General features: G+C 62.8%; 114 protein-coding genes, 1 pseudogene and 1 riboswitch (1 of these 116 only partly in view). Of the genes and pseudogenes, 59 read left to right on the plus strand and 56 right to left on the minus strand.

Translation table 11 applies throughout. The features are described 5' to 3' along the window. Positions 1–375, minus strand: partial view of an NAD(P)/FAD-dependent oxidoreductase gene (locus tag ATN37_RS28040; RefSeq protein WP_165639082.1) — the 5' portion only. Its footprint begins 1182 nt before the window's first position; the window shows 375 of its 1557 coding nt (coding positions 1–375); it begins with the start codon at positions 373–375; the stop codon falls past the left edge of the window. A 183-nt stretch (positions 376–558) separates the two neighbouring features. Here ATN37_RS28040 and ATN37_RS28045 point away from each other — a divergent pair, with 183 nt between their 5' ends. Both ATN37_RS28045 and ATN37_RS28050 read left to right on the plus strand, forming a co-directional pair. Next, entirely contained in the window at positions 559–1215 is a 657-nt protein-coding gene (locus ATN37_RS28045; RefSeq protein WP_007733534.1) for a TetR/AcrR family transcriptional regulator, read from the plus strand. Further along, entirely contained in the window at positions 1212–1838 is a 627-nt protein-coding gene (locus ATN37_RS28050; RefSeq protein WP_218695902.1) for a TetR/AcrR family transcriptional regulator, read from the plus strand. The genes ATN37_RS28045 and ATN37_RS28050 overlap by 4 nt, the downstream gene beginning before the upstream one ends. 4 nt (positions 1839–1842) lie before the next feature. Here the strand turns inward: ATN37_RS28050 and ATN37_RS28055 are convergent, their stop codons facing one another. Then, positions 1843–3021 (minus strand): acyl-CoA dehydrogenase family protein, encoded by a 1179-nt coding sequence (locus ATN37_RS28055; protein WP_054781686.1) that lies wholly within the window; start codon positions 3019–3021, stop codon positions 1843–1845. Positions 3022–3208: 187 nt separating this feature from the next. On the opposite strand from ATN37_RS28055, the gene ATN37_RS28060 reads away from it, so the two are divergent. Further along, entirely contained in the window at positions 3209–4930 is a 1722-nt protein-coding gene (locus ATN37_RS28060) for an FUSC family protein (protein WP_218695904.1), read from the plus strand. Here the strand turns inward: ATN37_RS28060 and ATN37_RS28065 are convergent. Beyond that, positions 4906–5868 carry a sigma-70 family RNA polymerase sigma factor gene (locus ATN37_RS28065; protein WP_063315898.1) on the minus strand — a complete coding sequence of 321 codons (963 nt, stop codon included), beginning with the start codon at positions 5866–5868 and terminating at the stop codon, positions 4906–4908. The two genes, ATN37_RS28060 and ATN37_RS28065, sit on opposite strands and share 25 nt — an antisense overlap. 277 nt (positions 5869–6145) lie before the next feature. On the opposite strand from ATN37_RS28065, the gene ATN37_RS28070 reads away from it, so the two are divergent. The 6 genes from ATN37_RS28070 to ATN37_RS28095 are packed head-to-tail and all read left to right on the plus strand — an operon-like array spanning position 6146 to position 12515. After that, positions 6146–7225, plus strand: a complete 1080-nt coding sequence (locus ATN37_RS28070) for an ABC transporter substrate-binding protein (RefSeq protein ID WP_007733528.1) — start codon at positions 6146–6148, stop codon at positions 7223–7225. Next, the gene (locus ATN37_RS28075) at positions 7222–8043 is read left to right on the plus strand and encodes an ABC transporter ATP-binding protein (RefSeq protein ID WP_063315899.1); all 822 of its coding nucleotides are present in this window, start codon (positions 7222–7224) and stop codon (positions 8041–8043) included. Before ATN37_RS28070 ends, ATN37_RS28075 begins: the two co-directional genes overlap by 4 nt. After that, positions 8036–8908, plus strand: a complete 873-nt coding sequence (locus ATN37_RS28080) for an ABC transporter permease (protein ID WP_007733521.1) — start codon at positions 8036–8038, stop codon at positions 8906–8908. The genes ATN37_RS28075 and ATN37_RS28080 overlap by 8 nt, the downstream gene beginning before the upstream one ends. 31 nt (positions 8909–8939) lie before the next feature. Beyond that, a complete protein-coding gene (locus ATN37_RS28085) occupies positions 8940–10286 on the plus strand; it encodes an LLM class flavin-dependent oxidoreductase (RefSeq protein WP_218695906.1) in 1347 nt (448 codons plus the stop codon). Then, positions 10283–11515: an MFS transporter gene (locus ATN37_RS28090; RefSeq protein WP_218695908.1), complete on the plus strand. Its 1233-nt coding sequence runs from the start codon at positions 10283–10285 to the stop codon at positions 11513–11515. The genes ATN37_RS28085 and ATN37_RS28090 overlap by 4 nt, the downstream gene beginning before the upstream one ends. A 13-nt stretch (positions 11516–11528) precedes the next feature. After that, on the plus strand, positions 11529–12515 hold the full coding sequence (locus tag ATN37_RS28095) for an LLM class F420-dependent oxidoreductase (RefSeq protein ID WP_063315901.1): 987 nt from the start codon (positions 11529–11531) through the stop codon (positions 12513–12515). A gap of 9 nt (positions 12516–12524) precedes the next feature. Here ATN37_RS28095 and ATN37_RS28100 read toward each other — a convergent pair whose 3' ends face one another. The 5 genes from ATN37_RS28100 to ATN37_RS28120 form a co-directional block, all read right to left on the minus strand. After that, complete coding sequence (locus tag ATN37_RS28100) at positions 12525–13187, minus strand: DUF3239 domain-containing protein (RefSeq protein WP_007733514.1); 663 nt, start codon at positions 13185–13187, stop codon at positions 12525–12527. A 74-nt stretch (positions 13188–13261) separates the two neighbouring features. Further along, entirely contained in the window at positions 13262–15340 is a 2079-nt protein-coding gene (locus tag ATN37_RS28105) for a hypothetical protein (protein ID WP_063315902.1), read from the minus strand. Positions 15341–15442: 102 nt separating this feature from the next. After that, the gene (locus tag ATN37_RS28110) at positions 15443–17101 is read right to left on the minus strand and encodes a DNA repair helicase XPB (RefSeq protein WP_003940219.1); all 1659 of its coding nucleotides are present in this window, start codon (positions 17099–17101) and stop codon (positions 15443–15445) included. A 180-nt stretch (positions 17102–17281) separates the two neighbouring features. Next, complete coding sequence (locus ATN37_RS28115; protein WP_058037815.1) at positions 17282–18358, minus strand: alcohol dehydrogenase catalytic domain-containing protein; 1077 nt, start codon at positions 18356–18358, stop codon at positions 17282–17284. Beyond that, positions 18355–19548, minus strand: a complete 1194-nt coding sequence (locus ATN37_RS28120; RefSeq protein WP_063316055.1) for an LLM class flavin-dependent oxidoreductase — start codon at positions 19546–19548, stop codon at positions 18355–18357. Before ATN37_RS28120 ends, ATN37_RS28115 begins: the two co-directional genes overlap by 4 nt. Before the next feature lie 215 nt (positions 19549–19763). On the opposite strand from ATN37_RS28120, the gene ATN37_RS28125 reads away from it, so the two are divergent. Both ATN37_RS28125 and ATN37_RS28130 read left to right on the plus strand, forming a co-directional pair. Further along, a complete protein-coding gene (locus ATN37_RS28125; RefSeq protein ID WP_003939736.1) occupies positions 19764–20075 on the plus strand; it encodes a hypothetical protein in 312 nt (103 codons plus the stop codon). A gap of 54 nt (positions 20076–20129) precedes the next feature. Then, a complete protein-coding gene (locus ATN37_RS28130; RefSeq protein ID WP_003940633.1) occupies positions 20130–20780 on the plus strand; it encodes a TetR/AcrR family transcriptional regulator in 651 nt (216 codons plus the stop codon). A 424-nt stretch (positions 20781–21204) separates the two neighbouring features. Here ATN37_RS28130 and ATN37_RS32810 read toward each other — a convergent pair whose 3' ends face one another. Continuing rightward, positions 21205–21330: a hypothetical protein gene (locus tag ATN37_RS32810; RefSeq protein ID WP_007733507.1), complete on the minus strand. Its 126-nt coding sequence runs from the start codon at positions 21328–21330 to the stop codon at positions 21205–21207. 87 nt (positions 21331–21417) lie between these two features. Beyond that, complete coding sequence (locus ATN37_RS28135; protein WP_030535357.1) at positions 21418–23742, minus strand: helicase-associated domain-containing protein; 2325 nt, start codon at positions 23740–23742, stop codon at positions 21418–21420. Positions 23743–23802: 60 nt separating this feature from the next. Between ATN37_RS28135 and ATN37_RS28140 the strand changes: the two genes are divergently transcribed. Further along, positions 23803–23991 (plus strand): hypothetical protein, encoded by a 189-nt coding sequence (locus ATN37_RS28140; RefSeq protein WP_019744939.1) that lies wholly within the window; start codon positions 23803–23805, stop codon positions 23989–23991. Positions 23992–24074: 83 nt separating this feature from the next. On the opposite strand, the gene ATN37_RS28145 is transcribed toward ATN37_RS28140, so the two are convergent. Then, a complete protein-coding gene (locus tag ATN37_RS28145) occupies positions 24075–24638 on the minus strand; it encodes a transglycosylase family protein (RefSeq protein ID WP_003939675.1) in 564 nt (187 codons plus the stop codon). 8 nt (positions 24639–24646) lie between these two features. Next, positions 24647–24867: riboswitch (cyclic di-AMP (ydaO/yuaA leader) on the minus strand. Between the two features lie 383 nt (positions 24868–25250). Between ATN37_RS28145 and ATN37_RS28150 the strand changes: the two genes are divergently transcribed. Further along, positions 25251–26648, plus strand: a complete 1398-nt coding sequence (locus ATN37_RS28150; protein WP_058226123.1) for a YncE family protein — start codon at positions 25251–25253, stop codon at positions 26646–26648. Positions 26649–26742: 94 nt separating this feature from the next. On the opposite strand, the gene ATN37_RS28155 is transcribed toward ATN37_RS28150, so the two are convergent. After that, complete coding sequence (locus ATN37_RS28155; RefSeq protein ID WP_003939919.1) at positions 26743–27132, minus strand: YccF domain-containing protein; 390 nt, start codon at positions 27130–27132, stop codon at positions 26743–26745. Positions 27133–27165: 33 nt separating this feature from the next. Then, the gene (locus ATN37_RS28160) at positions 27166–27393 is read right to left on the minus strand and encodes a hypothetical protein (RefSeq protein ID WP_003940194.1); all 228 of its coding nucleotides are present in this window, start codon (positions 27391–27393) and stop codon (positions 27166–27168) included. 215 nt (positions 27394–27608) lie between these two features. Here ATN37_RS28160 and ATN37_RS28165 point away from each other — a divergent pair, with 215 nt between their 5' ends. Next, positions 27609–28022, plus strand: coding sequence for a cold-shock protein (locus ATN37_RS28165; protein ID WP_007733502.1), 414 nt, complete (start codon positions 27609–27611; stop codon positions 28020–28022). Between the two features lie 88 nt (positions 28023–28110). On the opposite strand, the gene ATN37_RS28170 is transcribed toward ATN37_RS28165, so the two are convergent. The 3 genes from ATN37_RS28170 to ATN37_RS28180 all read right to left on the minus strand — a co-directional run bounded on the left by ATN37_RS28170 (position 28111) and on the right by ATN37_RS28180 (position 31199). After that, positions 28111–28578: a DUF2771 domain-containing protein gene (locus tag ATN37_RS28170; RefSeq protein WP_223304425.1), complete on the minus strand. Its 468-nt coding sequence runs from the start codon at positions 28576–28578 to the stop codon at positions 28111–28113. 26 nt (positions 28579–28604) lie between these two features. After that, entirely contained in the window at positions 28605–30299 is a 1695-nt protein-coding gene (locus ATN37_RS28175; RefSeq protein ID WP_223304424.1) for an MFS transporter, read from the minus strand. A gap of 69 nt (positions 30300–30368) precedes the next feature. After that, on the minus strand, positions 30369–31199 hold the full coding sequence (locus ATN37_RS28180) for a glutaminyl-peptide cyclotransferase (protein ID WP_075834166.1): 831 nt from the start codon (positions 31197–31199) through the stop codon (positions 30369–30371). 38 nt (positions 31200–31237) lie between these two features. Here ATN37_RS28180 and ATN37_RS28185 point away from each other — a divergent pair, with 38 nt between their 5' ends. From ATN37_RS28185 to ATN37_RS28195, 3 genes are all read left to right on the plus strand, one after another. Beyond that, a complete protein-coding gene (locus tag ATN37_RS28185) occupies positions 31238–32059 on the plus strand; it encodes a DUF3027 domain-containing protein (protein ID WP_030535360.1) in 822 nt (273 codons plus the stop codon). A gap of 68 nt (positions 32060–32127) precedes the next feature. Continuing rightward, positions 32128–34800, plus strand: a complete 2673-nt coding sequence (locus ATN37_RS28190) for a sacsin N-terminal ATP-binding-like domain-containing protein (protein ID WP_218695910.1) — start codon at positions 32128–32130, stop codon at positions 34798–34800. 6 nt (positions 34801–34806) lie between these two features. After that, positions 34807–35358 carry a phosphatase PAP2 family protein gene (locus ATN37_RS28195; protein WP_042921691.1) on the plus strand — a complete coding sequence of 184 codons (552 nt, stop codon included), beginning with the start codon at positions 34807–34809 and terminating at the stop codon, positions 35356–35358. Here ATN37_RS28195 and ATN37_RS28200 read toward each other — a convergent pair. Further along, a complete protein-coding gene (locus ATN37_RS28200; RefSeq protein WP_218695912.1) occupies positions 35348–36388 on the minus strand; it encodes an iron-siderophore ABC transporter substrate-binding protein in 1041 nt (346 codons plus the stop codon). The genes ATN37_RS28195 and ATN37_RS28200 overlap by 11 nt on opposite strands. 90 nt (positions 36389–36478) lie before the next feature. Continuing rightward, positions 36479–36736, minus strand: a complete 258-nt coding sequence (locus ATN37_RS28205; protein WP_007733492.1) for a DUF2530 domain-containing protein — start codon at positions 36734–36736, stop codon at positions 36479–36481. 102 nt (positions 36737–36838) lie between these two features. Here ATN37_RS28205 and ATN37_RS28210 point away from each other — a divergent pair, with 102 nt between their 5' ends. From ATN37_RS28210 to ATN37_RS28220, 3 genes are all read left to right on the plus strand, one after another. After that, complete coding sequence (locus ATN37_RS28210) at positions 36839–38293, plus strand: NCS2 family permease (protein ID WP_003940242.1); 1455 nt, start codon at positions 36839–36841, stop codon at positions 38291–38293. Between the two features lie 65 nt (positions 38294–38358). After that, the gene (locus tag ATN37_RS28215; RefSeq protein WP_003939901.1) at positions 38359–38790 is read left to right on the plus strand and encodes a MarR family winged helix-turn-helix transcriptional regulator; all 432 of its coding nucleotides are present in this window, start codon (positions 38359–38361) and stop codon (positions 38788–38790) included. 104 nt (positions 38791–38894) lie between these two features. After that, positions 38895–40202, plus strand: a complete 1308-nt coding sequence (locus ATN37_RS28220) for an MFS transporter (protein ID WP_007733487.1) — start codon at positions 38895–38897, stop codon at positions 40200–40202. On the opposite strand, the gene ATN37_RS28225 is transcribed toward ATN37_RS28220, so the two are convergent. Then, the gene (locus ATN37_RS28225) at positions 40186–40734 is read right to left on the minus strand and encodes a hypothetical protein (RefSeq protein WP_003940103.1); all 549 of its coding nucleotides are present in this window, start codon (positions 40732–40734) and stop codon (positions 40186–40188) included. The genes ATN37_RS28220 and ATN37_RS28225 overlap by 17 nt on opposite strands. 70 nt (positions 40735–40804) lie before the next feature. Between ATN37_RS28225 and ATN37_RS28230 the strand changes: the two genes are divergently transcribed. The 3 genes from ATN37_RS28230 to ATN37_RS28240 are packed head-to-tail and all read left to right on the plus strand — an operon-like array spanning position 40805 to position 42507. Beyond that, positions 40805–41395: a TetR/AcrR family transcriptional regulator gene (locus ATN37_RS28230; RefSeq protein WP_037128521.1), complete on the plus strand. Its 591-nt coding sequence runs from the start codon at positions 40805–40807 to the stop codon at positions 41393–41395. A 48-nt stretch (positions 41396–41443) separates the two neighbouring features. Beyond that, entirely contained in the window at positions 41444–42250 is an 807-nt protein-coding gene (locus ATN37_RS28235; protein ID WP_003939731.1) for an RNA methyltransferase, read from the plus strand. Then, the gene (locus ATN37_RS28240; protein WP_003940569.1) at positions 42247–42507 is read left to right on the plus strand and encodes a DUF2537 domain-containing protein; all 261 of its coding nucleotides are present in this window, start codon (positions 42247–42249) and stop codon (positions 42505–42507) included. Before ATN37_RS28235 ends, ATN37_RS28240 begins: the two co-directional genes overlap by 4 nt. A gap of 20 nt (positions 42508–42527) precedes the next feature. Here ATN37_RS28240 and ATN37_RS28245 read toward each other — a convergent pair whose 3' ends face one another. From ATN37_RS28245 to ATN37_RS28260, 4 genes are all read right to left on the minus strand, one after another. After that, on the minus strand, positions 42528–43313 hold the full coding sequence (locus tag ATN37_RS28245) for a hypothetical protein (RefSeq protein ID WP_042451221.1): 786 nt from the start codon (positions 43311–43313) through the stop codon (positions 42528–42530). A 52-nt stretch (positions 43314–43365) separates the two neighbouring features. Continuing rightward, on the minus strand, positions 43366–44307 hold the full coding sequence (gene sepH / locus ATN37_RS28250; RefSeq protein ID WP_030535368.1) for a septation protein SepH: 942 nt from the start codon (positions 44305–44307) through the stop codon (positions 43366–43368). 200 nt (positions 44308–44507) lie between these two features. Continuing rightward, positions 44508–45629 carry a phosphoserine transaminase gene (gene serC, locus ATN37_RS28255; RefSeq protein ID WP_007733484.1) on the minus strand — a complete coding sequence of 374 codons (1122 nt, stop codon included), beginning with the start codon at positions 45627–45629 and terminating at the stop codon, positions 44508–44510. A gap of 63 nt (positions 45630–45692) precedes the next feature. Continuing rightward, positions 45693–46820, minus strand: coding sequence for a citrate synthase 2 (locus ATN37_RS28260; RefSeq protein ID WP_218695914.1), 1128 nt, complete (start codon positions 46818–46820; stop codon positions 45693–45695). Positions 46821–47064: 244 nt separating this feature from the next. Here ATN37_RS28260 and pdxH point away from each other — a divergent pair, with 244 nt between their 5' ends. From pdxH to ATN37_RS28285, 5 genes are all read left to right on the plus strand, one after another. After that, positions 47065–47778, plus strand: a complete 714-nt coding sequence (pdxH, locus tag ATN37_RS28265; protein WP_081558293.1) for a pyridoxamine 5'-phosphate oxidase — start codon at positions 47065–47067, stop codon at positions 47776–47778. Continuing rightward, a complete protein-coding gene (locus tag ATN37_RS28270; RefSeq protein ID WP_021332219.1) occupies positions 47775–49040 on the plus strand; it encodes an MFS transporter in 1266 nt (421 codons plus the stop codon). Before pdxH ends, ATN37_RS28270 begins: the two co-directional genes overlap by 4 nt. A gap of 41 nt (positions 49041–49081) precedes the next feature. Further along, positions 49082–50029: an aldose 1-epimerase family protein gene (locus tag ATN37_RS28275; RefSeq protein WP_042921680.1), complete on the plus strand. Its 948-nt coding sequence runs from the start codon at positions 49082–49084 to the stop codon at positions 50027–50029. Positions 50030–50387: 358 nt separating this feature from the next. Next, positions 50388–51686: a citrate synthase gene (locus ATN37_RS28280; RefSeq protein ID WP_020908786.1), complete on the plus strand. Its 1299-nt coding sequence runs from the start codon at positions 50388–50390 to the stop codon at positions 51684–51686. A 38-nt stretch (positions 51687–51724) separates the two neighbouring features. After that, entirely contained in the window at positions 51725–52087 is a 363-nt protein-coding gene (locus ATN37_RS28285; RefSeq protein ID WP_003940440.1) for an FKBP-type peptidyl-prolyl cis-trans isomerase, read from the plus strand. 92 nt (positions 52088–52179) lie between these two features. Here the strand turns inward: ATN37_RS28285 and ATN37_RS28290 are convergent, their stop codons facing one another. Then, on the minus strand, positions 52180–52941 hold the full coding sequence (locus ATN37_RS28290; RefSeq protein ID WP_211920757.1) for an ABC transporter permease: 762 nt from the start codon (positions 52939–52941) through the stop codon (positions 52180–52182). Beyond that, complete coding sequence (locus ATN37_RS28295; protein WP_218695916.1) at positions 52938–53891, minus strand: ATP-binding cassette domain-containing protein; 954 nt, start codon at positions 53889–53891, stop codon at positions 52938–52940. Before ATN37_RS28295 ends, ATN37_RS28290 begins: the two co-directional genes overlap by 4 nt. Before the next feature lie 93 nt (positions 53892–53984). Here ATN37_RS28295 and ATN37_RS28300 point away from each other — a divergent pair, with 93 nt between their 5' ends. Continuing rightward, complete coding sequence (locus ATN37_RS28300; protein WP_218695917.1) at positions 53985–54788, plus strand: TetR/AcrR family transcriptional regulator; 804 nt, start codon at positions 53985–53987, stop codon at positions 54786–54788. On the opposite strand, the gene ATN37_RS28305 is transcribed toward ATN37_RS28300, so the two are convergent. After that, positions 54723–55706, minus strand: a complete 984-nt coding sequence (locus ATN37_RS28305) for a sugar-binding transcriptional regulator (protein ID WP_007733475.1) — start codon at positions 55704–55706, stop codon at positions 54723–54725. The two genes, ATN37_RS28300 and ATN37_RS28305, sit on opposite strands and share 66 nt — an antisense overlap. A 239-nt stretch (positions 55707–55945) precedes the next feature. Between ATN37_RS28305 and ATN37_RS28310 the strand changes: the two genes are divergently transcribed. The 3 genes from ATN37_RS28310 (at position 55946) to ATN37_RS28320 (ending at position 60110) form a co-directional block, all read left to right on the plus strand. Further along, complete coding sequence (locus ATN37_RS28310) at positions 55946–56773, plus strand: MIP/aquaporin family protein (protein ID WP_003940085.1); 828 nt, start codon at positions 55946–55948, stop codon at positions 56771–56773. A 64-nt stretch (positions 56774–56837) separates the two neighbouring features. Further along, positions 56838–58346, plus strand: a complete 1509-nt coding sequence (gene glpK, locus ATN37_RS28315) for a glycerol kinase GlpK (RefSeq protein WP_003939742.1) — start codon at positions 56838–56840, stop codon at positions 58344–58346. A 48-nt stretch (positions 58347–58394) separates the two neighbouring features. Then, the gene (locus ATN37_RS28320; RefSeq protein ID WP_218695918.1) at positions 58395–60110 is read left to right on the plus strand and encodes a glycerol-3-phosphate dehydrogenase/oxidase; all 1716 of its coding nucleotides are present in this window, start codon (positions 58395–58397) and stop codon (positions 60108–60110) included. Positions 60111–60177: 67 nt separating this feature from the next. On the opposite strand, the gene ATN37_RS28325 is transcribed toward ATN37_RS28320, so the two are convergent. Genes ATN37_RS28325 through ATN37_RS28340 form a run of 4 tightly spaced genes read right to left on the minus strand, consistent with a single transcriptional unit; the run spans position 60178 to position 63354 of the window. After that, positions 60178–61455, minus strand: a complete 1278-nt coding sequence (locus ATN37_RS28325) for a HAMP domain-containing sensor histidine kinase (protein WP_065455309.1) — start codon at positions 61453–61455, stop codon at positions 60178–60180. After that, positions 61452–62129 (minus strand): response regulator transcription factor, encoded by a 678-nt coding sequence (locus ATN37_RS28330; protein ID WP_042451205.1) that lies wholly within the window; start codon positions 62127–62129, stop codon positions 61452–61454. The genes ATN37_RS28325 and ATN37_RS28330 overlap by 4 nt, the downstream gene beginning before the upstream one ends. A 12-nt stretch (positions 62130–62141) precedes the next feature. Then, positions 62142–62705, minus strand: a complete 564-nt coding sequence (locus tag ATN37_RS28335; protein WP_054781865.1) for a hypothetical protein — start codon at positions 62703–62705, stop codon at positions 62142–62144. Then, positions 62698–63354, minus strand: coding sequence for a hypothetical protein (locus ATN37_RS28340; protein ID WP_003939689.1), 657 nt, complete (start codon positions 63352–63354; stop codon positions 62698–62700). The genes ATN37_RS28335 and ATN37_RS28340 overlap by 8 nt, the downstream gene beginning before the upstream one ends. A gap of 253 nt (positions 63355–63607) precedes the next feature. Here ATN37_RS28340 and ATN37_RS28345 point away from each other — a divergent pair, with 253 nt between their 5' ends. The 7 genes from ATN37_RS28345 (at position 63608) to ATN37_RS28375 (ending at position 71188) form a co-directional block, all read left to right on the plus strand. Continuing rightward, a complete protein-coding gene (locus tag ATN37_RS28345) occupies positions 63608–64174 on the plus strand; it encodes a hypothetical protein (protein ID WP_007733469.1) in 567 nt (188 codons plus the stop codon). Between the two features lie 63 nt (positions 64175–64237). Continuing rightward, positions 64238–64699, plus strand: coding sequence for an RNA polymerase sigma factor SigD (locus ATN37_RS28350; RefSeq protein WP_007733468.1), 462 nt, complete (start codon positions 64238–64240; stop codon positions 64697–64699). A 236-nt stretch (positions 64700–64935) separates the two neighbouring features. Continuing rightward, on the plus strand, positions 64936–65859 hold the full coding sequence (locus ATN37_RS28355) for a thiamine pyrophosphate-dependent dehydrogenase E1 component subunit alpha (protein ID WP_042451488.1): 924 nt from the start codon (positions 64936–64938) through the stop codon (positions 65857–65859). 10 nt (positions 65860–65869) lie between these two features. Beyond that, positions 65870–66919, plus strand: a complete 1050-nt coding sequence (locus ATN37_RS28360; RefSeq protein WP_007733466.1) for an alpha-ketoacid dehydrogenase subunit beta — start codon at positions 65870–65872, stop codon at positions 66917–66919. A 2-nt stretch (positions 66920–66921) separates the two neighbouring features. Beyond that, positions 66922–68439, plus strand: coding sequence for a 2-oxo acid dehydrogenase subunit E2 (locus tag ATN37_RS28365; protein WP_218695920.1), 1518 nt, complete (start codon positions 66922–66924; stop codon positions 68437–68439). A 6-nt stretch (positions 68440–68445) separates the two neighbouring features. Beyond that, positions 68446–69843, plus strand: a complete 1398-nt coding sequence (gene lpdA, locus ATN37_RS28370; RefSeq protein ID WP_218695922.1) for a dihydrolipoyl dehydrogenase — start codon at positions 68446–68448, stop codon at positions 69841–69843. Positions 69844–69949: 106 nt separating this feature from the next. Beyond that, positions 69950–71188 (plus strand): helix-turn-helix domain-containing protein, encoded by a 1239-nt coding sequence (locus ATN37_RS28375; RefSeq protein ID WP_070162519.1) that lies wholly within the window; start codon positions 69950–69952, stop codon positions 71186–71188. 10 nt (positions 71189–71198) lie between these two features. On the opposite strand, the gene ATN37_RS28380 is transcribed toward ATN37_RS28375, so the two are convergent. Next, complete coding sequence (locus ATN37_RS28380) at positions 71199–72410, minus strand: low temperature requirement protein A (RefSeq protein ID WP_081558286.1); 1212 nt, start codon at positions 72408–72410, stop codon at positions 71199–71201. A gap of 85 nt (positions 72411–72495) precedes the next feature. Between ATN37_RS28380 and ATN37_RS28385 the strand changes: the two genes are divergently transcribed. The 4 genes from ATN37_RS28385 (at position 72496) to ATN37_RS28400 (ending at position 75367) form a co-directional block, all read left to right on the plus strand. After that, complete coding sequence (locus ATN37_RS28385; protein ID WP_007733461.1) at positions 72496–73305, plus strand: helix-turn-helix transcriptional regulator; 810 nt, start codon at positions 72496–72498, stop codon at positions 73303–73305. 94 nt (positions 73306–73399) lie between these two features. Continuing rightward, positions 73400–74566 (plus strand): LLM class flavin-dependent oxidoreductase, encoded by a 1167-nt coding sequence (locus ATN37_RS28390; protein WP_007733459.1) that lies wholly within the window; start codon positions 73400–73402, stop codon positions 74564–74566. Positions 74567–74615: 49 nt separating this feature from the next. Beyond that, complete coding sequence (locus ATN37_RS28395) at positions 74616–75065, plus strand: flavin reductase family protein (protein ID WP_007733458.1); 450 nt, start codon at positions 74616–74618, stop codon at positions 75063–75065. 11 nt (positions 75066–75076) lie between these two features. Continuing rightward, positions 75077–75367: a hypothetical protein gene (locus ATN37_RS28400; RefSeq protein WP_218695924.1), complete on the plus strand. Its 291-nt coding sequence runs from the start codon at positions 75077–75079 to the stop codon at positions 75365–75367. 9 nt (positions 75368–75376) lie between these two features. Here the strand turns inward: ATN37_RS28400 and ATN37_RS28405 are convergent, their stop codons facing one another. Further along, the gene (locus ATN37_RS28405) at positions 75377–77794 is read right to left on the minus strand and encodes a lysylphosphatidylglycerol synthase transmembrane domain-containing protein (protein WP_007733454.1); all 2418 of its coding nucleotides are present in this window, start codon (positions 77792–77794) and stop codon (positions 75377–75379) included. A 210-nt stretch (positions 77795–78004) separates the two neighbouring features. Between ATN37_RS28405 and ppk2 the strand changes: the two genes are divergently transcribed. Next, the gene (gene ppk2, locus ATN37_RS28410) at positions 78005–78970 is read left to right on the plus strand and encodes a polyphosphate kinase 2 (protein ID WP_003940295.1); all 966 of its coding nucleotides are present in this window, start codon (positions 78005–78007) and stop codon (positions 78968–78970) included. 13 nt (positions 78971–78983) lie between these two features. Here the strand turns inward: ppk2 and mgrA are convergent, their stop codons facing one another. Next, positions 78984–80015, minus strand: coding sequence for an L-glyceraldehyde 3-phosphate reductase (mgrA, locus tag ATN37_RS28415; protein ID WP_042451484.1), 1032 nt, complete (start codon positions 80013–80015; stop codon positions 78984–78986). A gap of 324 nt (positions 80016–80339) precedes the next feature. Between mgrA and ATN37_RS28420 the strand changes: the two genes are divergently transcribed. Next, positions 80340–82616 (plus strand): bifunctional SulP family inorganic anion transporter/carbonic anhydrase, encoded by a 2277-nt coding sequence (locus ATN37_RS28420; RefSeq protein ID WP_081558283.1) that lies wholly within the window; start codon positions 80340–80342, stop codon positions 82614–82616. Positions 82617–82621: 5 nt separating this feature from the next. Here ATN37_RS28420 and ATN37_RS28425 read toward each other — a convergent pair whose 3' ends face one another. From ATN37_RS28425 to ATN37_RS28435, 3 genes are read right to left on the minus strand one after another with little or no spacing between them, the layout of a single operon-like run. Further along, positions 82622–83965: a sensor histidine kinase KdpD gene (locus tag ATN37_RS28425; RefSeq protein WP_003939972.1), complete on the minus strand. Its 1344-nt coding sequence runs from the start codon at positions 83963–83965 to the stop codon at positions 82622–82624. Then, entirely contained in the window at positions 83962–84666 is a 705-nt protein-coding gene (locus ATN37_RS28430; protein ID WP_218695925.1) for a response regulator transcription factor, read from the minus strand. The genes ATN37_RS28425 and ATN37_RS28430 overlap by 4 nt, the downstream gene beginning before the upstream one ends. Before the next feature lie 40 nt (positions 84667–84706). Next, entirely contained in the window at positions 84707–85282 is a 576-nt protein-coding gene (locus ATN37_RS28435) for a TetR/AcrR family transcriptional regulator (protein ID WP_007733449.1), read from the minus strand. 89 nt (positions 85283–85371) lie between these two features. On the opposite strand from ATN37_RS28435, the gene ATN37_RS28440 reads away from it, so the two are divergent. Next, positions 85372–86367, plus strand: a complete 996-nt coding sequence (locus tag ATN37_RS28440) for an ABC transporter permease (RefSeq protein ID WP_218695928.1) — start codon at positions 85372–85374, stop codon at positions 86365–86367. Here ATN37_RS28440 and ATN37_RS28445 read toward each other — a convergent pair. Beyond that, positions 86364–86741: a DUF952 domain-containing protein gene (locus tag ATN37_RS28445; RefSeq protein WP_030535385.1), complete on the minus strand. Its 378-nt coding sequence runs from the start codon at positions 86739–86741 to the stop codon at positions 86364–86366. The genes ATN37_RS28440 and ATN37_RS28445 overlap by 4 nt on opposite strands. A 76-nt stretch (positions 86742–86817) precedes the next feature. On the opposite strand from ATN37_RS28445, the gene ATN37_RS28450 reads away from it, so the two are divergent. Beyond that, on the plus strand, positions 86818–87405 hold the full coding sequence (locus tag ATN37_RS28450; protein WP_047270920.1) for a TetR/AcrR family transcriptional regulator: 588 nt from the start codon (positions 86818–86820) through the stop codon (positions 87403–87405). Positions 87406–87415: 10 nt separating this feature from the next. Further along, positions 87416–88762 (plus strand): deoxyribodipyrimidine photo-lyase, encoded by a 1347-nt coding sequence (locus ATN37_RS28455; protein ID WP_047270918.1) that lies wholly within the window; start codon positions 87416–87418, stop codon positions 88760–88762. A gap of 4 nt (positions 88763–88766) precedes the next feature. Here ATN37_RS28455 and ATN37_RS28460 read toward each other — a convergent pair whose 3' ends face one another. From ATN37_RS28460 to ATN37_RS28470, 3 genes are all read right to left on the minus strand, one after another. After that, positions 88767–89135 (minus strand): VOC family protein, encoded by a 369-nt coding sequence (locus ATN37_RS28460; protein WP_003939994.1) that lies wholly within the window; start codon positions 89133–89135, stop codon positions 88767–88769. Positions 89136–89291: 156 nt separating this feature from the next. After that, positions 89292–89738, minus strand: a complete 447-nt coding sequence (locus ATN37_RS28465) for a hypothetical protein (protein ID WP_021332236.1) — start codon at positions 89736–89738, stop codon at positions 89292–89294. 134 nt (positions 89739–89872) lie between these two features. Then, positions 89873–91111, minus strand: coding sequence for an MFS transporter (locus tag ATN37_RS28470; RefSeq protein WP_003940229.1), 1239 nt, complete (start codon positions 91109–91111; stop codon positions 89873–89875). A 113-nt stretch (positions 91112–91224) separates the two neighbouring features. Here ATN37_RS28470 and ATN37_RS28475 point away from each other — a divergent pair, with 113 nt between their 5' ends. Continuing rightward, a complete protein-coding gene (locus tag ATN37_RS28475; protein ID WP_007733425.1) occupies positions 91225–91815 on the plus strand; it encodes a TetR/AcrR family transcriptional regulator in 591 nt (196 codons plus the stop codon). Here the strand turns inward: ATN37_RS28475 and ATN37_RS28480 are convergent. Next, positions 91773–92393 carry a GNAT family N-acetyltransferase gene (locus ATN37_RS28480; protein WP_063316060.1) on the minus strand — a complete coding sequence of 207 codons (621 nt, stop codon included), beginning with the start codon at positions 92391–92393 and terminating at the stop codon, positions 91773–91775. The two genes, ATN37_RS28475 and ATN37_RS28480, sit on opposite strands and share 43 nt — an antisense overlap. Positions 92394–92450: 57 nt before the next feature. Further along, positions 92451–93035, minus strand: a complete 585-nt coding sequence (locus tag ATN37_RS28485; RefSeq protein WP_007733423.1) for a TetR/AcrR family transcriptional regulator — start codon at positions 93033–93035, stop codon at positions 92451–92453. Positions 93036–93122: 87 nt separating this feature from the next. Here ATN37_RS28485 and ATN37_RS28490 point away from each other — a divergent pair, with 87 nt between their 5' ends. Continuing rightward, entirely contained in the window at positions 93123–93509 is a 387-nt protein-coding gene (locus tag ATN37_RS28490) for a DUF1304 domain-containing protein (protein ID WP_007733422.1), read from the plus strand. A gap of 7 nt (positions 93510–93516) precedes the next feature. On the opposite strand, the gene ATN37_RS28495 is transcribed toward ATN37_RS28490, so the two are convergent. From ATN37_RS28495 to ATN37_RS28505, 3 genes are all read right to left on the minus strand, one after another. Beyond that, complete coding sequence (locus tag ATN37_RS28495) at positions 93517–94026, minus strand: hypothetical protein (RefSeq protein ID WP_223304422.1); 510 nt, start codon at positions 94024–94026, stop codon at positions 93517–93519. 301 nt (positions 94027–94327) lie between these two features. Next, a complete protein-coding gene (locus ATN37_RS28500; protein ID WP_007733421.1) occupies positions 94328–95173 on the minus strand; it encodes a mycofactocin-coupled SDR family oxidoreductase in 846 nt (281 codons plus the stop codon). Positions 95174–95265: 92 nt separating this feature from the next. Further along, positions 95266–97182 carry a propionyl-CoA synthetase gene (locus tag ATN37_RS28505; protein WP_218695930.1) on the minus strand — a complete coding sequence of 639 codons (1917 nt, stop codon included), beginning with the start codon at positions 97180–97182 and terminating at the stop codon, positions 95266–95268. Positions 97183–97360: 178 nt separating this feature from the next. Here ATN37_RS28505 and ATN37_RS32820 point away from each other — a divergent pair. Together ATN37_RS32820 and ATN37_RS28510 are read left to right on the plus strand one after the other, a co-directional pair. Then, a pseudogene (locus ATN37_RS32820) lies at positions 97361–97735 on the plus strand (MFS transporter); the annotation flags it as partial. 130 nt (positions 97736–97865) lie between these two features. After that, positions 97866–98630 (plus strand): MFS transporter, encoded by a 765-nt coding sequence (locus ATN37_RS28510; protein ID WP_308125239.1) that lies wholly within the window; start codon positions 97866–97868, stop codon positions 98628–98630. A 4-nt stretch (positions 98631–98634) separates the two neighbouring features. Here the strand turns inward: ATN37_RS28510 and ATN37_RS28515 are convergent, their stop codons facing one another. The 6 genes from ATN37_RS28515 to ATN37_RS28540 form a co-directional block, all read right to left on the minus strand. Beyond that, complete coding sequence (locus ATN37_RS28515) at positions 98635–99675, minus strand: hypothetical protein (protein WP_058037839.1); 1041 nt, start codon at positions 99673–99675, stop codon at positions 98635–98637. Next, entirely contained in the window at positions 99672–101159 is a 1488-nt protein-coding gene (locus ATN37_RS28520) for a carboxyl transferase domain-containing protein (protein WP_058037840.1), read from the minus strand. Before ATN37_RS28520 ends, ATN37_RS28515 begins: the two co-directional genes overlap by 4 nt. Positions 101160–101253: 94 nt before the next feature. Next, on the minus strand, positions 101254–102447 hold the full coding sequence (locus ATN37_RS28525; RefSeq protein WP_007733417.1) for an ABC transporter permease: 1194 nt from the start codon (positions 102445–102447) through the stop codon (positions 101254–101256). Next, complete coding sequence (locus tag ATN37_RS28530; protein ID WP_003939757.1) at positions 102444–103340, minus strand: ABC transporter ATP-binding protein; 897 nt, start codon at positions 103338–103340, stop codon at positions 102444–102446. Before ATN37_RS28530 ends, ATN37_RS28525 begins: the two co-directional genes overlap by 4 nt. Positions 103341–103383: 43 nt before the next feature. After that, positions 103384–103929 (minus strand): hypothetical protein, encoded by a 546-nt coding sequence (locus ATN37_RS28535; RefSeq protein WP_003939943.1) that lies wholly within the window; start codon positions 103927–103929, stop codon positions 103384–103386. Beyond that, positions 103922–104245: a helix-turn-helix transcriptional regulator gene (locus tag ATN37_RS28540; RefSeq protein WP_003940147.1), complete on the minus strand. Its 324-nt coding sequence runs from the start codon at positions 104243–104245 to the stop codon at positions 103922–103924. The genes ATN37_RS28535 and ATN37_RS28540 overlap by 8 nt, the downstream gene beginning before the upstream one ends. Before the next feature lie 109 nt (positions 104246–104354). Between ATN37_RS28540 and ATN37_RS28545 the strand changes: the two genes are divergently transcribed. The 3 genes from ATN37_RS28545 (at position 104355) to ATN37_RS28555 (ending at position 105835) form a co-directional block, all read left to right on the plus strand. After that, positions 104355–104771, plus strand: coding sequence for a hypothetical protein (locus tag ATN37_RS28545; protein WP_083056918.1), 417 nt, complete (start codon positions 104355–104357; stop codon positions 104769–104771). A 74-nt stretch (positions 104772–104845) separates the two neighbouring features. Further along, entirely contained in the window at positions 104846–105259 is a 414-nt protein-coding gene (locus ATN37_RS28550) for a VOC family protein (RefSeq protein WP_064073992.1), read from the plus strand. Continuing rightward, the gene (locus tag ATN37_RS28555) at positions 105260–105835 is read left to right on the plus strand and encodes a TetR/AcrR family transcriptional regulator (protein ID WP_007733408.1); all 576 of its coding nucleotides are present in this window, start codon (positions 105260–105262) and stop codon (positions 105833–105835) included. A 12-nt stretch (positions 105836–105847) separates the two neighbouring features. On the opposite strand, the gene ATN37_RS28560 is transcribed toward ATN37_RS28555, so the two are convergent. From ATN37_RS28560 to ATN37_RS28570, 3 genes are all read right to left on the minus strand, one after another. Then, on the minus strand, positions 105848–106687 hold the full coding sequence (locus tag ATN37_RS28560) for an aldo/keto reductase (protein WP_165639100.1): 840 nt from the start codon (positions 106685–106687) through the stop codon (positions 105848–105850). 145 nt (positions 106688–106832) lie between these two features. Then, positions 106833–108464: an ABC-F family ATP-binding cassette domain-containing protein gene (locus tag ATN37_RS28565; protein WP_030535395.1), complete on the minus strand. Its 1632-nt coding sequence runs from the start codon at positions 108462–108464 to the stop codon at positions 106833–106835. A 66-nt stretch (positions 108465–108530) separates the two neighbouring features. Further along, complete coding sequence (locus ATN37_RS28570) at positions 108531–109127, minus strand: class I SAM-dependent methyltransferase (protein ID WP_030535396.1); 597 nt, start codon at positions 109125–109127, stop codon at positions 108531–108533. Positions 109128–109257: 130 nt separating this feature from the next. On the opposite strand from ATN37_RS28570, the gene ATN37_RS28575 reads away from it, so the two are divergent. Then, a complete protein-coding gene (locus ATN37_RS28575; RefSeq protein ID WP_037128502.1) occupies positions 109258–110106 on the plus strand; it encodes an aldo/keto reductase in 849 nt (282 codons plus the stop codon). 64 nt (positions 110107–110170) lie between these two features. On the opposite strand, the gene ATN37_RS28580 is transcribed toward ATN37_RS28575, so the two are convergent. Then, positions 110171–111322 (minus strand): NADH:flavin oxidoreductase, encoded by a 1152-nt coding sequence (locus tag ATN37_RS28580; RefSeq protein ID WP_007733403.1) that lies wholly within the window; start codon positions 111320–111322, stop codon positions 110171–110173. 202 nt (positions 111323–111524) lie between these two features. On the opposite strand from ATN37_RS28580, the gene ctaD reads away from it, so the two are divergent. Genes ctaD through ATN37_RS28595 form a run of 3 tightly spaced genes read left to right on the plus strand, consistent with a single transcriptional unit; the run spans position 111525 to position 114273 of the window. After that, positions 111525–113279, plus strand: coding sequence for a cytochrome c oxidase subunit I (ctaD, locus tag ATN37_RS28585; RefSeq protein ID WP_020970441.1), 1755 nt, complete (start codon positions 111525–111527; stop codon positions 113277–113279). A 45-nt stretch (positions 113280–113324) separates the two neighbouring features. Next, positions 113325–113798, plus strand: a complete 474-nt coding sequence (locus tag ATN37_RS28590; RefSeq protein WP_003939892.1) for a MarR family winged helix-turn-helix transcriptional regulator — start codon at positions 113325–113327, stop codon at positions 113796–113798. A 55-nt stretch (positions 113799–113853) separates the two neighbouring features. Continuing rightward, entirely contained in the window at positions 113854–114273 is a 420-nt protein-coding gene (locus ATN37_RS28595) for a DUF5313 family protein (RefSeq protein ID WP_042451127.1), read from the plus strand. Positions 114274–114282: 9 nt separating this feature from the next. Here the strand turns inward: ATN37_RS28595 and ATN37_RS28600 are convergent, their stop codons facing one another. Continuing rightward, on the minus strand, positions 114283–115311 hold the full coding sequence (locus tag ATN37_RS28600; protein ID WP_070160662.1) for an NAD(P)/FAD-dependent oxidoreductase: 1029 nt from the start codon (positions 115309–115311) through the stop codon (positions 114283–114285). Positions 115312–115343 lie beyond the last annotated feature (32 nt).

Consider the following 115343-nt stretch of genomic DNA (forward strand, 5'->3'; position numbering starts at 1 on the left):
CGAAGCTTCTGTCACGTCCTGGTTGCAGTGGAAATGACCGGCCAGTCCGAAGCGATGGACGCAATCCCGGAGATAGTCGTAGATCTCGGGCTGTAGCGGATACAGCCGCGTCCAGTTCGGATTGGGCGCAAACGAGAACGAGTACAGAATCGACGGGATGTCGCACTGTGCACCGGGGTAGGTATTGACCTGCCAGGTCCCCCCGGGCTCCGCGCCACGTTCCAGAACGACGAAGTCGTCGATCCCGGACTGCTTCAAGCGGACAGCCGTTCCGATGCCGCCGAAACCGGCTCCGATGACGACGACTCGTGTTCGGCGAGTTCGAGTTTCCTCGTCACCGGCCGATGGCCCCGAGGTTGGGTCGATGTCGACCATGTGTGACGCCTCCTGATTGGTGCGTGAACAACTGAACGAAGAGTAAGTCTGACATCAAGTGATGTCAACAGCGGTTGATGTCAGAATTCAACTGATTGACATCGGGCGATGTCAGTTCGCTTGCGGAGGTCGCCGCGATAACCTGAGGTCGAGAGCGCTGCCGGTCAGTGAGAACATGGGGACATGACGGATACCGAGGCTCGGCGCACCGGCCCGCGCAGGTGGCGTGGGCAGGAACCGGAAGATCGCCGCGCCGCGCGCCGGACACAGCTGATCGAAGCCGGGTTGCAGATCATGGGCACCGAGGGAGCGGCCGCCGCGACCATGCGTGCGACCTGCCGCGAGGCCGCGCTGACCGAACGGTACTTCTACGAGAGCTTCGCCAACCGTGACGAACTGCTGGTCGCCGTGCTCGACGAGGTCGTTCTCGGTGCGCGTGACACTATTCTGGACGCTCTCGAGGCGGCGCCTTCCGAACCGTCGGCCCTGATCCGCCACGTGGTGAAGGCCTTCACCAACTACGTATTCAAAGATCCTCGACGTGGACGCATCATGTTCGTCGAATCCCAGGCGGAACCTGCGCTGTGGGATCGAGGGCGAGAATTGATGGCGGAGTTCACGAATCCGATTTCCGCGTCGCTCGAGCTGATGTACGGCGGCGAGGCAACCGACTCCGCGAACTCCGAACTCAATTCAGTGGGGCTGTTCGGTGCCCTCGCGTTCATCTATCAGGCGCACACCCCGTCCTCCAAGATCTCTCGAAAGCGTTTGGTGGAGCACATTTCGCTCATGGTCGAGGCGCAGGCGACGGTCAACAGCACGCCTGCGAGAAAAGAATGACGTCCGCGTCGGCCACAGGCGGAAGGCGTCTCGGTCCCGAAGACCGGCGTGAGCAGATCATTGTCAGCGCGGCAAAGGTTTTCGAGGAGAAGTCTTTTGCCGACGTCTCGATGATCGAGTTGGCCAAGGCGGCTGGGGTCGGACGTCCGCTGCTCAATCATTACTTCGGCTCCAAGCGGGAGTTGTATCTCGACGTCGTGCGGCGGTTCGTCTTCATTCCCGAAGTGGCGGTGGACCGCATTCCGCGATCGGCGAGCCAGGAGAAGCGGATCGGCGCCGTGATCGATCGGTGGCTCGACGTCGCCTGGCGTCATCGCGACATGTGGATCTCGACAGTCATGTCCGACGACCTCCGCCGTGATCCCGAGATGGATCGGATCCTGCAGGATGCTGACGACGTTGCTGCGCGACGCATGATGGATGCGCTCGAGATCCGACCGAGTGAAGGCAGTGAGGCTGCTGTTCATTCGATGATCGTGGCGTACGGAGGCTTGGCGAAGGCCGCCAGTAAGCAGTGGTTGGTGACGGGAGCGCTCGACCGCGAACAGGTGCACCTTCTGCTGGTACGCAGTTTGCTCGCCATCGTGCGTGACGTTCTGCCGGCGTGCGAGGCGGATTCCTGATTGCTCAGAGTGATCTCGCCACGAGGTCCTTCATGACTTCGTTCGATCCGGCGTAGATTCGCTGAATACGAGCGTCGGCATACATCTGAGCGATGGGATATTCGAGTATGTAGCCGTACCCGCCGTGTAGTTGCACGCAGCGGTCGATCACGGCGCACTGCTGATCGGTGAGCCAGTACTTGGCCATCGCGGCGGTAGTCGCATCGAGCTGCCCGGCAAGGTATTTGACGATGCAGTCGTCGATGAACGTTCGTGAGATACGAGCGATGGACGCGCACTCGGCAAGTTCGAAGCGCGTGTTCTGCAGATCGAAGAGCGTTTGCCCGAACATGTTTCGGGATTTGGTGTACTCGACGGTGAGGGCGACTGCACGCTCCATTGCCGCAGTGGCTGCAACTCCGCAGATCAATCGTTCAGGCAGTAGCTGCTGCATCAGCTGGGCAAACCCTGTGCCTTCGCGGTCCCCGAGCAGGTTTGTTGCAGGCACCCGCAAGCGGTCGAAGAACAGCTCGGTGGTGTCCTGGCCCTTCTGTCCGACCTTCTCGAGTATTCGCCCGCGCTCGAAACCCGGTGTGTTGTCATCGACCTCGGCCACGATGAGCGACACTCCACGCGCTCCGAGGCTGGGATCGGTCTTGGCGGCAATGATCACCAGATCACAATTGCGACCGTTGGAGATGAAGGTCTTTGCGCCGCTGATCAGATAGTCGTCACCGTCGCGGACGGCTCGGGTGGTGATGTTCTGCAAGTCGGATCCGGTGCCGGGCTCGGTCATGGCGATTGCGCCCACCCACTCGCCACTCACCAGCTTCGGTAGCCAGCGCAGTTTGTGCTCGTGATCGGCGTAGGCATTGAGGTAGTGCGGCACGATTCCCGAGTGCACGCCGAGTTGGAGTGAATGATCACCCGCCATGACCTGCTCGTGGAACAGCACGGCGTCGTGCGCGAAAGTTCCTCCTCCGCCGCCGTACTCGGTGGGGATCGACATGCCGGCGAGCCCGAGCGCCCCGAGTTCTCGATATGCGGATTTGTCGGGAAAACCTTGGGACGCGAAGCGTTTCTGATGCGGTGTGACGTGTTTGGCGAAGAAGTTCCTTGCCAGGTCGGCCACGGCCTCCAATTCGTCGTCCATCCACGGGGACCGTCGTTCTGCGGTCCGGGTTGCGGTAGATCCTTGCGTCATCGTGATTCTCCCGATCGATGAAGTGCGACCCGCGAGCGGATCCGACTCCACCTATCATCCACACTGTTGACATAGTGTCAATAAAGGGGTGGTCGAATCGACCTCCGGACCCGCCTCGAATTCCACGTCGGCCGCCCGCAAGAATGGGACGACACAGACACGAACAGGCCGGCGCGAAGGATGGGCAGTGGACCCCGAAGAAACATCAGCGGGTCACGAGTCCAACCTCCCGGCTCCGCGGCCGGCGCGCAGCGTCCTGTTCGGATTGCCGCCGGTGGGAAACCGGTACCCCGGAGCGGTTCGCGTCGCCCTCGCCCTGGCGATTCCGGCGGCCATCGCCACACTGCTCGGATTCGGGTCTGCTTCGCTCCTGGTCGGCCTCGGTGCATTTGCATCGATCTACGGTGAGGGTCGTCCGTACCGGAGCAGGTGGAAGGCAGTCGGTATCGCTGCGACGGCGCTGACGATCCTGTCCTTCGTCGGGGCATCGGTGGGTGAGCCCGTCCACCGAGCCATCGCCGAGGGAGCGCCGACGGTGCTGCTCGTCTTTGTCGTGCTGATCATGGCCGTCGTGGTGTCGACCTGCGCCTTCACCGTCGACGCGCTTCGATTGGGTCCACCGGGCGCGTTCTTTCTGTTGCTCACCACCGAGATCAGTTCCGTGATCGCCACTCCCGGTCAGCCGCCGGTCGAGGTCGCGATGTGGACGGCAATCGGTGGGATCAGCGCGGTGGTCGTCTCGATGACGGGAATCCTGTGGGCACCGAGAGCTGTCGAACGCAGCGCTGTACAGGCAGCCGTCTCGGCCGTTGCGGAGTACACGGACGCTCAGGCGAGGTACGCCCCACCCGAACTCACGCGAGACAAACGCCACGCTGCAGCACTTCGGCTGCACGACGCGTGGCAGTGCCTCTACCGCGGCGCAATCGTCGGGAAAGACCACCCGTTGACCCGTGAACTCGAACGAGCGCAGATCTCGATGGCCAGGGCGATCTCCGACGACCACGATCCGGAACTCATGGCCGACCCCGCGTTCGACGTCGACGACGTCGGTGCTCACCCGCCTCTGCCCGACCCGACGATCCGATATCGGTTCCTCCGCGCCTGCAATCGGTCCAGCCGAGCGTCGGTGACGGCACTTCGGCTGTCCATTGCCTGTATGGCGGCGGGAACCCTCACCGTCCTGCTCGGCATCGATCGCCCGGACTGGGCGGTGATCGCCGCGGCGATGGTCCTTCATCAAGGACCGGATCGAATACTGGGCACCTATCGCGGAATCCACCGCATCGGTGGGACCGTCCTCGGGTTGATTCTGTTGGGTGCCATCTACTCCTGGAGTCCGACCGGTCTGTGGTTGGTGGCGGTACTTGCAGTCCTGATGGCGGGGATCGAGCTGTTCCTGGTGCGGAATTACGGGATAGCCGTCATCTTCATCACCGCCCTCGCGATTCTCCTCGGCGCGGCCGGTGGTGCGCACGGGACCGTCCGACATCTGATCCTCAGCCGCATGCTCGAGACGGCAATCGGCGTCGTCGTGGCGTTGGTGGTCCTGTGGACGGTGGGGCGCGGTGCGCATCGACGCACTCTGATCTGGGTCGACGAGCGGGCGGGTAGCGTCCTGTTCAAGCTGCTGACCGAAATTCGCGCGAGGCACTATGCACCACAGGCGAATTGGTCGGAGCTTTCGGAGCTTCGTCGGGACCTGGACTTCGAACTGCGAGGTAGCGCGATGGCCGGGATCGACGCCGCCCACAACGAACCCGAGTGGGCGTCGCAGCAGTGGAGGACGCACACCGAATTGCATCATCTGGGATCGGATGTACTGCACCGACTGTGGTTCGGCACGCAGGTGTCCAGATCACACCTCGAGGAATGGGAGTCTCGCTACTTGCGTTCGGGTTCGGTGTGATCGAGCATCGGCACAGCGCTGAACTTGGCTGGATTCGCAATGTCGTAGGCTGCGCACACAACTCCGTCGCGGACAGTGAAGCCGGCAACGCGAGCGGCGAACTGCGGGTACTGGTCGTCCCCCGGTGAGCCGGCGAATACACCGCCGAGCTGTCCGTTGACGAGAACCGGTGACATCGAGAACACCGCTGCCGGTCCGTACTTGCGGGCCAATCCCAGATAGAACCGCGCGACACGATCGCTGCCGCGCACAATGTTGACAGCCGTGCGGGTAGTTCCGCCTGCGTCACCGATCAGGACGGCATCGGGATCGAGTGCACCTATCACGGCGTTCAGATCTCCACTCGCGATAGCCGTCACCAATCGCTCGACGGCAGCAGCATGCTCCTCGCTACTGACCGGGACCGGCGCCGACGCTGCGGCTTTACGGGCCCGCGAGGCCAACTGACGGGCAGTGGCTACTTCGATGTCGAGGATGCGCGCAACCTCGGCGAAGGGCACGTCGAAGCCGTCATGCAGGACGAAGGCAACGCGTTGAGCGGGAGTAAGGGTGTCCAGGACGACGAGGGCAGCAAGACGATTCTGTTCCTGCGTCACGACGTACTCCAGCGGATCGGGTGTCGCTGAGGGTGTGCCCGAGGTGGCGTCGACGGGCGTGACGATCGGCTCCGGAAGCCACTGTCCGACATAGCTTTCTCTTCTGACCGCGGCCGATTTGAGATGATCGAGGCAGATCCGACCGACAACAGTGGTGAGCCATCCGCGCAGCTCGCGGATCTCGAGGTCGCTTCCTTGTCTCGATTGTGCGACTTGCAAGCGTATCCATGCCTCCTGCACCGCATCCTGAGCGTCGCTGAAACTTCCGGTGAGACGGTAGGCCACCGACGTCAGGTGGCCACGGTGTTGCTCGAAGTCCTGCGCAGTCGTCGGCGAAAGCATGCCCTCATGATACGGACCTCACACATTAAATCCGGCATGAATGTAACCGTTGACCCAGGTAGTGGGTGCCGACGTATGGTTTCGGCACTGCTCACGGCTCGATCCTGTCTGCACATTCATTGGAGTCTCACGTGTTTCGGTCTTTCCCGCTCATGTCGCTCAACTGTTGTCGTTGAACTGACATTCCCCACACCTGCCTGTGCCGAGCGCCGCACACGGCGCTCCGGACAGGTGTAGCCGAGAACTGAACCAATCATCTTCTACAGGAAGCAACTTCATGATTCGCCCTCGTTTCGCGCGCTCGGTAGCCGCGGTCGTCGCTCTTGTCACTCTGTCCAGTTTTGCCGTTGCCTGCTCGGGCTCCTCCGACGAAGTGGTCAAGACCGCCGACGGCAAGACCGTCCTGCGGTACGAGGGCAGCACCGGACAGGTCATCTACCCCGAACTGGCCGCTGACCTCGGCTACTTCAACGACGTGGAGCTCAACTGGATCGGCGATACGACCAGCGGCCCTCAGAGCATTCAGAACGCAGCGACCGGTCAAACCGAGTTCGGCGGAGCGTTCAACGGGGCGGTGGTGAAGTTGGCTTCCGCGGGTTCACCGATCACCTCGGTCATCGGGTACTACGGCTCCGACAAGGAGAGCTTCAACGGGTACTACGTTCTCGACGACAGTCCGATCAAATCGGCGAAGGACCTGATCGGCAAGAAGGTCGGGATGAACACCCTCGGTGCGCACCACGAGTTCGTCGTGCGTGAATGGCTTGCGCGGGAGGGGCTTACACCGGACGAGATCAAGCAGGTGGAACTGATCGTGGTTCCGCCGGTCAACACGGAACAAGCTTTGCGGCAGGGACAGATCGACGTCGCCACCCTCGGCTCGGTCTTCCGTGACTCCGCGCTCGAACGTGGTGGCCTTCGCGAGCTGTTCACGGACGAATCGTTGTTCGGCTCGTTCACCTACGGCACGTTGGTGTTCCGTGACGACTACATCGCGCAGAACAAGGAGGCGGTCGCCGATTTCGTGCAGGGAACAGCGAGGGCCATCCGCTGGACGCAGACACACCCACGAGAAGAAGTGGTCGCGAAGCTGACGTCGATCATCAACAGCCGCGGACGCAACGAGGACACCAAGCTCATCAGCTACTGGAAGAGCCCAGGAGTCGCCGGCCCCGGCGGAACGATCACCGATACCGAGATCAGCACGTGGATCGACTGGCTCACCCGTAACGGCGAACTCGAAGAAGGAAAGTTGAAGCCGTCGGACATCTACACCAACGAATTCAACCCGTACGCCAACGGAACGTATTCACCCGACAGCGGCGCTGACGGACAGGCACTGGAGGCAGCAAAATGAGCACAGAACCGAAACTACGGCTCGAGCACGTCACCAAACAGTTCGACATTCGTGGGACCGACGAAGTTTTCACCGCGGTCGAGGACATCAACATCGACGTGGCGCCGGGGGAGTTCCTGGTCCTCGTCGGGCCGAGTGGTTGCGGCAAGTCGACTCTGCTGGACCTCCTCGGAGGACTCAGTTCGCCCACTTCCGGTCGAATCCTTCTGGACGGCAAGCAGATCACGGGCCCAGGCTTGGATCGGGGAATCGTCTTCCAGCAATACGCGCTACTTCCATGGCGAACTGCACGTCACAACATCGAGTTCGGACTCGAAGCGAAGGGCGTGAAGAAGAACGAGCGACGCGAGCTCGCCGAGCATTACCTCGAACTGGTCGGTCTGCAAGGTTTCGCGGATCGCTATCCGCACGAGTTGTCCGGTGGAATGAAGCAGCGAGTCGCGATCGCCCGCAGCCTGGCATTCGACCCCGAAGTGTTGCTGATGGACGAACCATTTGCTGCGCTGGACGCACAGACGCGAGAGTCGCTGCAGGACGAGCTTCTGCGCATCTGGAAGGCCACCGGCAAGACCATCTTGTTCATCACCCACGGAATCGACGAGGCCATCTACCTCGGGCAACGTGTTGCAGTACTGACTTCGCGGCCGGGGCGAGTCAAGACGATCGTCGACATCGACATCGACCGGTCCGGCGACGACGTGCGATCAGGTGAGGAGTTCCGAGTGTTCCGGCACCGGATCTGGACGCTGCTGCACGGTGAAGTCGAGCGCGCTCGGGCCGGCGAACTCGATCCTGCCAAGGAGGTTGCACATGTCTAGCGCATTGGCGACGCCGGAGGTGGTCGCCACCCCGAAACCGTTGGCCGACAAAACACCTGACATTGCGCAGCGGAGCCAGGCCGGCGGCAAGGCGGCGCGCTACATTCGTTCCACCGCCTGGCGGATTGCCAAGCCGTCGATTGCGATCGCGATCTTCCTCGGGATCTGGGAAGCGGCACCTCGGCTCGGGCTGGTGGACAAGGTCTTCCTCCCGCCCTTCACCGAAGTTGTGTCCGCATTCTTCACTCTCGCCGAGAACGGACAATTGCAAGAGCATGTTTCGGCCAGTCTGACGCGTGCGCTGACCGGATTCTTCGTGGCCATCGCGATCGCGATTCCGTTGGGAATCGCGATCGCCTGGTACCGCCCGGTCTCCGACTTCCTCAACCCGATTCTCGAATTGTTCCGCAACACAGCAGCCTTGGCTCTGCTTCCCGTCTTCGTGCTGATTCTCGGAATCGGTGAGGAATCGAAGATCGCCCTGGTGATCTACGCCTGCACCTTCCCGATTCTGCTCAACACGATCTCCGGTGTGCGAACAGTGGACCCCCTGCTGATCAAGTCCGCTGCCTCGCTGGGGTTCTCCTCGATTCGGCTGTTCCAGAAGGTGGTTCTGCCCGCCGCTGTTCCCACGATCTTCACGGGTATCCGCATGGCAGCCGCGTCGTCGATTCTCGTGCTGATCGCCGCCGAAATGGTCGGGGCCAAAGCCGGTCTCGGGTATCTGATCACCGCTTCACAACTCAACTTCCAGATCCCGAACATGTACGCGGGCATCGTCGCGATCTCGTTGTTGGGTCTGACAATCAACGCGATTCTGGTCCTGATCGAACGTCGGCTCTCGCGCTGGCGCGTCACCACCTGACCACACATTCACGGAAAGATTCTGCGAACTCATGTCCGAACGACAATTTCATCTGAACGCCTTCCTGATGGGCGTCGGCCATCATGAGGCGGCGTGGCGCCACCCACGCACAAATGCGGCCAACCTCCTGGACGTCAAGCACTTCCAGGAAGTGGGGAGAATCGCCGAGCGTGGAAAGCTGGACTCGGTGTTCTTCGCCGACGGTCTAGCAGTCGGCCCGCGGGTCAAGTACAACACCCAGGCGATCTTCGAACCCGTCACCTTGCTGTCGGCGATCGCGGCGGCCACCGACAAGGTGGGGCTGATTGCAACCGCGTCGACCAGTTACAGCGATCCATACACTCTCGCAAGGAAGTTCGCTTCCCTCGATCACATCAGTGGCGGACGAGGCGGGTGGAACATCGTGACGTCGGCCGGCGCCGACGAGGCCGCGAACTTCGGCCTCGATGCGGTACCGACGCACAGCGGTCGTTACGAGCGCGCCGAGGAGTTTCTCGACGTGACGCTCGGACTCTGGGACAGCTGGGAAGAGGGGGCAGTTGTCCTGGACGAAGAGACCGGAATCTTCGCCGATCCTGATCGTGTCCATCGCATCGACCATGACGGTCAACGATTCACGGTGGCTGGCCCGCTCAATTCGCCGAGGTCTCCACAGGGACGTCCGTTGCTCGTGCAAGCCGGTTCCTCCGAGAGCGGTAAGGACTTCGCGGCGAAGTATGCCGAGGCCGTGTTCACCGCTCAACGAACACTCGAGCAGGGGCAGGATTTCTACACCGACCTCAAAGCGCGGCTGATCAAGTACGGGCGTAGTCCCGACGAGATCAAGGTGCTGCCAGGCATCGTTCCCTTCATCGCGGATACGGAAGAAGAAGCCAAGGCACAGGAGCAGTCGTTCACGGATCTCATCTCACCTGAGTACTCGCTGCGCCAACTCTCGAACATGGTGGGCGTCGACCTCACCGAGCATTCGCTGGATGCCCCGTTGCCTCCGTTGCCGGACATCGATCGCATCCAAGGAAACAAGAGTCGATACCAGCTCGTCAAAGACCTTGCGGAGAGCGAAAACCTCACCGTCCGTGAACTGATCGGCAAACTCGGCGGTGGCCGTGGGCATCGGACATTTGCCGGGACACCGGAGCAGGTCGCGGACGAGTTGACCGAATGGTTCGACAAGGGCGCCGCGGACGGCTTCAACATCATGCCGCCCTATCTGCCCGGAGGGCTCGAGGTGTTCGTCGACCGGGTCGTGCCGATTCTGCAGGCGCGTGGGCTCTTCCGGACCGAATACACGGAATCCACCCTGCGGGGTCACTACGGCCTCGATCGTCCGGCGAATCGGTTCTCGCGGGCCGCTGACGCGGCAGAAGTGAGCGCGTGACGGAAACACTGCCTAAGGAACAGCCGGCGATTGCCGGTCTCAAGCCACTGGTCACAACGGTTTTCGTACCGGCGGCCATCTTCGGGATCGGTCAGGGTGCGGCTGCCCCCATCATGGCCGTCACCGCGCGCGACCTGGGTGCCTCGGTTGCCGTCGCCGGCCTGATCGTTGCACTCGGTGGTTTGGGCGCCGTACTCGGTGACCTCCCCGCCGGCAGGATCGTGTCGCGTTTCGGTGAGCGCAGGTCGATCATCGGCGGAAGTTCCTTGGGTGCAACAGGAGTGGTGATCTGTCTCCTTGCACAGACTCCGTGGATGCTCGGTATCGGCGCACTGTTGACCGGATTGGCGAATGCGGTGTGGGGCCTTGCGCGGCAGAGCTACCTCGCCGAGACCGTGCCACTCGGTCTACGGGCCCGAGCAATGTCGTCGTTCGCTGCGATGTGGCGGTTGGGTTTCTTCCTGGGACCGCTCATCGGGGCCGGCGTGATTCTCCTGGTGGGAGCGCGCGGAGGATTCCTTGTCCAGTTGGTGGGCGTCGTGCTCGCCGGGGCGCTGATGGCCCGCGTTCCCGACCCGCCACGAAAGGTGCAGGCAGGCAACAGCGATCACGGACACGTCACGCTCCCGGAGATCCTTCGCCGTCATCGTGCCGCTCTGTCGACGCTCGGGACAGGCTCCCTTATGATGGGCGCCGCCCGCGCTTCGCGTGAGGCCGTTCTTCCATTGTGGGCATTGCACCTCGGATTGGATGCAGCCCAGGTGAGTGTGATCTTCGGTATCGGTGCGGCCGTGGACTTGCTGTGCTCGTACCCGGCCGGACACATCATGGACCGATACGGCCGCAGGCTGGTCGCGGTGCCTTCGCTGACGGTGATCGGTGTGTCGTACCTACTGTTGCCGTTCTCGACGGGTGCAGTGGGATTGACCGTGGTCGCTGTCGTGATGGGGATCGGCAACGGGCTGGGCAACGGCGTGATCATGACCCTCGGTGCCGATATCGCCCCGCCCGAAGAACGCGCCGAGTTCCTCGCTGCATGGCGATTGACTCACGACACCGGCATGTTCGGTGGGCCGCTCGCGATCGGTCTACTCGCCGCGGTGCTCCCACTCGGGTGGGCATTCGCCGCTCTGGGCGCGACGTCGTTCGCCGGCGCGGCGATGATGTTCCGCTTCATTCCGGTCTACTCTCCGCGGGTGTCACCCCGGTCGCGCGTCGGGAAACTGTAGGTAGGCTCGCTACATGCGATTCGGACTGTTCGTACCTCAAGGCTGGCGTCTGGACCTGGTCGGCATCGACCCCGCGAAGCAGTGGGAGGTGATGCGAGACTTCACGCTGCGCGCGGAGGCAGGGCCGTGGGAGTCGGTGTGGGTCTACGACCACTTCCACACCGTTCCCCAGCCGACGGAAGAAGCGACTCACGAGGCGTGGACGTTGATGGCCGCACTCGGTGCGTCGACCTCGCGTATCCGACTGGGCCAGATGTGTACCGCCATGAGTTACCGAAACCCGGCGTACCTCGCCAAGGTCGCCGCGACCACCGATCTCATCACGGGTGGACGCGTCGAGATGGGCATCGGCGGCGGTTGGTACGAGCAGGAGTGGCGTGCGTACGGCTACGGTTTCCCCTCTGCCGGTGAGCGTCTGGGCCGCCTCGACGAAGGAATCCAGATCATGCAGCAGGCGTGGTCGACCGGCAGCTCGACGCTCGACGGCAAGTACTACCAGGTCGACGGAGCGCTGTGCCGTCCACTTCCGTTGCAAGAGGGCGGAATTCCCATCTGGGTTGCCGGTGGCGGCGAGAAGGTCACACTCAAGATCGCGGCCAAGTACGCGCAGTACACGAACTTCGACGGCACCCCGGCCGGCTTCGCGCACAAGTCCGAAATCCTGAAGAAGCACTGCGACACCGTCGGTAGCGATTTCGACGCCATCGTCCGTTCGGCCAACTACAACGTGGCCATCGGCGCGACGGAATCCGAGGTGGCTCAGCGGTTGGAGACACTGAAGGCCCGACTGACGCCGTTGGTCGGCGAAGCTGCCGCCGATGCGTCGCTCGATGCGTTCCGCGGAATGCCTGCCGTGGGTACGCCCGAGCAGATCATCGAGAACCTGTCGGCGCTCGCGGCGCAGGGACTCGAGTACGGAATCTTCTACTTCCCCGAGGCCGCGTACGACACGTCGGGAATCGAGATGTTCGAGAAGGAAGTGCTGCCCGCGCTCGCGTAACCGTTGGGGCTAGCGCAGCGAGTCAGGAAGATCGGCCGGGTTGATCAGAACCCGGCGATCGGGGTGGGTGCGAACTTCTTCGGAATCGGGAATCCGGCTCTGCAGGAAGTTCCACTCGCTCGCACTGACAGCAGCGATCGCGCGTGCCAGCACTGCCGAGTCCTTGGTCCCCCACTCGATCGGCATGGGACTGACCATCTGCCACGTGTCAGCCTTGCTGCGGGTGGAACGATCCGAACGCAGTGCGACCGACGGAATGCGGTCGCCGACTCGCCACTTCGGATTGAGTCGAACGTTGCGGCTGACGAGCGCGTACTGCGGTGCTCCGGCCGCAGGCTTCGCGATGTCGATCAATGCCGTCAAGGTCGCCGCTCGAGGGTGAACCTCGGTGACGATCGCGGGAACCAGTGGGTTGTCCGCATACAGAGATTCGACGCTTCCCACCTTGCGAGGTGCCCACACGGCAACCCACAGGGAACTGGCCGCACCGATGGCGAGGACTGCGCCGATGATGATGGACCACACCTCGCCCATGCTGATCAACCAGGCCCCGACCGCGGCGAGGACGATCGCGAAGATCACCGCAGAAATCTGCAGGCGGCGTACATCGGCCAGTGTGTCGTTGACCGACTTGGCATGAGCCTTGTCGACGGTGAACTGGAAGTCAGCCACGAAAAATTCCTTCGGGTGGTGCCGGACGATCTAGGACCGGCCCCCGATCGCCCGGGGACCGTCCACCAGCGTAGCTAGTTTCGCGCGCGCTCCCACATCTGCAGGTAAGCCTCGGCGCCGCGGCTCATGTCCTCGATGATGGTGTCGCCGTCGGCTCCCGCAGCGATGCGCATGTCCGCGATCCAGTCGGGAATCATCCCGTACTGCGCCACGCCGTCGGTGTTCACGTCGAAAACCCGGGTGCCGGCGCGCTGCTGGTCCATGACCGTGCCGTCGAAGGCGGTGTACGGATATTGCAGCGGATTTTCTGCGGCGTCGCCGCGCGGTGCGGCCTGCGGCCCGAAGCCGTTGGTGTCGGCGCCGTAGCCGAAACCGAAGTAGTAGTTCTCGCTTCGCATCGCCCGTGCGTCCCGCCACTGGTCGATGAACCCACGCTCTTCGGGCTTTTCGTCCGATGCGTCGAGTTGTCCGGCGTACAGGGCGACAAATCCGCCGAGTGCGTAGATCCGCTTGTACAGGCTCGGGTCGCTCCAGCTGTGACTGGAAACGACGCCGGAGTAGTTCGCAGCTTCGAGAATATCGAGAGCCGCTTCGGCGGTCTTGACGCTCATGTGATCGATGTCCACGATCATCCCTCGGTCCATCAAACCTCGGATCGTGTACGCGCCGAGGTCGGTCAGGCCGTGCGAATTGCATTGCGGACCAGAGGGGTACACCGGAAGCGTCACTCCGGGTGGGAGTACCGCGAGAAGATTCTGTGCGCCGTCGACCTTGGTGGGCAGCACATTGTCCTCGGCAACGCCGGTGCATGGTTCCGACTGCCAGAACTCCCCGGTGCCCAGGTAGTTGCCGATGTTGACGGCCACTCCGGTGACGCCGCCGTCGAAACGGGCACCGCCGAGGGCGTTGTCGAACTTGTGCGTGACGATCATCTGCCGGACACCGAGGTCGTACAACTCGTCCAGGCCGCGGTCGATGTCGTCCTCGGTGCACTGCGGAATACCGTTGCGCACAGAGCAACCGAAGGGTTCGGACACCTCCACCCCGAGGGTGACGGCCAGCTTTCCGTCGGCGGCCACCTGCCTGGCCTGTTCAGGGGAGCTCACGATGCGGAACCAACCCCGGCCGGGACCGCCGTACTGGGCGTCGATGTAGTCCTGGAGTTCGCGTGTCTGCTGCGCCTGGATCCGGACGGTCTCCATCTCGTCACAGGGATTTCGTTTACTCGGATACAGCTCGCACAGGACACGGTTGGCGACAAAGAGGTTGGTGAAGATTCGCAGACCGCCACGCCAGGCCCGCTCGACCCACTTGTAGTACGTCTGCTCGTGTGTCAGTGAATCGTGCGCCGGCCAGTCGGTGAAACTCGGCCAGCCGGTGGTGTCGTGAGTTTCGAAGGGATTGCCGTACGACAGAACGTTTTCGAGGAGCGCCGGTATCCCGTCGGGTTGATGGTCCGGGCAGTCGACGAGCGCTGCGGTGACGCCCTGAGGATCGAAAGGTCGGCCGCAGTGCAGGTTTCCGCCCATGAACTCGGAAGCATTCATGTGCACGTGTGTGTCGATGAATCCGGTGACTTCACCGTTCGGTCCGATTTCTCCCGGAACGCCGTTTGCGCCCAACTCCGCTTCGGGGAAGTCGGCGCAGCCGTCGCGCGGGATCAGCGTGAACGCAGAGTCGGGAACGTCACCGGGATCGGACATCGTGAGCATCAAATCTCGCGAGATCAGTTGTCGGCCGTTCGAGGTCGCTGTCAGAACGAAGGACTCGCCAGTGGACATCACGGTCCAGTCGGTGGACGGAGTTGCTTCGGAAGTGGCGAGCACCGAGTCTGCGCCGTCGTGCGAGAGCATCGACCCGTCCGGGCCGTACAGCATGAATCGACCCAACTGGGCCGCATGTAGTCGGAACGGTTCGGCGTCTGCGGCTTTCGTTACGTCGGTGAGGTACGCCGACCCGTCACGACGGACGAAATCGCCGGACTCCGTACGAAGTGCGAAGCAACCGTTCGCAAGTGCGTACACCGAGTTCTGCGTGGTGGGAGCAGGACTCGGAGCGGCCGCACTGACGCCGGTCGCGGCGACGACGACGGCGGCAGTCAGCAGCGAAATGGTCCCGGCGAGCCGACCCCGTAGACGTGGAACTGAGCGCATGGTGCAGGTGACCCCCGGCCGATGGACACGACTGTGACAGGGGACACTCTACAGATAACTGGACGTATGTCCATTTGATTCTGCAACGTGTTGCAGAAATGCTCAGCCGATTGCAGGTCCGAGCAGGTCATCGGCGTCGGTGATCCGGTAGGCGTAGCCCTGTTCGGCGAGGAATCGCTGACGATGTGCCGCATACTCCGCATCGAGAGTGTCGCGCGAGACCACCGAATAGAAGTGAGCCTGACCGCCGTCGTGCTTGGGTCGCAGTAGGCGTCCGAGTCGCTGCGCTTCTTCCTGTCTCGACCCGAAGGTTCCCGAAACCTGCACGGCGACAGACGCCTCCGGAAGGTCGATCGAGAAGTTCGCGACCTTACTCACCACCAGCGTCTGGATCTCACCGTTACGGAACTGATCGAAGAGGATCTCGCGTTCCTTGTTCTTGGTGGATCCCTTGATCACCGGGGCGTTCAGGGCTTCGCCGAGTTCGTCGAGCTGATCGAGATACGCACCGATCACCAAAGTCGGAGAATCGGGGTGCTTGGCCAGGATCGACTTCACGACCGCAATTTTCGTGTGAGCCGTCGAGCACAGTTTGTAGCGCTCCTCCGGTTCGGCGACGGCATAGGACATGCGCTCGGCGTCCGTCATCGTCACTCGCACCTCGACGCAGTCGGCCGGCGCGATCCAGCCCTGCGCTTCGATGTCCTTCCACGGAGCGTCGTAGCGCTTGGGGCCGATGAGCGAGAAGACGTCGCCTTCGCGGCCGTCCTCACGAACCAGCGTTGCGGTCAGGCCGAGACGGCGGCGCGACTGCAGATCTGCCGTCATCCGGAAGACGGGCGCGGGCAGCAAGTGGACCTCGTCGTAGATCACCAGTCCCCAGTCGCGGGAGTCGAAAAGTTCGAGGTGCTTGTACTCGCCCTTCGTGCGACGTGTGATCACCTGGTAGGTCGCGATCGTGACCGGCCGAATCTCCTTGCGCTCGCCGGAGTATTCGCCGATTTCTTCCTCGGTCAACGATGTACGCGCGATCAACTCACGCTTCCACTGACGACCGGCAACGGTATTGGTGACGAGGATGAGGGTGGTGGCCTTGGCCTTTGCCATCGCTGCGGCGCCCACCATCGTCTTGCCGGCGCCACACGGCAGCACGACGACGCCCGAGCCGCCGGCCCAGAACGAATCCGCTGCCATCTGCTGGTAGTCGCGCAGTTCCCAGTGGCCCTCTTCGAAAGCGAGATCGATCGGGTGCGCTTCGCCGTCCACGTAGCCGGCGAGGTCCTCGGCCGGCCAGCCCACCTTGAGCAGCATCTGCTTGAGGCGGCCGCGTTCGCTCGGGTGGACGATCACGGTGTCGTCGTCGACCTTCTCACCGAGCATCGGCGAGATCTTCTTGTGTCGCATCACCTCGGTGAGGACTGCGCGGTCGAGGCTGACCAGGATGAGGCCGTGCACCGGGCTCTTGACCAGCTGTAAGCGTCCGTACCTGGCCATCGTGTCGACGATGTCGACCAGCAGCGGTTGTGGAACCGCGAATCGTGAGTACGACACGAGCGCGTCGACAACCTGCTCGGCGTCGTGTCCGGCGGCGCGGGCATTCCACAAGGCCAGGGGAGTGATGCGATACGTGTGGACGTGTTCGGGGGCCCGTTCGAGTTCCGCGAAGGGGGCGATTGCCTGCCTGGCATCGCCGGCGCGCTCGTGGTCGACCTCCAACAGCAGCGTCTTGTCGGATTGGACGATCAACGGTCCGTCGGTCACGGAATCCTCCTAGTGAAGCAAACGCGGCAGCCACAGAGCGTTGCGCCGCGTTGTCGGCTGACGCCAACCCTGCCATTGTCCTGGTATCGGGGCGCAGACGCCAACAGGCGACGCTCGCACAGCCCGAAGTAGAGGTGCCCGAGTGCGAGCACCCCTACGTCAACAGGGCAGGATCGACCGCTATTCCGGGAGGCCCGCGGGTAGTACGAGGATCTTCACGTGTTCGTCGGGTGCGCGCAGAGCTGCGAAAGCGTCCGAGACTCCATCCAGACCGACCCTGCCGGTGATGATCGCTTCGGCGTCGATCTCGCCGTCGGTGAGCCTCTGCAGGGTGATGTCGTAGGCATTCTCGTAAGGACCGTGACCGAAGTTGATCGAGATCCTCCGGAACTGCCCGACGACGGGAATGATCGTCTCGTCGCCGAACGGCGCAGCCAGAACCTGAATCCGCGAGTTGAACGGCAGAGTGTGCATCAGTTCTCCGATGACTCCCGCCCGACCGCTGCATTCGTAGGCGATCAGAACTCCGTTCGCGGCCTGGCCGACAAGCTGGTTGCCTTCGGCGATCATTCGATTCCACAGTTCGATCGGATCCTGCTCGGCCGGATCGACAACGATGTCCGCGCCCATCTTCGCGGCGAGCTCGCGTCGTTTGGGGGAGGGCTCCGACGCGATGACGATCTGCGCTCCGCGCGCTTTCGCGGCGACGATGGCGCCCAGTCCGATCGTTCCGCAACCGATGACGAGCGCCGAATCGGCCGAGGTGAGGCCGGACTGTTGGAGATGCATCTCGCCGACGTGGAGAGGTTCGGCAAGTGTGGCGTGCTCGAGTGACAGGTGGTCGGGAACTTTGCGGACCCAGAACGCGTCGACGACTATGTGATCGCCGAACGCGCCGTGGTACTCGTTCGAGTAGCCGATGATCGTCGGGATCCCGGTAGCGGTGTCGGTGGCCAAGCCGATGCCGGCCACCCGATCGCCGATCGCGAAATCGTCTACTGCAGAACCGGTCTCGGAGACGATACCCGCGTATTCGTGCCCCAGCACCACTGGCGCGTCCGGATCGAAGGTGGCGAGCGGGTAGCCCCCGTCGTGCGCGACCTCGACGAATCGGCACGGGTCCTTCGACATGCTCAGGTCGCTGCCGCAGATCCCGCAGGCGACGACGTCGATGCGGATCTGATGGGGTGCCAACGGCGGCGGGTCGGCGATCTCGGTGACCGCGAATTCTCCCTGCTGGAAACGGACGGCCCTCATGCGCGCACGGCTCCCGTCTCGGCCGGCCGGCCGTAGTAGTCGGTATGGGCTTTGGTGATCGCTCCGACCAGCCCGCCGATCAGGTATTCGCGATTGTCCTCGGCGAACTGCATGCTCGCCTGACGCCCGACATTTCGCTTCCGGAAGTGCGGGACCACCTCGGAGGCGAACAATTCGTAGCTGCGTTTGGTGTCCTCCCAGCTCGCCATGTCGACGTGAAGGATCAAGAACGTGCCGAACCCTCCCGTCTTCTCGATCAGACGCTCGATCTGTGCGATCGCATCTTCGGGGGTACCGATGATCGCCTGACCGAACTCGCCGAGCGTGTCGTTTCGCCACTGATCGATGATTCCGGCAGGTGTATCTGCCCAGGCCGGGTTCTGGCCGGTCTGTCGATTCACGTAAGAAGCCATCGATCCGATCCGCCGGCTCACGGCGCGCTCGGCCTCGGCTCGGGTCTCGGCGATGAACATCGGAGTGACCACACGCCACGTCGCTCGGTCGGCGTGGTGGCCGTGCTCGGCCGAGACCTTCTCGTACACATCCCAGTTGCGATCCAGTGCGTCGAAGCCGCTGGGTGAACTCGCCGCGAGTGAGAGCAGGGAGAGGCCGTTCTTGCCGGCGAGCACCGAACCGTTGGGGGAAATCGTCGACGCTGTCACGGTCTCGATGCCGTCCGCACGGTAGGTGGGCAGTTGCGCACGTGCGTCACGCAACGTGAACCAGTCGGTTTCCATGTTGACGACCTCGCCGCGAAGCAACGCGAGAATGGCCTCGAGCGCTTCGCCCTGGCGACGACGCTGGTCCGACGGGTTGATGCCCATCATGTGCGCATCGAGGGGGATCTTGCCCGGGCCGGTGCCGAAGATGAGTCGTCCGCGCGTCTGCAGATCGAGCTGAGTGATGCGGTCGGCCGTGATCAACGGGTGGTGATAGGGCAGAGACGTCACGCCTGTGCCGAACTGGATGCGCTCGGTTCGCTCTGCGGCGGCCGCGATGAACATGTCCGGGGCAGGCACGATCTCGGCGCCGGTCGAATGATGCTCACCCATCCACGCTTCTTCGAATCCGAGGTGGTCCAGGTGTGTCATGAGGTCGATATCGCGTCTGAGTTGCAGGGCGGGATCGGCGTCGAGCGGATGGTACGGGGCGAGGAAGGCTCCGAAGCGGATGGACGATGCGGACCACACGATGACAACTCCTGTCGACAGGGGAGTGATTTGGATCACTCGCTCTGATCGAGATGTCTAACATGGATCAACTGATCCAATAAGTTGAGCCTCCCGCACAGTGGGAGATTTGTAATCACCTGTAGTTCAACGTTATCTGGTGCAATGACGTCGGATATCGTTGTTGCGAGTCGATCGACTGAACCAAGTACTTTCCGAAGGAGTATTGAAGAGGTATGCAACTGGACGTCACAATCACCCCCGACTCCTCGACCGTCGAACTGAACAGTGTCGACGACTTCACCAGTCTCTCGGTCGTCGTTGGCGGCGACGATCGATCCGAGACTCTGAGTCGGGTACTGGAACCGTGGGGGGAACTCGAGGGGGATCACGTCTGGCTCGACATCGGCCACTTGGAGCAAGCCGTCGCTGCCCGGATCGGAAACACCGAGTGGAGACAGAAGTTCTCCGCGATGGTGGACTACGCACGCGCCCACGGCTGGGTGGATCGCGACAACAGGGTGCGAGCACACCGTGAATCACTCTGACTCCGCGTTCGCCACGGTTGAGACGTTTGTCGAGCCCGTGCGAAGCTCGTTCGTATGACCGACTCCCGGCAGAACCGTCAAGGCGACGCGACGCGTCTGCGTTTGCTCAAAACTGCTGAAAGGCTTTTCGCGACAGAGGGATTGGATGCAGTTTCGCTGCGCTCGGTCAACGCCGCGGCCGGTCTCGGGCCGTCATCGGTCCACTACCATTTCGGAACCAAGGACGATCTGGTCGCAGCGGTGCTGTTGGACATGGGAACGTCGGTGCGAGATCAGATCAGCGCGAACGTCGACGCCCTCTCCGCCGACAAGACGCCGCCGACGGTCGAGGCGCTGGTACGGGCCGTCACTGCGCCCTACAAGGCATTGCTCCTTCGCCATCGCACGCGGGGAATGCGATGGATCAGAATCGTCACGCAGATCTCGCAGCCGCAGATGTCACGACCGGGCCATCCAGCCCTCGAGGCGACCGAGCTGCACCTGCGTGAACATCTTCTCGACCAGGTCCGTCGTACTTTTCCTGCTACCGATCCCGAACGGCTCGAGACTCGCTGGGCGATTGCCTTGATGGGCTTCCTCCAGGCGTTGAGCCGGGCGGACGATTGGAGCGGAAGTGGCAAGCCGCTCGCGCCGGAGCGGCTTGCCGACTTCTACGAGGACCAGGTCGTCTTTCTGGTGGGTGGTGTGCGGCAGTTATTGGGGTGAGCGCCTAATCGATGCGTCTCCTATTTCTGCGCGACCACTGACTTCCGCATTTCCATTACATGAGTAATAGCTTCGGAAATTCCGGACCGGTAACCGATATTCTTTTCGGAATCACCCGGAGTGGAATCAAGCTCCGATTCGAGTCTCGTTTGAATGCGGTCCAGGGTATGGATTGTTCTTTTCACGATGGTTGATTCTCTTTCTGCGGTAAATCCGATAGAAGTATTCCGGATTGCCGAGCGTGTTCGTCGAGGACGCAGAGTGAAGCGAGGGTCATGCCCGCTGCGTACCCTCGCGAGCGTGCGTCAGTTCCTCGATTACGTGACTTGAACAGGTTGAACGTTTCGTGCAGGTGCACGAGGGTGTCGGTGGAGGCAGGCATTGGTCAGCTTCGCAATCAGCTCGTCTTCTCTGGACTTTGCTGTCAGCTCCGCTTCCGCTTACGGATGAACTCGGAAGACTCCGCAGTTTTCGCCCGCTTCTCCGCGCGGCGTTCCTTGATCGACTGGGCGGGTTTCTTCATGTTCTTACCCGGCGCCTTGTCAGCCATTGTCGCTCCTCATTTTTCGAAGTGGCAATCACAAACTGACCTCGACCATACTTCATTTACAGAAAAAAGCCAGTTGCTTCTTTTTTGCTACTTTTTTCCGGAGTCGACGGGGCTGACGGAAGTAATTCGGTGCAACGTGAAACGGCGAACCGCGCCGCTCGCGGGGTCGAAGGCGTCCAGCTGTCCGCCGCCAACGCTGACGGGGTCGACGATGCGATGCGTCGCGACCCCCTGGGCGTCGACGTAGCCGATGTTGACGCTCGAATTGTCTCGGGCCGCCGTGGCCAGCAAGGCGATGGTGGCGGCGTTGTTCTCCCGTGAACCGTCCGTTCGCACTCCGCCGCGGCCGGGGGCGGAAGCACGGTCTCCGGCCCGCATCGTGCGGACCAACGACGCCAGCTGATCCGCCGACGGGCTCGCCGGCATCCTCGACGCCGGTCGGCTGCGACGGTTGGGTACACGTGCCCCACGTGGGCGGAGATCGACCAACGTGCCCGAGGAGTCCTCACCTGCCGGCGCGAATCCGGCGGCTCGCAGCTCGGTCAGGACTTCGCGGAGAGGGGCCTGCGAAATCGCGACGGTGGGAGCCAAGGCGCGCAGTGCCAACGGCTCGGCCACTGCGGATGCGAGGACCTCCGCCAGCAGTGACGCGTCCTCACATCGAATGAACGACGCCGCCACTCCGGCACGCAGTCGTCCGTGTCGACGGGCGACATCGTCGATCAAATACGAAAGTGATTGGGGGACAGGAGTCTTCGATTTCGAAGCGAACATCGCATGCAGTTCGGTGGCCGTCAGACCGGCGTCGAGCGCACGACGCACGCTGTCCTCGCTGATGCGGTACATGGACGCCGATCCGGCCGACTCGATGTCTGCGACCAGGCTCACCTGCTCGAGCAGGTCCGGTACCAGCGGGCCGGGCGCAACCAGAGTCAGATCCGCCTGGACCAGGATGTAGTCGATGGGCTCGGGTAGCGCGGACTGCATTTCGGCTTCGGCGTCCCCGCCGTGCAGCAAGGCTCGTCCAGGTGACGACAACGCGCCGCGGGCCACCAGCCCGAGAGCAGCGGCCTCGTCCAGAGTCCGCTCGATCGCGAACGTCCGCAGGCGCCCGCTCCATCGCGGGCGTCGCCACGCCAGCAGCCGACTTACCTCGACGGCCGACGCGGTCTGGCCGCTGTCGAGTTCGGAGAGCAGCCCCAGAATGGCCTGACGATCTCGCGGAGCCGCCGGAGCGCGGCCCTCCTCGGACAACGCCGCGATCGGCTTGTCGGTGGAATCGCGCAGCCCGATCATCCACGGGACTCGAGGTACGTCGACCCAGGCGGACGCCAGGACCTCCCACCGTCGCGCTGTGGATGCGTTCAGCCAGCCGTCGACCGCAAGCGTGGGCGTCCAGTATTCGTCCGCGTTGTCCGAGACCGGCGCCGGGTCTGGTGTTCCACTGGCGATGAGTCCGGCTGCCGAGAGCAACTCGACAAGTAGGCTCACGCGCGCTTCGTCGAGATCGGCCGTCTTGGCCACGCGTCGTAGTTCTCGAACACCGAGCCCACCGGCTCGCAGTGCGGGGGCCGGCGCTGCGCCCAGAACAGCGATCACGTTCTCGCATTGGCGTACCAACTCGAGCGCCTCGCCGGCTGCTGCGGCGTTCACGTCCGCCGGCTTGAGTTTGTCGCCCCCGATGACAGGTGCGGTCAGCGTCGTCGGATCGAAAACCGGCTCGCCGCGGATGACCTGACGAACCGTCGCCGGAAGCTCGACGGTCTGCTCGTCGAGCCACCGCAGCAGGCCGGCCGCCAGCAGTCGTTGAACCGGGCGCTCAGGCGGCGTTCCGGGGGCAGCGTCGCGGGTGCGACCGATCGGGCTGGAGTTGGCGAGTGTCTCGAGGAGATCCCGCTCGCGGGTGTCCAGAGCGTTGAGCGCAGCCGAGATCTCGGTCTCGGTCATCGCCTCGGCAGGTTCGAGGGCGCGCCCCACACGCCACGGAATCATCCCGATGACTGCCGGGACGACGCTGATGGGATCGACACCCCAGATGAGGGCGGACGCGCGCATCTTCGACAGAGACTTGTCGACGGCCTTCTTGGTGACCTTGCCCTTGCCGGTCAGGGCGCGTTCGGCGATCGCACTGTTGAGCTCCGCCCGCGTCATCGGAGTTTCCTCGGCGCCGGCCAGTGCCAACAATTCGAGAAGACCGAAATCGAGGGTGTCGAGTTCGTCCGCGGCTCGGCTGACCGACGCGCGTTGCTGTGCCCGACCGCTGAGAACCACCATCGTGCTCGGCGGCGGTACGGCCAGATCGGGGCGCAGACGCAGCAACTCCGTCAACTCGGCGTCACTGCGCGCCGAGAGCCAATCGGTCAGACTTTCGGCTGCGGAACTGCCCGCCGGGGTGCCACGTGTTTCGGTCATCAGGTATCAGATTAGAGACCTGGTCTGTACGGCGTAACGGCGTCCTGTCAAAATGACTTCGTGGCCAACAATTCGAAGCAACACTATGTAGATCCAGGATGGCCGGAAACTGCAGACGGAGATCACGCAGTGACCGAATTGTCATCGACCCGCGCAGGTGGACTTTCACCCTTCGGCGAGGACACCACCTTTCCGGTTCCGGTGGAGTCACTTCCTTACGTACACCCGCACACCGTCATCAACCGATAACAACTCGACACGAAGAAGGCCCGCACCGAATCGGTGCGGGCCTTCTTGATGTTCGAGCGTCCGAGCGGACAGTCTTGCCGGTGTTACTTGAGGAACGACTTCGCGGTGTCGGCGACTGCGAGGATCTGCGGGTCGACCGGGATACCGTTGGCCTCGGCGAATGCGATTGCCTGATCGATGGCGTCGGCGACCGGGTGTGCAACGGTCTGTGCGACCTGCTGCGCCGGAGCCGGAGCTGCCTGAGGAGCCGTCGTGGCCGGAGCGGAACGCTCGGTGGCGCCGCTGCTCAGCCCGAGGCTGGAGGAGCAGGACGGCCATGCGCCCCAACCCTGGTTTGCGAGAACACGCTCGGCAACAACGATCTGCTGCTCGCGAGTGGCCTGGTTTGCGGTGGCTGCGTACTGTCCGCCGCCGTGTGCGTTCCACGTGCTGGGGGAGAACTGCAGTCCGCCCTGGTAACCGTTGCCTGTGTTGATGGCCCAGTTTCCGCCGGCCTCACACTGGGCGAGACGATCCCAGTCGGAGTCGGGGGCAGCGTTTGCGGTTCCGGTGGCTGCAATTCCTGCTACGCCCATGATGGCGCCGGTGACGGCGACCTTGGCGACAGTGCGGCCGGTGGTGGTGGGCTTGCGATGGCGTCCGCTCATGATGGTCGAAATCCTCTCCACACGCGCCTGCGAGGTCAGCTGTCGGGTTCGGGCTGAGAGGTCGCCCGGCCTCGCCTTTCCTGGCTGGAAAGGGTCTGGCTTCACCCCAAGATTCGGTCTTGCGATCGAACCGGTGTCCACTGGAGAACTTTTCTGTTCTCACAGAGGACTTTGGGTCCCCCGTCCTCGTCCCTGGAATGCTCTGTCGGAAGTCCGGTACCCGCGGGACAAGGCTTGGCGCGGCGGGCCGGAGGTGGCCGAGTTTCCCGGCCGAAAACGACGGTAACGGCTCGAGTCGCTCGTGTCACCATTTGATAACGCGGCGTGGCGAAAGCCGTACAACGCGTCACACAAAGCGCAGGAGACTCTTCCCAGGTAGGTGGGGGTGCCCGAGTGAATGTCCGGTTGTGTCCGTTCCGTTATCCATCCGTAATGTGAGCAAGGTCACACGTTATGTGGAAATACAATTTCGGGCGATTGAGAGGTGTGTCGATCCGGGCCCAAGGTGTGGCCCGTGTCTCAACATCGAGATCGAAACTTAGGTTAGGTTTGCCTGACTTGCCTCGATTGGGCAGGTTTCGCAGAGTCTTCCAAAGAAGTAGGGCACCCCTCATGAAACTGCAATACCGTCGGCGTGCGGTCACCGCATCACTCGCCGTCGCCGCTGCTGCTGTCGGCCTGGCCGTCACTGCTCCCGCTGCACACGCCTCACCCGAGGATCCGACACACGGTGTTGTCGGAAGCTATTCCGCAACCCAGCCCGGCGACATCGTCGTCGACTCGGCAACCCACCGCGGATACATCACGCAGTACGGCGGACCGACCAGCTCGTTGTCCGTCGTCGACACGAACACCGGCAAGTCCGTCGGCACCATCGACGGCGTCGTCGGTTACCCGTCGGCACTTGCCGTCGACTCAGGCCTCGGACGCGCATACGTGTCCTCCTCCTACGGCGGCGCGATCTCGATTGTCGACACGAAGACCGGGAAGGTCGAAAAGACGGTCACGCTGAGCGAGAAGAACCCCGACGGCTCGCGTCCGCAGATCAACGATGTCGTCGTCGATCCCACAACACACCGCGCGTACTTCTCGGACTACAAGTCCGGCAACATCCGAGTCGTCGACCCCAACGCCGCCGACGCCGTGTCGAGCATTCTGGTCCACAAGTCGGCAACGCCGACCAAGCTCGCCTTCGACAGTGTCCGCGGCTTCCTCTACATCGCGGACACCAACTTCTTCGACGAGAATTACGGCCGCACGCTGTGGCAGGCGGACGTACGCAAGGGCGGAGCACTCAAGTCGATCGTGCGTGCCGACAACCTCTACCCGGTCGACGTCGATGTCGACACGAACACCGGCAACATCTACATGACCGACACCCGGGCAACCAACCTGTGGGCGATCACCCCGGCCGGCGCGGTTCTGTCGAAGACCACGCTGTCTCCGACCGCGATTCCCAACGGCGTGGTCGTCGACGCTGCGGCAGGCATTGCATATGTCGCGGACGTCATGAACGGACACCTGTGGTCGGTCGATCTGACGACCCGCGCCACCACCGCTCTGACCGATACCAAGGTTCCGGCACTGGAGAAGGTCAAAAACCTCGCGCTCGACACCTCGACCGGCGCCATCGCGTCGACGACCAACGGGGGCAAGGTGACAGTCGTTGCTGCGTACCCGCTACCCGCGACCGTCGAATTGCCTGCCGCTCAGGTAGGTAAGGCGTATTCGCAGAAGCTCACTGCCGCCGATGCGCGCGCAACCTTTGCACTCACCAGTGGCACTCTGCCCGGCGGACTGTCCCTCGCACAGGACGGCACCATCTCGGGTACCCCCACCGCTGTCGGCAGCGTCACCGTCGAGGTCACTGCGAAGAGCGTGCTTTCGCGTGCTTCGAGCGTGACCATCGTGGTCTCCGAGGGGCCGGTCGGCCCCGTCGATCCGGGCAACCCGGGAACGGGTACCGGTTCGCTCGGTAACCTCCCCGGACTCGGTAGCCTCGGCCGCTGATACGACCTGATACCAGAGAACCCGACCACAGCAACTGCTGTGGTCGGGTTCTTCGGTCCGCGGGCCCGCTATGCGTAATCGACGCGGTCCACGACTATGCGTAATTCACCCGGTCCACGTCGACGATCTCCTTGCCGAGCGGCATCAGCGAGATCGGAATCATCTTCAGGTTCGCGACCGCGAGCGGAATTCCGATGATCGTGATCGCCATCGCGACGGCGGTGACGATGTGTCCGATCGCCAACCAGATACCGGCGATGATCACCCAGATGACATTGCCGATCATCGAACCGACACCAGCGGTCGGCTTGTCGACGACGGTCTTACCGAACGGCCACAGTGCGTAGATGCCGATGCGGAATGCCGCGATTCCGAAGGGAATCGTGATGATGAGGATGCAGCAGATGATGCCTGCGGCGAAGTAACCCAACGCCAGCCAGAAGCCGCCGAAGACCAGCCAGATCACGTTCAGGAGGATTCTCATGGTCAGTGACCTTTCGGTTGGAGGCGGGAGTGATCAGCGCACGCGTCGACCGGATCTGAGCGTGTAGACGATGGCCAGGAGGAAGCCGATCGGGCACGCGAGTGCTACCAGGTACAACGCCAGGCCGGGTGGGGTGTCGCTGAAGATATGGACTGCGAAGATGGCCACGATCGCCAGGAATCCGACGATGAACAGTGCCATCGCCGTACGGAACAGACCGTTTCCGGTGCCGGAAGTGCGCGGGTTCGGTTGAGGGTCCACACCTACGAGGATAGTGCCTGTAAACCTGGGTGCCGACCCGGGTTCGTCACAGGTAGACTGTTAACAGACTGCGCGCCCCGCTGAAGCAAGTGTGGGGCGCGTTCTTTTGCATTCTTCCACCGGAAGCGATGCGAGCAAGGCCATGAGGCTCTTCCGAGAGCCTCCCGAGCACATTGGGGCAGACGCCCCAGTCGAGTGATGAGCAGGTGAACGCGGTGCCGACCGGCAAGGTGAAGTGGTACGACGTCGAAAAGGGTTTCGGCTTTCTGTCGCAGGAAGAGGGCGAGGACGTCTACGTCCGTGCTTCCGCTCTCCCCGAGGGCGTCGAAGGCTTGAAGGCCGGCCAGCGCGTCGAGTTCGGAATGGCTGCGGGCCGCCGCGGTCCGCAGGCACTGAGCCTGAAGGTACTCGAGCCGGCGCCGTCGTTGCGCGGCGCGACGGCGACGCGTCGTGAGCCCGTCGAGCGTAAGCACACCCCTGATCAGTTGCACGGCATGGTCGAGGACATGATCACGTTGCTCGAGGCGAAGGTCCAGCCGGATCTGCGCAACGGCAAGTACCCGGACCGCAAGACCGCTCAGCGGATCTCCGAGGTCGTCCGGGCCGTCGCTCGCGAGCTCGACACCTGATCGCTCGATACGAGCTGCCATACACGGCTTCGAAACAAAATGCCCTGCACACCAATCGGTGTGCAGGGCATTTTCGACGTTCCGGGGATCAAGCGGTCTTGATCGACCAGATCAGCAGTCCCTGTTCGCTTCCCTCACCGACGGCGAGGTGGATTTCGACGCCGACGAGTTGCTTGACGGGATCGCTCGAAGACTCGACCGTCACTGCCAGGGCCTCGCCGGGCTCGAAGACTCGGGGCTCACCGGTCTGGTTGCCGTCGGCATCCTCGTAGACGGCGAGCAGTGCCCACTGCGCATCCGAGACGTCCGTCGACAACGACAGCTGCAGCGGGTAGCCCGCTGGAACGTCGAGTGCGTAGATGTCGCCCACCTGGGCGCACTGGGACAGGTCGATGGTGCAGAAACCGGCAGGGTTCGTTTCGATCGTCTTGCCGTGTGCGTATGCAGTGATGACCGGCAGCTTGTCGGGGTCGTCATTGATGTTCTTGATGATCACGAAAAGAACGGAGACGTAAGCAACCAGTGCCACCACCATCAGGACACTGATCGCTGCCACGATCTTCTTTGTTCTCGAGCGCATCATCACTGCGGAGTACTTCCTTGTCCTCGGTTGGATTTACCGGTGTAAATCACTTCGGTCACTTCTTGTTCGGCCAGATCGGGTCGCTTCCCGCCGAGGCCGGGCAGGAGGCTGCTTCCTCGGTAGCTCAGGAAGGTCTGCAGAAGCCCGATCGTCAGGAACACCGATACAACAGTGAACCCGATCCAGTATTCGGTCGGAAGCAGAACCCCCAATGCGCCGCCGAGTACCCAGCTCAGCTGCAGAACCGTCTCGGATCTACCGAATCCGGACGCGATCGATTCCTCGGGCAGGTCGTGCTGGAGTGACGCGTCGAGTGAGACCTTGGCGAGCGCGCTGGCGGCCGATGCGATGAGCGTGGCAAGCGCGGCCGTCATGAGGTTGTCCGTCAGAGCTGCGATCACCGCGATGATCCACACCGACGCAGTACACCGGAGCACGATCAAGGCAGGCCGGCCGAGCTTGAGGCGCGCACCCGTGGCATTTCCGGCGAAGTTACCCAGACCGGCTGCTGCGCCGACCAGGCCGAGCATCATGGCCTGCTGGAGCGGCTCGTGATCGGTGCGTGATTTGGCGACGAACGCGATGTAGAGCGTCAGGAAGCCGGTGAGCACGCGAATGGTGCCGTTGCCCCAGAGTCCGATGATCACGGCGCGTCCGAGAGGCTGACGGACCTTGGCAGGTTTGGCGTCCGGCTGCGGTGGGGCGCTGCCGGCGTGATGCGCTTCGTCCGGGTGGTAGGTGATGGTCGCGGGTACCTCACCCTCGGTGACCTCGACCCACGACGGGATTCGCATGCTCAGATATGCGCCGAACACGGTGACGGCGACCGCGAACCACAAGGCGCCGGTGGAACCGAAAGCGAGCGCGAGCGCACCTGCGACCGCGCCGGCCCCGATCGTTCCACCGATCAGCCCGAAGACCGTCAGACGCGAATTCACGCGCACCAGGTCTATTTCCGGTGGTAAGACACGTGGTGTCACTGCACTCTTGAGCACCGAGAACGATTTACTGAGCACCATCATGCCGAGCGCGGCCGGATAGAGGATCCAACTGTCGAAGTTGAAGACCAGGATCACCGCGAGGAGCGTCCGGATTCCGAACGACGACGCGAGTGCGATGCGGCGTCCGCGCTGCAACCGGTCGAGCATGGGGCCGATGAGCGGTGCGATGACCGCGAACGGTGCGATCGTGATCAGGAGATAGAGCGCGACCTTGGTCTTGTCCTCGCCCGTCGCCGCCGAGAAGAACAGGGTGTTGGCCAGAGCGACGGAGATCGCCGCGTCGGTCGCGTTGTTCGTCATCACCGCGTAGGTGAGAGCGGTCAGACCGGACTTGTCCGCGCCGTCGGCCTTCGCCGCGCGCTGGAAGGTCGCGATGCCCTTGTTCGTCAGTTCGCGGCTGCGCATCGCTGCGACGCGAGTGACGGTGAGCTTGCGAGGCATCGGTGGAGCCTTGGGAGCGTCCGCCCCCGGCGTCTTCGAACCGGCCGCGGATTCGGAGTCTCCCCGCGATTCGGGGATCGGATGCAGCGGTGGCAAAGGCGTGCGACGGGCAGCGGGACGGGCCGAAGGTGGGTAATTGTCCGGGCGGGCCGCGGGTGGGTAATTGTCGTAACCGGGGTGCACCTGTTGCCCCTCCGGCTCGTCGTGGATTCGCCGAGTTTCGGGGTCGTAGGGTTCGCGCGGTCCGGTCACCACTCAATTCTGTCCTAGTGTCGGCGCGGCTACCACGCACACCCCTGCGAGTCCTGTGTCATGTCGGACTCAGTTAACAAAACGGACTTCGAACATCTGCGGCCAATACTTGCCGGTGAGCAGGAATCGATCGGTACCGGGAATCTGCGCGATGCCGTTGAGAACGTCGACGGTGCTGGTCGATCCGTCCGCGACGAGTTCTTCGCGTAGCGGCGAAGCGTCGTACACGTTCGTGACGCTGCCGTCCGACGGATCGATTCGGACGACGGTGTCCGTGGTCCAGACATTGGCGTAGACGGAGCCGTCTTCGGCGCATTCCAATTCGTTCAGCTTGCCGACGGACTCCGAAGATCTGGTGACGTCGACGGTCGAGATCGACGCGAAGGTTTCGGGATCGCGAAAGGTCAACGTGGCCGAACCGTCGCTCGAGACCAGCCGATCCCCGAGCGAACAGATTCCCCATCCCTCGGTGTCGAGTGGGAACCGCCCTCGTTCGGTCAAGGTGTCCTTGTCACGGGCGATGGCAACGCCGTCTTTCCAGGTGAGTTGCCACAGTGTGTCTCCGGCAACCGTGATGCCCTCACCGAACAACGGCGGGTCGAGATCGGCACGCGCAACTTCCGGTCCCGAAGCGGGGGACTGCTCGTCGGAGATCTCGCTCGAGCGCACCCAGGACTGCCCGACGCGTCCGGTGCTTTCGTACAACCGGTTTCCGTCGATCTCGAGGCCCTGCGTGAACGCGTCGGGATCGTGCGCGGACACTCGAACGATCTCGACGGAGCCGGTTTCGGACGTGAGGTTGTCGGGAGCGCCGGGGGAATCGGAGCACCCCGCCAAGGCCGAGGCGATCACGGCGACCACTGCAAAAGTGCGCACGGAATTGGCGTGTGACCTACTCATCTGCCCAGCATGGCAGCCCAGTGCGTTGCGGACTTGCGGTGGTGCGGCAAACTGGAGGAGTGAGTGTTGCTACTTCTCCAGAGCGTGCAGTGCCGCGCCCAGTACTGGCCGATGCGGTCGAGCTTGCCCGAAAGGCAGTCGTCGACCTGCATGAAGGCGGTGTGGGGGCATACCTCGGCGTGACGTCGGAGGACGAATTTGCCGCCACCCATCGATTTGCAGCAGACATTCCGGGATACCGCGGTTGGCAGTGGGCGGTTGTCGTCGCTGCCGGACCGGAGGACACCCACGCCACGATCAGTGAGTTGGCGCTGTTGCCGGGTCCCGACGCGTTGGTTGCGCCGGAATGGCTGCCATGGGATCAGCGGATTCGTCCCGGCGATCTGTCCGTCGGTGACCTACTCGCCCCGCCGGCCGAGGATCCTCGCCTCGTTCCCGGCTACGTCGCCACCGGTGACCCGGAAGTCGACGAGGTAGCTCTCGAAATCGGGCTCGGCCGCAAACAGGTCATGAGCCGCGAGGGCCGACTCGATGCCGCGCAGCGTTGGTTCGACGGTGACTTCGGCCCGGAGTCGGAGATGGCGAAGGCCGCGCCGTCGACGTGTGGACTGTGTGGATTCTTCCTTCCACTCGCCGGTTCGCTGCACGCAGCGTTCGGTGTGTGCGGAAACGAACTCTCCGCAGACGGCCGTGTGGTCAGCGTGTCTTACGGTTGTGGCGCGCACTCGGACACCAGCTTGCCGCTCGGTGCGGGCTCGCCGCAGTTCGACGCATTCGACGACGGGGCCGTCGAGCTGATTGCGGTGCCCGCTCGCCCGTCGAGCGCTGTTGCAGTTGAGGATTCGGTATCCACCGAGTAGAAGATCCGTTCGGTACGGACGCACTCCGCGAGGCGACGCTGCGCGCGTGGTCGGAATCTCCGACGCGATTGCGTGAAGACGCGGCTGCGGAATCCGACCTCGCGAAGGCCGGGTACCGCGACCGTCTGCTCACCGAACTGGCGCAGAACGCTGCCGATGCAGCTGCACGCGAGGGCGTCGAGGGCTCTTTGTGGGTGGACGTGGACGGTCGGACGCTGACGGTGGCGAACACGGGCCGTCCACTGGACGAACCCGGTGTACATGCGCTCACCGCGCTGCGCGCGTCGAACAAGGTCGACGCCGACGAAGGTGTGACGGGACGGTTCGGCGTCGGATTCTCGGCAGTTCTCTCGGTCAGTGACGAGGTGGAACTGCGCTCGTCGACGGGATCGATTCGATTCTCCGCCTCGCACACTCTGCGCGAGATCGAGTCTCGCGAACTCCCCGTGCCGGAAACCGGTGTCCCCGTACTTCGTTTGGTGTGGCCCTCTGGCGAATTGCCGAGCGACGGTGCCGATTCGGAAGTGGTGCTGACGCTTCGGCCGGACGTCGATGCCGCAGCGCTGCTTTCGCAGATGGCACGTGAGGCTGTCGACCTGGTCCTCGAACTCCCAGCTCTCGGATCAATTCGTCTGGGTGAGAAGACTTTTCGGCGATCGGAACGGGTGCTGGATTCCGGCCTCGTCGAGATCGCTATCGGTGATCGCACGTGGTGGCAGTACACCGCGCCGAACGCACGATGGTTGGTGCCCGTCCGCGACGGGGTCGTCGAGCCGGTCGCAGACGACGTCCTGCGGGCGCCGACGCGATCCGACGAGGAACTGTCGATCCCCGCGATCATCATTGCCGACATTGCAATGCAACCCGATCGGCGACGCCTCATGCCCGCTGCACCGATCGCTCCGCTTGCCGAGGGGTACGCGAAGTTCCTTGCTGCACTACCTCCTCGGCAGCGAACGGCACTCGTTCCGATCCCTGCCTTTGCCCGCAGCGAAACCGATTCGCTTCTGCGCGAAGCGCTTCTGAAGGAGCTGCAGGAAAACGAGTGGCTTCCGGTGGTCGGTGAACCCGACCGCGCGCCGCAGCGAGCATCCGTGGTGCCCGGGCTCGGTGATGACCTTGCCGAGTTGCTCACCGATATCATCGGCGGCCTGGTTGTCCCCGAGCTCTCCGGCCCCAAGCACGAGCGAGCACTCGCGGCAGTGTCGACGCACCGCATCGGGCTCGCGCGCATCGCGGAACTGCTCAGCGGTTCGGAACGTGAACCGAAGTGGTGGAATCGACTCTATTCGGCTCTCGAGCCCTTGGTGATCGACACTCTTGCGGTGGAAGAGCTTGGAACACTGCCGGTTCCGCTCTCCGACGGACGGACGGTGACCGGGCCGCGGACCGTCGTCGTCGGCGTCGAACTGGGCGAAGACGCGCCGTCGGTGCAGTGGACGAGGTTGGTTCATCCCGTCGCGGTTCACCCGTTGCTGTCTCGATTGGGAGCGCAGACCGCGAGTGCCACCGACCTGCTGTCCGATCCGGCGCTGCGCGCATTGATCGAAGATGCTGCGGACCAAGATGATTCGGTAGCGACGGAGTTGGCGCAAGTGGTGCTCGGATTGGCGGCCCACGTGGCGCCAGGGGCGCTGCCGTCGTGGATCGGTGAAGTGCTGCTTCCTGATTCGGAAGGCGAATTGCGGTCCGCCGACCAACTTCTGCTTCCGGGAGCTCCCCTTGCAAGCGTCCTGGTCGAGGATTCTCCCTTCGGTATCGTCGACGCTGATTTTGTTCAGCGGGTGGGGGAGCAGGCGCTACGGGTAGTCGGTGTCGGGTGGGGTTTCACGGTGGTCCGTGAGGAATTGCCGTCCGGCCCCGATCACGATCTCGACGCCGAAGACGCATGGTGGGACACCCTCGACGAGGACCCCGAATACATCGAAGCCGTGCGCGATCTCGACCTCGTGGACGAAGACCGCTGGCCGCAGGCGTTGTCGCTGCTGGTCGAGTCGCCGGCGACGCGGGCGCTGCTCACCGACCGTCGTGGATACACGGCGTGGTGGTTGCGTTCGAATGCCGAACTCGGCGGTGAGGTGCTGGGCTTGCTGCGCGCTCCGGGCGATCGCACCTTCGAGGGATTGCTCGATGCTGCCGAACACCCCGACGCCGGATTCTTCTCCGGATTGCTGGCATCGGATACCGTCGACGATCCGGAACTGGCTCAGCTGCTGCTCGATCGGCTTGCCGACCCACTACGGATGCCGGCCTCCGCCGTCGTCGCGCGGACGCACCGACTGCTGGGTGAGGCAGCGCAGCGACGGGTTCTCGACCTGGAGGAACTGCACCTGCCTCCGTTCGTGCGAGGCCTTTCCGGCGATCTGGTCGATCCCGGCGACGCCCTTGTTCTCGACCGACCGTGGCTGGGAGCAGCACTACCTGCACAACGAGTCGTGCTCGGCAGCTTCGAGACAGCTGACGCACTGGCAGATCTGCTCGACGTCGCGACGGTGTCCACGTCAGTCTATGGACGAGTGAGCAGCACCGGCGTCGTGACGACGTGGGCGAACGAACCGCAGGCAGTTCTCGGCTTCGCAGCCCTCGGCCGTGAGGTACCCAGCGGCGAGGTAGTGATCCATCACGAACTGTCGGTGGAACTGACGGGGGCGGTCGAGACGACGGTGATCGTGCCGTGGTGGGTGGACTCGGACGGCGTTCATCACGTGATGCGTACGTGGACTCTGCCGCAAGGAATGTGAGGGCAGATGTCTTTTGATCAGTGGGTACTCGACAGCGCAGTGAGTCAGCGGACGGCGTGGCTCGTGGACGTCGTCGACGTCATCACCGACAGCGGCGGAACCCTCGCGTCGTGGCTGATCGCGACGCTGCTCACGATCGTGCTTCTGGTCCGGGGACTACGCACCGAAGCTCTGCTGATCGCCGGATCGATGTTGACCGGTCTGCTCGTGATGAGCGGATTGAAGCGCATCTTCACGCGAACCCGTCCACCCCTGCCGGAGCGGTTGATCGAAATCGATTCGTATTCGTTCCCGTCGGGCCACGCGATGATGAGCGCGATCCTCGCGACTTCGGTTGCCGCCGTGATCCTTCGTCTTGCCTTGCCGAGGCTCGCGAAGACGGCAATGCTCGCGAGCCTCGGCCTGTACACGATCGCCGTCGGATTCTCCCGCGTCTACCTGGCTGCCCATTGGATGACCGATGTACTGGCAGGTTGGGCGTTCGGGATGATGTGGGCCGGGGTGTGGATCTGGGGAACCGCGCAGATCAGAAAGCGCCGGGCGCTGGTTACTTCGTGAGCTCGGCGAGTAGTTGGCTCGTGGCCCACGGCAAGCTCAGTGCCGAGCTTGCGGTCAAGGCCGCACCGACCTGCGGAGCCTGATCGTCGTTGACGTAGACGACGCGATTGTCCTTGACCACGTCGAGTTGCTGGAAGCCAGGGTTGTTTCGGACCGCCTGTGCGGCATCGGGATTGCCGATGACAACGAGACGGTCCACGTCGAGAAGATCCAGTCGTTCGGTGGAGATCGGCGCGTAGAACTCACCGTTCATCAAGGCCTCGACCGCGGGAGCAGGTTTGAATCCGAGACTGCCGAGAACCCGTCCGCGGGCGTCCTCGGAGGAGAAGGCGTAGAACTCCGGGGTCGCGTCGACGCTGATGATCACCGCGGTCTGGTCTGCAATTTCCGGGTGAGCGCTTCTGGCGTCGGCGAACTGCTTGTCGATATCGGCGACCAACTTCTCGCCGTCGGCTTCGCGACCCACTGCCTTCGCTGCGGTCTTCGTCGTGATCTGCCACGGAGTTGCGTAGTCGCCGTAGGCCGGATCCTTCGCGACGGTCGGGGCGATCGCGGAAAGTGTGCTGTACAGGTCTTTGTCGATGCTCGAGTAGAGCGCGAGGATCAGGTCGGGCTCGAGCGCAGCGATCTTTTCGACGCTGATCGTGGTTTCGGGATTGCTGCCGACGACGGTCGGTTCGGTTCCGCCCCAAGGGCCGGTGACCCATGGCCACGTGCGGTTGACGTCCGGTTCGCCCGGGTACTGGTTGACCATTCCGACGGGCTTGATGCCCAGAGCCAACAGAGCCTGCTCGTCGTTGTAACCGACGGTGACGATCCGTTGTGGTTCGGAATCGATCGTGGTGCTGCCGAAAGCGTGATCGATCGTGACGGGGAAGGCGCCACCACCGGAACTCGACGGACTACTTGCTGCGTCGTCGTTCGAACTGCAGGAGACGAGTGCTGTGCCGACCAGGGCGACCACAGCAACGGATGTCAGTCTCGTCCAACGTCCTCGGCTTTTCCAACGATTTCGGTGGGAGATCTTCACGGCTACGTGGTTCCTTTCAGCATTGACAAGCTAAGACCGACACTGGAGTGAAGGGTAGGCTTACCACGCTGAAAGGGTGAATCGACCTGCTCAGTCGACCAGACCGGCGCCCTGCTGTGCGCCCTTGTCACCGCGCACAGCTGCGCGTCGTTGAATGGAGAACAGAGCGAAGCCGAGGAAGCCGACTCCGATACCCGCGTAACAGATCGGGAGTGCATCCGACCAACGATCGCCGCTCACCGCGACCACGATCGTGGCGATCACCCACAACGCGGTGCCGATGATCAGTGCCGGCGCGGGTGCGGACAATTTGCCGATCAGGCCTGTTGTGTTGCGAGTCTCCGTCACAAAATTAACGCTACCCGTACCCCGGTGGCCTACTCTCCCTAGTGCGACCGGCTTCATGTGCGCCGGCACACGGCGACCTACAGCGATGGGGAAAGAACAAACATGGCGGCACCCGGCAAGATCCTCGACACCTATTTCAAGATCAGCGAACGAGGGTCGACGATCTCGACCGAGATTCGCGGCGGTGTCGTCACCTTCGTGGCGATGGCCTACATCGTGGTCCTCAACCCCCTGATCCTCGGCAGTTTCTCGGCTGACGACGCTGCAGCGAAGACCGACGTTCTCGGCAACATCCTTCCGGTCAACCAGGTGGCTGCGGTCACCGCTCTGGTTGCCGGCCTGATGAGCATCGTCTTCGGTGTCGTTGCCAACTATCCGTTTGCCATCGCCGCGGGTCTCGGCATCAACAGCCTGCTCGCCGTCACAATCGCACCTCAGGTCACCTGGCCCGAGGCGATGGGCCTGGTGGTCATCGACGGTGTGATCATCGTTCTGTTGGCACTCACCGGTTTCCGAACTGCGGTGTTCAATGCGATTCCCTCGGCATTGAAGTCCGCGATCGCGGCCGGTATCGGCATGTTCATCGCCTTCATCGGACTGGTCGACGCCGGATTCGTCCGCCGTATCCCCGATGCCGCCGGTACGACTGTTCCCGTCGGACTCGGAATCAACGGCTCCATCGCTTCGTGGCCGACCGTGGTGTTCATCTTCGGTGTGCTGCTCATGGGTGTTCTGGTAGTGCGCAAGGTTCGTGGTGGACTGCTGATCGGCATCGTCGTCACGACGATCCTCGCCGCGATCATCGAGGCAGTTGCCGACGTCGGACCCTCGCTCGGAACCAACCCCAAGGGCTGGAACCTCAGCATCCCCGCGATCCCGGAGATGCTCGGTGGTATGCCTGATCTGAGCCTGGTCGGCGACGTCAGCATCTTCGGCGCATTCACCCGCATCGGTGTTCTGGCCGCCAGCCTGCTTGTCTTCACCCTCGTGCTCGCGAATTTCTTCGACGCCATGGGCACGATGACGGGTCTCGGTAAGGAAGCCGGCCTGACCGACAAGGACGGAAACCTCCCCAACGTCGGTCGCGCGCTTGTCGTCGAAGGCGCGGGCGCGATCGTGGGCGGTGGCGCTTCGGCGTCGTCGAACACCGTGTTCGTGGAATCCGCGTCGGGTATCGCCGAAGGCGCCCGCACGGGCCTGGCAAACGTCGTGACCGGACTGCTCTTCCTCGTCGCGATGTTCCTGACGCCGCTCTACTCCGTCGTGCCGATCGAGGCAGCTGCGCCTGCCCTCGTCGTCGTCGGTGCGCTGATGATCGGGCAGGTCCGAGACATCGATTTCACCAAGTTCTCGGTTGCTCTCCCGGCGTTCCTGACCATGATCGTCATGCCGTTCACCTACTCGATCGCCAACGGCATCGGCGTCGGCTTCATTTCATGGGTGGTCCTGCACGCTGCCAGCGGTGGTATCAAGAAGATCCACCCGTTGCTCTGGATCGTGGCGGCACTTTTTGTGGCCTACTTCACTGTCGGACCCATTACCGACGCCCTTACGTGAAATCAGGGTTGACCGGTATTCGATTACGTGAGCTACCGGCCAGCTCTTGACGTATTGTCTGACGCGTGACCACCGAAACTCGTGCGCTGGCCAGCGATCTTTCCCTGGCTGTAGTGCGTCTCACCAGGCATCTGCGCGGCCGCAGAGTCGACGCTCAGGTATCGCTGACGCAACTGTCCGCCTTGGCGAGCCTGGATCAGTACGGCCCGATGACTCCTGGCGTACTCGCAGCACGTGAGAAAGTGCAGCCGCCGTCGATGACGCGCGTTGTTGCTTCTCTCGCCGAGCTCGGTCTGGTCGAGCGCTCGCCGCATCCCACGGATGGTCGTCAGATCATCGTGAATCTGTCCGACGCCGGGCAGGCGTTGCTCGCGGACGAAACTCATGCGCGTGAGGCGTGGATGAACGAGCAGCTGGCCGGGCTGGGTGGCGAAGAACTCGCGACGCTGCGCGGTGCCGTCGAGATCATCACCGAGATGGTCAACAAGACGGAGTAGCTCCGTGAGTTAGAGGTCGCGTAGCTCCGCTACCTAGAGGTCGTTGCCCAAACGAATTACTCGAGGGGCAAGATAGTGGGGTGCCCCGAGACCCCGATTCCGGCATGTTTGCCGCGCTCCACAACCGCAACTACCGCCTTTGGGCTTCCGGACAGATCGTTTCTCTGGTCGGCACGTGGATGCAACGCATCGCCCAGGACTGGCTGGTACTGACGCTCTCGGACGGCAACGCGCTGGCGGTGGGCATCGTCATGGCCTTGCAGTTCGGCCCGACGCTGTTCTTGTCGGTGTGGGGTGGGGTGCTTGCCGATCGGTACGACAAGCGTCGGATCCTGATCTTCACGCAGTGGGCGAGTGCGGTATGCGCACTCGTGTTGGGCCTGCTGGACGTCGGTGGGCTCGTCGCGTTGTGGCATGTCTTCCTGATTGCCTTTGCCCTCGGCTGTGTCTCGGCGCTCGACGCACCCGTGCGTCAATCGTTCACCATCGAAATGGTGGGCAAGGAACACCTGTCCAACGCCATCGCGCTCAACTCCATGACGTTCAACACGGCCCGCATCGTCGGTCCGGCCATCTCGGGTGTGCTGATCAACCTGATCGGAACAGGGTGGGTGTTCCTGCTCAACGTCGCGACATTCGGTGGGGTGCTCATCGCGCTCTACCTGATGAACAAGAAGGAGTTGATCCCGTCGGAACCGGCCCCGCGCACCAAGGGGCAGGTGCGCGACGGGTTCCGATATGTATGGGGCCGCAAGGACCTTCGCGTGATAATGGTGTCGGTCTTCATGGTCTCGACCTTCGGCCTGAACTTCGCGATCAGCCTGGCGGTGATGGCGCGCAACACGTTCGGCCTCGAGGCCGACGGTTACGGATTGCTGTCCACGACGCTCGCCGTGGGCACCCTTGCCGGCGCTGCGTACGCCGCAAGACGGAAGGAAGCGCCGCGGTTGCGGACGTTCCTCGGTGCCGCCGTGGCTTTCGGTGTGTTCGAGGTCGCGGTGGGATTGATGCCCACCTACGCGTTGGTGGCGCTGATGTTGATCCCCACGGGCGCACTGACGTTGACGTTCACGACGTCCGCGATGAACATCCTGCAGATGTCGGTGCCTTCCGAGATGCGCGGGCGGGTGATGGGTATCTACATGCTCAGTTTCCTCGGTGGCACACCGCTAGGAAGCCCGTTGCTGGGTTGGCTCGCCGACTCCGTGGACCCACGTGCGCCCTTGATCGTGGGCGGAGTGATCTCGCTCGTCTCGGGCACTGTGGCCGGGGTGTACCTGCTACGCAGCGAAGGGCTGAAACTTCGTCTTGCGCGACCCGAAGACGGGGGCAGGCTACCGGTTTTCGTCCTGCGTCCGGTGATCGTATGCGACGCGACCGAACAGGCAGTCGAGGCTAGCCGCGCGCCGTGACCTTCTCACGCTTGGGAAACACCGTGTAGCTCAGGGCGATTGCTCCCCAGATTGCGAGTACCACTGTCAGCTTGCTGATCCATCCGTCGAGGGCTCCAGTACGGGTGGGGTCGTCGACGAGGAAGATGGCCGCGCCGAGAAGTCCGCACGCGACGGCCCAGGCGATCGCGGCTTTGCCGAACTCGCGCCATTCGCGCAGTGCTCGCGCACTCCCGTACTTGGGTGGTGCGACGGGAGCCGGGCCGCCGGCGAATCGGTAGGCGAACCTGGCGTCGGCCCAGGAGATGAGGCTGTGTCCGAACGCGACGGAGAATCCGATGTAGGCCGCGGCAAGCCCATGGGTGAAGTTCGCCTCGCCACCGCCACGAAGATCGAGGGCTGTGGCGACGAGCAGTACGACATCCACCAGGGGCGCGCAGATGAGCAGTGCGGCGCCCAGCGTTTTGCGGCGCAGTAGATAGCGGGCCGCGAGACCTGCGGCGATGAACACCCAGAACATGATTTCGCACGCGATGATCAAGTGGACGATCATGACATCAGCTCATTTCTAGTACGACTGTGTTAGTGATTGAAAACTAGCACAGCTGTGTTAGTTTTGTGAAGTGGTGAAACGTAGCAGTCCGGATGAGCGGCGTGAAGAGATCGCCGAGGCCGTGTGGCGTGTGATCCGTCGAGACGGTGTGGCGAGCGCCAGCGTCCGGGCGGTCGCGGACGAGGCGAAGATGTCGACGGGGTCGCTACGGCACTTCTTCGCGACGCAGTCCGAACTCTTGCTGTTCGCGATGACGCTCGTGACCGTCCGGGTGGAGGAAAGGATTGCCGGCATCGACTTCGATCCCGACATCCGCCGCGCGATCCGTCAGTTCACCGATCAGTTCGTTCCCCTCGACCAAGATCGGCGTGAAGAAATGCAGGTTTGGGAGGCCTTTGCTGCTGCCGCCCAGACCGATTCGGCGTTGACGGCGGTGCGTGACGAGACAGACCGGACCTTGTTCGAGCACTTTCGTTCGTTCGTGGAAGCGGCGCATCGAGCGGGTTTTCTACGGCCGGGTGCCTCGGTCGACATCGAGGCGATGAGATTGCATGCGCTCGCCGACGGGCTCGCGTCGCACGGCGTCGACAATCCCGAGCGAACCAATCCAGAGGTGATCAGCCAGGTGCTCGACGCGCATTTTGTCACGCTGTTGCGTTAGGTCGGGAGTAGTGGTGGGGGCTCGCGGTGCGTACGGCACGATAGACCCGTGGTTCACGTCATCGACATCTCAGATCCCGCCGACCCCCGGCTGGATGACTTTCGCGATCTCAACTCTTCGGATCGGCGCCCCGACCTCCCGGAGGGCAAGGGACTGGTCATCGCCGAGGGAGTGTTCGTCACTCAGCGACTGCTGACTTCGCGGTTCGAGCCGATCAGTCTCCTCGGCGTCGAACGACGGCTCCTGGAGCTCGCTGACGATCTCGACGGTGTGGACGTGCCGTTCTACCGTACGAGCGCCGAAGTGATGGCCGAGGTCGTCGGATTTCACCTCAACCGCGGCGTCCTCGCTGCAGCAGCGCGCCCGGCACCGCTCGCGGTCTCGGACGTGTTGAAGGACGCGAAGACCGTCGTGGTTCTCGAAGGCGTCAACGATCACGAGAATCTCGGCTCGATGTTCCGCAACGCGGCGGGGCTCGGTGTCGATGCAGTTCTGTTCGGGAAGGGTTGTGCCGACCCGCTGTACCGGCGGTCGGTCCGTGTGTCGATGGGGCACGTGCTGCGAGTGCCCTTCGCGCATGTGGCAAAGTGGCCACACGACTTGGATGAGCTGCGTGGCAACGGTTTTCAGCTCATTTCCTTGACTCCGAATCCGGAAGCGGTCACTTTGGCCGAAGCGATGACCGGGGAGAAGGTAGCGCTACTGCTGGGCGCCGAGGGGCCAGGTTTGACCGAACATGCGATGCGGGCCACCGATATTCGTGCCAAGATACCCATGGCGCCCGGCACCGACTCGCTCAACGTCGCGACCGCAGCGGCGATGGCCTTCTACGAACGTGTCAGGACCGGCCGGTGACTCAGGACCGCACGCCCTGGTTCACCGGAATCGCGGTGTCGGTGTTCGCAGCCATGCTCTCGACCAGTGCCGTCGCGGCGTTCTGTGTCGCGCTGGGCAACGTGAACGTGCTCCTGGCGGTTGTCGTCAATGTCATTGCGGTAGGCGGACTTGCGCCGACCGTCTGGCGCTGGCGAGCCGTCCCCGTCTGGCGATGGGTGGTCTACGGCGCGGTAGTCGGCGTACCGCTCGGGTGGATCGCAGCGATAGCCGCGTGAACCTGTGAGGCTGCTCGGCGCTACTTGAAGCCGAAGTACCGAGCGAGGCGGCCGCGCGGCTTGGCCACCGGTGCGTCGTGGATCGGCGGCATGTTTTCGGGCATGGGTACCTCTGTCGGCGCCTGCTCGGGCATCGGCGCGGGGGCTGGGGGTGCAGGTTTGGGTGCCTCGCCGGGTCGGTGAATCTTGAAGCCCCACAGGAGAATCTGCGTTGTGTCGAGTTCGTGTTCTCGCGGCGCGCCGGTGTATCGAAATCCCAGCCACTCGAGGTTGGCGGACTCCGCGAACTGTTGCGGGTGGAACGGAAGTGACTGCGGATCAGGCAGGATCCCGGGCGGGTAACGCAGGGGATGGTTGCCGGCCCAGAATTCCAGTTCCCAGGTCTGTGGGATCCCCAGATTTTCGACGATGTCGATCGGGATGGCACTGAACGAGCGTCGTAGCTCGCCGTCCTCCCACAGTGCAAACGAACCCTGCGCGGTTTCGGGGACGGAGCTGATCAACAGCGTCGAGCCACCCTCTGCCGAAAGGTGCCAGGAATCAGGCAGTTTCGAGGGGACGAAGGTGCTGAGTTCGGAGCTGCAGACGACACTCACTCGACCGTACGCGCCGACGAAGACGTAGCCGGGGCTCACCGTCGCGGCCATCGACAGCGGCTGAGGCCCGAGCGACTCGAACTCCTTGTCCGGGTACAGCGACATGGCGATTTTCAGGGCCTCGGTCTGATCCGGCTGTGGGTACCTGCTCAATTCGGTGCGAGCGTCTGCGCCGCCCAGAAACCAGATCGTCGATACCCGTGCAGCCACCGGCAGCCCTCTCTCCTCAGCCTCGCTCGAAAGAAGAATACTTTCCTTCGGGTCAGCGACCGCTGCTGCGGACCCCGAGGAGTACGTCGTCCCACGAGGGAAGAGCAGGCCGTCCGCGCTTGTCCTTGGTCTGCGTCTGCTGCGGAGCGGTTTTCGGGGTCACATCCGGTGCGGGTTCGGGAACCTCTTCGGTGACGACGGTTTCCGGCTCGACAGCAATCGGTTCGGGCGCCACGATCCGTTCCGCCACCACCGTCCGCTCGGGGACTACTGTGCGCTCGGAAACTGCTGTCCGCTCGGAAACTGCTGCGGGCTCGGGCTCGATCTCCGCCACCGGTTCGACGTCGAATCGGGACAGTTCGAGCTGCTGCGGCTCGTTCGAGACCACCGGTACCAGGCCGCGGAGCGGGCGACCGAAGTCGGGATCGATCAAGTCGAATGCCGCGTCGTCGAGTGCGACGATCGTTCCGCCGTGCGCGTCGGGCTGGTAGCGCCAGTGCGCGGCGTTGGTGGTGCGGCCGGCCTGCCACTGCAACTGCGCGACCCACTGATTGTCCTCGTCGCGCCAGGCATCCCAGGTGGCCTCGTCGATACTGTGGCCGCGGGCGCGGAATGCGTGGGTCACGATTTCGGAGAGGGTGGGAACTGTCGGACCGTTGTCGCGCACCGGGTGTCCGCCCTGCGCCATTTCCGCGGCGCGGGAGCGCTCGAGCAGAACGGGGTACGCAAAGCGCTCGACCTTGCTGATGGGGATCTTCGCTTCTTCGGCGACCTGCTCTACGGAAGCACCGGAACGAATGCGCGCCTGAATTTCGCGGGGACGGAGTTGGCTTTCCATTTCGATCTCAATCTGGCCGAGTCGAGCCACGTCTCCGCGGGAAGCTGCACGAAGTTTGTCATCGGCGGGAAGCCGGAATTTCTGGCCGGTTTCAGCATCTGCGCACACCACATGCGATCCATCGGGTTCAAGTCCGATCACTCGAAGCTCTCGCACATTGACCTCCTTATCGCGCCGGCTCGCGACTTTGCGCCGCGCTCAACTGTAATTCATTCGTGACCATGGACTCGGCAGGACACGCAGGGCGAGATGACCTCGGATCCGCCCACCGGTGTGGTAGCTCACAAGGCCTGGCGCAAACGACGCTCGGCCCCCGACGTCATGCCGGGGGCCGAGCGGTGAAGCAAATGTGAAAATCAGCCGAGCTGAGAAACGACCCAGTCGATGCTCTTGGTGAGAGCGGTGACGTCATCGGGGTCGATGGCCGGGAACATGCCGACGCGCAGCTGGTTGCGGCCGAGCTTGCGGTACGGCTCGGTATCGACGATTCCGTTGGCGCGCAGGATCTTTGCCACCTCGGCAGCGTCGACGTCGTCGTTGAAGTCGATGGTGCCGACAACCTGCGAGCGGTGTGCCGGATCAGCGACGAACGGCGTTGCGAACTCACTGGCCTCGGCCCAGTTGTACAGGCGCGAGGACGAATCCGCGGTGCGAGCGGTAGTCCAGTCGAGGCCGCCGTTGCTGTTCATCCACTCGATCTGGTTGGCGAAGAGCAAGAGGGTGGCCAGGGCCGGGGTGTTGTACGTCTGATCCTTGGAGCTGTTGTCCACGGCGATGGGCAGCGAGAGGAAGTCAGGCGTCCAGCGTCCCGAATCCTTGATCTCCGCGACGCGTTCGAGGGCGGCCGGGCTCATCAGCGCGATCCACAGTCCGCCGTCTGCAGCGAAGCACTTCTGCGGAGCGAAGTAGTAGACGTCGGAATCGGCGACATTGACCGGAAGTCCGCCGGCGCCCGAGGTGGCGTCGATGGCGATCAGTGCGTTCTCCGAACCCGCGGGACGCGAGACGGGGATCGACACACCGGTGGAGGTCTCGTTGTGCGCCCAGCCGATGAGATCGACGGACGGGTCGGAGACCGGCACCGGTGCGCTGCCCGGATCGGCGGAAACGACGATCGGGTCACCGATGAACGGGTTGGCCTTGGCGACCGAAGCGAACTTGGAGCTGAATTCGCCGTTGGTCAGGTGCAGCGACTTCTCGCGGATGAGGCCGAATGCGGCCGCATCCCAGAACGCAGTGGTTCCGCCGTTGCCGAGGACGACCTCGTAGCCCTCGGGCAGTGAGAACAGATCGGCGAGGCCGGAACGAATGCTGGCCACAACGTTCTTGACCGGCTTCTGGCGATGGCTGGTGCCGAACACCGAAGCGCCCACCTCGACCAGGGACTGCAGCTGCTCGGGGCGAACCTTGGAAGGACCGCAGCCGAAGCGTCCGTCGGCGGGCTTGAGGTCGGCGGGGATGATCGGTGTGGAGGTCATCGCTTCTTTCTGTTCCTTCACTTGTGTTCTGTACTACCGTGATTGGCGAATTCGAGCGGGGTACTACGCGTGGCTGATCTGGTCCCAGCCCTCGACCGACTCCGGAGTACGGGGCGCCGGGCCGGTGTAGATGGCGGCCGGGCGTACCAGTTTACCGAGACGCTTCTGCTCGAGGATGTGTGCACACCAGCCGGCGGTGCGGCCACAGGTGAACATGGCAGGCATCATGTGCGCGGGAACCTCGGCGAAGTCGAGGATGACGGCGGCCCAGAACTCGACGTTGGTCTCGATCGCGCGATCGGGACGACGCTCACGCAGTTCTGCCAGTGCAGCCTGCTCGAGAGCTGCGGCAGCCTCGTAGCGGGGAGCGTTGAGGCGCTTGGCCGTGGCGCGGAGCACGCGTGCACGGGGATCTTCGGCGCGGTAGACGCGGTGTCCGAAGCCCATGAGCTTTTCCTTGCGGTCGAGGATTCCCTTGACCAGTGCGCGGGCGTCGCCGGTCTTCTCGGTCTCTTCGATCATCGGAAGAACGCGGGCCGGTGCGCCGCCGTGCAGCGGGCCGGACATCGCGCCGATGGCGCCGGAAAGCGAAGCCGCGACGTCGGCGCCCGTGGAGGCGATGACGCGGGCCGTGAAGGTGGAGGCGTTCATGCCGTGCTCGGCTGCCGAGACCCAGTACGCGTCGATTGCCTCGACGTGTGCCGGATCGGGCTCACCCTTCCAGCGAACCATGAAGCGTTCGGTGACGGTCTTGGCCTCGTCGATGCGGCTCTGCGGGACTGCCGGCTGGTAGATGCCGCGAGCGGACTGCGCGACGTACGACAGCGCCATGACGGATGCGCGGGCGAGCTGGTCGCGGGCGGTCTCGTCATCGATGTCGAGGAGCGGCTGGTAGCCCCAGATGGGAGCCAGCATCGCCAGTCCGGCCTGAACGTCGACACGGACGTCGCCGGTGTGAATGGGGAGGGGGAACGGCTCGGCCGGCGGGAGGCCGGGGCCGAAGCGGCCGTCGACGAGAAGGGCCCATACGTTGCCGAAGGTGACCCTCTGGCCGACCAGGTCTTCGATGTCGACTCCGCGGTAGCGCAGTGCGCCGCCGTCCTTGTCAGGTTCTGCGATATCGCTGGTGAAGGCGACGACGCCTTCGAGTCCGCTCACAAAATCGTCCGGTGTTGCTGCGCTCGCTGCCATTCTCGTGGACTCTCCTCGTTCGAGTGCGCCAGGTCTACAGTCGCACTGCCTCAGCTTCAGTGACTGCGCCTCGGTGCTCGCAGGGATAAGCACGCACCGTGTTTTGTACTGCGCAATCGTCTCGTCCCGATTCGGCGCTGTCGCTGGTGCGGCTCGCGGTCCGGGTCGGGTCTAGCCACGGCAAACTTTAGCGCGTGCCGCGTAGCCGTTGGCCAGTGAGTACCCGGGAGTAGCGTTCTCGGCTGTGTCGAATGAACGTCAGGACCCGCAGGCGGTGGACAACGAACTCGCGGCCATGCGTGTGGGCTATCCGCAAGCAGGCAGCGAATCGGAGTCCGTCGAGGACCGCATGAGTGCGGAATTGGATACTTCGGTTGTCGAAACCGGTTGGCTGCCCCTCATGCGCCAATGGCTCGTGGACGCCGTCGAAGCTGACGCGCCGGAGCCCAACGCCATGACTCTGTCGACGGTGGACGACGGTGGCCGTCCGGCGTCGCGCACCGTGCTCTGCAAAGGGCTCAGCGAGGACGGCGTCCTCTTCTTCACCAACTACGGATCCGACAAGGCTCGTCACCTCGACGCCCACCCGTACGCGTCGGCGAACTTCACGTGGCTGACCCTTGCCAGGCAGGTGATCGTCCGCGGCACCACCGAGCGGGTGAGTGTTCAACTGACGCAGGAGTATTGGCGAACCAGGCCTCGAGGTTCACAGCTCGGCGCGTGGGCGTCGTCGCAGTCTCGTCCGATCGACTCGCGTGCCGATCTCGACGAGCAACTGCGTGAGGTCGCTGCTCGATTCGGCGTGGACGGTGAGATTCCGGTGCCACCGAACTGGGGCGGGATTCTGATTCGGCCCGAGTCTGTCGAGTTCTGGCAAGGACGCGCGAACCGCATGCACAATCGAGTTCGCACGAGCCTGGTCGACGGACAGTGGTCCGCCGTCCGTCTCCAGCCGTGAGCCGGCTACTCGCGGACACGACTCCGCTCGAGAATCGCGACTATCGACGGCTGTGGACGGCCGGCATCGTCACCGTCATCGGCGCTCAGCTCAGCGTGGTCGCCGTACCGCAACAGGTGTACGAGATCACCCGAAGCTCGGCCTACGTCGGTCTGACGGGAATCTTCGGTCTGGTCCCGCTGGTCGTTTTCGGTCTGTGGGGCGGCGCACTGGCCGACGTCATGGATCGACGACGGCTGTTGATGATCACCTCGATCGGACTCGGCGTCACGTCGGTACTGTTCTGGATCCAGGCTGCCCTGAACGTGAACAACGTGTGGTTGGTGCTCGGATTGTTCTCGGTTCAACAGGCGTTCTTCGCGGTGAACCAGCCGACGCGAGCGGCGATCATCCCTCGGTTGATTCCGGGCAGGCAGTTACCTGCCGCGAACTCGCTGAACATGACTGTCGTGCAGTTCGGTGCGATAGCCGGCCCGCTACTGGCGGGTGTCCTCATACCGTCGGCCGGTCTGCAACTGCTGTACCTGCTCGACTCGATCTTTCTTCTCGCCACACTGTGGGCGGTATGGAAGCTCCCGGCGATTCCGCCGACCGGAACGTCTCGGCGAGCCGGATTGAGCGAGGTCCTCGGCGGTTTCACGTATCTCGCGACGCAGAAGGTTCTGCTCGCGTCGTTCGTGGTGGACATCATCGCGATGGTGTTCGGGATGTCGCGAGCATTGTTCCCGGAGATTGCCCACGAATCCTTCGGTGATCCCGCCAGCGGCGGTTTTGCGCTGGGACTGCTGTTCGCGGCGATGTCGGTGGGAGCCGTTCTGGGCGGAGTCTTCTCGGGTTGGTTGCCACGGGTTCAGTACCAGGGGCGAGCCGTTCTGGTCTGCATCGCGCTGTGGGGGCTGTCCATGGTCGGCTTCGGCGTTGCCGTGTACTTCGCGAGTCCCGGTTCCAGTGTGATTCTGCTCTGGGTGGCGGTCGCGTTCCTGGCATTCGGCGGAGCCGTCGACATGGTCTCGGCGGCTTTCCGCAGCACGATGCTCCAGCAAGTGGCAACCGACGACATGCGCGGACGACTGCAGGGCGTGTTCATCGTGGTCGTGGCAGGTGGTCCGCGTATCGGTGACGTGCTGCACGGCGGTGCAGCCTTCCTGTTCGGGACCGGTGTCGCGGCAGCGGGCGGCGGCTTCCTGGTGATTGTCGGTGTTGTCCTTTCTGCCCTCGCATTTCCGGCATTCGTTCGCTACAAGGTGGGACGCGCCGTCTGACGTCCTGGTTAACCGGTCGCTCGTGGTGGAAACTGGTACGTATGACTGCGCCGCACAGCACGGGTAGGGGAGGGTTCGAGATCCGTGGTGGAGGCTATCGAGCCGAGATCGCCGCGGCCGGTGCCGGGTTGCGGCTACTCGATCACGAAGGACCGAACGGTCAGCGCGCGCTGACCGAGACCTGGGCACTCGGATCGAAGCCACCGCTGTCGGCCGGATTGGTTCTCGCGCCGTGGCCCAACCGAATTCGCGACGGGCACTTCATGTTCGACGGGATCGAGCATCAACTCGAGATCACCGAACCTGCGCTGGGGAACGCGAGCCACGGGTTCGTCCGGCGTCGCAATTGGAGCCTCGTGGACCACACGTACGAGCGCGTCGAACTGTCGGTCGACGTGGGACTTCACAAGGGTTGGCCCTATCCGTTGCAGCTGACGGTCGCCTACGAGGTCGGTGCCGACGGACTGACCGTCACGCACACGGCCACGAACAAGGGTGCGACCTCGTCGCCGTTCGGGCTCGGAATGCACACCTTCATTCGCGCCGGCGACTTTCCGCTCGACGAATGTGCTCTGCATCTGGCAGCAGGCACGCGGTTGCCGATCGATCCGGCGAGGATGCTGCCGAACGCGTATTCGCAGGCAGTCGCCGGTACGGACTACGACTTCCGGACACCGAGACTGCTTGCCGGGGTGCAGTTGGACACTCCGTACAGCGCATTGGACGTCGTCGACGGCAGTGGTCGCACGCAACACGAGCTGCTGGCTCCGGATGGAACGGGCACTGCCCTGTGGACCAACCGCGAGTTCCCGTGGATTCAGGCATTCGTCGCAGATCCCGCCAACGACAAGGGGTATCCCGATCGCGGCCGCGCATTGGCTTTGGAGCCGATGACCTGCCCGCCTGACGCCTTCAACTCGGGCATCGATCTCCTGGTGCTTCATCCGGGTCAGACGTGGACGGGTAGCTGGGGCATCAAGGCGCTGTGATCCGTCTCTCATACCGTGGGATCGTGTAACACCAAGTAGGCATCAGCCGATAACAATCGGTTTTCGGTACCCCGTGTCAGTGGTCCGGAAGGTCCGACGTTGCTCCCATTTGCGAATTGCAGCCGAGATTTGCAGATCAGTGTGGGTAAATGCGCGATTCCGTAGACTGGAGTACCGGTCACGCGAGTGGGAAAGCCCAGACTGGAACATGTTTCAGTTTCGGTGGGTATGTCGGGTTCGTGAGTACCCGAAAAATAGCCGTGGAGCGACCCTCCTTCGGCACGATCTCTCCCGTGCGACTAGTTTCTAGTTGATCGCATGTAGTTACTCGTTGGTTCGAGCTTGAGAGGGATCCTTCGTGCCCGCTGACAATGACACAAAGCCCACGCTTACTTACCCCGGTGGTGAGTACACGATGTCCATTGCCAGGGCAACAGAGGGCAATGACGGCATCGAGCTGGGAAAGCTGCTGGCCACAACGGGGTACACCACCCTTGACCCCGGTTTTGTGAACACTGCATCCACCAGTTCTGCAATCACCTACATCGACGGTGAGAAGGGAATCCTGCGTTACCGCGGATATCCCATCGAGCAGTTGGCAGGTAAGTCGACGTTCATCGAGGTCAGCTACCTGCTGATCTACGGCGAACTGCCGACCGACGCCCAGCTCGAGTCCTTCACGGACCGCATCCGTCGACACACCCTGCTTCACGAGGACCTCAAGCGGTTCTTCGACGGATTCCCGCGCAACGCTCACCCGATGCCGGTTCTCTCGTCCGCAGTGAACGCATTGTCGGCGTACTACCAGGATTCGCTCGATCCCGAGGATCCGGAGCAGGTGGAACTGTCCACCATCCGTCTTCTCGCGAAGCTGCCGACCATCGCTGCGTACGCGTACAAGAAGTCCGTCGGACAGCCGTTCCTGTACCCGGACAACTCGTTGAACCTGGTCGAGAACTTCATGCGTATGACGTTCGGCTTCCCCGCCGAGCCGTACCAGGGTGATCCCGAGGTCGCCAAGGCACTCGACATGCTGCTGATCCTGCACGCAGACCACGAGCAGAACTGCTCCACGTCGACCGTGCGTATGGTCGGCTCGTCGGACGCCAACCTGTTCACCTCCGTCTCGGCCGGCATCAACGCACTGTGGGGCCCGCTGCACGGCGGCGCCAACCAGGCAGTGCTCGAGATGCTCGACGAGATCAAGGCCAGCGGCAGCACCGCAGCCGAGTTCGTCCGCAAGGTCAAGAACAAGGAAGACGGCGTGAAGCTCATGGGCTTCGGGCACCGCGTCTACCGCAACTACGATCCGCGCGCTGCGCTGGTCCGCGAAACCGCGCACACCATCCTCGCCAAGCTCGGCGGCGACGACGAACTGCTCAACATCGCAATGCAACTCGAAGAGGCCGCCCTCACGGACGACTACTTCATCGAGCGCAAGCTCTACCCGAACGTCGACTTCTACACCGGTCTCATCTACCGCGCGATGGGCTTCCCGCCGCGCATGTTCACGGTGCTGTTCGCCATGGGCCGTCTGCCCGGCTGGATTGCGCACTGGCGTGAAATGCACGAGGATCCGGCTACGAAGATCGGCCGCCCGCGCCAGATCTACACCGGCTACACCGAGCGTGACTATCGGGACATCACCACCCGCTAGCCCCTGCCCCCCAATTTTCGCCTCAACGAGGAGGACCCATGAGTAGCAAGCCCGTAATCGAGTTCCAGGAAGGCCCCGCGCCGACCGATCTGGTCATCAAGGATCTGGTTGTCGGAGAAGGCGCCGAAGCCGTTCCCGGTGGCACCGTCGACGTTCACTACGTCGGTGTCGAGTTCGAGTCCGGCGAAGAGTTCGACTCTTCCTGGAGCCGTGGCGAGTCCATTCAGTTCCCGCTTCGTGGCCTGATCAAGGGCTGGCAGGACGGCATCCCGGGCATGAAGGTCGGCGGACGCCGTCAGCTCACCATTCCGCCGGAGCTGGCATACGGCCCCGCCGGTGCAGGGCACCAGCTTTCCGGCAAGACCTTGGTCTTCGTGATCGATCTGCTGGACGCCAAGTAATCCACTGTGCGCCTTTATTAACCCCCCGCGGTTAATAAAGGCGCACAGCACAAGCAGCCCCGCACCGTCAGGTGTGGGGCTTTCTTGTGTGGTCAGCTCGCGGTCTTTCGTCGGTAGAGCCAGTTGGACCACACGAATCCCACGGCGGCGATGCCCAGGCACCACGCGAGGGCGATGGCCGCGCTGTTCCCGATCGGCGTGCCCATCAGGAGTCCGCGCACAGTCTCGATGATCGGAGTCACCGGTTGGTGCCGGGCAAACCCCTGCAGCCAGGACGGCATGGTCTCAGCCGGTACGAAAGCAGTGCTGACGTAGGGCAGGAACATGATGGCGAAGGTGAATCCGCTTGCAGCCTCCGGGTTCTGGGCCAAGAGTCCCAAAGCTGTCGAGAGGTACGACATGGCAAAGACGAAGGCGACGATCGCAGCGGCGACGCCGAGCCAGCGCAACGGATCGCTGGTCGGGCGAAATCCCATGATCAGCGCAACCACGACCACGATCGCCGTAGTCAGGACGTTGCGGACGACGCTGGCCAGTACATGACCGGTCAGGACCGACGACGGAGAGATCGCCAAGGTCCGGAAACGGTCGATGATCCCGTCCTTCATGTCGCTCGAGACGCTGACCGCGGTGGTCGAGGCGCCGAAACCGGCGCACAGAAGGATGATTCCGGGCACTACGTAGTCGATGTACTCGCTACCGGTGTTGATGGCGCCGCCGAAGACGTAGACGAACAGCAGCATGAGCATGACCGGAAGGGCTATCGCGGTGATCATCGAATCCGGACTGCGCAGAACGTGTTTGAGATTCCGGCGGAGCATCACCGCGGAATCGATTGCAATGGTGGAGGTCATCGAACGCTCGCAATCTCGGGTTGGCCCGATCCGGTGAGCGCGAAGAACACGTCGTCCAGATCCGGAGTGTGAACGGAGAACTTCTCGACGGTGATCGACGGATCGTCGATCGAGTCGAGGATCGCTTTGATCGACGGAACTGCCCCGTCGGAAGGGATGTGCAGGGTCAAGGTCTCGGCATTCGAATGCGCCTGCGGCAGTGACGCCGCGGCGAGTTCGAGTTGGGCCAGGTTCTCGAATTGCAGTGCGACGTGGCCGCCGGGAACAAGGCGTTTGAGTTCGTCCGGTGTTCCCTCGGCGACGATGCGGCCGCCGCTCAGCACGCCGACCGTATCGGCCAATTCGTCTGCCTCGTCGAGGTATTGGGTGGTGAGGAAGATGGTGACGCCTGACGCTGTGAGTCCTCGAACGATCGACCACATGTCGTGGCGGCTTCGCGGGTCCAGGCCGGTGGTGGGTTCGTCGAGAAAGACGACGTCCGGTCGGGCGACGAGGCTCATTGCGATGTCGAGTCGTCTGAGCATGCCGCCCGAGTAGTTGCCGGCGCGTTTGTCGCCGAAGTCCGTCAAAACGAACTGGTCGAGCAATTCCTCGGCACGGCGACGGGAGTTCTTCCGGCCCAGGTGATTCAGTTCGCCCAGTAGGGTGAGGTTCTCGAATCCGGTCAGCAAGGTGTCGACGGCTGCGTACTGCCCGGTCACGCTGATGCGCCGCCGAACGTTCTGTGGATCTCCGGGCAGTGAATGCCCCGCGACCATGACCTCGCCTCCGTCGAAGGGGATGAGGGTGGTGAGAATTCTTACGGCCGTGGTCTTTCCGGCGCCGTTTGCGCCGAGGAGGGCGTACACCGATCCGGCCGAGACCGCCAGGTCGAGTCCAGCCAGTACCTGTTGATCGCCGTAGTGCTTACGGAGTCCGCGGACCGAGATTGCGGGGATCGTTCCTGACATCGAGACCTCCAAGTAAGAACTGTGTATGTCATAAACTCGTGTTTATAGCGTACACAGTTCTAGGATGATGACAAGAGTGAAGAGTGGGAGCTTATGGATCGCGGAGCGCTACCGAGAGCAGTTGAACTGGCCTGGGGACTGGACCAGCCGGGAACGCGGGGTCCGAAGAAGGGGCTCAGTCTCGAGCAAATTCTCGACACCGCGATCGAATTGGCCGACGCAGAAGGCGTCACAGCTCTGTCGATGGGCCGCGTGGCCAAAGCGCTCGGGTTCACGACCATGTCGCTCTACCGCTACGTGGCAAGCAAAGACGAACTGATCGAACTGATTTCGGATCGGGTGATCGGGCCGCCGCCGGTGACTCCCGACGGCGTGACCTGGCGCGTCAAGCTCGAGGCGTGGGCGAATCAGGAGTATGCCACGATGCTGAGTCGACCGTGGTGGCTCAAGCTGCCCATCACGGCTCCACCGACCGGGCCCAACAACATGGCGTGGCTCGACGCGGGTCTGAGCGCCCTCGACGGGGTCGCCCTGAGCGCCGCGTCGAAGTTCCAGGTGGTGACCAACGTGTCGTTGTTCGTCATCGGCCGCGCTCGATTCTCGGCTGACCTGGCGTCTCGTTCAGCGCAGTCGGCAGACGACGACGTCGCATACGGCGCTCTCATTGCTCGTGTCATCAATCGGGAGGGATTCCCCTACCTGAGTGCCGCAATCGAGGAAGGTGGCTTCGAGGACGGCAGCCCGGAGGGTGAGGCCGCCGGCGACGATGCCTTCGATTTCAGTTTCTCGCTCGGCTTACTTCTCGACGGAATCGAGAAGCTGGTGCAGCGGTCAGGACACCAGCGCGGTGGCGCTGACGTCGTCGATGATCAGATCGGTGATCAGCCCGCCCCGTAGTGCTCCCTCCAGGGCCGGCAGTTTTGCTGTTCCGGCGACGATGCACACGCGCCTGGCGACCTTCTCGAAAAGGTCCAGTCGCGGGCCGCTCGCGCGCTCGTTGAGTTCGATTCCGCGGTAGCTCCCGTCCGACCGGAAGAAGACGGTTGCGATGTCGCCGACCACTCCGTCGCGTCGAAGTGCTTCTGCTTCATCGGGTTCGAGGTATCCGGCGGTGTAGACGTGACTCGGTACGTTGCCGCCCGGTACGCCGATGCTGAAGACTGCCAGGTCCATTCGCTTCTGCATGTCCAAGACGCGTTTGATGCTTCGTTCGCGCCACAGTTGCTCCCGAGTTTCCGGGTAGTCGAAGAAGGCAGGCACCGGAAATCCTTGTGGCAGAGCACCGTAGGCGTCGGCGATGGTTCTGATGATGTCGCTGGCGTAAGAGATCCCGGTGGTGCGAGTATTCGCGGCGCCGTTGAGTTGCACGACGTACGAGTTGTATGTGCGTTTGGGGGCAAGGTGCTTGCTGACTTCACTGAGAGTGGTTCCCCAGGCGATCCCCATCACCATGTCGCTGTCGAAGAACGACGCCAGCAGGCGTCCGGCAAAGGTTGCGACCTTTTCGAGTCGCTCGAGATCTCCCACCAGTTCCGGCACGGTCACCACGTGGGCGCGCACTCCGTACCGTTCCGAGAACTCGCGTTCGATGCGAGGAGCCTGGCCGTGCGGGGTGCTGATCTTGATCTCGACGAGACCCGAGGTGCGCGCGTAGGTGATCAATCGGGAGACGGTGGATCGGGACACCCCCATGTCGCGGCCGATGGCAGCCATGGTCTGGTCCTGGAAGTAGTAGAGGCGTGCGGCCTGAACTGCGTCGGCGATGCGCGGGTCCGCCGGATCGGAGGTAGCGGAGTCCGAAGTGGGAGTTTCCATGGGTTCGTCCTGTCTGCACGTACGTGCAAGAGCATTGAACCGAATCCTATCCGAGTAGGCCCAGGCCGAGGCGCTCGATCACGCAAAGTCCCAGAAGTGTGTCTGTTACCCGCGTTACGGTGCGCAAATGGGGTACTTGCACATATGTGCACGAGCTATGCGTGAATGTGCAAACGGCCTTACGCTACGGGTGCAGCAATCCAAACTATGACATGCATCACAACGAAGTGAGGGTGGGGATGGAGAAAGCCAAGCGATTAGGGCTTCCAGGCGAGTTGGCAGCCGAGTTCGCCGGAACGATGATCTTGATCTTGTTCGGCGTCGGAGTTGTGGCGCAGGTTGTGTCCGGCGGGAGCGGTGGGGGTCTCGGCGGACACGACAGTATCGCGTGGGCCTGGGGACTCGGCGTCATGTTCGGCATCTATGTCGCAGGCCGGGTGACGGGTGCTCATCTGAACCCCGCAGTGACCTTCGCCTTTGCGATCTTCCGGGGATTCTCCTGGCGCAAGGTCCTGCCCTACACGCTGGCGCAGACCGCTGGAGCCTTTGTCGCGGCCCTGATCGTCCGGTGGAATTACAACGACATGCTCAATGCCATCGATCCCGGACACACAACGGCGACTCAGACGATCTTCTCGACGATGCCCGGAAACGGAACGCTCCCGGTCAGTCTGGGATCAGCGCTGATAGATCAGATCATCGGCACGGCGATCCTGTTGTTCCTCATCGTTGCGGTGACCGATACTCGGGGAACTCCGCCGCTCGCGAATCTTGCGCCCTTCGTCGTCGGTTTGATCGTGGTGGCAATCGGATTCGCGTGGGCGACCAACGCGGGTTACGCCATCAATCCGGCCCGTGACTTCGGTCCGCGGCTGGCGTCGTATCTCACCGGTTACGGCAGCGCCTGGCGAGATCAGTACGGGAGCCTGTATTTCTGGGTGCCCATCGTGGGGCCGCTGATCGGCGCTCCGATCGGGGTGTTTCTCTACGACAAGCTGATTGGTCGATTCCTGCCTGACGAGTCGGTGGAGAAGGCAGCCGAGGAGCCGGCCACGATACCGGCCTGATGGCGAATCATCATCTCTGACAGTAAATCTTTCGCACTTTCTTCGACACCAAAGGGGTAGCACGATGGCGCAGTTCGTAGCCGCGATAGACCAGGGAACCACCTCCACGCGATGCATGATCTTCGATCACAGTGGGCACGTAGTCGCTGTCGAACAGCACGAGCACACACAGATCTTTCCGCAGGCAGGCTGGGTCGAACACGATCCGATCGAAATTTGGGACAACGTCCGCAACGTCACCGCGGGCGCCTTGGCCAACGCAGATCTGACCGCGGCCGACATCGCATCCGTCGGCATCACCAATCAGCGTGAGACGGCAGTGGTCTGGGAACGAGCAACCGGAAAGCCCGTTTACAACGCCATCGTCTGGCAGGACACACGCACCGATCGAATCTGTACTGCACTCGCCGGCGAAGACGGCCCCAGGAAGTACACCGAAGTCACCGGATTGCCGTTGGCCACGTACTTTTCGGGCCCCAAGGTCAAGTGGATTCTCGACAACGTCGAGGGCGCGCGTGAGAAGGCCGAAGCAGGCGAGTTGTGCTTCGGCACGATGGACACCTGGGTGCTGTGGAACATGACCGGCGGCGTCGACGGCGGAGTGCACGCTACCGACCCCACCAACGCGTCGCGCACTCTGTTGATGGATCTCGACACTCTCGCTTGGGATTCGGCGATCTGCGCCGACATGGGCATCCCCGAATCGATGCTCCCCGAGATTCGCAGCTCGTCCGAAACTTTCGGATTCGTGCGCGAACGCGGAACGTTGTCCGGCGTGCCGATCGCCGGAATCCTCGGCGATCAGCAAGCAGCGACTTTCGGTCAGGCCTGCCTCTCGCCCGGAGAAGCGAAGAACACCTACGGAACCGGCAACTTCGTGCTCCTCAACACCGGCACCGAAAAGGTGATGAGCAAGAACGGCTTGTTGACGACGGTCTGTTACAAGATCGGTGAGCAGCCAACGGTTTACGCACTGGAAGGATCGATCGCCGTGACCGGTTCGCTGGTCCAGTGGCTTCGGGACAACCTCGGCATGATCGACAACGCGGCCGACATCGAGGTGAACGCGCGCTCTGTGGACGACAACGGTGGCGCGTACTTCGTGCCCGCGTTCTCGGGCCTGTTTGCACCGCATTGGCGCGCGGATGCACGCGGTGCGATCGTCGGTCTGACAAGGTTCGTGAACAAGGGGCACCTTGCCCGGGCGGTGCTCGAAGCGACTGCGTACCAGAGTCGTGAGGTGATCGAGGCGATGAACCTCGACTCGGGTGTCGACTTGAAGGTTCTCAAGGTCGACGGCGGAATGGTCGCGAACGAACTCCTCATGCAATTCCAGGCCGATCTGCTCGACGTCGAGGTGATCCGCCCTGTCGTTGCGGAGACCACGGCATTGGGCGCTGCGTACGCCGCTGGTCTCGCGGTCGGGTACTGGGAGAGCGAGGACGACATTCGCAGCAACTGGGCGAAGGACAAGAGCTGGACGCCGTCGATGGATTCGGCCGAGCGTGAGCGCCTGTATGCAGGTTGGCAGAAAGCCGTCACTCGGACACTCGACTGGGTCGACGCAGACTGATCGCGGCGCCCCCATTTCTACCTATTTTCAAGTGAAGGAACAGTTTTCATGAGCACAGCACAAGCATTGAGTCCGTCCTCGCGGGCGGAGTCGCTGAAGAAGTTTGAAGAAACCGAACTCGACGTCCTCGTTATCGGCGGTGGCGTGGTCGGAGCGGGTAGCGCGCTCGACGCCGCAACTCGCGGTCTGAAGGTGGGCTTGGTGGAGGCTCGTGACTTCGCGTCCGGAACCTCGAGCAGGTCGAGCAAGCTGTTCCACGGCGGACTGCGTTACCTCGAGCAGTTCAATTTTGCGCTCGTGTTCGAGGCACTGCGTGAGCGGTCGCTGGTTCTGAATTCGCTGTGCCCGCATCTCGCGAAGCCGGTGCCGTTCATCTACCCACTCGAGAAGTTGATCGACCGGCCGTACGTCGGTCTGGGCATCGGCGTCTACGACGTGATGGGCGCAGGCCGCGGGGTTCCCTCACACCACAAGCATGTGGGCAAGAAGAAGACTCTCGAATCGTTCCCTTCCGGAAAGCGCTCTGCTATCCGGGGTTCGGTCAAGTTCTACGAGGGTCAGGTAGATGACGCCCGCCACACGATGATGCTGGCGCGCACAGCAGCCGAATACGGCGCACTGTGCGTGAACAGCACCCGCGTAATCGGCTTTCTCCGTGAGGAGGACCGCGTAGTCGGGGTGAAGGCCGTGGATCTGGAAACGGGTCGCGCGTTCGAGATCCGTGCTCGTCAGGTCATCAACGCCGCCGGGGTCTGGACCGACGAGATCCAGGAAATGGTCGGTGGGCGAGGGCAATTCCAGGTTCGCGCTTCGAAAGGTGTGCACCTGGTCGTCCCGCGAAACCGCATCAACTCCTCTACCGGAATCATCACGCGGACCGAGAAGAGTCTGCTGTTCGTGATCCCGTGGGGAAGCCACTGGATCATCGGTACGACGGACACCGACTGGAACCTCGACCTCGCCCATCCGGCAGCGAGCCGAAGCGATATCGACTACATCCTCGGACATGTCAACAAGCTGCTTCAGGACGAGTTGACGCACGAGGACGTCGTCGGTGTGTACGCGGGGTTGCGTCCGTTGCTGTTCGGCGAATCGGATTCGACCAGCACTCTCTCGCGTGAGCATGCGGTGTCGAGTCCGGTCCGAGGTTTGACGGTGGTCGCCGGTGGCAAGTACACCACTTACCGCGTGATGGCCAAGGACGCTGTCGATTCCGCGGTGCACGGATTGGAACAGAAGGTGCCGAAGTCCTGCACCGAGCGTATCCAACTTGTGGGTGCCGACGGCTACTTTGCCGCGCACAACAATCGGCATCTCACCGCTGAGCGCACGGGACTGCACGTTTCGACCATCGAGCACCTACTGGGTCGGTACGGCACTCTGGCTGACGAGTTGTTCGAACTCGTCGAGGCGCGACCGGAACTGGGGCAGCCGTTGGACTCCGCCCCCGAGTACCTCAAGGCGGAGATCCACTACGCTGCGAGCCATGAGGGTGCGCAGCATCTCGACGACATCCTCACCCGTCGTACCCGCATCTCCATCGAGGTTACCGATCGCGGCGATGCGGCAGCTGCCGAAGTGGCGGAACTGGTTGCGCCGGTGCTCGGTTGGACTCCCGAGCACATTGCCGAGGAGATCGAGCACTACCGGTTGCGCGTCGCAGCCGAGCGGGAATCTCAGGAGCAGCCCGATGACCTCACAGCTGATGCGGCGCGCCTCGGTGCACCGGACGTTCGCACCGGAGTCACTGTCGGACAGGTTTGAGTCCGGGACACCACCAATGATCGGCCGGGACGCTGTGTCCCGGCCGATCGACCGAACTGCCTCGGTGTCAATCGAACTCGTCTGCCGAACATTCAGGGAGGTCGATCGTCACAACCGCGCCCTCGTTCGGATGGTTCGCGAAGTCGATACGAGCGCCGATGACCGCCGCTTGTCCCACTACGATCGTCAAGCCGAGGCCCAGGCCTGAGTTCGGGCCGCGTTCGACGGAGTTGGTCTGAAATCTCTTCGGCCCCTGGCGAAGCCACTCTTCAGTGAACCCGACGCCCCGATCTCGGACCGTGATGCGGGAGTGGTCGACGTGGACATTGATCGGCGACTTTCCGTGATTGCGAGCATTCAAGATCAGGTTGGCGATGATCCGCTCCAGTCTGCGCGCGTCGGTGTACGACACGGGGGTGCCGTGAACACTCACTTCACACTCGACTCCTGTGGTGGAAATCGCGTGACGCACCACCGGCGCCAGTTCCACCGATTGGATGTCTGCCTGCTCGGAGGTGGTGTCGAGGCGTGCCACTTCGATGACGTCCTCGGCGAGCCTCCTGAGTTTATGGACGCCGTCGCGCACCAATTCGGTTGGCCTACCGGGTGGCAGGAGCTCTGCGGCGCCGACCAGTCCGGAGATGGGCGTCCTGAGATCGTGCGCGATGTTGGCTGTCACGCGCTTTTCGGCGTCCAGTTGTCCCCGTAGAGCATCGGACATCGCGTCGACTGCATCCGCCAGTTCGGTGATCTCGTCGTCGAAAAGCGACCAGGTGACCGAGCGGACGCGGATGTCCGCTCCGGTAGACACTTTGCGAGCCGCACGGGCGGCCGAGCGCAATCGATACGACATCGCGAGTCCAAGCAGCACACCCAGGACGGCACCCGCTGCGATCACTGCGATGGTGGCGTTGCGAAGTGTCCGATCGACGCTGGCGATCGATTCCCGCTGCGCGGTGTACGGGACGCGAATCGCCACCACCTGAGTGTTGACGTCGGCAGCAGCCCAGACAAATGGCTGGTCCCCGCTGTCGACAAGGTAGGTGGCACGTTTGCCGCCCACCACGGCCTGACGCAACTCTTCCGGAACGTCGAGACCATCTGTGGTGGCGCGGAACAGCGCACGCATGCTGCCCGTTTCGTCCTGCAGCACCAGTTGGAGATTGCGATCAGCTGCCGCCCGCGCTGCATCCTCTTGGTTGTGTGAAAAGGTTTGATGCATCACGGTACTGAGCGTGATCGAGGCGACGGCAATCACGAACGTGATGGCCGCCGCGATCTTCCACTGAAACGACAACCGCCTCCCGGTGGACGGGAGCTTGGCGGCGAGATCCCGCGATCTCACCGATGGTTGTCCATCGTGTAGCCGAACCCCCGGACGGTCCGGATCTGTTCGGAGCCGATCTTCGTGCGCAATCGCTGAACGTGAACGTCGACGATGCGCGTATCGCCGCCCCAGTCGTAATCCCAGACGTCCGACAGCAGTTCGGAGCGAGACCAGACTTTGCGCGGCACACTCACCATGACCAGGAGCAGCTTCATTTCGGTGGGCGTGAGAGCCACTTCGGCGCCCGAACGCGTGACGGTCACCAACTCGCGATCGATCTCCAGATCGCCGAGAGTCACGATGTCTTTCTCCGTACCGGAATGGGATTCGACCCGCCGGAGCACACTTCGGATGCGTGCCACCAGGACACCGCTGTCGAAGGGCTTGGTGACGTAGTCGTCGGCACCGGCTTCCAATCCGAGAACGATGTCGACCGGGTCGTCGCGCGCGGACAGCATGATGACCGGCACCGACAGTTCCTCACGAATGCGCCGGCACAGGCTGATTCCGTTCAGGTCGGGAAGCATCACGTCGAGGACGGCGATATCCGGCTTGGCGTCGAGCGCCATATCCATTCCGGTCAACCCACCTGATGCGGTGATCACCCGAAACCCGTTGCGTTCGAGATTCAATTGCGTTGCTTCGCGGATGACAGCGTCGTCTTCGACCAGCAAAATCAACGGATCGGTCATCGGCCTTCGCTTTCATGGGAACGGAACACTCTCAAACCCTTCACCGGTCCACTTGTATGCAGTCGACGATTGACAGAACTCCGGAATGCCGGGGTCTTTGCACAGGTCGACCATGACCGACAATCCTCCGGTTGAGCCGACGACGTAGCGTCCTGGGTCTTGCACTCCGAAGACTTTGTGAGCGCCCGATTCGTCGATCTGGTAGACGAATCCGGCGACCATGAAGCTGACCGGTGGGGCCGGTCGTCCCCAGATGCCGACAGACTCGCAGGTGAAGACATTGACGACGGCATCTTGCCAAACGGCGCCTGTCACGGGGGAGTACCGGATTTCGTAGGGGAAGTTCGCATCACCGCACAGTCGGAGACTGTCCTTGACCGCATCGGACACTTCCGGGTCTGCTCTGAGGAGGGCAACAGGATCGATGCTCAAGCCCTGTGAGAGATCCGAGGGGTCGAGTGATGCTGCGATATTCGGAGTGGGTTCTGATTCAGGCTCGGTGGAACAGGAGGCGAGAGCAAACGCGACCGGCAGGCAAACACCGGCGAGCATCGCGCGGCGACGGCGATCAATCACGGATGAACTCCATTCCATCCCAGTGGAACTCGGTCCGAAGCGGTGGACGGGGGCAACATTCGAACTCCGGTGGCCGCGGATCCGTTTCCAGGACAGACAAACTCGCGGCGCGTTGACCGCTGACGATGAACTTTCCGCGCTCTTCGACGGAGAACAGGCGCTCACCCAGTTCGGGATCGTCTTCACTCGAACCGGCCTTGCCGCTGCGGTAGACGTAGCCGGCAAGGTTGACCGAAATCGACACTCCGGTCCCGGGTTGGTGGGCCGGTTGGCACGGATACACATTCATGACGACGAGTTCGGTCTCCGGCACGATACGCGGTGCGCCTGGATCGAGAAGGATGGACCCGACCGAGATCGGATACCAGTCAGGGCACGACCGAAGTTCTGTCTTCACTCCCTCGGACACCCCAGGATCGTCGAGGAGCGCCCGTCCCAACCTCGAGTTTTCGGCAACCCGTCTGGCCAGGTCTGCAGGTTGTGTGACGGGCAACCCGGTGGAAGCGACATCGCCTTCGATCACAACGCCCTGGGTGGACGCGCAGCCGGTGATCACGGACGCTCCGAGGGTTGCTGCCGCGAGCGCTGTACCGAACAGGCTGCGAGTACGGTCTGATCGACCGCCGCAGATGTCACTCCGATACAACACGTTCCCCTCCCCGGCCGCTGCGAACCCTCTCATCGGCATGTGCGTTTTCATACGATCACAGGTGATCTCGATATCGGAGTTTTGCCACCCACCGTTACGTAATCGTATGAATGTCAGGACCGTCGAGAGTTGGTACGCGACCGACGGAATTCTGTTACGAAACCGATGGAATCAGGCTCCTAGAGTGAGTCACGTCGGTGTTCACCGCTTGGGCGGAACGAGCTGATCCGCGTATCGAGGAGTGTGAGAGCAAATGCCTGAAGTATTGCTGACCAACAAGACTCGGCGTCTGCGAGTGCTGCTCGCCGTACTGACGATCGGGGTGGTGTGCGCGATGACAGGGTGTTCGAGTGATGACAACAGCGCTCCAGGAGACGAACCGACGACTACATCGGTGGTTGCGGCGTCTACGACCCCACCGCCGCTGACCGCAGCGACCACTTCGGAGACAGTCGAAGGCTCGAACTCGGTGGGCGGCGGTACGGACGCATCCACCCCCGGAGTCCCGGCGGGCGGAGCTGCGCCGGCCTGGACCCCGGTCTCGACCAGCGCGGCTGCCCCTGCGGCCCCTGGTCCGGCTACCGAGTCGACCAAGTGCACCGATCAGATCAACTATGTGGGTGACCCTCGTTCGAATGCGGAGATCAACAGCATCGGAGAGCGGATGGGTTCATGCCCGGCGCCCCTCCCGCCCGATGCCGTCGAGCCCCCCGAGAAGTGCACCGACCAGATCAACTACGGCGCTGACCCTCGTTCCAACGCCGAGATCAACATCATCGGGGAACAAACCGGGATCTGCCCCGAGCCGATACGCCCCTAGCGACTTCAAAACCTGAGCATTAGTCGGGAATTCGACCAAGAGCCGAACCAGGGGGAGATCGGAATGACAAGCAGGGCAGGTGGACGTTCGATCGACAGTGTTGCCGACGATGCGTCCCGAGGGGATCGGGACGCGATTGCAGAACTCCTTCAACGCATCGTGCCTCTGGTGACGCGGCGCTGCCGTGCCGAACTGCGACCGCTCGACGCTGATCGTATTGCCGTCGGTATCTGCCGATCCGTCCTGTCCGACATTCGGCGACGTAGACGTGCCGGAGAAGCGTTCCTCGCGCATCTGTACGACGCGATCAGTCGCGAAATCGATTCGCTACCTGCCTCCAGTCGACTCACTCTGCCCTTCGGTGATCTGTCGGCCGCAGAACGCAACGTCTTGGTAGCTCGCATCGTTGTCGGCTTCGACGTGCGCGAGACGGCGCTGTCACTGAGAACGACAACGAGCGCCGTCGAACTCGCCCAACACCGCGCGCTGGCCAAGATCAGACGCGACAGCCTGAGCGGCGCCTGAATCAACGCTCGAAAGTCAACAGCTGCAACCCTTCGCAACTCCCGGCAACCTCACGCAACTCTTTCCCTTCGCCCGTGACCTACACGACACTGCATGGCGACGAGTGATCGAGAACGAGGAGTGTGACTGTGGTTCAACGGACGGCGCAGAAGCCGACAACCCCAGGATCGAAAAGGACCGGCGCCAAGCCTCATTCAGGGCTGGACCGGGATGCATTGCTGAAGGCGTACGAGAAGATGTCGCGCATCCGTGCGTTCGAGGATCGACTGCACGAAGAGAATGCAACCGGTGACATCCCCGGCTTCATTCACCTCTACTCGGGCCAGGAAGCCATCGCGGTGGGAGTGTGCGAGAACCTGAGCGACGCCGATTACATCGGATCCACTCACCGCGGTCACGGGCACTGCATCGCCAAGGGCTGTGATCTGAACGGCATGATGGCCGAGATCTTCGGCAAGGACGACGGCCTGTGTCGCGGTAAGGGCGGCTCGATGCACATCGCCGACCTGTCCGTGGGAATGCTCGGCGCCAACGCGATTGTCGGCGGAGCCCCGTCATTGGCGATCGGTGCAGCACTGAGTGGTAAGACGCTTCGAAACGGTGTCATCGCAGCGTCGTTCACGGGTGACGGTGGATCCAACCAGGGAACCGTCTTCGAGGCGATGAACATGGCTGTGGTGCTGGACCTTCCGATCGTCTTCGTGATCGAGAACAACGGATTCGGTGAGGCCACCGGAACCGACTACGCAGTTGGTGCACCCGACATCGCCGCGCGCGCCGCATCCTTCGGCATGCCTGCCGTCAAGGTGGACGGCACCGACTTCTTCGCGGTCTACGACGCAATGGCGGAAGCATCCGAGCGCGCCAGGATCGGCGGCGGCCCCACCACGATCGAGGCGGCGGCATTCCGTTGGCACGGTCACTTCGAGGGTGACGCGCAGCTGTACCGCACGGCGGAACAGGTTGCGCAACTACGGGAAACCAAGGATCCGCTCAAGAATTTCCGTAGCAGCGTGGATGTGAAGAAGGTCAGCACCGCTGATCTGGACGCGGTGGACGAGCAGTCGCGAGTGCTGGTGGACGAGGCGGTAGCGAAGGCGCGTGCCGCGGCGTATCCACCCGTCGAGAATCTGCTGACCGATGTCTACGTGTCGTACTGAGGAGCCCGAGATGACAAGCGTGGAAGCCGAGAACGTGTCGAAGAAGACCTACCGCGAGGCCGTCAAAGAGGCCATCGCCCAAGAAATGCAACGCGACCCGAGCGTCGTTCTCATCGGTGAGGACGTACGGGGTGGGCATGCCGGTACCAATCCCGATCTGGAGACGAAGAAGATCGAGGCATTTGGCGGTGTCCTGGGTGTCACCAAGGGATTGTGGACGGAGTTCGGATCGGAGCGTGTAATCGATACCCCGATCACCGAATCCGCGATCATCGGAATGGCTGCCGGAGCCGCACTGACCGGACTGAGGCCGGTCGCCGAGCTGATGTTCATGGACTTCTTCGGAGTCTCCTACGACGCGCTCTACAACCAGGCTGCCAAGTTCCGCTACATGTTCGGTGGCAAGGCCAGAACCCCGCTGGTGGTGCGAGGCATGATCGGCGCAGGGTTCTCCGCCGCTGCGCAGCACTCTCAGTCTCCGTACAACGTGTTCGCGGCGGTGCCTGGTCTGAAGGTAGTCGCTCCGTCCAATGCCTACGACGCCAAAGGCCTTCTCATCCAAGCCATCCGGGACGACGATCCCGTCGTCTTCTGTGAGCACAAGGTTCTCTACGACCTCAAGGACGAAGTGCCGGACGAGCCGTACGCGATTCCGTTCGGCGTCGCCAACTACACCAGGCAGGGCGACGACGTCACGATCATCGCGTTGTCCGCAATGGTGAACCGCGCCAACGACGTAGCAGACAAGCTGGCCGCCGAGGGTATTTCGGTCGAGGTTGTCGATCCTCGTACCGTCTCACCATTGGACGAGGACGGCATCCTCGAATCCGTCGCATCGACTGGAAGGGTCGTGATCGTCGACGAATCCGCCGCCCGCTGCGGTTTCGGGCACGACGTAGCCGCGCTGATCGCCACCAAGGGATTCAACTACCTGAAAGCGCCGATCGAACTGATCACGCCGCCGCACACGCCGGTTCCGTTCTCCCCGACCCTCGAAACTGCCTGGCTGCCTGACGCGGCGCGCATCGAAGAGTCGGTTCGCAAGCTGGTGAGAGCCTGATCATGGCTGACATCAAAGCTATCGACATCCCCAAATGGGGGCTCTCCATGGAGGAGGGGTTGGTCAACGCGTGGCTCATCGAGGAAGGTGACTCGTTCACCAAGGGCCAGTTGATCTGTGAGATCGAGACCAGCAAGATCACCAACGAGCTGGAGGCGCCGTTCGACGGTGTTCTCCGCAAGATCGTCGGCACACCGGGGCAGACTCTGCCCGTCGGCGCCGTGATCGGTGTGTCCGCCGATGCGTCCGCGACGGATGCGGAGATCGAGCAGTTCCTCGCCGCCCGCGGCGCAACCGCGCCGGCGAAAGAGCCGGCACCGTCCCCAGCTCCTGCGCCGGCGGCTCCCGTGACACCTGCGGCTTCACCGGCTGCGAAGGTGGTTGTCGCACCGAAACCTGTACCAACCGGTTCCACCGTCGTACCGAGCGTTCTGCAAGGCACGACGCAGGACGATGTGTTTGCGAGTCCTCGCGCACTCCGACGTGCCGAATCGCTCGGAATCGATCTCGCCGCCGTAGTGGGTACCGGTCCCCTCGGGCGGATCAGTGTCCGCGACATCGACGACGCGATTCGTGACGCCGGTGGCACTGTTGCGCCGGTAGTGCCGGCCGCGAGATCCGGCCTCCCGCTGCGATCGACCGCCGACGACAGTGCCGTGCCTGCCACCCCGGTCGCACGCAGAACTGCCCGATCACTGGGCGTCAACCTGCATGACTGTCGTCCGACGGGTTCGCGGGGGCGCGTCTGCGTCGCCGACGTGCACGACGCCGCTCGTTCCGCGCAGCTCCTGCCCGAGGCGGCGGCTGAGACCGAATCTGTTGCGGCCGAACCCGATTACGACACAATTCCTTTCGCCCCCATGCGATCGGCAATCGCCGGTAGGTTGCAGGCGTCCAAGCAGCAGGCACCCCATTTCCGGCTCACCGCAGACCTCGAGCTCGATGCGCTCCTCGCTCTGCGCAAGGAGATCAATTCGACCGTCCCGGCGGTCAAGCTGTCGGTCAACGACTTCATCGTGAAGGCTTGCGCCGCTGCACTGATGAAGGTGCCGGACGTGAACGTCCAGTTCGATGCCGCGAACGAATCGGTTCTTCGATTCGCGTCGGCGGATGTCTCGGTGGCAGTTGCACTTCCGACCGGGCTGATCACGCCCATCGTGCGTGGCGCGAATACCAAGTCGTTGGCGGACATCTCGGGTGAGGTGCTCTCGTTGGCCACCAAGGCGAAGACCGGCAAACTTCGTCCCGAAGAATTCCAGGGCGGAACCTTCACGGTGTCCAACCTCGGCATGTTCGGGATCAAGGCATTCGACGCGATCATCAATCCGCCCCAGGGAGCGATCCTTGCCGTAGGTGCGGGGGAGAAGCGCGCGGTGGTGGTCGGTGACAGTGTTTCTGCCCGGACCGTGATGACCGTGACCCTCTCGTGCGATCACCGGGTTATCGACGGAGCCCTGGGTGCGACCTTCCTTCGGGAGCTCCAGCGCTTTGTCGCTTCTCCCGCGCTGATGTTGGTGTAAGGGGCTGTGGTGGAAAACAATACGTCGCATAAGTACGACGTTCTTGTCATCGGTGGCGGCCCCGGTGGTTACGTGGCGGCGATCCGGGCTGCCCAGTTGGGGTTGAGCGTCGCGCTGGTAGAACGTGATCGCCTCGGAGGTATCTGCCTCAACTGGGGTTGTATCCCCACCAAGGCGATGCTGCACGGCGCGGACGTTGCGCATACCTTGAGTGAACTCGACACATACGGATTCAGTTCGGCGTCTGTCCAGTTCGACATCTCGAAGTTGGTGTCGTTCAGCCGAGGGGTTTCGGAGAGGTTGTCCGGCGGTGTTGCCTATCTGATGAAGAAGAACGGCGTCGACGTCATCTCAGGCGCCGCTAAGTTGGTGGACAAAGGCGTCGTATCCGTGGGAGGACAGACGTATCGAGCCGACCACGTGATCATTGCAACCGGTGCCCGGCCGCGTTCGATTCCCGGCGTTGCCCCCGACGGTGATCGGGTGTGGACCTACTTCGACGCGCTCGTCCCGAAGGAACTGCCGAAGTCGCTGCTCGTGATCGGGTCCGGCGCGATCGGAGTCGAATTCGCCAGCCTGTACCGCGATCTCGGAACCGAGGTGACCATCGTCGAGATGGCACCACACATCATGCCGGTCGAGGACGAAGAGATCTCGGCCTTCGTTCGCAAGCAGTTCGAGAAGCGTGGCATCACGATTCACACCGGAGCCTCGGTGTCGGCGGTGACCGTCGGCGACGATGCCGTCCAGGTGAATGTGCAGACGAGCGACGGTGTCGAGTCGTTGACCGTGGACCGGGTGTTGGTGGCGGCCGGAATCACCGGCAACGTCGAGGATCTGGGGTTGGAGGCTCTGGGCGTCGAGATCGAGCGCGGTGCGATCGTCACCGACCAGTGGTGCCGTACCAGCGCTTTCGGGATCTATGCGATCGGTGACGTCGCGGGCGCTCCATGTCTGGCGCACAAGGCAAGCCACGAAGCTGTCCTGTGCGTCGAAAAGTTGGCAGGCGTGCCCGACGTTCATCCGCTCGATCGCGACTACGTTCCGGGATGCACGTATGCCCGCCCACAGGTGGCGAGCCTGGGTCTGACGGAGAAGCAGTGCGCCGGTACTGGTCGCGCGCTGCGGGTCGGACACTTCGACCTGCAGGCGAACGGCAAGGCACTGGCGATCGGCGAGGCCGAAGGCTTCGTCAAGACGATCTTCGACGCCGATACCGGGGAACTTCTCGGCGCGCACATGGTCGGTCCGGATGTGACCGAGCAGATTCAGGGTTTCGGTATCGCTCGATCCCTCGAAGCCACCGGCGAGGATCTCGCCGAGGTCGTGTTTGCTCATCCGACGCTCTCGGAGGCAATGCACGAGTCTGCGCTCTCGGCGCTGGGGAGACCCCTCAACGCGTGAGCACCGTTCGCGTGCGTGAACGCCGTCCTTTCGTTCACGCACGCGAACAACTCTGCAACCGGGTGCAACGCTCGCTTTCGATGACCCCGTCACATAGGACTGGAGTGTGATCGGCGAAACGAATCGACTCGAACCGGCCCTGGCCAGTGGTGAAGACCCGGCGCAGTACGCACGTGTTCTCGAATCCGTCTACGAAGCAACGATGTCGGGACGCAAGCCGCCTGCGCGTCCGCGCTCCGTCATCGCGAATTCGTGGTCGCGTTTGCGTGCGCTCGGACTCGATCCGGACCGGTGCTCGATCACCGAGACGGGCCGCGAATCCGAGATCGAAGAAGGCAGACGCGCAGCCGGCATGGCGGAGATCTTCGACGAGGCGGTGCACGGTCTGGCACCACTCGTCGGCCCGGACGACGCGAATCTGATCGTGGTGGCGGACCGCTACGGACGTATCCTCTGGCGACACGGGTCCAGTCGAATGCTGGATCGGGCCGAACGGCTCGGGATGATCGAGGGTGCGTCGTGGACCGAGGAAGCTGTTGGTACCAATGGGATCGGTACTTCCTTGGCATCAGGTTCGGCAGTGCAGGTGTTCTCGGCCGAGCACTACTCGCGCTCGCAGCATCCGTGGACCTGCTCCGGGGCGACGGTTCGAGATCCGCGTAGTCGCCGGGCCATAGCCGTCGTGAACGTCGCCGGCGCAGCAGACACGGTCCACCCGTCGACTCTCGCTCTCGTGGACAGTGTGGCCAGGCTGGCGGAATCCGCACTGCGGGAGAAGCATCGAATCGGATTGGATCAGCTCCGGATGATCTCGGCATCGACGCTGGCTCGTGCGAGTCAGCCGACAGTGGTCGTGGACCGCAGTGGCTGGGTCGCGGCGGTGGACTCGATGGCGCCGATCTACAGAATCGCACTGCCGAAAGTGATGAGCAGCGGCGAGCATTGGCTCCCGTCGCTCGGACTATGTATGTGCGAGCCGCTTCCGGGTGGTTGGCTCGTCCGCCCTCAGATGGATCCGGCGTCCGGAACGGTTTGTGCCGAAGTCGAATTGGATGTGCAAGATCCGAATGCGATGGAATTGCGGTACTCCTCGGCAATGGGGAGCTGGAGTATCGACCTCAGCCCGCGCCATTCGCAGATCCTCGTGGCTCTGACACAGGCGCCCGAGGGCCTCACGGCCTCGCAGCTCGCCTCACAGTTGTTCGGCGATCCGCGCAAGACGGTGACCGTCCGGGCCGAGATGTCGAGGTTGCGTAAGCGATTGGCCGGAATCCTGTTGGCTCAGCCCTATCGCTTCGACCCGGCGGTGAGGGTAAAAACCGCCCCTGCTGTGCGCCTTTATTAACCGCGGGGGGTTAATAAAGGCGCACAGCAGAGCGGCGCGAACGCCGCACCTGCGCGTACTCGTAGCCGTTCTGCCAGGTCACGGTGGCCACCAGCACCCAGATGATCCACGTGGCGCTCATGTGCGTGCCGACGATGCCCATGACGATGGGGACGGCGGTGCACGGGAGCGCCCAGCCGAGCAGCCACCGTCGGTCCGATCGCGCGAACAGCCCTGCCACCAGGCTGATTCCGAAATAGACTGCGATGCTTCCGCACAACAACCACCGCAGGTTCGCGGGCGTGTGCTCCGCACCGTGTTCGGTTGCCGCTCCGAGCCCCGCGACCAGAACCGCGATAGCGCCGGTGGTGAAACAGTGCAGCGCCATGTCGATGCGAGCGGGAAACTTCTCGGGCTGCAGGTGCGGAACACCGGCGTGGCCGTAGAGAAGCGAGAGAGCCCACATGCCCGAGAGCAGGACAAACGATCCGACTGCGAGGCTGACCACCGTCGAGTCCCAGGTGAGCTTCGAGGCCGCAGAAATCACGAGGATCACACCCTCGCCCAGCACGATGATGACGTACAGGCCCAAGCGCTCGGCAAGGTGAGCCCGATCGGAGTGCAGGGCTTCGAGTTCGGGCATCCGGTCGTCCTTGAACCCCCGAACCTTGATGATGCGGTCGAGCTTTTCCTGCGCGTCTTCCATGATCGCGCTGCCGGAGACGACGAACATGATCAGCAGGTCGATGGCCACACCGGCGGTCCAGAGCCAGAACCGAGTTTCGCCCTCGAACCAGAACGAGACGATCCACGGGATCACACCGAGAGACATCTGGGCGATCGGCCAGTCCACGACTATCTGGCCGTTGTGCCACACCCGACTCGCCAGCAGACGTACGGCCACGTAGGCGACAGCGAAGGCCAGCGCATGGTTGTCGTGGATGCCGGCCACGGCCGCCATCATGACGGCCAGTCCGAACATGGCGATCAGCATGCTCGGGATCCGGACACGGTCACCGGCAACGTTGCCGTACATCGTGAACGTCGCCCACGCGGTCCAGAACGCGAGATAGAGCAACGCGTAGAGCGCGACATCCGACCACGACGGCGAACCGTGGAGCAGGTGAGCCAACTGACCGATACCGGCAACCACGACGAGGTCGAAGAACAATTCGATCCACGACGCGTGTCGCTCGAGCACCGCCTTCTGCTTCGAGTCTGGTTCATTTCCGAGTTCCGACATACAGCTCAGTATCGGCTATCGGCATCAACAGTGCTGGTAGGCGGCGAAGTTGTCCGTTTTCTCGAAGTAATGCATATGCTGTCCGATGAGTGATCTGGATCATAGTTCGGGTGAGGTGGTCGACGTGCACGGTAGCGGTGACGTCGCTCTGTCCGCTGCGGACTACGACCGTGTCTTCGCTGTCTTCGACTACTGCTCGGCCGCGAGAACGCTCGATCAGCTCAAGGATCTCCTCATGGTCGCGCTCCATGATCACTACCGCTGTCCCAACACCACCTTCCTTGCCGGCCCGACCTTCACGACGGCTTTCGCCGACCCGGATCCGGTGACGACCGGGCGGATCACGCCGATCCTCGACGAGTACCAAGCGCACTGGTACCTCGACGACGTTTTTGCGACGGCGCAATCGCGGGCAACGCTGTTGGCATCTCCCGCCATCACGCACACTCAGTTGGCCGACGTCCCTTCACAGTCGGCGACGTACCTGCGAGATTTCCTCTATCGCAAACGCCTTCACAGCGCGTCGGTGATGCATCTCCAGTTGGCCCACGGCGGTCACGGTCTGGTGGGGATTTTCGATTCAGAAGGCAAGGATCTGTCGGGGCGCGACATCGTGGGCTTGGGCATTCTGGGCAAGCAATTGTCGCTGTTGTGTCAGACGCTGCCCGGGCAACGCGAGCCGGGATGGCGAGAGAAGCTGACGCCCCGGCAGATCGATCTCGCGGAGTTGTTGGCGGACGGCCATACCAACGACGAGATCGCGGTGATCCTGTCGCTGAGTCCGGACACGGTGAAGAAGTATGTAAGCCGCATCCTTGCTCTTCTGCGCGTTCGCAACCGTGCCGAGTTCGTGAAGTTGGTCTACGCGCAGAAACTTGCCGATCAACGCGCTTGAGATTGTCCACTTTCGTGCACTGTGACCGCGGTCACGGCACGGATAGCGTTTTCGGTGCACGGCCAGGAGTTGGCCCACAGCACTAGGAGAACTCATGAGTAGGCTTCGTTTCGGGTATTTCATGGCACCGTTCCACGTCCCCGGACGCAATCCCACCGCCGCACTGCAGCGTGATCTCGAACTGGTCGAGTACCTCGACCGGTTGGGCTACGACGAGGCGTGGTTCGGTGAGCATCACTCTGCCGGAAGCGAGATCATCGCGTCGCCGGAAATCATGATCGCTGCAGCCTCGCAGCGCGCACCTCGGATTCGTTTCGGCACGGGTGTCACGTCGTTGTCGTATCACAACCCGCTGTGGGCAGCGGATCGAATCATGCAGTTGGATCACCTGACTCAGGGGCGCACCATCTTCGGAGTCGGGCCCGGTTCGTTGCCCACCGACTCGGCGATGATCGGTCTGAACCCGACGGACACCCGAGAGTTGTTGCAGGAGAACCTCGACATCGTCGTGCGCCTTCTTCGTGGCGAGACGGTTTCCGCGAAGACACGAACCCACGAGCTGTACGACGCCAAGCTGCAGCTCGCTCCGTACTCGGAGAACGGCATCGAAATCACCGTGGCCGCAGTGGCCTCCCCGACAGGACCTCGCCTGGCCGGTACGCACGGTCTCGGTCTGCTCTCCATCGGAGCAACCTTGTCCGCCGACGGTTTCGACGCCTTGGCGCACCACTGGAATGTGATGGAGGAACGCGCTGAGGTCAACGGGACGACGGTGGATCGTCGGCAGTGGTCTCTTGCCGGACCTTTCCACATCGCCGAAACCGAGGCGGAAGCACGCAAGCAGGTCGAGTACGGCATCGAGGAGTGGTTCGACTATTTCCAGCACGTCGCGGCCTTCCCTCAGATGGCGGTCTCCGGTGCGCGTCTGAGCGAGATGATCGACTTCATCAACGAGGCCGGGATCGGTGTCATCGGCACACCGGAGCAGGCCAGACGTCAGGTACAACGGCTGTGGGACCAGTCCGGTGGTTTCGGCTGCATGCTGCAGATGGGTCACGATTGGGCGAACCCGCAGGACACCCGACGTTCGGCAGAGTTGTTCGCGCAGGAGGTCTTTCCGCACTTCCAAGGGCAGGCGCAGGCGACGCTCGACGCGGCAGCTCACGCGCGCGCTGTCAGGGAAGGGCATGCAAAGGCGCAACTCGACGCCGTCGACCACATGACGAAGAAGTACGCACAAGAGTTGGCAGACAAGGGCTGACATCGTGAATGTCCCGCAGGGCAACCGGGCGTTGCGTTTTCGAGAAGCCATGGCGCACGTGTGCTCACCGGTCGCCGTCGTCACGGCAATGGACGGCGACCGGCCGCACGGCACGACGGTCAGCGCATTCATGTCGTTGTCGATGGACCCGCCGATGACCGCGGTGGCTCTGGACCGACAGTCGGAAGTTCTCGGCCTCATCGAAGGAACGCGGAGGTTCGCGATCAATGTCCTGGGGACCGCGCAAAGCTCACTGGCGGTTGCCTTTGCGAGGAAGGGCCGTGCGAAGTTCGACGGTGTCGAGTGGGCGGAGCATCTCGGTGTTCCGAGACTGCCGGACGTATCCATCTGGATCGCGTGCACCGTTGATGCCGTCGTGGACGGTGGTGATCACAAGATCGTGACAGGATCGGTGGACGAGGTCGAGCACCGCGAGTCGAATCCACTGACCTACCACCGGCGTGTATTCGGTACGCACGCACCGACGTCAGTGCTCTAGGAAGGAGAGCCATGTATGTACTGGTGGACGACGGCCGCGTCAGCATCCACGATGTGGACAACCTGAAGGACTTTCACGTCGAGGTGAGTGCCGACATCTCCGAAACCGAACTGGACGAACTCTTGCGCCTTCAGGATTACGGATACGTCAGCGGTGGTAGTGCATTCATCTCGGTAGCCCGCGTTCGCGAGAGCACCACGGACGTCGAAGGTGTTGCCGCGATGGTCGAATACGCCCAGAGCAAAGGCTGGGTGGACGAGGACGGCGAAGCACTGCAGGCTCACGTCGTTCGCCAGAAGTAGCGGAACGGCTCAGACCATGTCGTTCTTCTGCAGCCATCGCAGCGTCGGCCAACCGCAGAACACCGGGAGCCAGCAGGTCAGCACTCGGTAGAGCAGGACCGACGGGACCGCGATGCTTGCCGGCAGTCCGAATGCGGACAGACCACCGATGAGGGCGGCCTCGACGGCTCCGACGCCACCCGGTGTCGGAGCCGCCGAGGCGAGCGTCCCACCGATCATCGTCACGATGGTGACGGTGATGAACGTCGTTCCGCCGCCGAATGCCTCGACGCTCGCCCACAAAGCCAGGGCGGCACCCAGAGTTGTTGCGGCGCTGCCGCCCACGATGATGAGGAAGCGCGTGGGATTTCGCGCGAGTTGGCTCAGTTCACCCAACACCTCGGTGATCTGAGGACGCAGATCGTCGCGCAGCCACCCACGGAGTTTCGGGATGAACATGAATGCACCGAGAACTCCGAGCGCGACGCCGCCTGCCAGATACAGAACAGTGGATCCCGGGATGAAGTGCGAGAGGTTCGTATCACGTCCGGCGACGATCGAGAAGAAGATCAGCAAGCCGACGTGGGTGACCACCTGGACCGTCTGCTGCAGCGCGACTGCGGCCGTTGCACGGACGGTACCGAGCCCGCCCTTCTGCAGGAACCGCACGCTCAGCGCGAGCCCGCCGACTCCGGCCGGAGTTGTCGTCGCCGCAAAGGTGTTGGCCACCTGCATGATCAAGAGGTTGCGGTAACTGACCATCGACGACGCACAGGCCCACAGGGCCGCTGCCGCGCCGACGTACGTCAGTGCGGAGACGCCGAGGCCGAGCAGTGCCCACCACCAGTTGGCCGTCTTCAGTTCGGTGATGAACGCGGGGACCTGGCTGATGAAGGGGTAGGCGACGTAGACCAGACCGATGAGCAGAACGAGCTGGATCAGCTGGTTGCGACTGAATCGGGTGACCTGTGCGGGAGCGACCTTTTCGATCCCGTTCTTGGCACCGACCTCGTCTCGGATCTCGGTCATCAGTTTCGCGGAATCCGTGACCGTCCGCCGAATTCGGTTGGGCAATGCAGCGGTGGTCAATCGGCCGGAGGCGGCGAGAATCGTGTCTGCGCCTTGCGCTCGAATCGCGGCGTCCACCGCTGCATCGACCCCGAACAATGATGCGGTGGCGAAGAGAAGTTGTGCGTTGTCGGACTGCATCTGAACTTCGGTGGCGCCGAATTCGGAGTACGCGTACCCGCCGAAGAGGATGGTTCCGCCTTCGACACGAATTTCGGAAGCGCGCAGGTCGCCGTGCGCCATCTGGTGCACGTGAGCGGTATGCAGTGTTTGCCACAGCGCGTCGATCAGTTTGGTGGATTCTTCCTCGCCCGCCTGGTTCTCGACGGCGACGGCAAGGGGGATGCCACGAGGACTCGGGCGCGCGTACATCTCCCACCCGCGATCGAGTACCGAGATTGCGACGGCCTTGGAACTGGCCAGACCGATGTCGGCGAACGCGATACCCATGAGCGCTCGGTGTTCGACGGCGCGACGAAGTGATCCGTAGGGCGGCGGAGTTTCACGGTTCCGGAACGAGATCCAACGGAACGTCTGTCGAATTGCTCCGCTGCTTCGCTGGTTCTGTCCGTACAACTCGACGACGAGTTCGTCGAAAGGTTCGTCGTCCGGTGCTTGGTCGATGGCTGCGGACATGACAAGAGGCCCGATTCCCGAGGGACTCACGACGCGGAATGCGGTGACGCGGTAACCGCGCCGCGCGAGTACGCGTACTGCCGAGTCCAACGGCACTTCGAGGGCAGGGGTGCCGACGGCGAGAACGATCACCGCGCCGATCAGGTAACCGACGGCGAGACCCAGCATCGATCGTGCGGGAACGATCGAGCTGACGATCAGATGGATGGGAGCGAAGAGCAGAAGCAGCGTCCACCAGGCTCGTCGCCACTTCTTCGGAAGCCACGGGCCCGAGACGGTGAGCACCGCCGCGAGCATCGCGATCCATCGCGGATCGTCGAGGAATTGAGACAGGAAGGTGGCGTCGAGTCGGTCCGGCACGTCGAGGTGCCATTTCGGTGCCGCCAGGCCTGTTCCGGTGAAGGACAGCGCGACACCGGCGCACAGTCCGGCGGCGGCGTATCCGGCCAGCAACTTCCACCGGCGCCCGACGATCAGGCCGATCAGGATGGCGAACGGTAGCGCCAGAATTGCGATGCCGTAGAGCAGGTACACAGTGTCGGACAGGCTCGGCGAGAGAACACCGACGATGTTGGACACCGACGTTTCGAGGGCGTCCCACTGACTTCGAGTGATCAGAGATCCCGCGATCACGCCGCCGAGCAGCACAGCAGCGATCGCAACCCGCATGATGTCGCTCGTACGGCGGTGCAGTGGTGGCAGGAGGCTTCCCGTTACCGGGATCTCCCGTCCGTCTACTCGCATCTCGCCAGAACTCTCTTCTCTCGGGGTTACCGACCGTCTCAGTTACCTCGATCAAGGTACCGCGTGAGGGTTCGGCGACTGGGAAGCCGGACCTGTCGTTACCTCCTCGATGCCAAGCAACATTCTCTTCGGACCCGCGGGAGCGGGCTTCGGCGCGTAAAATTCACTTTCCGGACGTTCGTTCATTTCGACGACAGGGAGTGCGTATTCATGAGCCCCGACGCCAGCGGTGTGGACGGTCGGGTTCCTGACCTGCCGACCCCGTCGACCAGAATTTCCGTCACCGAGGATTACGCGGCCGAGATCGACGAGCTGTCGAGTCTCAAGCACAAGCTCGGCGTGCTGGAGCCTTCGGAGTTCGCGGATGCCTGGAAGCAGGGCTATCCGTACGAGAAGAAGATGTCGCGCCGCGAGTACGAGCGGAAGAAGCGGCGTCTGCAGATCGAGTTGCTCAAGCTGCAGCTGTGGGTCAAGGAAACCGGTCAGAAGGTGCTCATCATCTTCGAAGGTCGCGATGCTGCCGGTAAGGGCGGGTCGATCAAGAGATTCACCGAGCATCTCAATCCCCGTGGAGCCCGCGTGGTCGCGCTCGAGAAGCCCACCGACATCGAGCGGACGCAGTGGTATTTCCAACGCTATGTCGCACACCTACCCAGCGGCGGCGAGATAGTGATGATGGACCGGTCCTGGTACAACCGCGCCGGCGTCGAACGAGTGATGGGTTACTGCACGCCGACGCAGTATCTCGAGTTCATGAGAGAGACCCCGGACTTCGAGCGGATGCTCGTCAACTCCGGGATTCATCTGCACAAGCTGTGGTTCTCGGTCAGCCGCGAAGAGCAGTTGGCGCGGTTCGCGGCCCGCCGAACGGACCCGGTGCGTCAGTGGAAGCTCTCACCGACCGATCTGGCTTCGCTCGACAAGTGGGACGACTACACCCAGGCCAAGGAAGCCATGTTCTTCTACACCGATACCGGGGATGCGCCCTGGACGGTGATCAAGAGCAACGACAAGAAGCGCGCTCGCCTCGAGGCGATGCGTCACGTGCTCGCCAGCTTCGACTATCCCAACAAGGATCACCGGGCTGTCGGTACTCCGGATCCCTTGATCGTCGGGCCGGCGTCGGCGGTATTCGAAGAGGGCGAGCACGTGAACGTGGAGTTGCCTCAGCTCTAGCGCAGGTGATCGCTCAGATCGAACTGGCCTCTGCCCACAGATTGATGCCGCTGTCCTTGGCGTGCTGATCTATGGAGGCCAGTTCGGCTGCGCTGAATTCGAGATTGTCGAGCGCGCCGACGTTGGCTTCGAGTTGGGCGACACTGGACGCACCGATCAGTACCGAGGTGACCCGCGAATCGCGGAGTGCCCAGCTCAGTGCCAGCTGAGCCAGCGACTGGCCGCGGTCTGCCGCGATGTCGTTGAGCGCGCGGATGTGGGTGAGAGCGTCGTCGGTCAACCACGACGGATCCAGTGACTTACCTTGAGCTGCACGGGAATCCTCGGGGACGCCGTTCAGATAGCGATCGGTGAGCATGCCTTGAGCGAGTGGTGAGAACGCGATGACGCCGACGCCGAGATCGTCGACAGCCGACAGCAGGTCCTGCTCTATCCAGCGGTTCAGCATCGAATAGCTCGGCTGGTGGATCAAGAGCGGAACCCCCGCAGCGGCGAGCAGTGCGGCGATTTCACGGGTGCGCTCCGGCGAGTACGAACTGATACCCGCGTACAGGGCCTTGCCCTGCTGGACAGCGCTGATCAGGGCGCCTGCGGTCTCGTCGATCGGAGTTTCGGCGTCAGGGCGATGGCTGTAGAAGATGTCGACATAGTCGACGCCGAGTCGTCCGAGCGACTGATCGAGGGACGACAGCAAATACTTTCGGGAACCACCGAATCCGTAGGGGCCGGGCCACATGTCCCAGCCGGCTTTGGACGAGATGACCAATTCCTCGCGGTACGAAGAGAAATCCTCACGCAGGATCCTGCCGAAGTTCGTCTCGGCGCTTCCGTACGGGGGACCGTAGTTGTTCGCAAGATCGAAGTGGGTGATTCCGAGATCGAATGCCCGCCGCAGAACTGCGCGCTGGTTCTCGATCGGTACGTCGTCGCCGAAGTTGTGCCAGAGGCCCAGCGAGATGGCCGGGAGTTTGAGACCGCTCCGACCGGTTCGGCGGTACGGCATGGCTTCGTAGCGGTCCTGCGTGGCGACGTACTGATCGGACATGGTGCCTGCCTTCACATCGTTGTGTCTGCGGTTGAGCGTTCACTCCCGACCATTATCGCCGACGGCGCTCAGGTGTGCCGGCCGCTGGAGGTGTGTCAGTCAAAATGCTTGCGGTTTAAAGCAATTCGATCGATCTTTTGGACCGATGTTCAGGTTCGAGTCACAGTGCCGGGCGGCGGTGACGTCGACCACGTCTGGGCTCGCATCTAAGGGAACGGTAAGGAATCGCGGTTACCATGGTCACAGTCGATCGGCGATACCGATCGCCGATTCGCTTCGAACATGTTGCCCAGCAGCCGGATCCGGGGTCCGGCGAGGAGATCTATGTCGACGCAGTCCGTAGTGCACGCACAATCATCCGCAGACGAGAGCGTCGTGGGGGATTCGTCTCCGCCGGGTGGTGGAAGCCGGCGATATCTCGAGCAACTGATCAGATACGACGTGCCGGCGTCGCTGGTCGTATTCCTGGTGGCGCTTCCCCTGTCATTGGGAATTGCGATCGCCTCCGGGGCGCCGATCATGGCAGGTCTGATCGCCGCAATCGTCGGCGGAGTGGTGGCCGGAGCTGTGGGAGGTTCACCGCTGCAAGTCAGTGGTCCCGCAGCCGGCCTGACCGTGGTGGTCGCCGAACTGATCGGCAAGTTCGGGTGGAAAGTCACCTGCCTGATCACCGTCGGCGCCGGAATTCTGCAGATCGTGTTCGGGCTCAGCCGAATTGCCCGTGCGGCGCTGGCTATTGCTCCAGTGGTGGTGCATGCGATGCTCGCCGGTATCGGCATCACCATTGCGCTACAACAGGTTCACGTGTTGTTGGGTGGAAGCTCGGCCAGCTCGGCGCTGGACAATCTACGGCAGTTGCCCGCACAGATCGGTGCCTTGCATGTCGAGGACCTGATGATCGGACTCGTCGTCATCGCCACCCTTCTCGGGTGGCGCTATCTCCCTGCCGGTGTCCGCAAGGTTCCGGCGGCGTTGGTGGGCATCGTATTGGCAACTCTCGCTTCGCTGGCGCTGCCGATCGACGTCGAGCGTATTGCTCTCGACGGATCTTTGCTGGACTCGATCGGACTCCCCGCTCTGCCCGACGGCCAGTGGCTCGGCGTCGCAACCGGCATCCTGACCATCGCCCTGATCGCCAGTGTGGAGAGTCTGCTCTCGGCCGTGGCCGTGGACAAGATGCACTCGGGCCCGCGGTCGAACTTCGATCGCGAGATGCTCGGCCAGGGCACCGCGAACATGGTGTCCGGGGCCATCGGCGGCCTTCCGGTCACCGGGGTGATCGTGCGCAGTGCGACCAATGTCGAGGCCGGGGCGAAGTCCCGCGCGTCGTCGATCATGCACGGCCTGTGGATTCTGCTGTTCTCGGCTGCGCTCGCCGGGTTGGTCCAGCAGATTCCGAAGTCTGCACTGGCCGGACTGTTGATTGTCATCGGTATTCAACTGGTCAAGCTGGCGCACATTCGGTTGGCGCGACGGACCGGTGATCTGTGGGTGTACGGCACCACGGTGGTCGGCGTCGTGTTCTTGAATCTGCTCGAGGGCGTCCTGATCGGGTTGGCGCTGGCCATCGCCCTCCTGGTGTGGCGTGTCATCCGCGCAACTGTCACCGCAGAAGAGTTGGGCGACAACGATTCCGGGAAGTGGCGCGTCCTGGTCGAAGGCTCGTGCACCTTCCTGGTGCTGCCCAAGCTGACGTCGGTGCTCGCCGGACTCCCACCGCGGTCGGACGTCACCGTCGAGCTGTCTGTCGACTTCCTCGACCATGCCGTCTTCGACGTCATCGAAGAGTGGGCGAGGCAGTACGAGTTGGCAGGTGGTTCGGTGGTCATCGACGAAGTCGGCTCGGTGAGTATGGAGAGCGCGACCACCGGTCCGCCGAAGCGCGGCGCCGCAGTCACCGACCTGCGCGGCTTGCTCGCGCCGTGGGGCAGTTGGCAACCACAGGCTTCGGGGAGGAATCTGAGCAGCCCGCCGGCCTTGCGGCCCATTCTCGACGGGGTGTCCAACTATCATCGCCATCGCGCCGAAGCGATACGGCCGCACATGGATCAGTTGCGCGACGGGCAGAACCCCGACTCTCTTTTCCTTACCTGCGCAGATTCGCGAGTGGTGCCGAACATCATCACGAGCAGTGGCCCCGGCGACCTGTTCACCGTGCGCAATGTCGGAAACCTGGTTCCTGCCGGCGGCCGCGATACGTCGGTGGAAGCGGCACTGGCCTTCGGGATCGACGAGTTGGGTGTCAGCTCGGTGGTCGTGTGCGGACATTCGGGCTGCGGCGCGATGCAAGCACTCCTGACGAACGGTTCGTCGGAATCGGGAGTCGTCGGGGAATGGCTGCGGCATGCGGAGACGAGCTTGCAGGCCTATACGAGTGGCCATCCGGTCGCGCGTGCTGCGGCCGAGGCAGGTTTCTCGGAGGTCGATCAGCTCGGAATGGTCAATGTCGCAGTCCAATTGCAGACTCTCGAACGCCATCCTCTCGTCGGTCAGGCCCGTGTGGATGGTCGCCTGCGTATCGCCGGACTGTTCTTCGACATCGGCTCGGCTCGGGTCATCGAAGTGACAGCGTCAGGGATCGGCCAGTTGATCGAGACCTGAAGGGGCTATTCGGGTCCGGGCTGATCCCTGAGTTCGACCAGCAGGCGAGCCCCGCCGAGTGGACTGTCGTGAAATGTCGTCCGTCCGCCGTGCAGGGCCGCCTGCTGCGCCACCAGCGCCAGGCCCAAACCGGAGCCTGTCTTGCCTGCCGTCGATCCGCGAGTGAAGCGCTCGAACACGCTCGAGCGTTCCTCGGCCGGTATTCCGCAACCGTTGTCGTCGATCGTGATCGTGACGGTGTCCGGTGAATCTGCCGGGCGAGCGAGGGTGATGCGCACCGCGCTCGCGCCGCCGTGGCGGACTGCATTGGTGATCGCGTTGTCGAGGATCAACCGGATTCCGCCGGGAAGGGCCCGGATGCAATAGGGGAGTGGGGAATCCACCGTGACGACGCCGACGTCGAGCCCAGGATGATGTCGGCGTGCGTCGTCGGCAGCGATGTCGCAGACCTCGGTCAAATCGGTGTCCTTGAAATCCTCGGCCGTCGAGAGTTCACCCTTCGCCAGGCGCTCGAGGTCTCTCAGAGTTGACTCGACGCGGCCCTGCGCGCGGGCCAGATCTGTGAGGATCTCGCGTCTTTGTTCGTGATCGAGGTCGTGAATGGACAACACTTCGATGTCGGTTCGCATTGCTGTCAACGGAGTTCGGAGTTCGTGAGCCGAGGCGGACGCAAAATCTCGGGCGGCGGCAAGGGCGGAGTTGGTTGCGGCTTGCGCTCGAGCGACGTCGCTGAGCATCGATTCTGCTGCTGCGGCAAGCTCGTCCGCTTCACGGATTCCGGAAACCTCGGTGGCGAGATCGGGATCGCGCCTGGCGATCCGGCGGGTCAACTCCACGAGGGGGCGCACCGCCGGGCCACCGAACAACCATCCCAACGCAGCTGCGGCCGCTACGGCCCCGACGCCGAAGAACGCAACCTGTCGCTGTTGGTCGACTGTGATGTCTCGCGCTTCGGCATAGGGAACCGCCAGCGAGACAAGGGCATTGATCCCGTCGGCCTCGGCGGTATATGCCCGGTACTTCGTACCGTCCACGTCGACGGTCGCCGAGCCGACCGGTAGTTCGGGCAGTCGCGTCGGAGTACTGGATTTGACGGTTCCGTCGGTATCGGAGCGGATGGTCACGGAAAAGGCGCCGCCGTCTCCGAACGCGCCGAGAAAAGGTCCCGCTGTTGCAGCATTGGCCACGATGACCGTCGATGCCGTCTCGAGTCGGCGGTCCAATTGCGCTAGATTATTTCGTGCGATAGCCAGTGCAACGACCACACCGAGTGCGATGACGATGAACGTCGCCCCCAGTGCCGCGGCCGCGGCAACGCGAGTTCGTAGTGAGAAGCGGCGACGCTTCACGGGTTCTCCCGAAGCACAAACCCGACGCCGCGAACCGTATGCAGCAGACGAGGTGAACCACCGGATTCGAACTTTCGACGCAGATAGCCGATGAAGACGTCCACGACGTTCGTGTCGGCGACGAAGTCGTAGCCCCACACCAGTTCGAGGAGACGTTCGCGAGTGAGCACGATGCCGGAATTGTGTGCGAGCACTTCGAGTAGCTCGAATTCGCGTTTGGTGAGCGGTACTTCCTTGCCGTCGACACGAACCCGGCGACCGGAGAGATCGATGTCGAGGTTTCCGACGCGCAGGGTATTCGTACCCTCGGAGTGATCGCCGGCCAGAGTGTTGCTGCGACGGAGCATTGCGCGGATCCGGGCAACCAGTTCGGCAAGAACAAACGGTTTGACCATGTAGTCGTCTGCACCGGATTCGAGCCCGGCGATGCGATCGTCGACCGAGTTGCGCGCACTGAGCACGCAGATCGGGATTTCGTTGCCGGCGGCACGAAGCGCCGTCACCACACCGGTGCCGTCGAGCACCGGCATGTTGATGTCGAGGACTACCGCGTCCGGTCGCTTGTCGGAGATCACTCGGAGCGCGTCGGCGCCGTCCACCGCCGTCAGTACGGTGAATCCCGAGAGCCGCAATCCGCGTTCGAGTGAGGTCAGGACGTCTGCGTCGTCGTCGACTACGAGGATTTTCGGTATCTCGGTCACAGCCCCATTGTGCCTTGCCTGGTACGTCGGGTTTCGCCGATCAGACCGGCAAGTCGGTACCGTCCGGACGCAGACCGGCCATGAACACCGCGACCAACCGCGGGACCAGGTTCGGCATGGCCTCGTCGGACAACTCGATTTGCGGGCGCGTCAGTTTGGCCAGAGCCATGACGAATTCGAGCGGTTGCAGATCGGCGCGAACCAGTCCGGCGCTCTGAGCGGCGCCGATCGTCGCGGTCATCTTCGTTTTCGTCACCTCACGCACCGCCAGAACTTCGGGCGCCAGCTCGGTGAAACTGCGTTCCACCAGTGCAGGAATGAGCGCACCCAGGCGCAGTTCCACGAGGCGGTCCACCAGCGTGTGCCACGCGTTTATCGGATCGGTGGACATTGCCGTGAGTGCGATGTCGGCAGCCTCGCGGACATCGGTCAGTGTTGCGACGGCAACGGCGGTCACGAGGTCCTCGCGCGTCGGAAAGTTTCGATACAGCGTGGCGATGCCCACTTTCGCGAGTTCTGCGACTGCATCGAGCGGCGCGTCGTGCCCGCGCTCGGTGAACACCGCTCGTGCGGCGTCGACTATTGCGTTTCTGCGTTCACGGGCATCAGCTCGCACATCCACCTCCGGTATTGACAGTTCATCATAACCGGAGGAATATCTTCCACAAATAGTGGAGGAAAACCTTCCACTTAGGGAGGGTAGTTATGAACGCCGAAGTCGAAGCACAGGACCGCAAGAAGTTGGTGGCTGTGGTGTTGGGCTTGTCCGCCGTGATCGGGCTGATGCTGCTTGCCTTCGTACTGCCCTCGGTCAACAGTGGCCCGCACGAACTGAAGTTGGGCATCACCGGTCCAGCTGCGGCAACCGAACAGATCAGCACCTCGCTCGAGGCGAGTAAGCAAGGCGCCTTCGATACTCGAGAATTCGCCGACGCCGACGCCCTGCGTGACGCGATTCGGAATCGCGACGTGGTCGGCGGAATCGCCGTTGATGCCAACGGTCCTCACGTGTTGATCGCGACTGCAGGCGGAACCCCGATCGCCCAGACCCTGACCGGGGTGGCCAACGGCCTCTCGGAGGCCTCGGGGGCAAAGGTTCCCGTCGAAGACGTTGTGCCGTTGACGGCGGACGACCCGACCGGTGCTGGGCTCACGGCATTGGCCTTGCCCTTGGTGTTCGGCGGAATCATGCCCGCTGTTGTTCTCGTGCAACTGTTTCCGCGCAGCATCGTCAAACGAGTGTTGGGCGCTGCCGGCGTCGCGGTGGTCGCGGGTTTTGCACTGACTGCCATTCTGCAGTTCGGCACCAACAGTCTTGACGGAAACTACCTGCTCACCGCGCTCGCACTCACCATGGGCATGTCGGCCATCTCGCTTCCCATTTTGGGGCTCGAATCCCTGCTCGGGATGAAGGGGTTCGCGTTGGGCGCCGTCACGATGATGTTCATCGGAAACCCACTCTCGGGGATGGCGACAACTGCCGCGTGGTTGCCCGCAGGCTGGGGCGCATTGGGGCAGCTGCTCCCACCCGGCGCCGCAGGAGCATCCGTCCGTTCGATGGCGTTCTTCGACGGCCATGGCGCCACCACGCCACTTCTGGTGCTGGTGTGCTGGATTGCCGTCGGGATCGCGCTGTGCGTGGCTGCCGGCCGGAAGAAGGCGTCGGCGCCGGTTATCGAACCGGAGGCTGCGCTGGTCTAGCCGGCGCAGCTTGCGTACGGGGTCAGGTCGGGAATCGGCCAGACCCCGTCAACGCGTTCCACGGCCAGTTCGGCGACCACGGTGTCCTCGTCCATCGGTAGAGGTCGGAGGATTCGGGGCTTTTCCGCCTCCCATTCGACGTCGATGCCCGCGGAGGTCAGGGCGTCCTGATCGATGACGGCGACGACCAGCGGCAATGTGAGGTCGCCGAACACCAGATCGAGCACCGAAGTGAGTGCGTCCGGGGTCGTTGCGCGAATGAATCCTGCCTCGTCGTAACTGATTCCGCGCGTCGAGACCTCGTACTCACCGAAACGCTTGCATGCTTCCCAGTCGTCGGCGATAGCGACGTGGACGAGTCGTTGTCCGGTCATGCAGTGCTCCTGTAGTATTCGAATTAATGAAACGTCAACGTAGCATTAATTTACCGGCACGGTAACAGGGGACTTTATGGAGCAACCGCGCAGACGTGGGAGAACCAGTGACGCCGAGCGCGCCGAACGACGCAACGAGATTCTCGACGTCGCTGTCGACTCGTTTCGAGATGTCGGGTTCGCCCGAACTACCATCGAGGGCATTGCCACGGTGGCCGGCGTCGCCAAGCGGACCGTGTACAGCTACTTCGGCGACAAGTCTGCGGTCTTTGCAGCTGCGGTTGCGCGTCAGCACGCGTACGTCGACAATGCCGGCGAGGGCCAGTCCGACCTGCTCGCCGCTGCAGTGGACATCGTCATCGCCCTGCACAGCGACAACTCGATTGCGCTGCACCGCATGATGATCGGCGAGGCCGTGCAGTTCCCTGAATTGGCCGCAGCGTTCTACGAATCCGGCCCGGCCAAGTCGATTGCCTTTCTGGAGAAGATTTTGATCGATCAGCACGGCCAGAAGGCTGCGCTGTGCGCGGATCAGTTGTACACCTTGCTGCTCGGGGAGGAGCACCGGCGGCGACTGCTCGGGCTCACCTCCGAACCGACAGCCGAAAGAGCGGCGCAACTGGCGGCCCGCGCGGTGGGATGCGTTCTGAGATCTGATCGGTAGGCTCGACTGGGTGAGTAACTCTGTGATCTGGTTTCGACGCGATCTGAGGGTCGGTGATCTTCCGACTCTGACTGCAGCGGCGGATGCCGGCGGACAGACGTTGGGTTTGTTCGTCCTCGACGAGAAGTTGCTCGGACCGGCAGGCTCACCCCGCCAGAATCAACTGTTCGCCAACTTGTCGGCACTCGACAACCAGCTCGACGGACGATTGATGGTTGTTCGAGGTGATCCGGCAGACGTGGTGCCCCGCGTGGCGGAATCCGTTGGCGCCGAAGAAGTTCACATCAGTGCCGACTACGGGCCCTACGGCCGACGGCGCGACGCGGCCGTGGCCGAGAAGGTGGAGTTGATCGCCACCGGGTCACCATATGCCGTGGCGCCCGGACGCGTCACCAAGGCGGACGGTGATCCGTACAAGGTGTTCACGCCGTACTTCCGTCAGTGGATGGAACATGGTTGGCGGGGCCCCGCGTCGACCGATGCGGGGACGGTCCGTTGGTTCGATCCGAGCGAGAAGGACGGTGGCCCGCGCCGGGTGAGTATCCCCGCGCCGTCCGGCACCGTCAGCGATGTCGTCGGTGAGGCCGGTGCGCTCGAACAGTGGAAAGAATACTGCGAGAACGATCTTGACCGGTACGACGACGAACGAAATCGACCCGACCTCGACACCACGAGTCGGATGTCGATCCCGCTCAAGTACGGCACGATTCATCCGAGAACCATGTTGGCAGATCTCTCCAAGCGACTCGGAGACGGCGCTCAGGCGTACCGTCGCCAGCTTGCTTGGCGAGACTTCTACGCAGACATCCTGTTTCAGCGCCCCGACAGCGCGCGGAAGAACTACGACGACAAGTTCGACCGTTTACGTCACGACGGGGGAGTCGACGCAGACGCCGCCTTCACGGCCTGGTGTGAAGGCAAGACCGGCTTCCCGATCGTGGATGCCGGCATGCGGCAACTCGCCGCCGAGAACTGGATGCACAATCGGGTCCGAATGATCGTCGCGTCATTCCTGGTGAAGGACCTGCATATTCCGTGGTGGCGCGGCGCACGGTACTTCATGTCGCAACTGGTGGACGGTGACTTGGCCTCCAATCAGCACGGGTGGCAGTGGACTGCCGGGTCGGGTACGGATGCTTCGCCCTTCTTCCGCGTCTTCAACCCGATCACGCAAGGGGAGAAGTTCGATCCCGACGGCACATACGTCCGTCGGTGGGTCCCCGAACTTCGCGATGTTCCCGGGAAGGCCGTCCACTCGTTGAAGGCGATGCGCCCAGTCGACTACCCGGACCCGATCGTCGATCACGCGCACGAGCGTGAGGAGGCCTTGCGCCGGTACGGCGAGATCAAAGGCTGAGTGCTCAGTGATCTGCGGGCGCTACGCGGACGCGGTTTCCGTCCAGATCTGAAATGACGAACGTCAGACCGAAGACATCTTCGTTGGGTTCTTCGACGACCTCGACTCCCTTGGCCACCCACTCGTCGTGGATCGCCCGAATTTCGTTGCTCCCGCCGTCGACCAAGATGCCGACTTCGAAATTGCGCGGTGTCGCGGGATCGAGGTCGCGGGACTTGCCGCTCCACAGTGCAAGGACCACACCGCCGCCGAGGTCGAAGGTCATGTACCGAGGGCTGAGGACCTCAGGCTTCGCGTCGAACAATTCGCCGTAGAACGCTGCTGCGGAGGCGGCATCGCTGACGTAGATCAGAAACTGGTTGGGTAGTCGCACTGTGGTTTTCCCTCTCCCGTTGATGTTCGGGCCACCGGCAACGGGGCGTGTGCCTGGTCGTGCGGGGCTGCGTTCAACAATCCCCGCGCGCCGGACGAATGTCCAAGAACAAGTGCGTCTGAGAGGCAGATGGATTACTTATGACGACTGCTGCAGTCACACCGCACTGAGGTGGTACCCGACGCTCAGGTTCGGGTAGTAGCCGTCGATGTAGCTCGAGATGAAGTAGTGATCAGGGTCGGTGGTGCGGGTTCCGTCGGTGTCGAACTGCGGATAGTCGTTGGCCATGAAGACGGCTTGTCCGCCGCCGGGAGTGGAATAGACGACGTCGACCGTCAGGCCGCGCGGGTCCTGGTTGTACGCCGTGACGATTTCGGTCTCGTGGGGCGCGAGCGACTGGCGTGGGCTCTGCATCCACTGTCCGTAGGGGTTGTCGGCGCCTTCGAGATGAATTGTCTGTTCGGTGTCGTTGCTGATCGTCATCGTGATGCTGTTGCCGGTTGTGGGAAGGGTTCCGGCACTGGCGATTCCGCTCAATCCCAAAGTGAGGGCGCCGGCGGCCAGAGCTGTGATTGCGGCAACTACGTAGCGTGGGTTCGTCATCGTCGGTGTCCTTTGTCCGGGTGAGCGTTCGGTTGGCTCTCTCGAAGACAACTATGTCGGAGCAGATCGATGTCGTATGTCCACTCCCCGGACCCTGTGCAGGCGGAACGGTGTGTCCACCGATCGGGGGACACCTACTCCGACACCGAGACGGCTTCGACCTTTCGCTCGCCGGTGACCAGCAGTCCGATCAGTGCGGCCGCCGCGAGCACCATGACGAGTGCTCCGTAGCCACGCGTCGTATCCACCAATCCGACCTTGCCGACCAGGTAGCCGGCCAGCAAGGCGGGAAGACTGTTGGCCAGATATGCGATGACGTAGACGGTGGACAACAAACCCGCGCGTTCGTGGTTCTCGGCCAGCGGCATGACGGTGAGGATAGTTCCTTGGAATCCTGCTCCGAAGCCGATACCTGCAACAGCCGTACCGACCAGAATCAATACGGCAGAGGATGTTTCAGCACCGATGAGTGTGACGGCCACCCCGAGCACCAAGGCGGTGGTTCCGATCAGCATCACGGTCCGGCCGCCGAGTTTGCGGAAGGTGAGTACTGCTGCCGCTCCGAATCCTGTCAGTGTTGCGACCATGATGGCACCGATGAGGGAGCTGTGAACGTCAAGTGCGTTGCGCGCCAATGCAGGTCCGAGTGAGAGGTAGAAACCTCCCAGCGCCCAGACCGCGATCAGGCACGGTGCGGTCAGGGCAATCATCGTGCGCGCCTGACGAGGAACGGCCAGTGTGGGGCGCAGGGACTGCCAGGCTCCGGGGCGTCCGCCCGAAGTCTCGGGAGCGGCCCATACTCCGAAGATCTCGAGAATGACAAGCACGAGAAGGACCAGGTAGACAGTGCTGGTGGGCCGGGGCAGGTGCTCGCTGATGAGGCTCGAACCCACTGCTCCGACTGCAAGCCCCATCGTCGGAGCGACGCTGTTGATGATCGATCCTCGGCCCGGAGTGCGTTCGAGGTCGATCAATGCCGAACCCAGAGCGCTGATTGCAGCGCCGGTGGCAACACCCTGTACGACCCGGGCGATGAGCAGGATGGTCAAACCGTCGGCCGAGGCGAACAGCGCGAGCGAGACTGCCTCGAGCGCGAGTGCTCCGAGCAGGACCGGGCGCCTGCCGATGTGATCGGACAGGGATCCGGCGGTCAGGAGCGTGGCGAGCAACGCGAGAGCGTAGATGCCGAACACGAGCGTCGACGCGAGCGAGGAGAATCCCCACAACTGTTGATAGTGCTCGTACAACGGTGTCGGGGTCGCGGATGCGCCCAGGAACGTGGCGATGATGACGGCGATGAGTGTGAAAGCGACGCCTCGCCCAAGGCGTGGGCGTGAAGTGCTCTCGGTCTGTGGTGAAACGGTCGTTGTCATTGTCGTAGCGCTTCCCGTGCGGGTGGTGAAGACTTCAAACGCAAATACTTTGCGTTTGGGACGCTACGCCTGGCCGTAGCCTAATGCAACATCTTTGCGTTAGTATTGGATTTATGAGTCCGTCCGCAGGTCCGCGCCCCGGTGGCCGTAGTGCGCGCATCCAACAGGCCGTGCATGCGTCGGCGCGCAAGTTGTTGGAACAGCGTGATCGAGCCGAGATCACGGTGCCGATGATCGCGACCGATGCGGGAGTGACCCCGTCGACCATCTATCGGCGGTGGGGTGACATCAACGAAGTCTTTGCCGACGTCTCGATCGAGAGATTGCGCCCGGACGCCGACCCGCGTGAAACGGGCTCGCTCCGAGGGGATCTGACGATTTGGGCGCAGGAGTACCTCGAGGAGATGTCTGCGCCTGTCGGTCGTGCTTCGTTGCGTGACGTGTTGATGAGCGACGATCAGACGCATGCACCGGACGGTACGAAGAAGTTCAAGTGTGCCTTCTTCTGTCGGACGCAGATCGACGTGATCCTCGCGCGTTGGCCGGAAGCTGCCGGCGTGGATGGTGATTCGGTGGTCGACCATGTAGTGGCGCCGATCATCTACCGAATTCTGTTCGACCTCGAACCGGTCGTGCCGCAGCGAGTTGCGGAATTGGTGGATCAGACGCTTGCCCTCGCGGCGCGCGTCGTTGCCGAAGGCTGATCGCTACGTAGTCGGGCGTGGACGTGCATGTCGTGCCAGCCGTCGGCGTGCCTGGCGGAGCTTCGTCGAACACCTTCTTCGCTGAACCCTGCTTTGGTGGCGACTCGGCACGATCGTGGGTTGTGGATCGAGTGCTCGAGTTCCAGTCGATGAAACCCCGCTTCGCGGAATGCCCACTCGGACAGTGCGGTTACAGACTGGGTGCACAGTCCGCGGCCGCGCGCCGCTGGGGTCACCCAATACGCGAGCTCGGCAGTGCCGTCCCACAAATTCACCCCCTTTGCTGCGATTCGACCGAGGAGTTCATTTGTCTCGGGAGCGGCGATCGCCCAATGGCATTCGGATTCGCTTGCCCACCCGTCTCTCCACTGGGTGAGCCAACCCCGTGCTTCGTCGATCGAGTCGGCGCGGCGGATGTGCCAACGCTGAATCGACGGATCGCGAAAGGCTTCCATGACGGCCGGTGCGTCGTCGCGGGTCCAGGGTCGGAGAATCGCGAAAGTCCCGACGTGGATCGAGGGTTGGTCCATTCCCCGGAGATATCCAGCGGCGATAGCGGGCGTGGTCAACTTGGGCACGTGAAGCATCATCGCCTACCCGCCTGATGGCGGGCAATGGCGTGAGCTTTCCGGTCATTATCCCTGCCACTCTGCGTTCAGTCGGCGCGCAGATTCCAGAGTTGCGATGGCCTCTTCGGTGTCAACTCGTGCGAGTACCAATGCACTTACCGTGCAGGAGAGAAGGATTCGAGTGCGATCTGAGAGCGTGGCGTCTGTCTCGGTTGGAAACGCGGCGTGTAATCCACTGTTGATCGCGTCGGCGAGTTCTCGGCGGTACGCGCGGATCACTGCGGCCGCCGCATCGTCGTGCGCGCCGAGTCCGGCAGCCGTATTGAGAAGTAGGCAACCGCGCCGAGGCGAGTCGGCTGTCATGGTGCCGATCGCGTGCGCAAGCGAGGAAAGGTAGTCGTCGACTGCGTCTGCCCCGGGATTTGTCGTGAGGCTGCGCAGACGTGGCCGGATGACGTGGTCGAGGTACAGCTGCACGGCGGCGTCGAACAATCCGCGCTTGTTGGTGAACGAGTTGTAGAGACTTGACCGACTCAGCCCCGTCGCGGATTCGAGGTCGCCGAGTGAGGCGCCTTCGTATCCGCGTGCCCAGAAAACGTCCAAAGCGGCAGCGACCACGGCTGTTGTGTCGAATTCTTGTGATCTGCCCATCAAAGCCTCGCTCTTTTTATATCGTTCGGTCCAGTATATATTGGACCGAACGATACAGAATTCACTCGAAGCAACAGGAGCTCAACGATGAACGTCGCCGGCTACATCTTCGCGGGACTGGCCGCAGCAGTGCACGTATACATTTTTGTCCTCGAATCGATTCTCTGGACGGCCCCGAAGACCCGCGCCACGTTCGGCGTGAAGTCCGAGGAAGAGGCGATCACCACGCAGCCGCTCGCCTTCAACCAGGGCTTTTACAACCTTTTCCTGGCGATCGTGTCGGCGGTCGGCATCGTGATTGCGGCGACCGGCTCCGCGTCGGTCGGAATTGCCCTCGTCCTGGCAGGCGCAGGATCGATGGTTGCCGCGGGATTGGTGCTGATTCTCTCGTCTCCCGACAAAGCCCGCGCAGCCGTCGTGCAGATGCTTTTCCCAGCTATTGCCGTTGTTCTGCTGGTAATCCACCTGCTTTGAGTGGTCTCTATCCGCCGCCGAGCACCAGTGATTCGATCAACGCAAAAGCCCCGTTGAGTGCTCCGCAATCGAAGGCTTCGGCCAGGGCGTAACCGATGACAAGTTCGTCGGTGCTCGGCGTACTCGACCAGACTGCGTCGGTCTGTCTGGGATCGGATTCCTCGTTCTTGGAGAAGTGCCCGATCCGCAATCCGTCGCGGGTGAATGCACTGTTCGCGTCGTCGACTGGGGCGAAGTTCAAACTCACGCCGTCGACGAGTGCCGAGACAGAGTACGAGCGACGGGACAGAAACCCTTTGCCGACAGTGAGTTCGACTTCGTCGCCACCGACAGTGAAGAACAAGTCGGCGGCGGCGCGCGTTCCGATGGGTGTGCCTTCACGGCGCGGGGCATCGACTCGACGCGTCAACAGAGCGTGTGAGTTGCCGTTTCGGACGTCGACGACCCCCGTGTCGACATCGAACGAGATCTCGACTTTTCCGTGAATCGGGTCCATTACGGCGTATTTGACCGTCACTGTGCCTACCCCCTGTAAGTGTGAACTCGGGTCCATAATACGTGGTGGGAGCGTTGTCCAGTATGCCCGAATCCAAAAAAATAGTGCCGAATGACGCGCGTTTGCGGCCAAATGCTTCTACGCTGGGTCTTGGGTTTGTTGCGCATCCCACAACGGTTTTTCCCACACCAGACGAGGAGCGCCTATGAGGTTGTCGACTACTTGTTCTGTTGCTACGAAGGCTTGATCAAGCCGGAATTGCCTCTGCCGGATGGTGCTCGAGACCCATCCGGCAGAGGCAATTCTGCATCAGTTCGGGCCTTCAGCCGCCGGCGAATTTTTCCGAGGTACCGAGATCGATCGGCAACGCGATGCCGGTGATCCCGCGCCCGGCCGGCCCCACCAGATAGAACACCGCATCCGCAATCACTTCGGGGTCGACCCACGGGTGGGGCAGCAGATTCAGCTTCGACATGATCGGAGCGGTATCGGCGAGGACAGGATTCTCCAAGTCTGGACGGAACGCACGAACCATCGGTTCGTTGTCGATCATCGTCGTTCGCACATTGCCCGGGTGTACGGAGTTGACTCGGATGTCTGCCCAGCCGAGTTCGTTGGCCAGAGACTTCGCCAACCCCCGAACGGCGTGCTTGGACGCGGAGTAGTGTGCAATCCCCGGCACGCCTCGAAGCCCGGCCATCGAGCTGATCAACACAATGGATCCACCTCGATTGCCGTTCATGATGTGCGGAATCGACACCTTGGTCGTCAACCAGACGCCGGTGACGTTGATATCGATCAGCTCGCGGAACTCTTCGGCGCTCAGGTCCCAGGACAATTTCGCCGACGCCGCGATTCCCGCGTTGGCGATCACGATGTCCAGTCGGCCGAGTTTCTCGACTCCGGCGTCGACCGCTGATTTCAGGGCATCGAGGTCGCGAGTGTCCGCGACGGATGCGACGATACGCCGGCCCTGAGCTTCGACCAGGGCGACGGTCTGGGCGAGGTCGGCTTCGGTGGCCATGTCGTACCCCGCCGTTGCGACCGGCGCGCAGAGATCCACCGCGATGATGTCCGCGCCCTCGGACGCGAGCTTGACGGCATGCGCGCGCCCTTGACCACGCGCCGCTCCGGTGATGAATGCGACCTGACCGTCCAAATTGCCCATCGAACTTCCCCTGCCCGTGTGAATCGCCGAAACTGGAACGTGTTCATACTGCTACGTCCGGAGGCAGACAGACAGGGGAATTCGCTGAATCCTTATCCGCGAAGGAGTTTGGACAACTCGTCCAATACGCTCGCGTCCTCGATGGTGGACGGGACCGTGTACTCCTCGTTGTCGGCGATCTGCCGCATGGTCTTGCGGAGGATCTTGCCGGAACGAGTCTTCGGTAGTGCGGCGACGACGGTGACGTCCCGGAACGTGGCGACGGCACCGATCTGGTCTCGCACCCGCGCGACCAGTTCCTGTCGGAGTGTTTCGGGATCGATGTCGACGCCGGACTTGAGCACGACGTAACCGCTCGGCCGTTGCCCCTTGAGTTCGTCGTGAATGCCGATGACCGCGCATTCGGCGACAGCCGGGTGGCCGGCGACGACGGCCTCCATGCTTCCGGTCGAAAGGCGATGTCCGGCAACGTTGATCACGTCGTCACTTCGTCCGAGCACGAAGACGTAGTTGTCCTCGTCGATGTACCCGGAGTCGCCGGTGAGGTAATACCCTTCGAAAGTCGACAGGTAGGACTTCACGTACCGGTCCTCGTCACGCCACAGTCCGGCGAGTGTTCCGGGAGGAAGCGGCAGGCCGATCACGATGTTGCCCTCGGTGCCCGGACCCACGAGTTCGCCCTTGCCGTCGACGATTTCGACGCGGTATCCGGGGCAGGCGACGGTGGGTGAGCCCGCTTTGATCTCCATCGGTTCGAGGCCGCGCAGGTTCGCGCAGATGGCCCAACCGGTTTCGGTCTGCCACCAGTGATCGACCACCGGGCGATCGAGAATCCGAGTAGCCCACTCGTAGGTGTCGGGATCCAAGCGCTCGCCGGCCGCGAACAGTGTGTCGAGCGACGAGATGTCGTACTTGGCAAGCTCTTTTGCGTCCGGGTCGGCCTTGCGGACCGCGCGGATCGCTGTCGGAGCGGTGAAGAGTGCCGACACGTTGTATTCGGAAATGATGCGCCAGAACGCACCGGCGTCGGGGGTGCCGACGGGCTTGCCTTCGTACATGACCGTCGTGGCTCCGGCGAGCAACGGTCCGTAGACGATGTAGGAGTGGCCGACCACCCAGCCGACGTCGGAGGCGGTCCACCACACCTGTCCTGGGCTGATGTCGTACAGATTCTTCATGGTCCACGTCAGCGCAACGGCATGGCCACCGTTGTCCCGGACGACGCCCTTGGGCTTACCGGTCGTTCCCGAGGTGTAGAGGATGTAGAGCGGATCCGTCGCGGCGACCGACACCGGGTCGGCCGGGGTGGCGTCGGCGATCAGCTCGTCCCAGTCGAACCAGGCTGCGGCACTTGACTTGTAGTCGAAAGCTGCACCGGGAATCTGCTCGCGATTCTTCACGATCACGGTGTGCGCGGGAGTGGCGGACAGTTGCAGAGCCTTCTCGACCATCGGCAGGTACTCGATTGTTCGTCCGGGTTCGAGGCCGCCGGACGCCGTCACGAGCACCACTGGACCGGCGTCGTCGATACGGGTTGCGAGCTCCTTGGCCGCAAAGCCGCCGAACACCACCGAATGCACCGCGCCGATTCGCGCACACGCGAGCATCGCGATCGCAGCCTCGGGGATCATCGGCATGTAGATGATCACGCGGTCGCCCGCCACCACACCCTGATCTTTCAAGACGCCGGCGAAGAGTGAGACCTGCTCGAGCAATTCGGCGTAGGTGTACGTGGCCTTGGTGGGGACCATCGCGGAGTCGAAGATCAACGCGGTCTGATCGCCGCGGCCGTCGCGGACGTGCCGATCGAGGGCATTGAAACTGGTGTTGAGCGAAGCATCCGGGAACCAGCGATAGATCGGCGCGGCAGAATCGTCGAGAGCCCTCGTGGGGGCGACATCCCAGTCGACGGCCCGCGCAGCGTCGAGCCAGAACTTCTCCGGCTGATCCATGCTCTCGCGATATGCGTCGGCATACGTGGTGTGGGACGCCTGCTCGGAAGAGCTCATCGACGTGTGTCCTCTCGTGAACTTCGCTTACCGGTGACCTGAAACACCTTAGGTCACCGTCAGTGCGGTGCGCCTCAGTAGCGGTGCGGGTACCGTCCCTTTGCGCCGGGCGGGCCTGTCCCGTCGGCCAGTGGCGCGCAGGGGTGGGATAGGGCAGGGACTGAAAGGGGGGATCGATGTGACAGGTGCAGCGCAACGCGCAGGCTTCTGGGGAGTCCTCGCTCTGCGTGACTTCCGACTTCTGTGGACCGGCGACGCAGTCAGCGGTATCGGAAACGGTGTCACGACCGTCGTACTGCCGCTGATCGCGCTTCGCGAACTGGACGCGAGTAGCTTCCAGATCGGTGTGCTGGCATCAGCAGTGTGGTTGCCGTGGTTGATCGTCGGACTACCAGCCGGTGCCTGGATCGACCGGCTGCCTCGGCGCCCGATCATGATGATCGCGAACGCTGCGTGCGCTCTGTTCTTCGCGAGCCTCGCGATCGCCGGCTTCCTGGAGGCGATGACATACGGCCACCTGCTCCTGGTCGCGCTGCTCACCGGTACAGCCACCGTCTTCTTCCAGGCGGCCTATCACTCGTATCTCCCCACGGTGCTCGCCGAAGCGGATCTTGTCGAAGGGAACTCGAAGATTCAGGGCGCTGGCCGCAACTCGGGTGATCGGCCCAAGCGTCGGTGGGCTGGTGGTTGCAACTGTCGGGCTCGCGGCCGGTCTGGTTGTCGACGCGTTCACGTTCGCCTTCTGCTTTGTATGCATCTGGCTGATTCGTGTGCAGGAGACCGTCCATCGCGGACAGAATCAGCGAGAACCGTTGCGACGCCAGATTGCGCTCGGACTGCGATTCGTCGCCGGTGATCCGTATCTGCGGTCGATCGTCGTCTACGGCACTCTGCTCAATTTCGGTCTCACCGGGTACTCCACGATCCAGATCGTGTTCCTGGAAAAGACGCTTGGCGTGGGGGAGTTCGGACTCGGGCTTCTCTTGGCGATTGCCGGGGTGGGCGGAATTGTCGGATCGATGATCGCGCGCCCGCTCGGCCGCAGATTCGGCACTGCCCGAAGCGTTCTCATCTGTCAGTTGGTGACGGGACCGTTCATCCTGTTAGCACCTCTGACGACGTACGGTGCCGGCCTGTTCTGGTTCTGCATCGGCGGCATGGTGATGGTTGCGGGCGTCGTGTCGTGCAACGTGGTGCTCGGCAGTTTCCGTCAAAGTTACTGTCCGCCGGACCGCCTCGGACGAGTGGTGGCAACGAGTATGTTCCTGCTGCACAGCAGCATTCCGCTCGGTGCGCTGACGGCAGGCTACCTCGGCGACGCAGTGGATCCGCGCGGGACGATGTGGATCATGGCCTGCCTGATCGCGCCGTGCGGATTGGTCCTGCTCTTCAGCCCGCTCCGCGGGATCCGCGATCTACCGAGTCGGCCTGCGGTCCCACTGCGGTAGAGGATTACTGCGGTAGAGCTGCGGCGGACTCTTCGCTTCGAATCGCGATGCGGAGAGTCGCGAGCATGAACAGTGACACCGCGAATCCGAAAAGCGCGCCGAACTGGTCCTGTGTGAACAGATAAACCTGCGTCACCAGGAGGCTCACGATGAGGGATGCACGCAGGAGCCTTAATGCTCGCAGGTACGGACCTCGGAAGAGGAACCACACTCCCAGAACCACAAGAACTCCGGTTGCGACGGTGGAGATCTGGACCACCAGGTCGGAGACGTCGTCGGCCTCGACGACGTTCTCGGAAACCAACGCGTAGATCACCTGGACAATCGCCAGAAGAGCCTGCAGTACGAACAGGGTCAGTACCAGTCGGCGGACGACCCGGTGCCGGAGCAGTTCCTCGGCACGGTGGAAGAACGCGTTGCGGCCACGAGTGATCTTCGATTCGATACCGCCGGTCGGCGGAGTCTGTGAATGCAGGCCGGCTTTGATCGAATCGACGAGGTCGGTGAGGCTGCGGTCTTCGACGCCGTCGAGTACGCGGAGGGCGTGGTTGTACTGGATCTCGTCGAGCTGACCGAGAGCGAGGTCCGAGAGCGCTCGCGCCCCGATGGCGAGCCGATGACGATCATTCATTCCGCGCCGAATCACCACCTCGCGCGCGGCAAGATAGAAGAGAACGAAGACGACGTACATGATCGCGATGGCAGGCTGGTAGAAGTAATCGACGTCGGCGGTGACGAATTTTCCGACCTCGTCGATAAAGAGACCGAATCCGAGTCCGCCGACGAGCGTGGCCAGGTCACGCGTGCGAGAGCCTTCGGTGATGGCGGTCGCGACGATGGCGACGGCCATCAGCAATCCGCCCCAGAGAACGTGTGCGATGTGGAGGGCGCCGCCCCCGATCTGGGGATAGCCCGTTGCCGCCAGATAAGCGCGGGTGATCAGCACGGTGGCGATGCCCGCGAACAGGAACAATTCGAAACGAGCGAGTGCCGCGCGGTCGTAACTGTGCGGCAGCGTCAGCGCATTCCGGTCCTTCGTCGTCATTGCGGAACTCCCAGGTTTCGATAGCGCGCGATACGGGAGGACTGGCGATCGGTGTCCGACTCTTCGGCAAGCACGAAGAGTTCGTGCGCTATCGCAGCCCCTACCCTCTTGGAGAATTCCACGGGTTCGTCGGCCGCGTCAGGCGTTTCGGGAATGATCGCGTCGACCACGCCGTCTCGAAGCAGATCCAACGAACGAATGCCCTGCGCTGCCGCCATCTCCGGTGCGTGACTGATGTCGCGATGGACGATCGCGCTTGCGCCTTCCGGTGGCAGGGGAGCGAGCCACCCGTTCTGTGCCGCGAGTACCCGATCGGCGGGCAGCAGCGCGAGAGCCCCACCGCCTGTTCCCTGGCCGAGCAACACCGACACTGTCGGGGTCTTCAGCGTCACGAGGTCGGCGATGCAACGGGCGATCTCAGGGGCCAGTCCACGTTCTTCAGCTTCTTTGGACAGCGACGCGCCCAATGTGTCGATCACGAGGACAAGCGGGAGTTGTAGTTCTTCGGCAAGTTTCATGCCCCGTCGCGCTTCCCTGAGCGCGGCCGGTCCCATCGTGGTGAGCGCGGATTGGCCACTGCGGTCCTGGCCGAGCAGGATGCACGGAAAGCCCCGGAAGCGGGCGAGCGAGAGCAAGATCGTCTTGTCGGTTTCACCCTGCCCGGTGCCGCTGAGCGGTACCTGTTCAGTTGCGGCATGGCGGAGCAACTGCCGGATGCCGGGTCGATCGGCCCGGCGCGAGAGCATCACCGACTGCCAGGCGGGAACATCGGGAATCTCGGGTGAGGGAATCGGGTCCGTGGCCGCCGGGGCCGGGGGATCGGTGAGCACGCACAACGCTCGGTTGACCAGCAGACGGAGGCGGTCGACGGGTACGACGCCGTCGATAACGCCGTTGCGATACAAGTTTTCGGACGTCTGGATACCGTCGGGAAACTTTTCGCCGTACAGGGATTCGTAGACACGGGGTCCGAGGAATCCCACCAGAGCACCGGGTTCCGCGACGGTGATGTGGCCGAGGGATCCCCACGAGGCAAAGACCCCGCCGGTGGTGGGATTGCGCAGGTAAACCAGGTAGGGCAGGTGTGCCGCTTTGTGAACAGCCACTGCCGCAGCGATCTTCACCATCTGAACGAACGCCACGGTGCCCTCCTGCATCCGCGTTCCGCCGGAGGTTGGCGAGGCCAGCAGCGGGAGTTGTTCTGCCGTAGCACGTTCGACGGCGGTCACGATCCGCTCGGCCGCAGCGACTCCGATGGAACCGGCGAGAAAGCTGAATTCACAGGCAATTACCGCGACCCGACGTCCCCGAACGGTACCGACACCGGTGACGACGGACTCGTCAACTCCGCTCTTCTCGCGGGCCTTCGCCAGGTCTTCCGCGTATTTCGCGCCAGGTCCGACGTCGACGGGCGGGGAGTCCCAAGAGACGAAGCTCTCGGGATCGAGTACCGCAGTGAGTAGTTCTTCGGCCGAGATTCGCACAACGTCCTCCAAGTAAGCAGCACCCCGTCCAGGATGAACCTACCTGGGCGGGGTGCTGCCGTGATCGTGTGGCGTCAGTTGTGCGCCGGATAAATCAGCGTCCGAACGCCTCTTTCCACGAAACGACCTTGCCGATGCGAAGGATGGAGCGCTGGTAGATCTTTGCCGCGATCATCGACAGCGCAGCAGTCACGACCAGCATCAGCAGAATCGTTCCCACGATCTGGAACGGAGAAGCAACACCGGCGGAAATGCGCAGGGGCATGAGGATTGCCGAGAACGGCGGAATCCAACTCAACACGTTGCTCAGGGTTCCTTCTGGATTGCTCACCGAAACGAAAGCCACGCTGACCATTGCCATGACGAGCAGCGCGAGAGGCATCGCGGTGGCGTTGACGTCTTCCTGTCGCGAGACCATGGACCCGGCCGCGGCGTACAGCACGGCGAAGAAGAGGAAGCCGAGAATGAACCACCCGAGAGTGCCGAACAGAACGCCGATTGCGGTGCCCGTCACGGTCAGGACGCCCGTCGCCAGTCCGGTGGCGACGCCCGCGACGGCATAGGCAGCCATCTGCATCAGGCCGACAGCACCGATTCCGAGAACCTTGCCCCACAACAACTGCAGTGGACGGAGAGTGGAGAGCAGCAACTCGACGACACGGCTGGACTTCTCCTCGACGACGCCCATCGCCACGTACGTTCCGAACAACAGGATCTGCATGTACAGGAGCACCACAGCAGCGATCGACATCGCTATACGTTGGCCCTGTTCGGGATCCGGGGGATCGATGGCATCGATGGTGACCACTGCGGTGGACGTGGCTTCGGCGAGCTGAGCCGGGTCGATCCCCGCAGCGGAAAGCGCATTCGATTGTGCCTGCTGTGCAACGGAACTCTCGATGACGGCCCGCAGATTCGTGGCTACTTCCTTCTTGGTCACGACAGTGACACCGCCGCCCGATCCAGCGATCACGGCCACGTCGAGGTCGCCGTCCTTGACTTGATCACGTGCGGTGCCGTCGTCGGAAACCTCCGTTACCGTCACCGGATTTCCGAGGGTGTCGCCGATGGACACCATCGTGGCACTGAGTGATTGGTTGCCGACCAAGCCGATCTTCGACTTGTCCTCGTCGCCGCCGGAGAAGAGCGAGAAGGCGATGATGCCGCCGATGATCGCGACCAGAATGATGACGTTGCTGATCACAAAACTCTTCTTCGAGATCTGCGTCATGAATTCGCGTCGGGCGACCAACCCGATGGCTCGACCTCCGCTCAACTGGTTGCTCATGCGGCTACTACCTCTCGGAACAGATCGGTCAGTGACGGACGTCGTAGCGTGAACTCGTGCACCGGTCCGGTTTTCAATGCTGCGTGCAGGATCTGCTGATCGTCGGCCGTGCCGTCGACGCTCAGGAGCGTTCGGCCGTCGAGGTGGCTCAGTGTGGTGACACCGATCAGATGGTGTGCCCAACCGACCGGCGCGTCAGGGGCGAAGACTTCGATTCGGCCGTCGCCCTTGCCTCGTAGCTCGTCGACGGTTCCGATCTCTCGCATGCTGCCGCGGCTGATGATGCCCACGCGATCGCACAGGCGCTCCACCAGATCCAGCTGATGGCTGGAGAAGATTACGGGAACGCCGGTGCGAGCCTTCTCGACCAGCACGTCACTCATGACATCGACCGCTACGGGGTCAAGGCCCGAAAACGGTTCGTCCAGAACGAGTACCGATGGGTCGTGAACCAGCGCCGCCGCGAGCTGCACACGTTGCTGATTACCGAGGGACAGGGAATCGACGGTGTCCTTGACGCGTTCGGCGATGCCCAGACGTTCGGTCCACCGCTCAGTGGCCGCGTGCGCGTCGGCCTTCGAGAGTCCGTGTAGCTCGGCCAGATAGGAAAGTTGCGCTCCCACCTTCATCTTGGGGTAGAGGCCGCGTTCCTCCGGCATGTATCCGATAGTGCGACGCACGTCGAGGTCGACAGGTTTGCCGCCGAGGCGAACTTCTCCCGAATCTGCTCCGAGCACACCCAGCGCAATGCGCATCGTGGTCGTCTTGCCGGCGCCGTTGCTGCCGACGAATCCGAAGATCTCGCCTGGGCGCACTTCGAAACTCAGGTTGTCGAGTGCGACGACGTCGCCGTAGCGTTTCGAGATGCCGTCGATCGTGAGGGTGGCTGACATGGGTCCTTCCCATCGGTCGAGTGGTGCGCTTCGGTAATACGGGTCAGAGATCGAACTCTTCCGAATCAATCGGATCCGGGTCTGGATTGGTCCACGAGAGAATCATCGCGGGCGTGCACGCGCCGATCAGCATTGCAGTCAGTGCCAATAAACCTCCCGTGTAAGGCAGCCTCTCTACATTCCACTGCACCGACGAGGTGAAAATGAGGAAAATGGCGACAATGAAGACCAACGTTTGGGTCACGCTGAGCCCGACGGAGCGAGCGTCGTTGCGTTGCTGGATCTCCCATTCGTCCAACGCCTGCCGCGGAGCATCCCCTTGCCGGCCCGACACGATTTGAAGTGAGGACCACGTCGGCAGGAACAGCAGGGTGAGGACCGGCCATGCCACGGCGAAGAGCGGATTGAACAGGCATGCTGTGCTGACGGCAACCATCGTGGTGAACAGGACCGCCAGGGCGACGACGAGTACGCGCCGACGTCGACGGGTTCGCCAATTCGGGAGCCAATGTCGGAACGTCTCCTCGTTCTGCAGGAACCGCCGAGTGCGGTGGGCCTGGTAGCGGTCGATCAGATTTGATTCAGGCACTTGGCTTTTCACTCCCCTCGGTAGTGCGGTCAGATCGGTAGACCTCCGTCGACGGTGCATTCCGGTAGACCTCCGTCGACAGCGGCCCGAACTCCGTCCGGGAGAACACCGCCTCCACCGGGAGGTCGAACACCCAGCAGATTCGGAATGCAAGATCCAGGCTGGGGTAGTGGTCACCGCGTTCGAGTGCCCCCACCGTCTGCGGATTCACGTCGACGAGTTGCGCAAGCTGTGCCCGGCTCATCTTCCGCTCGGCGCGAAGCACTCCGATGCGATTGAAGATGGGGAGCGCGTCTCCCCGCCGGACTGGGCTCATGCATCAAAGTGTTGTAAAAACCCAACAGTTTGTCAACACGAACCGCGATTGTTCCGCTTCTGGGGCGTGCCGGCGGATAAGGTTCGGGCAACGGAAGGGGCTTGGCATAGTGGTCGAACAGTTGGTGCTCGAAGAGTCCGGCCTGGTCGTGCAGGTGTGCGAGGATGGTAGCTACTGCGTGGGACCGCAAGGGCGCGAAGCGGTCTGGCGCGATCCGATGGAGAAGGGTGCAGTCATCGGTATCGGGCAGCACACTCCGGGGGATGTGGAAGGCGAATCGTGGTGGGTCGTGTACGGCCAGTCGGACATCGGGGCGGACGTCACCGTTCGACTCGAGGACGGGTCGCACGTGCCGGTTTCGCGCCTCGGTGAGATCTTCGCCAGTGAATGGGTGAGTACCCCGCAGCAGGCGTTGCTGTACCGGTCCGATCGCCCGGTGGAGTCGCAGCCCACTAAACTGTCTGTGCTGTTCGCCAGGCCGAAGTTCATGCCCAAGGCGGCGTTTCCGGAGAATGATCGCTTGTAGTTGAAGCGAGCTGCCGTCGGGAGGCTGGCAGCCATTTTCTCGAAACATTACGGTACGTACTGTACTGTTTTGGAATGACAACTTGGCCGAACGACCTCGCAGTAGTGCAAGTGCGCGTAGCGCGACCCACCGACAGGCTCGACGACGTGATTGCGTTCTATCGCGACTGTCTGGGATTGCCAGAGCTCTACCGGTTCTCCGGTCATGCCGGGTACGACGGAATCATGCTGGGTCTGCCGGATTCGAACTATCACCTCGAATTCACGACCCACGAAGACGGAAGCTCGTGCCCGGCGCCGACGCAGGACAACCTGTTGGTGCTCTACTTCGCCGGCGAGTCGGCGATGTACGAGGTAGTTCAGAGGTTGGGGGAAGCAGGGCACGAACCCGTTGGCGCCGAGAATCCGTACTGGGAGGAGAATGCGGGGATGACTTTCGAAGATCCCGACGGCTGGCGTCTGGTGCTCATGCCGCGGCCGGTGCTGTAGATGGTGCGCGCCCGCGACGAGCGGATCGACGACGCCGTTCTGGCGGCAACCCTGGAGTTGTTGGGGGAGAACGGATATGCGGAGCTGTCGATCGGTTCGGTGGCGACGAGAGCGGGCGTGCATCGACCCGCCATCTACCGGAGATGGCCGTCGAAGCGGCATCTGGTGGTGGACGTCGTCGTGGCGCACATCGGCACTGATCCAACGCCGGACACCGGCGATCTCAGGGCAGACCTGGTCGCCGGCATCACGACATTGGTTGTGGGGCTGAGCGAAACGGTAGTCGGGCGGATCCTGCCCGCGTTGGTCGCGGATCTGGCGGCGGACCCGGAATTGGCGCGGGATTTCCAGTCGGCATTCTTTCAGCCACGACGCGATTCCACTGCGGCAGTGCTGGAATCGGCGCGCCTACGCGGCGACATACGGAGCGACTTCGACCTGGACTTCGTCCTGGACGCGCTGGCGTCGCCGATCTATTACCGAGCGTTGTTCCGTCACTTACCGCTGGACGCGCTCCTGGCCGAGCAGTCCGTCGATTCTGTGCTGCTGACGTTGACTCCCCACGAAAATTCTTGAAGCCGTTTCGATTCAGTTCAATTCGACTGGATCAGGCCCGACACGGCTGTCGGTGTTCAGCGCTGCGATGGCCGCTGACTCGTCGGCATCGAGTGCGAAGTCGAAGATTGCGGCGTTGTCGCGCATGCGTGCAGGCGTGACCGACTTCGACAGAACGGTGTGACCCTGTTCGAGATGCCAACGCAGAATTATCTGTGCCGGGCTCTTGCCTTGTGCTGCAGCAATTTTCCCGATGGCCGGGTCGTCGAGGATGGTTCCCTGTCCCAATGGGCTCCAAGCCTCGATTTCGATGCCGCGACTTCGCGCGTACTCCCGTGACGCGTGCTGTTGCAGTCTGGGGTGCAATTCGATCTGGTTGACGGCCGGGGTGATCGAGCTGTGCTCGGCCAGCAGTTCGAGGTGCTCGGGCAGGAAGTTGGACACGCCGATCGCACGGGTGCGGCCGGAGGCGAGAATTTGCTCTAATGCCGCCCAGGTCTCGACGAACAGGCCCTTTGCCGGCGCGGGCCAGTGAATCAGATAGAGGTCGACGTAGTCGAGTCCGAGCTTGTCGAGGCTGGTGTCGAAAGCGGCGAGTGTTCGGTCGTGGCCCTGATCGTCATTCCACAGCTTGGTGGTGACGAACAGCTCTGACCTAGGGATATCCGAACCTGCGATGGCGCGGCCGACTCCGGCTTCATTTCCGTAGATCGCGGCCGTGTCGATGTGGCGGTAGCCGATCTCGAGAGCTGCGGCAGTGACCTCTTCGGTCTGTGCGTCCGGTACCTGGAAAACGCCGTACCCGAGTTGCGGGATGGTGATCGGCTCGCCGGTGGTTCCGTGAGTCAGTGTGCGGTCGGGGATCGACAACATTGAAGAGTGCCTTTCGGGACTGGGATGTGGCAGCTCGACGGGGGATCATGTCATCCGCGGGCCACCTATGCCGCGCATGCAACTATTGCGTGCGCCTGATAAATAGTTGCACACGCGGGTTGTCTGCGCAAGCAGAGTCGATCGGCTACTCCTCGAAGAGCTGTCCGTTCTCCATTCGCCACCGGCGCGTGCTTCGGGTGGACTGCAGCATGCGTCGATCGTGAGTGACCAGAAGGAGGGTTCCCTCGAACGACTCCATTGCCTGCTCGAGCTGTTCGATCGCCGGAAGGTCGAGATGGTTCGTCGGCTCGTCCAGTACCAGTAGGTTCACGCCGCGAGCCTGGAGCAAAGCAAGTGCAGCCCTTGTTCTCTCGCCGGGGGACAGGGAAGCGGCAGATCTGAGTACGTGGTGTCCGCGCAGGCCGAACTTGGCGAGGAGAGTGCGGACATCGGCATCGGGCCAGTCCGGAACCTGCGCACCGAAGGCCTCCACGACTGGTTGATCACCTTCGAACAATCCACGCGCCTGATCGATCTCACCGATCGCGACACCGGAACCCAGCGACGCGATGCCCTCGTCCGGGACGAGTTTGCCGAGCAGGACGTTCAGGAGGGTGGTCTTGCCTGCCCCGTTCGCGCCCGTGACGAGAATCCGATCACCCCAGTCGATCTGCGTCGTGACCGGACCGAACGTGAACTGACCGCGAGTTACCTTGGCGCCGTTCGTGGTCGCGACAACGGATCCGGACCGCGGCGCCGCCGCGATCTCCATACGAAGTTCCCACTCCTTGCGCGGTTCCTCGACCACTTCGAGTCGCTCGATGCGGCGTTGAGTCTGGCGGGCTTTCGCGGCTTGCTTCTCCGTCGACTCGGTCCGCAATCCGCGTCCGATCTTGTCGTTGTCCTTGGCTTTACGACGCGCGTTGCGGACGCCGTGTTCCATCCAGTTGCGCTGCATCTGTGCGCGATCTTCGAGATCGGAGCGGGTGCCTGCGTATTCCTCGAACGCCTCGCGTGCGTGCTGGCGGGCGATCTCGCGTTCGGCGAGGTACGACTCGTAGCCGCCGTCGTACACGGCGATGTCCTGTTGTGCCAGATCGAGTTCCACGATTCCGGTGACGGTGCGCGAGAGGAACTCGCGATCATGGCTCACGACAACCAGTGCTGCGCGCGTCTCGGCGACAAATCGCTCCAACTGCTCGAGACCGCGTAGGTCGAGATCGTTGGTGGGCTCGTCCAACAAGAGAATGTCGTAGCGCGAAAGCAACAGTGACGCGAGGCCGGCGCGCGCGGCCTGACCGCCGGACAATGCCGTCATGTGAGCATCGAGTGGAACTCCGAGACCGAGTTCTTCGACCACCTTCTCGGCGCGCTCGAGCAGGTCGGCGCCGCCGAGAGCGAGCCAGCGTTCGAGAGCCGGGGAGTACAGATCCTCTTCGGCTTCGGCCAGGGTTTCGGCTGCGGCGTTCATGACTTCCTCGGCGTGGGCGACGCCGGTGCGGCGGCCGAGGAACTCGAGGACGGTCTCACCCTCGATGCGATCGGGTTCCTGCGCGAGGTAACCGACCGCAGCATCCGGCGGGCTGAGGATGATCGAACCTTCGACGTCGGCAGTTCCGATTCCGGCCAGTGCGGTGAGAAGCGTCGACTTGCCGGCGCCGTTCGCGCCGACGAGGCCGATGACGTCGCCGGGGGCAACGGTGAGGTCGAGGTCGGAGAACAGGGTGCGTTCTCCCCGGGAAGCAGAGAGGCCGCTGATGCGTAGTGTTGCAGTCACCTGAGAAGTATCCCCGGTGCTGTGCGCCTTTATTAACCGCGGGCGGTTAATAAAGGCGCACAGCAGTCAGCCACGGACCAGGTGATACCAGCACGGATGTGCCGCACGGACCGGAAGTGGCGATTCACTCACGTCCGCGGCCATGCTCGAGGCCATCGACCAACCGTCGAATGCTCGCATGACGTCCTCCTCCGAGACGCCGTGTGGCATCGGCCAACGGTGCCCCGGTCCGAATGCGAACATCACCATGGACGCCCCGGGTGCGGTGATCGCGTTGACCGACCTCCCGTAGTCCCGTCGTTGATGATCGGTGAGCCCGTGAAAACAGCCGATGTCGAGCACCAGCATGTGCCCGCCGTCGACAGCAATGTGCAGGTCTGCCGCGTCCTCGTGGAGGAACCGGACGTCGACGTGTGCTTCACGCGCGTGTATGCGCGCTTTGTCCAGCGGTTCCTGTTCGGCGTCGACGCCGGTGACGTGCCAACCGCGTTGCGCCAGCTCGATGGAATGGCGTCCGGTGCCGCAACCGATATCGAGTGCACGGCCACCTTCCGGGACGGGAATCGCATCCAGAAGGCCGGACAGTTGAGCGTCGAACCCGTGCCCGGTGTGCTCCCACGGAGTGACACCGACCTTGTAGGCGAGACGATATGAAAGATTCATCGCTCTCTCTTTTCTCGAGGCGATTCCAATACTTGTCTTCCAAGGTAGACCGGCATTTCGGGCGGTACAAGGGCACTGCCCGGAGGTTCGGCGGGGAATGCCTCCCGGCCCTCGCGCGTTGGATCCATATATGACCGAGACCAACGATGTGACCTCTGTACCGACCATTGTTCTGAACGACGGTAAGACGATCCCCGCACTCGGATTCGGTGTGTTCCAGGTTCCGGACGACGAGACGCAGGAGGCCGTCTCCACAGCCCTGAAGACCGGCTACCGCAGTATCGACACCGCCAAGATCTACGGCAACGAGGTGGGCGTCGGCCGCGCGATCGCCGAATCCGGCATCGCCCGCGAAGACCTCTACATCACGACAAAACTGTGGAACGACGACCAAGGCTACGACTCGACGCTTGCGGCATTCGACGCCAGCCTCGACAAGTTGGGTCTCGAGTACCTCGACCTGTACCTGATCCACTGGCCGGTTCCGTCCAAGGACCTGTACGTCGAGACGTTCAAGGCATTCCAGAAGCTCAAGGCCGACGGACGGGTTCGATCCATCGGTGTCTCCAACTTCACCATCGAGAACCTCGAGCGTGTCATCGGTGAAACCGGTGAGGTGCCGGTCCTCAACCAGATCGAGCTTCACCCCAAGTTCAACCAAGCCGAACTGCGCGCCTTCCACACCGGCAAGGGAATCGCGACGGAAGCGTGGAGCCCGCTCGGACAGGGAACCGTTCTCGGCGACCCCGTCATCACCGCTATCGCCGACGCTCATGGCGTCACCGCGGCTCAGGTGATCATTCGCTGGCACCTGCAGATCGGAAACGTGGTGATTCCGAAGTCGGTGACCCCCGAACGTATCGCCGCCAACTTCGATGTCTTCGGATTCGAACTGACACCGGAACAGATCAACGCGATCGGTGCTCTCGACGACCCGGCCGGCCGCATCGGCCCCGACCCGGTCACGCTCGGCAGCTAGTACTTCCGGCAGACCCACAAACGGCACTCCCACAATTGCGGGAGTGCCGTTTTGTCGTGCGAGGTCAGTTCAGGTGTGTGCGATGTTCTGCGGTGAATGCGATGTGCTCGTCCGCGCGTCCGGTGCGGAGCTTCTCGACCCACTCGGGATCGGCGAGCAGCGCGCGCCCGATGGCAACCATGTCGAATTCACCCCTCTCGTACTGAGCTTCGAGACGCTCCAGTCCGGTGACAGCAGATGCAGCTTCGCCGGTGAATGCCGTCGTGAACACGGAATCGAGTCCGACCGAACCGACGGTGATGGTCGGCAACCCGGTCAGCTTCTTCGTCCAACCGGCGAGGCCGAGTGTGCCGTCTTCACCGTCGAGTTCAGCGAATGCCGGTTCCCAATGACGCCTCGTGGACGGATGCAGAACGTCGACGCCGGCGTCGACCAGGGGAGTGAGGATGCGGCCGAGTTCTGCCGGGCTCTGGGCGATACGAGCGTCGTAATGGCCGGACTTCCACTGCGAGAATCGGTAGACGATCGCGAACTCGTCCCCGACGGCCTCTCGGATTGCGGCGACGACCTCGGCCGGGAAACGGGTGCGGGCCTCGAGTGATCCGCCGTAGCCGTCGGTTCGGACATTGGTTCCCGCCCAGAGAAATTCGTCGAGCAGGTAGCCATGTGCTCCGTGCAACTCGAGACCGTCGAACCCGGTGTTCTTCGCGTTGAGTGCGGCGTCGACCCACGACTGCTTCAAGTCGTCGAGGTCAGAGGTGGTGAATTCTCGTCCCAGGCGGGTGCCGTCCAGTGCCAGGCCGGAGGGGCTGACGGTTTCGACCTCGGGGTTCAGGCGTGAGTTCTCGCCGCGTTCGACTCCGAGGTGCCACAGCTGAGGAATGATCGATCCGCCTTCGGCGTGGACGGCGTCGACGACCGACTTCCAGCCACCCAGGCTCGAATCGCCGTAGATGCGCGGTACGCGGGTGTGCGGGCCGGCTGCCGGGTCCGGGATGTACGTGCCTTCGGTGATGATCAAGCCGACACCCCCTGCTGCGCGACGACGGTAGTACTCGGCTACGTCGGCGCCGGGGATTCCGTCCGGCGAGAAGGCGCGCGTCATCGGGGCCATGGCGAAACGGTTACGCAACGAGAGTGATTTGACCTCGAAAGGCTCGAAGAGGCCGCGCAACGCGGAGGCCTCGGGTGCTGTCGATGTGTCGGGAAGAGTCACGGGTTTGTTCAACGCGGCGGACCCTCGACCTATTCCGCCGCCTGACTTTATCTCACCGAAATCTGCAAAAGGTTGCGTACGTTCGGTTTTCGATAGTTGCTCACGTCGGCCACACTTAGTTTGTGCATTAACTATTAACATGCGATATGGTCGTGCGGAAAGTTCTTGAGGCGGTATCGAGCACGAAAGAGGACGCGCGAGCATGACGACAACGGTGCCGGACGAGCGGACCGGAGAGTTGGAGCCGATTCCGGAGCGGCCGTACCCGAAGCGCCGTGATCCCAAGGGGTCGTGGATGTTCGACATGATCAAGACCACCGATCACAAGAAGATCGGGATCATGTACATGATCACGGCTTTCGTGTTCTTCCTGATCGGCGGCCTGATGGCCCTGTTCATGCGTGCGGAACTGGCTGTCCCCGGGATGCAGTTCCTCTCGAACGAGCAGTTCAACCAGTTGTTCACCATGCACGGCACGATCATGTTGCTGCTGTACGCGACGCCCGTCGTTTTCGGCTTCGCGAACTACATACTTCCGCTGCAGATCGGTGCCCCGGACGTGGCGTTCCCGCGTCTGAACGCATTCGGATTCTGGCTCTTCACTTTTGGTGGTCTCATCGTTCTCGGCGGATTCCTCACGCCGGGCGGCGCTGCCGACTTCGGTTGGACCGCGTACACCCCGTTGTCGGGCGCGGTGCACAGTCCCGGCGTCGGCGCCGACCTGTGGGTCTTCGGTCTGACGGTCGGTGGCCTCGGCACCATTCTCGGTGCGGTCAACATGATCACCACCGTGATCTGCCTGCGCGCACCAGGTATGACGATGTTTCGGATGTCCATCTTCACGTGGAACATCTTCATCACCAGCATTCTGATCTTGATGGCGTTCCCGCTCTTGACCGCTGCGTTCATGGGTCTGTTCGTCGACCGTCATCTCGGTGGGCACATCTTCGACCCGGCGTCGGGTGGAGTTCTGTTGTGGCAGCACCTGTTCTGGTTCTTCGGTCACCCCGAGGTGTACATCATCGCGCTGCCGTTCTTCGGCATCGTCTCGGAGATCTTCCCGGTCTTCAGCCGTAAGCCGATCTTCGGGTACACCGGATTGGTCTATGCGACACTGGCGATTTCAGCTCTGTCGATCGCGGTGTGGGCTCACCACATGTACGCGACGGGTGCTGTTCTCCTGCCGTACTTCTCGTTCATGACGTTCCTGATCGCCGTGCCGACAGGTGTGAAGATCTTCAACTGGATCGGCACGATGTGGAAGGGGCAGTTGACCTTCGAGTCGCCGATGCTGTTCTCGGTCGGCTTCTTGATCACCTTCCTCTTCGGTGGTCTGTCGGGTGTCATTCTCGCGAGCCCGCCGATCGACTTCCATGTCACCGACACGTATTTTGTCGTCGCCCACTTCCATTACGTGGTCTTCGGTACGGTCGTGTTCGCCACGTACGCCGGTATCTACTTCTGGTTCCCGAAGATGACCGGTCGCATGATGGACGAGCGTCTCGGCAAGTGGCACTTCTGGACCACGTTCGTCGGTTTCCACGGCACGTTTCTCGTTCAGCACTGGCTCGGCGGCGAGGGGATGCCGCGTCGCTATGCCGACTACCTGCCCTCGGACGGGTTCACGGTGCTGAACTCGGTGTCCACGATCTTTGCCTTCGTGCTCGGTGCCTCGACGCTTCCGTTCATCTGGAACGTTTTCAAGAGCTACCGCTACGGCGAAGTTGTCACCGTCGACGATCCGTGGGGTTACGGAAACTCGCTGGAGTGGGCAACCACCTGCCCGCCGCCGCGTCACAACTTCACCGAGTTGCCGCGCATCCGCAGTGAGCGTCCGGCGTTCGAGCTGCACTACCCGCACATGGTGGAGCGAATGAGGGCCGAAGCGCACGTGGGTCTCACCGGGCAACCCACGTCGACGTTGGAGAAGAGTGACGATCATCGCCAGATTGATTAGTGCAATAATAGTTGCTGCACTAATTAATCTGATAACATCGGATTCATGACGACGAAGGCTCCGCAGACGCAGATGGATGATCCGCTGGCTCTCGACCGGCAGGTGTGCTTTGCACTTGCGGTCGCGAACCGGGCGGTGCTGTCCGTCTACCGGCCACTGCTCGAGCCGATGGGCCTCACGCATCCCCAGTACCTGGTGATGCTGGCACTGTGGGGAAAGTCGCCGATGGCGGTCAAGGAAATCGGGCAGGCACTGCAACTCGATTCGCCGACGCTGTCGCCGCTCCTCAAGCGACTCGAGGCGTCCGGGCTGATCACGCGAACCCGTAGCCGCGCCGACGAACGGCAACTGGACGTGGACCTCACCGAAGCCGGTGTGGCACTGCGCGCGGAGGCGGAGAAGATCCCGCCGGCGGTTGTCGCGAAGCTCGGCGTCAGCCTCGCCGAACTCGAAGAACTCCACAACGTTCTGACGCGGGTCAACGAGGCCGCGCTCCGCGCCGGAGCCTTGGACCAATGAGAGAAATGTGATGACTGCATCCGAAAGAAACGTGATGACTGCGTCAGTACCGTCGATGCGTACCGAACAGGTGACTTCCGTGACTTCCAAAAAGCAACGTACGAGCCCGAATCCTCTTCAGTGGTTGGGTTATTCAGTGGGGCGCAAACTGCCCGATTCGATGCAGGACTGGGTACGAAACGACCTGATCGGTGACTGGGCCGTGCCGCGTCACCTGATCCGAAGCATGGTGCCGTTCATTCCAGTGTTCGCGGCCTTCATGCTCTTCCCCGGACCGTGGGCCCTGCGGGCATCGATGGTGCTGCTCGGAGTGCTTCTGGCACTGTTCTATTCGGTCTCCTACATGGCTCAGAACAGGTCGCGTCGCCTCGAGCGTCACGGTTTGCCTTCCGACCTCGAGAACCCGAAGAAGATCTCGCGCCACGACGCCGAGAAGGCCGCCTACGAGAAGTTGCACGGCGGCCCCGCGACGTAGACACCTCGGTCACAAGCCGTGGAGGGCGCTGCCGCCGTTCAACTCGCAGACGCGTTGCTCCACGGTCGCCGAGAAGCCCCCTTCCGGCTCGGTCGAACGAAGAGCCGATTCGACATCTTGCTCGACCAGATATCCGTTGATCGCGATTGCCGCGGTCGAACCTGCCGCCGCAGCATTGATTACCTGGGCGCGAGGGTCGACGACGTTGCCGGCGCCCCAGATACCAGGAACACTGGTGGCGCCGGAACGATCGACAGCCACGAATCCCGTGGGGCTGGTTTTGCAGCCGAGTCGCGTCAGATGTGCGTCGTTCGGAACGAAACGCGGCGCAACGAACAGTGCTGAGCGCGCAACAAGTTGGCCGTTGTCGAGTTCGACGGCTTTCAGTTTGCTTTTCTCGCAGACCAATCCAGATACCGATCCGTCGGCAACCGTCACTCCTCGGGCAGCCAGTCGCGCGCGTTCGTCGGGGGTGAGCGAGATCTTGTCGGGGAAGAACGTCACATCCGACGACCACTGTCGGAGTAGAAAGGCCTGGTGAAGTGACATCTCGCGAGCGTCGCCGCCGAGAACGCCGATCGGTTGGTCGCTGATCTCGTACGCATGGCAGTACGGGCAATGGAGCACGCTTTGTCCCCAAAGCTCCTGGATGCCTGGTATTTCCGGGAGTGAATCCCGTAGACCGGTGGCAACCAGCACAGTACGAGTTTCGAGCGTCGTGCCTCCTGAAAGTTCGACGACAAAGCCGGGTTCGATACCGCGCCAGGAGATGTCGACTACGTCATCTTGTGTCAATTCCACTCCGTACGTCTGCAATTCGCTGCGTCCGACGGCGAGCAACTCACGTGGCGCCATGCCGTCGCGCGAGAGGAAGCCGTGCATGTGTGCTGCCGGTGCGTTGCGCGGTTTGCCGGAATCGATGACGGCGACCGAGCGCCGAGCACGACCCAACACCAGGGCTGCGCTGAGTCCGGCGGCGCCACCGCCGACGATCACGGCGTCGAGGATCTCAGTTTCAGTGTGTGTTCGCATGAGCACAGATTGCTCGCGGAGGGGGTTCTTCAGCAACT

The sequence above is a fragment of the Rhodococcus sp. MH15 genome (assembly GCF_019266045.1).
Classification (GTDB): domain Bacteria; phylum Actinomycetota; class Actinomycetes; order Mycobacteriales; family Mycobacteriaceae; genus Rhodococcus_F; species Rhodococcus_F qingshengii.

Bases quoted from the DNA above. Each gene is read 5' to 3' on its own strand.
- ATN37_RS28405 (WP_007733454.1), bottom strand. From the start codon at position 77,794: ATGCGAGTAGACGGACGGGAGATCCCGGTAACGGGAAGCCTCCTGCCA.
- ATN37_RS28550 (WP_064073992.1), top strand. From the start codon at position 104,846: ATGACAACTTGGCCGAACGACCTCGCAGTAGTGCAAGTGCGCGTAGCG.
- ATN37_RS28095 (WP_063315901.1), top strand. From the start codon at position 11,529: ATGCGATTCGGACTGTTCGTACCTCAAGGCTGGCGTCTGGACCTGGTC.
- ATN37_RS28045 (WP_007733534.1), top strand. From the start codon at position 559: ATGACGGATACCGAGGCTCGGCGCACCGGCCCGCGCAGGTGGCGTGGG.
- ATN37_RS28150 (WP_058226123.1), top strand. From the start codon at position 25,251: ATGAAACTGCAATACCGTCGGCGTGCGGTCACCGCATCACTCGCCGTC.
- ATN37_RS28290 (WP_211920757.1), bottom strand. From the start codon at position 52,941: ATGACCTCCACCATTGCAATCGATTCCGCGGTGATGCTCCGCCGGAAT.
- ATN37_RS28085 (WP_218695906.1), top strand. From the start codon at position 8,940: ATGTCCGAACGACAATTTCATCTGAACGCCTTCCTGATGGGCGTCGGC.
- ATN37_RS28355 (WP_042451488.1), top strand. From the start codon at position 64,936: ATGTCGCGCATCCGTGCGTTCGAGGATCGACTGCACGAAGAGAATGCA.
- ATN37_RS28145 (WP_003939675.1), bottom strand. From the start codon at position 24,638: ATGAGCGGACGCCATCGCAAGCCCACCACCACCGGCCGCACTGTCGCC.
- ATN37_RS28500 (WP_007733421.1), bottom strand. From the start codon at position 95,173: ATGGGCAATTTGGACGGTCAGGTCGCATTCATCACCGGAGCGGCGCGT.
- ppk2 (WP_003940295.1), top strand. From the start codon at position 78,005: ATGAGCCCCGACGCCAGCGGTGTGGACGGTCGGGTTCCTGACCTGCCG.
- ATN37_RS28180 (WP_075834166.1), bottom strand. From the start codon at position 31,199: ATGAGTAGGTCACACGCCAATTCCGTGCGCACTTTTGCAGTGGTCGCC.
- ATN37_RS28065 (WP_063315898.1), bottom strand. From the start codon at position 5,868: ATGCTTTCGCCGACGACTGCGCAGGACTTCGAGCAACACCGTGGCCAC.
- ATN37_RS28445 (WP_030535385.1), bottom strand. From the start codon at position 86,741: ATGACCGGACAACGACTCGTCCACGTCGCTATCGCCGACGACTGGGAA.
- ATN37_RS28330 (WP_042451205.1), bottom strand. From the start codon at position 62,129: ATGACCGATCCGTTGATTTTGCTGGTCGAAGACGACGCTGTCATCCGC.
- glpK (WP_003939742.1), top strand. From the start codon at position 56,838: ATGGCGCAGTTCGTAGCCGCGATAGACCAGGGAACCACCTCCACGCGA.
- ATN37_RS28525 (WP_007733417.1), bottom strand. From the start codon at position 102,447: ATGAGCAACCAGTTGAGCGGAGGTCGAGCCATCGGGTTGGTCGCCCGA.
- ATN37_RS28225 (WP_003940103.1), bottom strand. From the start codon at position 40,734: ATGATCGTCCACTTGATCATCGCGTGCGAAATCATGTTCTGGGTGTTC.
- ATN37_RS28105 (WP_063315902.1), bottom strand. From the start codon at position 15,340: ATGCGCTCAGTTCCACGTCTACGGGGTCGGCTCGCCGGGACCATTTCG.
- ATN37_RS28465 (WP_021332236.1), bottom strand. From the start codon at position 89,738: ATGACGAACCCACGCTACGTAGTTGCCGCAATCACAGCTCTGGCCGCC.
- ATN37_RS28155 (WP_003939919.1), bottom strand. From the start codon at position 27,132: ATGAGAATCCTCCTGAACGTGATCTGGCTGGTCTTCGGCGGCTTCTGG.
- ATN37_RS28055 (WP_054781686.1), bottom strand. From the start codon at position 3,021: ATGACGCAAGGATCTACCGCAACCCGGACCGCAGAACGACGGTCCCCG.
- ATN37_RS28380 (WP_081558286.1), bottom strand. From the start codon at position 72,410: ATGTCGGAACTCGGAAATGAACCAGACTCGAAGCAGAAGGCGGTGCTC.
- ATN37_RS28310 (WP_003940085.1), top strand. From the start codon at position 55,946: ATGGAGAAAGCCAAGCGATTAGGGCTTCCAGGCGAGTTGGCAGCCGAG.
- ATN37_RS28075 (WP_063315899.1), top strand. From the start codon at position 7,222: ATGAGCACAGAACCGAAACTACGGCTCGAGCACGTCACCAAACAGTTC.
- ATN37_RS28285 (WP_003940440.1), top strand. From the start codon at position 51,725: ATGAGTAGCAAGCCCGTAATCGAGTTCCAGGAAGGCCCCGCGCCGACC.
- ATN37_RS28390 (WP_007733459.1), top strand. From the start codon at position 73,400: ATGAGTAGGCTTCGTTTCGGGTATTTCATGGCACCGTTCCACGTCCCC.
- ATN37_RS28440 (WP_218695928.1), top strand. From the start codon at position 85,372: ATGAACGCCGAAGTCGAAGCACAGGACCGCAAGAAGTTGGTGGCTGTG.
- ATN37_RS28360 (WP_007733466.1), top strand. From the start codon at position 65,870: ATGACAAGCGTGGAAGCCGAGAACGTGTCGAAGAAGACCTACCGCGAG.
- ATN37_RS28050 (WP_218695902.1), top strand. From the start codon at position 1,212: ATGACGTCCGCGTCGGCCACAGGCGGAAGGCGTCTCGGTCCCGAAGAC.
- ATN37_RS28530 (WP_003939757.1), bottom strand. From the start codon at position 103,340: ATGTCAGCCACCCTCACGATCGACGGCATCTCGAAACGCTACGGCGAC.
- ATN37_RS28490 (WP_007733422.1), top strand. From the start codon at position 93,123: ATGAACGTCGCCGGCTACATCTTCGCGGGACTGGCCGCAGCAGTGCAC.
- ctaD (WP_020970441.1), top strand. From the start codon at position 111,525: ATGACGACAACGGTGCCGGACGAGCGGACCGGAGAGTTGGAGCCGATT.
- ATN37_RS28320 (WP_218695918.1), top strand. From the start codon at position 58,395: ATGAGCACAGCACAAGCATTGAGTCCGTCCTCGCGGGCGGAGTCGCTG.
- ATN37_RS28080 (WP_007733521.1), top strand. From the start codon at position 8,036: ATGTCTAGCGCATTGGCGACGCCGGAGGTGGTCGCCACCCCGAAACCG.
- ATN37_RS28130 (WP_003940633.1), top strand. From the start codon at position 20,130: ATGACCGACTCCCGGCAGAACCGTCAAGGCGACGCGACGCGTCTGCGT.
- ATN37_RS28475 (WP_007733425.1), top strand. From the start codon at position 91,225: ATGAGTCCGTCCGCAGGTCCGCGCCCCGGTGGCCGTAGTGCGCGCATC.
- ATN37_RS28560 (WP_165639100.1), bottom strand. From the start codon at position 106,687: ATGTTGTCGATCCCCGACCGCACACTGACTCACGGAACCACCGGCGAG.
- mgrA (WP_042451484.1), bottom strand. From the start codon at position 80,015: ATGTCCGATCAGTACGTCGCCACGCAGGACCGCTACGAAGCCATGCCG.
- ATN37_RS28135 (WP_030535357.1), bottom strand. From the start codon at position 23,742: ATGACCGAAACACGTGGCACCCCGGCGGGCAGTTCCGCAGCCGAAAGT.
- ATN37_RS28350 (WP_007733468.1), top strand. From the start codon at position 64,238: ATGACAAGCAGGGCAGGTGGACGTTCGATCGACAGTGTTGCCGACGAT.
- ATN37_RS28590 (WP_003939892.1), top strand. From the start codon at position 113,325: ATGACGACGAAGGCTCCGCAGACGCAGATGGATGATCCGCTGGCTCTC.
- ATN37_RS28220 (WP_007733487.1), top strand. From the start codon at position 38,895: ATGTTTGCCGCGCTCCACAACCGCAACTACCGCCTTTGGGCTTCCGGA.
- ATN37_RS28515 (WP_058037839.1), bottom strand. From the start codon at position 99,675: ATGACGACGAAGGACCGGAATGCGCTGACGCTGCCGCACAGTTACGAC.
- ATN37_RS28275 (WP_042921680.1), top strand. From the start codon at position 49,082: ATGACTGCGCCGCACAGCACGGGTAGGGGAGGGTTCGAGATCCGTGGT.
- ATN37_RS28395 (WP_007733458.1), top strand. From the start codon at position 74,616: ATGGCGCACGTGTGCTCACCGGTCGCCGTCGTCACGGCAATGGACGGC.
- ATN37_RS28450 (WP_047270920.1), top strand. From the start codon at position 86,818: ATGGAGCAACCGCGCAGACGTGGGAGAACCAGTGACGCCGAGCGCGCC.
- ATN37_RS28260 (WP_218695914.1), bottom strand. From the start codon at position 46,820: ATGGCAGCGAGCGCAGCAACACCGGACGATTTTGTGAGCGGACTCGAA.
- ATN37_RS28575 (WP_037128502.1), top strand. From the start codon at position 109,258: ATGACCGAGACCAACGATGTGACCTCTGTACCGACCATTGTTCTGAAC.
- ATN37_RS28385 (WP_007733461.1), top strand. From the start codon at position 72,496: ATGAGTGATCTGGATCATAGTTCGGGTGAGGTGGTCGACGTGCACGGT.
- ATN37_RS28400 (WP_218695924.1), top strand. From the start codon at position 75,077: ATGTATGTACTGGTGGACGACGGCCGCGTCAGCATCCACGATGTGGAC.
- ATN37_RS28595 (WP_042451127.1), top strand. From the start codon at position 113,854: ATGCGTACCGAACAGGTGACTTCCGTGACTTCCAAAAAGCAACGTACG.
- ATN37_RS28505 (WP_218695930.1), bottom strand. From the start codon at position 97,182: ATGAGCTCTTCCGAGCAGGCGTCCCACACCACGTATGCCGACGCATAT.
- ATN37_RS28070 (WP_007733528.1), top strand. From the start codon at position 6,146: ATGATTCGCCCTCGTTTCGCGCGCTCGGTAGCCGCGGTCGTCGCTCTT.
- serC (WP_007733484.1), bottom strand. From the start codon at position 45,629: ATGACCTCCACACCGATCATCCCCGCCGACCTCAAGCCCGCCGACGGA.
- ATN37_RS32810 (WP_007733507.1), bottom strand. From the start codon at position 21,330: ATGGCTGACAAGGCGCCGGGTAAGAACATGAAGAAACCCGCCCAGTCG.
- ATN37_RS28420 (WP_081558283.1), top strand. From the start codon at position 80,340: ATGTCGACGCAGTCCGTAGTGCACGCACAATCATCCGCAGACGAGAGC.
- ATN37_RS28555 (WP_007733408.1), top strand. From the start codon at position 105,260: ATGGTGCGCGCCCGCGACGAGCGGATCGACGACGCCGTTCTGGCGGCA.
- ATN37_RS28125 (WP_003939736.1), top strand. From the start codon at position 19,764: ATGCAACTGGACGTCACAATCACCCCCGACTCCTCGACCGTCGAACTG.
- ATN37_RS28470 (WP_003940229.1), bottom strand. From the start codon at position 91,111: ATGACAACGACCGTTTCACCACAGACCGAGAGCACTTCACGCCCACGC.
- ATN37_RS28485 (WP_007733423.1), bottom strand. From the start codon at position 93,035: ATGGGCAGATCACAAGAATTCGACACAACAGCCGTGGTCGCTGCCGCT.
- ATN37_RS28570 (WP_030535396.1), bottom strand. From the start codon at position 109,127: ATGAATCTTTCATATCGTCTCGCCTACAAGGTCGGTGTCACTCCGTGG.
- ATN37_RS28540 (WP_003940147.1), bottom strand. From the start codon at position 104,245: ATGAGCCCAGTCCGGCGGGGAGACGCGCTCCCCATCTTCAATCGCATC.
- ATN37_RS28365 (WP_218695920.1), top strand. From the start codon at position 66,922: ATGGCTGACATCAAAGCTATCGACATCCCCAAATGGGGGCTCTCCATG.
- ATN37_RS28115 (WP_058037815.1), bottom strand. From the start codon at position 18,358: ATGAGGGCCGTCCGTTTCCAGCAGGGAGAATTCGCGGTCACCGAGATC.
- ATN37_RS28295 (WP_218695916.1), bottom strand. From the start codon at position 53,891: ATGTCAGGAACGATCCCCGCAATCTCGGTCCGCGGACTCCGTAAGCAC.
- ATN37_RS28195 (WP_042921691.1), top strand. From the start codon at position 34,807: ATGTCTTTTGATCAGTGGGTACTCGACAGCGCAGTGAGTCAGCGGACG.
- ATN37_RS28305 (WP_007733475.1), bottom strand. From the start codon at position 55,706: ATGGAAACTCCCACTTCGGACTCCGCTACCTCCGATCCGGCGGACCCG.
- ATN37_RS28345 (WP_007733469.1), top strand. From the start codon at position 63,608: ATGCCTGAAGTATTGCTGACCAACAAGACTCGGCGTCTGCGAGTGCTG.
- ATN37_RS28210 (WP_003940242.1), top strand. From the start codon at position 36,839: ATGGCGGCACCCGGCAAGATCCTCGACACCTATTTCAAGATCAGCGAA.
- ATN37_RS28300 (WP_218695917.1), top strand. From the start codon at position 53,985: ATGGATCGCGGAGCGCTACCGAGAGCAGTTGAACTGGCCTGGGGACTG.